The sequence below is a fragment of the Enterococcus italicus DSM 15952 genome (assembly GCF_000185365.1).
Lineage (GTDB): Bacteria > Bacillota > Bacilli > Lactobacillales > Enterococcaceae > Enterococcus_G > Enterococcus_G italicus.
Window position 1 is genome coordinate 1,514,586 of record NZ_GL622241.1, and the last position, 82,843, is coordinate 1,597,428.

60 protein-coding genes and 3 pseudogenes are annotated in these 82,843 nt (G+C 39.5%); 10 read left to right on the forward strand and 53 right to left on the reverse strand.

All coding sequences use genetic code 11. The features are described from left to right. Positions 1-20 precede the first annotated feature (20 nt). The 8 genes from HMPREF9088_RS07070 to pcrA all read right to left on the reverse strand — a co-directional run bounded on the left by HMPREF9088_RS07070 (position 21) and on the right by pcrA (position 14,874). Positions 21-4,544 carry a protein NO VEIN domain-containing protein gene (locus tag HMPREF9088_RS07070; RefSeq protein WP_007208500.1) on the reverse strand — a complete coding sequence of 1,508 codons (4,524 nt, stop codon included), beginning with the start codon at positions 4,542-4,544 and terminating at the stop codon, positions 21-23. 192 nt (positions 4,545-4,736) lie between these two features. Beyond that, a complete protein-coding gene (gene rlmD, locus HMPREF9088_RS07075) occupies positions 4,737-6,110 on the reverse strand; it encodes a 23S rRNA (uracil(1939)-C(5))-methyltransferase RlmD (protein ID WP_040366748.1) in 1,374 nt (457 codons plus the stop codon). A gap of 114 nt (positions 6,111-6,224) precedes the next feature. Next, positions 6,225-7,253 carry a diacylglycerol kinase gene (locus tag HMPREF9088_RS07080; RefSeq protein WP_040366749.1) on the reverse strand — a complete coding sequence of 343 codons (1,029 nt, stop codon included), beginning with the start codon at positions 7,251-7,253 and terminating at the stop codon, positions 6,225-6,227. Between the two features lie 11 nt (positions 7,254-7,264). Next, positions 7,265-8,695 (reverse strand): Asp-tRNA(Asn)/Glu-tRNA(Gln) amidotransferase subunit GatB, encoded by a 1,431-nt coding sequence (gatB, locus tag HMPREF9088_RS07085; protein ID WP_007208503.1) that lies wholly within the window; start codon positions 8,693-8,695, stop codon positions 7,265-7,267. Then, positions 8,692-10,164, reverse strand: a complete 1,473-nt coding sequence (gene gatA, locus HMPREF9088_RS07090; protein ID WP_007208504.1) for an Asp-tRNA(Asn)/Glu-tRNA(Gln) amidotransferase subunit GatA — start codon at positions 10,162-10,164, stop codon at positions 8,692-8,694. The genes gatB and gatA overlap by 4 nt, the downstream gene beginning before the upstream one ends. Beyond that, complete coding sequence (gene gatC / locus HMPREF9088_RS07095) at positions 10,164-10,469, reverse strand: Asp-tRNA(Asn)/Glu-tRNA(Gln) amidotransferase subunit GatC (protein ID WP_007208505.1); 306 nt, start codon at positions 10,467-10,469, stop codon at positions 10,164-10,166. Before gatC ends, gatA begins: the two co-directional genes overlap by 1 nt. A gap of 113 nt (positions 10,470-10,582) precedes the next feature. Further along, positions 10,583-12,598 carry an NAD-dependent DNA ligase LigA gene (ligA, locus tag HMPREF9088_RS07100; protein WP_007208506.1) on the reverse strand — a complete coding sequence of 672 codons (2,016 nt, stop codon included), beginning with the start codon at positions 12,596-12,598 and terminating at the stop codon, positions 10,583-10,585. 14 nt (positions 12,599-12,612) lie between these two features. After that, on the reverse strand, positions 12,613-14,874 hold the full coding sequence (gene pcrA, locus HMPREF9088_RS07105; protein WP_040366751.1) for a DNA helicase PcrA: 2,262 nt from the start codon (positions 14,872-14,874) through the stop codon (positions 12,613-12,615). A gap of 132 nt (positions 14,875-15,006) precedes the next feature. On the opposite strand from pcrA, the gene HMPREF9088_RS07110 reads away from it, so the two are divergent. The 5 genes from HMPREF9088_RS07110 to HMPREF9088_RS12080 all read left to right on the forward strand — a co-directional run bounded on the left by HMPREF9088_RS07110 (position 15,007) and on the right by HMPREF9088_RS12080 (position 20,535). Continuing rightward, positions 15,007-16,551, forward strand: a complete 1,545-nt coding sequence (locus tag HMPREF9088_RS07110; protein ID WP_211205554.1) for a ClC family H(+)/Cl(-) exchange transporter — start codon at positions 15,007-15,009, stop codon at positions 16,549-16,551. Between the two features lie 132 nt (positions 16,552-16,683). Continuing rightward, positions 16,684-17,439, forward strand: coding sequence for a DeoR/GlpR family DNA-binding transcription regulator (locus tag HMPREF9088_RS07115; RefSeq protein WP_007208509.1), 756 nt, complete (start codon positions 16,684-16,686; stop codon positions 17,437-17,439). Next, positions 17,436-18,353 (forward strand): 1-phosphofructokinase, encoded by a 918-nt coding sequence (gene pfkB, locus HMPREF9088_RS07120; RefSeq protein WP_007208510.1) that lies wholly within the window; start codon positions 17,436-17,438, stop codon positions 18,351-18,353. The genes HMPREF9088_RS07115 and pfkB overlap by 4 nt, the downstream gene beginning before the upstream one ends. Before the next feature lie 11 nt (positions 18,354-18,364). Beyond that, complete coding sequence (locus HMPREF9088_RS07125; protein ID WP_007208511.1) at positions 18,365-20,296, forward strand: PTS fructose transporter subunit IIABC; 1,932 nt, start codon at positions 18,365-18,367, stop codon at positions 20,294-20,296. An 80-nt stretch (positions 20,297-20,376) separates the two neighbouring features. Continuing rightward, entirely contained in the window at positions 20,377-20,535 is a 159-nt protein-coding gene (locus HMPREF9088_RS12080) for an SPJ_0845 family protein (protein ID WP_007208512.1), read from the forward strand. 125 nt (positions 20,536-20,660) lie between these two features. Here the strand turns inward: HMPREF9088_RS12080 and yihA are convergent, their stop codons facing one another. From yihA to nifJ, 15 genes and pseudogenes are all read right to left on the reverse strand, one after another. After that, a complete protein-coding gene (yihA, locus tag HMPREF9088_RS07130; protein WP_040366752.1) occupies positions 20,661-21,254 on the reverse strand; it encodes a ribosome biogenesis GTP-binding protein YihA/YsxC in 594 nt (197 codons plus the stop codon). A gap of 149 nt (positions 21,255-21,403) precedes the next feature. After that, complete coding sequence (gene clpX, locus HMPREF9088_RS07135; protein WP_007208514.1) at positions 21,404-22,654, reverse strand: ATP-dependent Clp protease ATP-binding subunit ClpX; 1,251 nt, start codon at positions 22,652-22,654, stop codon at positions 21,404-21,406. A gap of 147 nt (positions 22,655-22,801) precedes the next feature. Then, positions 22,802-24,082, reverse strand: coding sequence for a trigger factor (gene tig / locus HMPREF9088_RS07140; RefSeq protein WP_007208515.1), 1,281 nt, complete (start codon positions 24,080-24,082; stop codon positions 22,802-22,804). Positions 24,083-24,202: 120 nt separating this feature from the next. Then, the gene (locus HMPREF9088_RS07145) at positions 24,203-25,135 is read right to left on the reverse strand and encodes a hypothetical protein (RefSeq protein WP_007208516.1); all 933 of its coding nucleotides are present in this window, start codon (positions 25,133-25,135) and stop codon (positions 24,203-24,205) included. Further along, positions 25,128-25,793, reverse strand: a complete 666-nt coding sequence (locus HMPREF9088_RS07150) for an RDD family protein (RefSeq protein WP_007208517.1) — start codon at positions 25,791-25,793, stop codon at positions 25,128-25,130. Before HMPREF9088_RS07150 ends, HMPREF9088_RS07145 begins: the two co-directional genes overlap by 8 nt. Before the next feature lie 2 nt (positions 25,794-25,795). Further along, positions 25,796-26,827 (reverse strand): signal peptide peptidase SppA, encoded by a 1,032-nt coding sequence (gene sppA / locus HMPREF9088_RS07155; protein ID WP_007208518.1) that lies wholly within the window; start codon positions 26,825-26,827, stop codon positions 25,796-25,798. Between the two features lie 18 nt (positions 26,828-26,845). After that, on the reverse strand, positions 26,846-27,130 hold the full coding sequence (locus tag HMPREF9088_RS07160; RefSeq protein ID WP_007208519.1) for a hypothetical protein: 285 nt from the start codon (positions 27,128-27,130) through the stop codon (positions 26,846-26,848). Positions 27,131-27,156: 26 nt separating this feature from the next. Beyond that, positions 27,157-29,178, reverse strand: a complete 2,022-nt coding sequence (gene pbp4 / locus HMPREF9088_RS07165) for a penicillin-binding protein PBP4(5) (RefSeq protein ID WP_007208520.1) — start codon at positions 29,176-29,178, stop codon at positions 27,157-27,159. A gap of 59 nt (positions 29,179-29,237) precedes the next feature. Further along, entirely contained in the window at positions 29,238-30,596 is a 1,359-nt protein-coding gene (gene glmM / locus HMPREF9088_RS07170; protein WP_007208521.1) for a phosphoglucosamine mutase, read from the reverse strand. 23 nt (positions 30,597-30,619) lie between these two features. After that, positions 30,620-31,726 (reverse strand): CdaR family protein, encoded by a 1,107-nt coding sequence (locus tag HMPREF9088_RS07175; RefSeq protein WP_007208522.1) that lies wholly within the window; start codon positions 31,724-31,726, stop codon positions 30,620-30,622. Between the two features lies 1 nt (position 31,727). Beyond that, positions 31,728-32,620, reverse strand: a pseudogene (gene cdaA, locus HMPREF9088_RS07180) (diadenylate cyclase CdaA). 166 nt (positions 32,621-32,786) lie between these two features. Continuing rightward, positions 32,787-34,106, reverse strand: coding sequence for an ABC superfamily ATP-binding cassette transporter permease/protein (locus HMPREF9088_RS07185; RefSeq protein ID WP_007208526.1), 1,320 nt, complete (start codon positions 34,104-34,106; stop codon positions 32,787-32,789). Continuing rightward, on the reverse strand, positions 34,096-34,992 hold the full coding sequence (locus HMPREF9088_RS07190) for an ATP-binding cassette domain-containing protein (protein WP_007208527.1): 897 nt from the start codon (positions 34,990-34,992) through the stop codon (positions 34,096-34,098). Before HMPREF9088_RS07190 ends, HMPREF9088_RS07185 begins: the two co-directional genes overlap by 11 nt. After that, positions 34,982-35,362, reverse strand: coding sequence for a GntR family transcriptional regulator (locus HMPREF9088_RS07195; protein WP_007208528.1), 381 nt, complete (start codon positions 35,360-35,362; stop codon positions 34,982-34,984). Before HMPREF9088_RS07195 ends, HMPREF9088_RS07190 begins: the two co-directional genes overlap by 11 nt. Positions 35,363-35,609: 247 nt before the next feature. Beyond that, positions 35,610-39,287 (reverse strand): pyruvate:ferredoxin (flavodoxin) oxidoreductase, encoded by a 3,678-nt coding sequence (nifJ, locus tag HMPREF9088_RS07200; protein WP_211205555.1) that lies wholly within the window; start codon positions 39,285-39,287, stop codon positions 35,610-35,612. A 228-nt stretch (positions 39,288-39,515) separates the two neighbouring features. Between nifJ and HMPREF9088_RS07205 the strand changes: the two genes are divergently transcribed. Beyond that, the gene (locus HMPREF9088_RS07205; RefSeq protein ID WP_007208531.1) at positions 39,516-40,043 is read left to right on the forward strand and encodes a DsbA family protein; all 528 of its coding nucleotides are present in this window, start codon (positions 39,516-39,518) and stop codon (positions 40,041-40,043) included. A gap of 44 nt (positions 40,044-40,087) precedes the next feature. On the opposite strand, the gene whiA is transcribed toward HMPREF9088_RS07205, so the two are convergent. The 5 genes from whiA to uvrB all read right to left on the reverse strand — a co-directional run bounded on the left by whiA (position 40,088) and on the right by uvrB (position 47,924). Beyond that, complete coding sequence (gene whiA / locus HMPREF9088_RS07210; RefSeq protein ID WP_007208532.1) at positions 40,088-41,020, reverse strand: DNA-binding protein WhiA; 933 nt, start codon at positions 41,018-41,020, stop codon at positions 40,088-40,090. A 29-nt stretch (positions 41,021-41,049) separates the two neighbouring features. Beyond that, on the reverse strand, positions 41,050-42,036 hold the full coding sequence (locus tag HMPREF9088_RS07215; RefSeq protein WP_007208533.1) for a gluconeogenesis factor YvcK family protein: 987 nt from the start codon (positions 42,034-42,036) through the stop codon (positions 41,050-41,052). Next, a complete protein-coding gene (rapZ, locus tag HMPREF9088_RS07220) occupies positions 42,033-42,917 on the reverse strand; it encodes an RNase adapter RapZ (protein ID WP_007208534.1) in 885 nt (294 codons plus the stop codon). Before rapZ ends, HMPREF9088_RS07215 begins: the two co-directional genes overlap by 4 nt. 178 nt (positions 42,918-43,095) lie before the next feature. Then, the gene (gene uvrA / locus HMPREF9088_RS07225) at positions 43,096-45,918 is read right to left on the reverse strand and encodes an excinuclease ABC subunit UvrA (protein ID WP_007208535.1); all 2,823 of its coding nucleotides are present in this window, start codon (positions 45,916-45,918) and stop codon (positions 43,096-43,098) included. A gap of 11 nt (positions 45,919-45,929) precedes the next feature. Continuing rightward, the gene (gene uvrB / locus HMPREF9088_RS07230) at positions 45,930-47,924 is read right to left on the reverse strand and encodes an excinuclease ABC subunit UvrB (protein WP_007208536.1); all 1,995 of its coding nucleotides are present in this window, start codon (positions 47,922-47,924) and stop codon (positions 45,930-45,932) included. Positions 47,925-48,168: 244 nt separating this feature from the next. Here uvrB and HMPREF9088_RS07235 point away from each other — a divergent pair, with 244 nt between their 5' ends. Both HMPREF9088_RS07235 and HMPREF9088_RS07240 read left to right on the forward strand, forming a co-directional pair. Next, on the forward strand, positions 48,169-50,337 hold the full coding sequence (locus tag HMPREF9088_RS07235; RefSeq protein ID WP_007208537.1) for an amino acid ABC transporter substrate-binding protein/permease: 2,169 nt from the start codon (positions 48,169-48,171) through the stop codon (positions 50,335-50,337). Position 50,338: 1 nt separating this feature from the next. Further along, entirely contained in the window at positions 50,339-51,076 is a 738-nt protein-coding gene (locus HMPREF9088_RS07240; RefSeq protein ID WP_007208538.1) for an amino acid ABC transporter ATP-binding protein, read from the forward strand. 146 nt (positions 51,077-51,222) lie between these two features. Here the strand turns inward: HMPREF9088_RS07240 and HMPREF9088_RS07245 are convergent, their stop codons facing one another. The 23 genes and pseudogenes from HMPREF9088_RS07245 to HMPREF9088_RS07355 all read right to left on the reverse strand — a co-directional run bounded on the left by HMPREF9088_RS07245 (position 51,223) and on the right by HMPREF9088_RS07355 (position 76,759). After that, on the reverse strand, positions 51,223-51,759 hold the full coding sequence (locus tag HMPREF9088_RS07245; protein ID WP_007208539.1) for an Asp23/Gls24 family envelope stress response protein: 537 nt from the start codon (positions 51,757-51,759) through the stop codon (positions 51,223-51,225). 15 nt (positions 51,760-51,774) lie between these two features. Continuing rightward, complete coding sequence (locus tag HMPREF9088_RS07250) at positions 51,775-51,972, reverse strand: DUF2273 domain-containing protein (protein WP_007208540.1); 198 nt, start codon at positions 51,970-51,972, stop codon at positions 51,775-51,777. 10 nt (positions 51,973-51,982) lie between these two features. Beyond that, the gene (gene amaP, locus HMPREF9088_RS07255) at positions 51,983-52,558 is read right to left on the reverse strand and encodes an alkaline shock response membrane anchor protein AmaP (RefSeq protein WP_007208541.1); all 576 of its coding nucleotides are present in this window, start codon (positions 52,556-52,558) and stop codon (positions 51,983-51,985) included. Positions 52,559-52,680: 122 nt separating this feature from the next. Further along, a pseudogene (gene hemH, locus HMPREF9088_RS07260) lies at positions 52,681-53,607 on the reverse strand (ferrochelatase). Positions 53,608-53,710: 103 nt separating this feature from the next. Continuing rightward, entirely contained in the window at positions 53,711-54,874 is a 1,164-nt protein-coding gene (dnaJ, locus tag HMPREF9088_RS07265; RefSeq protein ID WP_007208545.1) for a molecular chaperone DnaJ, read from the reverse strand. A gap of 123 nt (positions 54,875-54,997) precedes the next feature. Next, positions 54,998-56,824: a molecular chaperone DnaK gene (gene dnaK / locus HMPREF9088_RS07270; protein WP_007208546.1), complete on the reverse strand. Its 1,827-nt coding sequence runs from the start codon at positions 56,822-56,824 to the stop codon at positions 54,998-55,000. A gap of 32 nt (positions 56,825-56,856) precedes the next feature. After that, positions 56,857-57,420, reverse strand: a complete 564-nt coding sequence (grpE, locus tag HMPREF9088_RS07275; RefSeq protein WP_007208547.1) for a nucleotide exchange factor GrpE — start codon at positions 57,418-57,420, stop codon at positions 56,857-56,859. A gap of 30 nt (positions 57,421-57,450) precedes the next feature. After that, the gene (gene hrcA / locus HMPREF9088_RS07280) at positions 57,451-58,482 is read right to left on the reverse strand and encodes a heat-inducible transcriptional repressor HrcA (RefSeq protein ID WP_007208548.1); all 1,032 of its coding nucleotides are present in this window, start codon (positions 58,480-58,482) and stop codon (positions 57,451-57,453) included. A 160-nt stretch (positions 58,483-58,642) separates the two neighbouring features. Then, positions 58,643-59,800, reverse strand: a complete 1,158-nt coding sequence (hemW, locus tag HMPREF9088_RS07285; protein WP_007208549.1) for a radical SAM family heme chaperone HemW — start codon at positions 59,798-59,800, stop codon at positions 58,643-58,645. 129 nt (positions 59,801-59,929) lie between these two features. Continuing rightward, positions 59,930-61,747 carry a cation:proton antiporter family protein gene (locus HMPREF9088_RS07290; protein WP_007208550.1) on the reverse strand — a complete coding sequence of 606 codons (1,818 nt, stop codon included), beginning with the start codon at positions 61,745-61,747 and terminating at the stop codon, positions 59,930-59,932. Between the two features lie 272 nt (positions 61,748-62,019). Then, positions 62,020-63,759, reverse strand: a complete 1,740-nt coding sequence (locus HMPREF9088_RS07295) for an ABC transporter permease/substrate binding protein (RefSeq protein WP_007208551.1) — start codon at positions 63,757-63,759, stop codon at positions 62,020-62,022. Beyond that, on the reverse strand, positions 63,752-64,969 hold the full coding sequence (locus HMPREF9088_RS07300; protein ID WP_040366759.1) for a quaternary amine ABC transporter ATP-binding protein: 1,218 nt from the start codon (positions 64,967-64,969) through the stop codon (positions 63,752-63,754). Before HMPREF9088_RS07300 ends, HMPREF9088_RS07295 begins: the two co-directional genes overlap by 8 nt. Positions 64,970-65,190: 221 nt before the next feature. Then, positions 65,191-65,826, reverse strand: coding sequence for a GntR family transcriptional regulator (locus HMPREF9088_RS07305; protein ID WP_040366763.1), 636 nt, complete (start codon positions 65,824-65,826; stop codon positions 65,191-65,193). Between the two features lie 16 nt (positions 65,827-65,842). Next, positions 65,843-66,781, reverse strand: coding sequence for a riboflavin biosynthesis protein RibF (ribF, locus tag HMPREF9088_RS07310; RefSeq protein ID WP_007208554.1), 939 nt, complete (start codon positions 66,779-66,781; stop codon positions 65,843-65,845). After that, a complete protein-coding gene (gene truB / locus HMPREF9088_RS07315) occupies positions 66,768-67,706 on the reverse strand; it encodes a tRNA pseudouridine(55) synthase TruB (RefSeq protein WP_007208555.1) in 939 nt (312 codons plus the stop codon). The genes ribF and truB overlap by 14 nt, the downstream gene beginning before the upstream one ends. 160 nt (positions 67,707-67,866) lie before the next feature. Further along, positions 67,867-68,214: a 30S ribosome-binding factor RbfA gene (rbfA, locus tag HMPREF9088_RS07320; protein ID WP_007208556.1), complete on the reverse strand. Its 348-nt coding sequence runs from the start codon at positions 68,212-68,214 to the stop codon at positions 67,867-67,869. A gap of 16 nt (positions 68,215-68,230) precedes the next feature. Further along, complete coding sequence (gene infB, locus HMPREF9088_RS07325) at positions 68,231-70,849, reverse strand: translation initiation factor IF-2 (protein WP_007208557.1); 2,619 nt, start codon at positions 70,847-70,849, stop codon at positions 68,231-68,233. Positions 70,850-70,861: 12 nt separating this feature from the next. Next, entirely contained in the window at positions 70,862-71,164 is a 303-nt protein-coding gene (locus HMPREF9088_RS07330) for a YlxQ-related RNA-binding protein (protein ID WP_007208558.1), read from the reverse strand. After that, complete coding sequence (gene rnpM, locus HMPREF9088_RS07335; protein WP_040366765.1) at positions 71,157-71,453, reverse strand: RNase P modulator RnpM; 297 nt, start codon at positions 71,451-71,453, stop codon at positions 71,157-71,159. Before rnpM ends, HMPREF9088_RS07330 begins: the two co-directional genes overlap by 8 nt. A 93-nt stretch (positions 71,454-71,546) precedes the next feature. Further along, positions 71,547-72,603: pseudogene (nusA, locus tag HMPREF9088_RS07340) on the reverse strand (transcription termination factor NusA); the annotation flags it as partial. Positions 72,604-72,624: 21 nt separating this feature from the next. Then, positions 72,625-73,098, reverse strand: coding sequence for a ribosome maturation factor RimP (rimP, locus tag HMPREF9088_RS07345; protein WP_040366767.1), 474 nt, complete (start codon positions 73,096-73,098; stop codon positions 72,625-72,627). A gap of 198 nt (positions 73,099-73,296) precedes the next feature. After that, complete coding sequence (gene thrS / locus HMPREF9088_RS07350) at positions 73,297-75,249, reverse strand: threonine--tRNA ligase (RefSeq protein WP_007208562.1); 1,953 nt, start codon at positions 75,247-75,249, stop codon at positions 73,297-73,299. Positions 75,250-75,562: 313 nt separating this feature from the next. Then, complete coding sequence (locus tag HMPREF9088_RS07355; protein ID WP_007208563.1) at positions 75,563-76,759, reverse strand: peptidoglycan bridge formation glycyltransferase FemA/FemB family protein; 1,197 nt, start codon at positions 76,757-76,759, stop codon at positions 75,563-75,565. Positions 76,760-76,904: 145 nt separating this feature from the next. Here HMPREF9088_RS07355 and helD point away from each other — a divergent pair, with 145 nt between their 5' ends. Then, positions 76,905-79,178, forward strand: coding sequence for an RNA polymerase recycling motor HelD (gene helD / locus HMPREF9088_RS07360; RefSeq protein ID WP_007208564.1), 2,274 nt, complete (start codon positions 76,905-76,907; stop codon positions 79,176-79,178). A 151-nt stretch (positions 79,179-79,329) separates the two neighbouring features. On the opposite strand, the gene budA is transcribed toward helD, so the two are convergent. Together budA and alsS are read right to left on the reverse strand one after the other, a co-directional pair. Further along, a complete protein-coding gene (gene budA, locus HMPREF9088_RS07365) occupies positions 79,330-80,031 on the reverse strand; it encodes an acetolactate decarboxylase (RefSeq protein WP_007208565.1) in 702 nt (233 codons plus the stop codon). A gap of 16 nt (positions 80,032-80,047) precedes the next feature. Further along, the gene (alsS, locus tag HMPREF9088_RS07370; RefSeq protein WP_007208566.1) at positions 80,048-81,712 is read right to left on the reverse strand and encodes an acetolactate synthase AlsS; all 1,665 of its coding nucleotides are present in this window, start codon (positions 81,710-81,712) and stop codon (positions 80,048-80,050) included. Positions 81,713-82,039: 327 nt separating this feature from the next. Here alsS and HMPREF9088_RS07375 point away from each other — a divergent pair, with 327 nt between their 5' ends. After that, a complete protein-coding gene (locus HMPREF9088_RS07375) occupies positions 82,040-82,732 on the forward strand; it encodes a hypothetical protein (protein ID WP_211205539.1) in 693 nt (230 codons plus the stop codon). Positions 82,733-82,843 lie beyond the last annotated feature (111 nt).

Consider the following 82,843-nt stretch of genomic DNA (forward strand, 5'->3'; position numbering starts at 1 on the left):
GGTTTGTGGAAACAAATCACTCAACCGTCACTTCTCTTTTGCTTAAATTTGAAAAGATAGCTACTTGCCTGTTTCAATCCATCAAGTTCATCAAATTTATGACGACTTATTTCTTTGGTATCACGATTGACTAAAACGACCTCGTAAGAGTCAGGGTTATCTAACATAGAATTATATTCATTAATCGACATTTCAAATTCTGTAATTGATGATTTTACCTCAAAGTACATATTCCCATTCTCTGGGTCATGAACCCACATATCACAAACAATTCCGTTTGGTGGCTGCTTATTACGATCTGAAGATTTACTAGAATATTTCGAATTCCAAATTACATTAAGTTTTTGATTCTGAGTCAATTCAGCGTAAGCAATTTGTTCTGCTGTTTCACCAGCATCATCATTTGCGGAGTTTCTATTATCATAATCTCGTTTACTTCTTTCTCCATTTCGTGTGTTCTTACCTTTCCTACTAACACTATTCGATGTTTCAAGAATGGTTTGAACAGTTGATGTTCCTTCAATAGAGATGCCAGATTTTTCTCCGTTCAAATCAACTTCACTTTCTTTAGTAAAGAATTTCAGTATATCTTCTCTTAAACGGGACGGAATACCAAAATACAGTAAGGAAGAAACTTTTTGATGACCATTAATATAATAATCAAAATCATCTATTGTAATAGCTGCAACTGTGACTAACTCTTCGACATTATTATCATACATGCCATCAATGTCAATCTCATCAGTAATCGACACACTTAGCTCTGGAAATCTCTTCTTACTTTCTTTCTCAATGTCGACTTGAACTGAATTTGGAATTTCAGAAATCTCAAATTGATAATCTTTGTATCTATCAATTTTTTCTAGGAATGTTTCTTTGAGTATTTCATCATCGCTCTTATTTGCATTGCTATATAAAATCTGGCGGTAATGTTCCGCTTTCTTATCTAGATAAGATCTTAATTTCAGTTTCCAAAATTCACGAATATCCAAATGAATCAATTCTGACAATCCATTCAAATCCTCAATATCTTTTGAAATGCTTTCTAGAGCTATCGCCAACAATTGATACTCTTCTTCTTTTAATGCATATGAATAGTCAATTTCAAAAATGGTAGGATATTCCTCTTCATTTAGTCCATTTGATAAAAAAAAGTCATTAACTTTTTTATTTAACGCATTTTCGCTAAACAATAGCTCAAACGATTCATTCCACTTATCTACACCGAATTCTTCAGTTATTTTTCTTTGTTTATGTTCCGTATCTCGGGAAATTAACAATTCAATCAAATTCAAATCTAAGCTTAGATTTAACACCTGCTTGAATATGTCTACGATTGTTGAAGAAAACGTATCAATCAAACGTAATTGATTAATTTCAATAGAATTAGCAGGTAATTTTAAGTAGAATTTTCCTTTACTTTCCACAAAATAATAATCTTCCAAAACGATTGACTGACCATCTTGCTCAACACCTTTAGCAGATATTTTGCTGCATGGAATAATCTGAATACGTTTTAATGAACTAACATTATTACTATTGTCATCTATCGTAGATAATACCGCAGTTTTGATATCATCAATCTCTTTTTTGAAATCCTCAGAATAATCTTCTAATAACTCAAATGTTTCCAATTTTAAATCTGTTTTGAAGCGTTCAACCCCAAGCCATTCATATATCGTAGTTGTACTAGCTTTTTCAGGCACGTAAATAAAACGCATTTGTTTTTCTATTGATTTAGGCAGTCGCTTATCAGCATACCTTAATTCTTTGTTTGGATAAAAGAAGCCATCTTTGGCTAATACTGATAATCCTTCGGTAGAATAAGTAGGATTCATTCCTTTTTTATTTCTGATAAGTTCATTATATAATCTGCGACTTATTTCACCTTTATCGAATTTTGGTAACTCAACTAATATAGCTCTTATTTCATCATCCGAAAACATCGCCATATTTTTTCTGAAATCCAACTGTTCAACAATGCGTTGCCCCAAGAGTTCCATTAAGCTTTGTTCAGAAACTCCATACAATCCCGGAACTTGTGCCTGGAGCTTTTCATATAGCACAATTTGTCTCGGGCTATATTTTTCTCCATCAATCTTAATCCATGCAGTTTTATTCAAAATGTATTTCACATACTCATTTGAATTAAAGTACAATCCGCTCCAGTTCGATTGCTGACTTGCACTTGATTCTTTTTTTACCGAAGATAATAAATCTGTCAATTCTTCGTCTTGATTGAGCCAATTGACAATGTCTTTCGTATCTAATTTGTCTATTAATTCTTCAAAATTACTGATGTACTTAGAAGTTAAATAATTAATATTCGTAAATTTTATTTCATTCTTATATTTGTTATAAATAAAATTTTTAAATCCAACATCATTTTTTAAAGAATCGTTATCATAAATCTTAGGATATTTGGAAACACCACATCGAAGAATAAATGACAGAAAATCTCTCTCCTCAGCAAAACTAGAGCAATCTATTTTTTTCAATGCCGTGTAATCTGTATCTTGAAAAAGCTTATCTCCTAATTCATTGCCATACTCTTTTCCAATATACATTTTATTGGAAGGTTGAACGTCTCCAGCAACGTTTGGAAGATTAAACGGAACTTTAGACAGCTCACTTCCAGCTGATAGTTTTTCATTGTAGTTATCATAAAACCAATTAATGAAACTGATAGATTTTTCAACAGTGTCAATTTGTCGATTAATCGTTCCAATGATCAAATCTGAACTGCTTTGCTCAGTGAATTCAATTGCAAGATATTTTTCACTGAATGCATCTAGAATACGTTTATCTCCTGTACGTTCAGCTTTGTATGCATTAGCTGTTTCTTCCCATTTATTTTGCCAACTTGATGAAGTCTTAATCTGATAAATTAACTCATCAACATATGTTTGATTCAAAATGCTTAAACTAACCCAAGAAGACAGCTCTTTTGGAAGCACAGTAACACCTGTATCGGTCGGTAAGAATACCTTATCTGATTTCATCAACCAATTGTCACTATTGTCCTTTAATAGCTTAGGGACAATCGGAGAACTTTTATATTGCTCACTCCACCATAAGAACACTTTTGTCCTTATTCTATTTTCCCAAGAAGATGAAAGAATGTTGATTTTATCAGATAGTTCATCTACGTCAAACGACAGGCCAGTGTATTCATTATAATTAGCAAGTTCTTGTACTAGTTGGTCATTTTCGTTTGTTTCTAATAATTTCAACAAGGTAGAAAATGTCTCACCTATTAGCTCCTCTGGGAATTCTTGAAGGAAAAGCTTTGGATTATCTTTGATAGAAATATATTGCCAATTTACAGTCGGTAGTATTGGGGCATTAGATAAATTACCCAGGAATTCGTTCTTTAAGTCAAATACATCTATGTCCCATAGTTTATTCTTTTTAAAAGGAGTTACCATTTTTAATGCTATATCTTCATATTCAGGCTTAGATAATTCTTCAGCTACTTCAGATATAAATTTGAGCACTTCAATAAATATTTTCTTATTTATTTGTTCGCTATCATCCGGGACATCGTCACGTGAATTATTAGTTATAAACGGTGCATTTATAAGTGCATGAATTGGTGTACCAAAGTTACGTACTGGAAAGTAGCAATATAGTTTTTCTTTGGAGTAATCGTAATCAGAATCTTTAGAAACGGCTACTGCAATTTTAGCAACTTTATCCCCTATCCTAGATTCTTTATCGAAAACAAAATATTCTTCAGACGGTGCTTGACCTGTGACATCACTTTTTTCTATCAGCACGTCATGCCCATCGACAATTTTCTCTGATATTTTTTCATCATCAGATGTCTCAATAACTATTTTTGTTATATTGGGTAAAAATAACAAAGACTTATAAAATGGTTGCTGAAGTTGTTTAGCGACACTCGTGCCTTTACTTAAATTAGTTTCTTTTAGCTTTACTCGGATTAACGTATCAAAATCAGAATCAACTTTGTTTATTGGTTGAGGACAGTTCATTATCGGAAAACATAGATCGTAATCTTCTTTTTTCCAATTTTTCTGCTGTTCAAAAATTAGTTCACTAAATTTGTCTGACTCTCTAGATACATATTGTTCAAACAGACGTTTCGTGAATTCTTCACTAAATCGAATAGCAAATTCTCCCGAATACAATTCAACCCACTCAGCATCGTTTAGCAAAGAACGGAAACCAGTCCCTTTATTTCCAATATTTTGTGAAGATTTGTTGCTTGCTCTTCCTAAGCACAGTCTTTCAATTGTATCTTTTGAAAATGACGTACCTGTATTTCCAACTTCCAAAATATTATTTTTATAGGTTATCCGAACTTTCACTTCATCATTGTTGGAGTCGTTTTCTGATTTTATATCTCCATAGGCATCGTCTACATTCTGTAATAACTCTAAAATCTGACGACCATTATAATCACGCATCAATTCATATTCTTCGCTGCAGGCCTTTTCAAGTTCATTACTCAACTCAGAATCCGTATATTTACGAATAAAAATATCCCTTAATTCATCAATCGTATTCCATTTGCTCACAGAACCTCACCTCCAGCCTATTTTTTACATAATATATTATATCATCAATCATTTTATGAAATCCAATCAATAAAGACGTTAATATGGCTACCCACATTAACGTCTAGTTCTATCTATTCAAATTAAATTTCTACAGTCACTCTCACCTCACTTTTGAAATCAACAACAATGTTCTTTTCAATCTTTGTTATATCAATCTTTTACGCGTGTCAGCAGTCCTACACACTCAACGTGCACCGTTTGCGGAAACAAATCAACTGGTTGAACTTTCTCTAACTGATATCCTTTTTCGGCGAACAATTTTACATCGCGAGCCATTGTTGCAGGATTACAAGAAATATAGACTACGCGCTCAGGTTGCATTTCACAAGTCGCATCAATAAAGGATGCATCTAGACCTTTTCTCGGTGGATCGACAAAGACTACTGTTGGTTGAACTTCTTCGCGTGCCCATTGATGCATAATTTTTTCAGCTTTACCTTCTAGATAGGTTGCATTGGTAATACCATTAATCGCTGCATTGGTCTGTGCATCTTTGACTGCCTCAGCTACGATCTCCATCCCGTATACGTGGTCAACTTTGTCTGCAAGTGACAAGCCAATCGTACCAATACCCGAATACGCATCGACAACAGTATCATTTTTGCTTAATTGAGCGAAATCCATCGCAACTTGATACAATTTTTCTGCTTGTTCGGTATTCACTTGGTAAAATGATTGTGCGGAAATACGGAATGTTTTGCCTAATAATTGATCTTCAATGTATGATTTACCATATAAGACACGATTTGTTGGGCCCATGATGACATTCGTTTTTTCTTCGTTCACATTTTGAATAATTGACACGACTTCTGGTAACATCTCTTTGATCACTTCTGCAATTTTATCAGCTTGGAAGAATTTTGGTTTACGGGTAACTAAGATGACCATCATTTGATGCGAGTAGTGTCCACGACGGATAATAATATGGCGTAAGAATCCTTCGTGCGCTTCTTCATTGTATGCTTTGACACCAAAGCGTTGCAAAATATCGCGAATTTCACTGATAGCTTCATCAATTGCTGGGTCTTGAATATAAAAGTCTTCAAGTGGGATCAATGTATGGCTATGCTTACGGTAAAAACCAGTCGTCAGTTGACCGTTTATTTTTTGGACTGGAATTTGCGCTTTGTTGCGGTAGTGAGACGGTTGTTCCATCGCAATCGTCGGGCTGACTGTTACATCTGGCATATGTGCAATTTTCTTTAAAACATTGGTTACTTGTTCTTGTTTGAATGAAAGTTGTTTTTCATACGTTAAATGGCTTAATGGGGCAATACCTGTGCGTAATAACTCTTCTTTGGCATCTTCTTCTCGGTATGGGCTTTCTTTTAACCACTCTAATACTTTTGCAAAGCCGAATTTTGGTCCGATTTTTTCGATTCGTACGCGGACTTCTTCTTCTGGTAAGGCATTTTCAATAAATAATAAGTAGCCATCAACTTTGGCAATCCCCATTCCTTCGTGGGAAAGGTCTAAAATTGTAACGATTTGCTCTTCATTTTTTTTGACTGGATAGTCTTTCATAGTATTCTCCTTTATAATGCTCATTTCTCTTCGTTTTATTCTAGCTTGCTTTTGGTTTCTTTGGCAAGCGAAACAGGTGAGGGCCCTTTCGTAAGTTCCCTCACCTGTCTATTTTCATTTTTGGCCGATGATTCCATCGCCATCGATGTCTTCATCATTTAATTTTTCAGCTTCTTTGATAAAATCACGACTAATTTCTTCGTATTCATCTGAACCAATCACGGCATCATCTGGAATCGCATCCACATCTGCATAAAACTCAATGTGATTGTGCAAGTTCTTAAAGACCATTGGCGCATCGCCACCGTATTCGCCATCTAAATTAATCATCAAGCGATGACTTTTATCTGGTACATCTACTTCTAAGCGTGAGGTCTTCGTATAAATCAAACGATGATCGTTGATATGCTTGCCGCCATTTAACATCAATGAAACAAGATGAATAATCTCAAAGATATTCGCTGTTTTGACAATAATCAACGAAAACTTACCATCGTCCAATTTTGCATCTGGTGCGATTTGTTCAAAGCCACCGACTGAATTGGTAAGCCCAAGGAAGAACATCGAAGCATTGCCGTAATATTCTCCCTCATCATAAACCAATCGCATTTTGATTGGTTTAATTCGTGGTAGTAGTTCAGCTCCCTTAGCCAAATACGCTAAATAGCCAAAAATACTTTTTAATTCAGACGGTACTTCATAGGTCAACTCGGTCAGATGCCCACCAGCAGCAATATTAATAAAATAACTTTCAGGCGTCTTACCGATGTCCACCTTAATTTTTTGCTTCTTTAAAATCACTTCAGCGGCAGCTTTTGGGTTATCACGAGGAATTTTTAATGCTCGTGCATAGTCGTTCGTCGTCCCGCCAGGAATAATCGCCATTTTGGGGCGTTTTTTTAATGGCGCGATCCCATTAACGACTTCGTTAATCGTACCGTCACCACCGGCTGCAACCACTAGGTCAAACCCCGTTAATGCGGCACGTTTGGCTTCATTTCGCGCTGAATGTTCCTCAGGCGTAGTAGCAAATGCACTGGCTTCATAGCCTGCTTGTTCCAAAATCGCTAAGATATCCGCCAAATTCTTTTTCATTGTTTCTTTGCCAGAAGTTGGATTATAAATTACGCGTGCTCTTTTCATCATCTACCTGCTTATCTTTTGGCTAATTCTTCTTGGAGCAACTTGTTCACGACACTTGGATTGGCTTTTCCTTTTGAGGCTTTCATGATTTGTCCGACAAGGAAGCCGACCGCGCGATCTTTTCCGTTTTTGAAGTCTTCAACGGATTGGCTATTTTGATCCAAAATGTCATTAATCATTGGCAATAATTGAGCTGGATCGGATAATTGGACCAATCCTTTTGCTTCAACGACTTCTTTGGCACTGCCGCCATTGGTAATCAATTCGCGGAAAACTTTTTTGGCAATTTTCGAGCTGATTGTTCCATCAGCGATTAATTGAATCATGCCGGCAAGATTTTCAGCCGTTAATTTGGTATCTGCTAATGCTAATTTTTCACTGTTAAGATATGCTGAAACTTCACCCATTAACCAGTTAGAAACTTGCTTGGCGTCCGCACCTTGAGCAATCGTTGCTTCGAAGAAATCAGACATCTGTTTGGTTTGTGTTAGAACCATCGCGTCGTATTCTGGTAGATCCATTTCATGAATGTATCGTTGGCGACGTGATTGTGGCATTTCTGGTAGACTCGCTTGTACTTCATTGATCCACTCATCGTCAATTACAAAGCGTGGTAGATCAGGTTCTGGGAAGTAGCGGTAGTCTGATGATCCTTCTTTTACCCGCATTAAGATGGTCTTATTGGTTGTTTCGTCGAAGCGGCGTGTTTCTTGTTGAATTTCGCCACCAGATAATAAGACTTTGGCTTGGCGTGTTTCTTCAAATGCTAAGCCTTTTTTAACGAACGTCATTGAGTTTAAGTTCTTTAATTCAGTTTTGGTACCAAATGCTTCTTGGCCATAAGGGCGAATCGAGATATTTGCGTCACAACGCATGGATCCTTCTTCCATCTTGACATCAGATACATCGGTAAATTGAATAATTGAGCGTAGCGCTTCTAAGTAAGCATACGCTTCTTCAGGTGAACGCATATCTGCTTCTGATACAATCTCAATTAAAGGAGTGCCTTGACGGTTTAGATCGACGTATGAATAGCCACCGATTCCGTGCATATTTTTGCCGGCATCTTCTTCTAAATGAACACGTTCAATGCGAATTTTTTTCTTTTTTCCTTCGACTTCAATTTCAATCCAGCCGTCATGTCCAATTGGTTGGTCAAATTGAGAAATTTGATACGCTTTTGGATTATCAGGATAGAAGTAGTTCTTGCGGTCGAAGTGCGTTTCTTTAGAAATTTCACAGTTTAATGCTAAAGCTGCACGCATTCCAAATTCCAAGGCTTGCTTATTCATCACAGGTAATACCCCTGGATAGCCCCAGTCGACAATATTGGTATTGCTGTTTGGTTCTGCTCCGAAGTGTGCTGGTGCTGGTGAGAAAATTTTGGAGTTGGTTTTTAATTCAACATGGACTTCTAGTCCAATGACGGTCTCAAAATTCATGCGTTAGCCCCTCCTAAAATCACTGGTTTTTTCAAATGGAAATCAGTAGCTTGCTCAAAGGCAAAAGCAGCTTGGTACATTGTTGCTTCATCAAAGTGTTTCCCAATAATTTGTAATCCGACTGGTAAGCCTTCTACAAAGCCAGCTGGAATCGACATACCGGGAAGTCCTGCCAAGTTCACTGGAATGGTAAGTAAATCTGCTAAATACATAGCCAATGGATCATCAATGTTTTCGCCAAGACCAAAAGCAACAGTTGGTGCTGCAGGGCCGATGATAACATCATATTCTTCAAATACTTTGTCAAAATCTTGCTTAATCATAGTACGGACTTGGCCAGCTTTTTTGAAGTACGCATCATAGTAACCAGCGCTAAGTGAGAATGTACCAAGCATGATACGACGTTTTACTTCTTCACCAAAGCCTTCGCTACGTGAATTAACATAAACATCTTCTAAATTATTCACATTCGCTGAGCGATAACCATAACGAATACCATCAAAACGTTGCAAGTTCGAGCTTGCTTCAGAAGAGGCAATAATATAGTAGACGGCAACGCCATATTTTGAATGGGGTAGACTCACTTCTTCAACAGTTGCGCCTAATTTACGGTAAGTTTCAGCCGCAGCTAAAATGGTTTCTTTGACTTCTGGAGCGATTCCTTCTCCTAAATATTCTTTCGGTAAAGCAATCTTCATGCCTTTAACACCAGCTAAAATATCTTTGGTAAAATCAGGAACTTCTCTACCAGATGATGTCGCATCCTTGGCATCAAAGCCACTAATAGCATTTAATACTAAAGCATTGTCTTTTACTGTTCGTGTGAATGGACCAATTTGGTCAAGTGAAGACGCAAAAGCAATCAAGCCAAAACGTGACACACGGCCATACGTAGGCTTCATACCGACTACACCATTAAAGGCTGCGGGTTGGCGGATTGAGCCACCTGTATCTGTCCCTAATGAGACTGGTACTTGTCCTGCTGCTACTGCCACTGCTGAACCACCAGATGATCCACCAGGAACTTTCGAATGATCCCAAGCATTTTTGGTTTTTTTGAAATGAGAAGTTTCTGTACTTCCACCCATCGCAAATTCATCCATGTTTAATTTCCCAACTGGAATAAGATCTGATTCATAGACTTTATGCATAACCGTAGCATCGTAGATTGGATCAAAGTTATATAAAATCTTTGAAGCAGCTGTCGTTACTAAATCTTTGGTCACGATATTATCTTTGATACCGATTGGAATACCGGCTAACACATTGCCTTCGTCGATTCCTTTCAAGTCAATTGCTTCAGCCATCTTCACAGCTTTTTCTTCATTCAATGTTAAAAAGGCATCGACATCATTTTCCGTTTCTTTGATGCGATCAAAGGTTGCGCGAGTCAAATCGACTGCACTGATTTCTTTTGATACTAACAAGTTGTGTAGTTCTTCTACTGATTTGTCATAAAATGTCGCCACTACGCACCCGCCTCCCCGTTTTCAATGATTGCTGGTACTTTAATAAAGCCATTTTCAGATTCTGGTACATTACGCAACAATTCATCGCGATTCCAACCAGGAGCTGCAATATCTTCTCTTAAGACATTGATGCCATCTACCACATGGGAGGTAAATGGTACGTCTGTCGTATCAACTTCTTCTAATGTTTCAAACATTTCAATAATTTTGCCAAGCTGATTGGTAAATTCATGCAATTCACTTTCTGAAAATGAAAGCTTTGCTAATTTTGCTACGTGCAATACTTGCTCTTCACTAATAGCCATAAGATCCCCCTCTTAGTTTTTTCCTTTATGATTGTAACACTTAATGACCCTCTATGAAACACAAAACCTATGTTTCATACGTTTTCATGTCTTTTTTAAGTAAAATCGAATACTTATTCATTTTGTTTGGACTCTAGCGCGGCAATCATTTCTTCTTCCGTCCAGACTGGTATATCCAGTGCTTGAGCTTTGGTCAGTTTACTACCGGCATCTGCACCAGCTATGACAAGATCCGTTTTTTTTGAGACACTACCCGTAATGGTGCCGCCCAGTTCCTCGATTCGTTTTTTTGCTTGATCTCTCGTATAGGTTTGTAATTTTCCAGTCAAGACTACGGTTTTCCCTTGGAAGGCAGATTCAATTTCGGCCACGTCTTGGCTTTTTAGTCCCAAATATGTCTCGTTCACTCCGGCAGCTTTCAATTCAGTCATTAATTCGTGGACTTCTTCATTAGCGAAATATGTGACTAAGCTATCGGCAATCGTCGGCCCAATTGTGGCGACGGTCAATATTTCCTCGACGGTCGCCTGACTTAATTGTGTAAGTGTCTCAAAGCGCTCAGCTAATAATTTAGCCGCTTTGACACCAACATGTCGAATACCGAGGCCGAAAAGTAATTTTTCAAGCGAATTTTGCTTACTAGCTTCAATCGCTTGGAGCATATTGGTCGCTGATTTTTCTTTTACTTTATCAATAGTTAATAGCTGATCTAATGTCAAACGATACAAGTCAGCCACATCTTCCACGAAGCCATGATTGAAAAATTGCTCGATCATTCGCGGGCCAATGCCCTCAATATTCATCGCATCGCGCGAGACAAAATGGCTAATGCCTTCTTTCAGCAATGCCGGACATTTGGGATTAATGCATCTAAGAGCAACTTCTTCGTCAAGATGGACCAATTCACTGCCACATACCGGACAGTTTGTCGGTATTGTATAGGGCTGACTTGCTGAATCCCGCGCTTCTTCAATCACATGGGCAACTTCTGGAATAATGTCACCAGCTTTATAAATCACTACTTGATCGTGTAGTCGGATGTCTTTCATTTTGATGTAGTCTGCATTATGAAGACTGGCGCGTGCAACAGTTGTTCCTGCAACGCGCACAGGTGTCATGACAGCTGTTGGTGTGACGACACCTGTCCGTCCCACCGTCCACTCGATTTCCTCAATTGTCGTTTGGGCTTCCTCAGGTGGAAATTTGTACGCCACTGCCCATCTTGGTGCCTTGACGGTAAAGCCTAGTTGGTTTTGGTCAGAAAAGTCATTGACCTTAATAACGACGCCATCGATTTCATATGGTAGCTGGCTCCGTTTGTCATGAAATGATTCAATATACGCCCAGACGTCATCGATTGTCGAGCAGACAGCTCGCTCTTGATTAGTCCGAAAGCCTAAATCATCTAAATGCGTCAATGCTTCTGCCTGATTGGTCACATGGAGTGGTCCAAAGTCAGCTAAGGTATATAAAAACGTGCTCAAGTTCCTACTTGCAGTCACTTTTGAGTCCAGTTGGCGGATACTACCAGCTGCGGCATTGCGTGGATTGGCAAATATATCCAGCCCTTCTTCTTCTCGCTTTTGATTCAGCTGGATGAAAGAGGCTTTTGGCATATAGCACTCTCCTCGCACTTCAATGTCAATCGGCTCTGTTAACGTCAATGGGATTGATTTGACCGTTTTGCTATTGTCTGTAATATTTTCCCCGATTGTGCCATCGCCACGAGTCGCACCTCGAACCAAACGGCCGTTCTCATATTTCAAAGAAATAGATAAGCCGTCAATCTTTAACTCACAAATATAGCTCACCGCATGACCAAGCGTTTTTTGAACGCGCTGATCAAATGCGATAATCTCTGCTTTTGAAAAGACGTCATTTAACGAATAGAGTGGGATTTCATGGACAACTTTTTCAAATCCTTTACGTACCACACCGCCGACACGTTGCGTCGGTGAATCACTGGTTTGGTATTCTGGATGAGCTGTCTCAAGAGCGACAAGTTGCTGATACAACTGATCATAGTAGGCATCATCAACGACCGGTTGATCTTTGACATAATAAGCATAGGCGTATTCTGTCAGCTTTTTTTGAAGGTCATGTATTTGTTCTGCAACGGTCTGTTTCATCTGAATCCTCCTCGCTATTGTTTTTCAATTGGAGCAAAGGCTGCTAACAACCGTTTGACCCCTTGTTGTGGGAATGCAATGTCTAGTTCCATATCTTTGGCCGTGCCGCTCACTCGAACAACCGTACCGGTACCCCATTTTTTGTGTGTTACTTTGTCGCCCGCTTGCCAGCAAACAGATTCCGCACCTGATTGAGTTGCACTGGTCACTCCTTGTGTCGACGGTTGCTTGTATGAAGCGACTGGTCGAGCTTGCGTCTGAGTAATGACGGGCCGTACTTGTCGTTTTGCAAAGGAATTTGTAGCTGGTTGATTGGATTCATAATGTAATAACGTATCGTCAATTTCTTCCAAAAAGCGTGAAGGATGATTGTATTGACTGCGTCCGTATAGATTTCTCGTCATCGCATTGGTTAAAAACAACTGCTTTTCAGCACGAGTAATACCGACATACGCTAAGCGGCGTTCTTCCTCTAATTCTTTGTCTTCCAATAATGCGCGAGAAAGTGGAAAGAGATTTTCTTCCATTCCAACTAAAAAGACAATTGGAAATTCCAGCCCTTTGGCAGCGTGAAGTGTCATTAACGTCACTTGAGAACTATCCTCTTCGAAGCTATCGACATCGGCAAGTAAGGCTAGCTCATTTAAAAACTCGGCCAACTTTTCGGTCGGATCAGCTTCACTATCCTCTGCTTGGCTTGCATAGCGGCGATCGAATTCTTGGGTCACACTTAGAAACTCTTGTATATTTTCAATACGTGCTTCACTCTCGATCGTTTTTTGATTTTTTAATTCATTGAGATAGCCCGTACGTTTCAAGACTTCTTCGGTCAATTCAGTCAACGAAAGAAACGGAATCATTTGCTGCAAATCAGTCAGTAACAGACCAAACTGCTCTAGTTCCCGATTTGCTTTACCAGAGATTGTCGAAACATTGACATTTTGAGCTCCTTCAAAAAGTGACCAACCATTTTCATCAGCAAAGCCTTTTAATTTTTCGACAGTTCCCGGTCCAATGCCACGTTTTGGCGTATTAATGATTCGCTCTAAGCTGATTGAATCACTCGGATTGGCTAGCACATTTAAGTACGCGAGCACATCGCGAATTTCTTTTCGAGAGTAGAATTTTTGTCCACCGACAAGCTTGTATGGAATATTGGCTTTCATCAGTGATTCTTCGACTACCCGCGATTGAGCATTGGTACGATACAAGACGGCAAACTCCCCATATATGTGTTCCTTGGATCGCACGCGTTTGACAATTTCAGAAACGACGAATCGACCTTCATCGTGCTCGTTTCCTCCACGAAAATACACAATTTTTTCACCAGGCTCATTATCAGTCCATAAGTTTTTAGCTTTTCGTTGTTTGTTTTGTTTGATGACTTGATTTGCTGCCGTCAAGATGGTTTTCGTAGAACGGTAATTTTGCTCCAATAAGATGACTTTCGCTGCTGGATAATCATCCTCAAAGTCCAAAATATTTTGCATATCAGCGCCACGCCAGCCATAAATACTTTGATCCGCATCTCCGACGACACAAAGATTTTCAAAGCGGTCGGCCAGCATCCGGACCAATGTATACTGCGCATGATTGGTATCTTGATATTCATCGACATGTATATAGTGGAATTTATTTTGATAAAAAGCTAAGACATCTGGATGCTTTTTAAATAATTCGATTGTGTTCATAATTAAATCATCAAAATCCATGCATTGATTCTTGACTAGTTCTTTCTGATACGCTTCATAGCACCGGGCAACTTGCAGCTCAATAAAAGAATTGGCTAATTTCGAGACATTGGCTGGTGTCTGCAATTTATTTTTGGCATTTGAGATACTTGCTAAAATACCACGAGGGTCATATTTTTTTGGATCAATGTTTAGTTCTTTTAACATTCTCTTCATTAATGAGAGCTGATCAGATGAATCGAGAATCGTGAAATTACGATTGTAGCCAATCTTCTCTACTTCGCGGCGAAGGATGCGTACACACATCGAGTGAAAGGTCGATATCCAAATATCTTCACTCTCCGGTCCTACCAAGGCGTGGATTCGCTCACGCATTTCGCGCGCCGCCTTATTGGTGAAGGTAATCGCCAAAATATTCCATGGATTCACATCTTTTTCTTGAATTAAATAGGCGACACGATGGGTCAAGACACGGGTCTTGCCACTACCAGCACCCGCCATAAGTAAGAGTGGCCCAGCTGTAGCGAGCACAGCTTCTTTTTGTTGAGGATTCATTCCTCTTAATAATTCCTCACGGGATGACATCATTCAACATCCTTTCTTTGTCAATCACTTACATTATAGCATTGAATGGACGGCACATAAATGATATTTTTGTAAGGTAACATAAGCAATCGATTACGATTGTATGTTTGAAAAAACTCAAAAGAGGTGACCATTATGGAGCGCGACGAGTTACAATTTATTGATCGCACGCGTTTAGTATTTGTAGGAAAAGGAATTCTAGTCGGTGGATTGACTGGTATTGTTGTCAGTCTATTTCGGCTTTTGATTGAACACCTTTCAGATTTTATCGTCACATTTTATGAATCAAACCAACACCAGCCAGTGAGAATAGCTTTATGGATGATGCTTTCGATTGGTATGGCATTATTTGTCGGCTGGCTAATCAAAAGTGAACCAAACATTAAAGGAAGTGGGATCCCTCAAGTAGAAGGACAGCTACAAGATGAAATCGACTATCCTTGGTTTTCCGTTCTTTGGAAGAAATTTGTCGGTGGTGCACTCTCCGTCGGCGCTGGTCTATTTCTCGGACGGGAAGGCCCATCTATTCAACTAGGTGCGACTATTGGTCAAGGTGTAGCAGATACACAAAAGGTTCCGAAGTTCGAACGAAAAATATTAATTTCCAGCGGAGCTAGCGCAGGACTAGCTGCGGCCTTTAACGCACCAATCGCTGGCTTATTATTTGTCATCGAAGAAGTGCACCATACCTTTTCACCATTAGTCTGGCTGACTTCATTTGCTTCTGCTCTAACGGCAAATTTTATTTCACTATATGTCTTTGGGCTGCAGCCAGTCCTTTATCTAGGGAGTTTGCAAGATGTACCATTGAGTTATTATTGGCTATTTATTTTATTTGGCTTAGTACTAGGTCTATTTGCTCGTTTTTATCAATACGTTTTATTGGGTTTACCTAGACTGTTTCGTCACTTACCATTACCTAGTTACTTCCATGGCATGCTTCCATTTTTACTTGTCATTCCAATAGGTCTGTTCTTCCCCCATATGCTAGGTGGTGGCAATCAGATCATCACCTCGCTTGAGCAAGACAATTATGGCATTGCTTTATTGGTTGGTTTATTCGCTCTTCGATTTATTTTTTCAATGATTTCTTACGGTTCATCGTTACCAGGTGGCATCTTCTTACCTATCCTAACCTTGGGTGCGATTCTTGGTTGCTTATTTGCGACCATTGCCGTACAAGTGTTTGGACTAGATCCGGTCTATATTCGCAACTTTATTATCGTCGGAATGGCTGGTTATTTTGCAGCGATTGGGAAGGCTCCGCTGACGGCTATTATTCTCATTACAGAAATGGTCGGCTCACTTCATCATCTCATGGCGACCGGCTTAGTCTCACTCGTCGCCTATTTAGTAGTAGATAGTTTAGGTGGATCACCAATCTATGAATCATTGCTCGAGCGCTTATTAAAAAACAAATCCAAACGTATTACTGGAAAACGGCAGTTAATTGAAATTCCGATTACAGCAGAGAGCATATTAGATGGGATTGCCGTTCGAGATTTCCAATGGCCTAAAAATATGCTGCTGATTTCTTTGCAACGCGGCACGCAAGTCATCTTGACCCACGGCGAGACCATTATGCGAGCTGGCGACATTCTGTTAATAATGGCAGATAGTTCTGAAGCCAATGAGTTGAAAAAAACACTAGTAGTTCAAATTAATCCAATAATCTAAAGGAATTCAGTATTCAAAGTGAGCCATTGTGCAATGGTTCACTTTTTTGGATGTTTTTGACTGTTTTTTATTGTTTTTGATTGATTTCTGTCAAAAGCTATGCTAGACTATGCGATGAAGAGGTGATTGAAAATGCTTACAGAAGAACGACATCGCCGCATATTGTCCTATTTAACTTCGACTGAGATTGTCACGATCAATGATTTGATGACTCCGCTAAACGCCTCCGAGTCAACCATTCGACGAGACTTGCAAACGCTGGAGAATCAAGGCTTGCTTGTCCGTATTCATGGCGGTGCAAAACGGATTCATCAGCTGGCGTTCGAAGCAGAGATGAGTGAAAAAATAAAAACATACTTGAATGAAAAACAAACCATTGCTAAGTATGCTGCCTCACTGATTCGTCCGGATGATATCATTTATTTAGATGCGGGGACTACGACGCTTGCTATGATCCCCTTCTTACCGACCGATTATCGGCTAAAAGTAGTGACTAATTCAGTCAAGCATGCTTCTTTATTAATTGATCGACAGATTCCCACTGTCATTCTCGGTGGTCAAATTAAGCTGACGACCAATGCAGTTCTTGGCACATCTCCTGCTAATCAATTAGAACGCTATCGTTTTAACCAATCCTTTATTGGCATCAATGGCATTCATTTAGTTGCCGGATACACCACCCCCGACACGGAAGAAGGATTGCTGAAAAGAATTGGACTTAAGAATAGTCAGCATAGTTACATATTAGCCGACCATTCTAAATTTCAACAAATTACGTTTACACAAGTTGGTACGTTAGCCGAAGCATGCATCATCACCGACTATTGTCCAGCCGATCTTAAAAAGAAATTTTTGCAAAAGACAACACTTAAGGAGGCAAACAAATGATTTACACAATGACACTCAATCCATCCATCGATTACATTGTTCATGTCGATGACTTGAAAATGGGCGATGTTAACCGAATGACTTCGGATTTTAAATTACCTGGTGGAAAAGGGATTAATGTCTCTCGTATTCTTAAAAGAATTGATTCTGACTCTGTCGCATTAGGATTTGTTGGTGGCTTTACTGGCACCTTCATTGAAAATTGGTTAAAAGAGGAAAAGATCGCCACTGATTTTACAAAAGTCTCTGATGATACCCGGATTAATGTAAAATTAAAAGCTGGCGAAGAAACCGAAATTAACGGTGCTGGTCCACAACTAACAAATGAAGAAACACAATCTTTAAAAGAAACACTTAGCAAAGTCCAAGCCGGTGATATTGTCGTTCTATCTGGAAGCACACCCAAAAGCTTACGAGCTGGTTTTTATGAGGAACTTATCCAAATCATCAAAGATAAAGACGCGGAATTCGTGATTGATACAACGGGAGCTGACTTACTTTCTTCTCTTCCATCTCGACCTGTCTTGGTGAAACCAAACAACCATGAACTAGCTGACTTGTACCACACTAGTTTTGAATCAACGGAAGACATCTATCCGTACGCACAAAAACTTTTAGATGAAGGTGCACAAAACGTTATTATTTCAATGGCTGGCGATGGTGCTTTACTATTTTGTAAAGAAGGTATTTATCAATCAAATGTATTAAAACGTACCCTTAAAAATTCCGTTGGTGCGGGTGATTCAATGATTGCTGGTTTTATCGGCCATTATGCAAAAACAAAAAATTCAGTTGAAGCATTCAAGTGGGGCGTTGCCTGTGGTAGTGCTACTGCTTTTTCAGATGATTTAGCAACAGCTGCATTTATTGAAGAATTATTACCAGAAGTTACAATTCAAAAAGTTGACTTATAGGAGGAAAGACGATGAAGATCAATGATTTATTAGTAAAAGATGCAATGATCATGGATTTGCAAGCAACAGAAAAACGTCCAGCAATTGACGAAATGGTTCAAAAATTATACGACACAGGTCGAATCAGCGACATCGCTGTTTTTAAAGAAGGTATTTTAAATCGTGAAGCGCAAACTTCGACTGGTTTAGGTGACGGTATCGCAATGCCTCATGCAAAAAATGCAGCGGTTAAAGAAGCGACTGTCCTTTTTGCAAAGAGCAAACATGGTGTGGATTACGAGGCACTTGATGGCCAACCAACATACCTATTCTTTATGATTGCCGCTCCAGAAGGCGCAAACGATACTCACCTTCAAGCACTTGCTGCCCTTTCTCGCCAATTAATTGATCCAGATTTCGTTGGGAAATTAAAACAAGCAGATTCTCCTGAGCAAGTACAATCTTTGTTTGCTGAAGCTGAAAATGCCCGTGAAGAAGAAGAAAAAGCAGAAGCTCTAGCGGAAGCTAAGGCAGCATCTGAGACTGTCAAAGTTAATGAACGCCCTTACGTAGTCGCTGTTACTGCCTGCCCTACCGGAATTGCTCACACCTACATGGCTGAAGATGCACTGAAAAAGAAAGCCAAAGAATTAGGGATTGATATCAAAGTTGAAACAAATGGTTCTGAAGGCATCAAACACCGCTTAACAGCTGAAGATATCGAACGTGCGACAGCTGTCATTGTCGCTGCTGACAAAAAAGTTGAAATGAATCGTTTTGATGGTAAAAAATTATTGAACCGCCCAGTAAGTGACGGTATCCGCAAAACTGAAGAACTACTAAACTTAGCAGTCGAAGGAAAAGCTCCTGTATTCCACGCAGAAGGTTCTGCTGATTCTAGCGATGAAGAAGCTGCTGCTGGTTCAGTCGGACAACAAATCTACAAAAACTTAATGAATGGTGTATCACATATGTTACCATTCGTTATCGCTGGTGGGATCATGATTGCCTTATCATTCATGATTGACCAATTTATCGGTGTTCCACATGATCAATTAAGCAAACTAGGTAGTTACAATACTGTCACAGGTTACTTTAACCAAATTGGTGCCGCTGCATTTGGCTTTATGCTTCCTGTTTTAGCAGGATTTATTGCTTCAAGTATCGCTGACCGCCCTGGATTAATTGTCGGTTTTGCTGCAGGTGCCTTAGCCAATACTGGTGGTGCTGGATTCCTTGGTGCCTTGATTGGTGGTTTCCTTGGTGGGTATGTTGTAGTCTTCTTGAAAAAAATTCTTAAAGGCTTACCAAAATCATTAGAAGGAATCAAAACCATTCTCTTCTATCCTTTCTTTGGTTTATTAATTACTGGTTTCTTGATGTTAGTAGTCAATGTTCCGATGAAAGTCATTAACGATGGTTTAAATGGTTTCTTAAGTGGTATGAGCGGAACAAACGCTGCGCTACTTGGTGTAATACTTGGTGGAATGATGGCGGTCGACTTAGGTGGACCAGTCAACAAAGCGGCTTATGTTTTCGGTACAGGTACACTTGCTAGCACAGTAGCTTCAGGTGGTTCAGTAGTGATGGCTTCTGTTATGGCAGGGGGGATGGTTCCTCCATTAGCAATCTTTGTTGCAACACGTTTGTTCAAAAAGAAATTCGATAAGAGCCAAGTTGATGCTGGTTTAACCAATATCGTCATGGGATTATCATTCGTATCTGAAGGTGCAATTCCATTTGCTGCCGCTGATCCACTACGCGCTATCCCAAGTTTCATCGTAGGTTCAGCCTTAACTGGTGGACTTGTAGGGGCATTTGAAATCAAATTGCTTGCACCACACGGCGGAATTTTTGTTATTCCTTTAGTTAGCCAACCAATCTTGTACTTAGTATTTATCTTAATTGGTGCTATTGTTTCAGGTGTCATTTACGGATTATTAAAAAAAGATGTAACAAAATAATAAGTTAAAAGAGGACGATTCAGTCCTCTTTTTATTTTCAGATAGTCGTGGTAAACTAGGTCTACTGGAGGGTGATTCCTATGGGTTTAAAATTCCAATATGATGATACATTAGATCGTCGTTTTGATGACTTTGCTATTTTACCAGATGAATTGACAAGAACTAAAAAAGACGAAGTCGATATCGAACGGTTTTTGAAGACAAAAGACGATGACGAAGAACAAAAAGAAGAAAAATAATTAGGAGACTGAGATGAAATTACTCAGCTACAGACAAAAAGACCAGCAAGTCCGAAAGTTTTTTTCAAACTTTGGATTTGCTGGTCTTTTTGTAGTAGAAAGCATCATCAGTCAGTGCTCTTGTGTTAGGCTTGATAGCCTATTGCCTTTTCGATTGCATTCCAGGCTAGTTGCTTGCCATCTTTCGTAACTGATGAGAAGAGAATAAAGGTATCCTCTTTTTCAAAGGTCATCGCCTTTTTAATCATGCTTTCATGCTTGTTCCATTTTCCTCTTGGAATTTTGTCGATTTTTGTGGCAACCACAATCACAGGAATGTCATAATACTTTAAAAATTGGTACATTTGAACATCTTCGACTGATGGCTCATGTCGAAAATCAACTAATGAGACCACTGCTTTTAGCTGGCTCCGCTGCGTCAAATAAGTTTCAATCATTTTCCCCCATTTTGCTCGTTCGGTTTTAGATACTTTTGCATAGCCGTAACCAGGTACATCGACAAAATGCAAAACATCTTCAATATTATAAAAATTAAGTGTCTGTGTTTTACCGGGTTTTGAAGAGGTGCGTGCTAAGTTTTTTCGTTCAATCAAGGTATTAATAAAGGATGATTTCCCTACATTTGATCGTCCAGCAAGCGCGATTTCCGGTAACTCTGACTCTGGATATTGTGCAGGTGACACAGCACTAATCACGATGTCTGCGTGGTGTACTTTCATATTCAATCCTCCGTTTGTAATAAAAAACCGGACAAAGCCAAGTGAAATGACCAACCTAGTAGTACTTTTGTACATTTCCTAGACTAAATACGACTTCCACTTTCTTGTCCGGATGCTTTTACCATAAATTTTTCAGCGGTCCTACCAAATTACCCTGCTTTTTTTTCGGCATAGATAATGGTTGGCTTTTCCGTTTCTAAAGCTGCTTCTTTCGTGATGATTACTTTCTCGATTTCCTCTTGAGATGGCACTTCAAACATAATGTCCATCATGATTTCTTCAATAATCGAACGCAGGCCACGTGCTCCTGTATTTCGCTCGATGGCTTTTTGTGCAATCGCCCGTAATGCATCATCTTCAAACACTAATTCCGTCTCATCTAATGACAATAACTTTTTGTATTGCTTAACTAATGCATTTTTTGGTTCAGTCAAAATACGTACTAAGTCATCGACCGTTAATTTATCGAGTGCTGCCATTACAGGTAAGCGACCTATAAACTCTGGAATTAGCCCAAATTTTAAGAGATCCTCTGGAATAATATATTTCATTGTGCTTTCTTTTTCTGGTAATTTGCGGTTGTTGCTACCAAAACCAATCGTTTTTTCACCCATCCGGTTTTTCACGATTGTTTCAATCCCGTCAAATGCTCCACCTACGATAAAGAGAATATTCGTCGTATCAAGCTGAATCATTTCTTGATGTGGATGTTTTCTTCCACCTTGAGGAGGTACATTTGCAATGGTACCTTCCAAAATCTTCAATAATGCTTGTTGGACACCCTCACCTGATACATCACGCGTGATAGAAACATTTTCACCCTTACGAGCAATCTTATCAATTTCATCGATATAGATAATACCATTTTGCGCATATTCTACATCAAAGTCAGCTGCCTGTAATAATTTCAAAAGAATATTTTCAACATCTTCGCCCACGTAACCAGCTTCTGTTAAGCTTGTCGCATCTGCGATTGCAAATGGTACATTTAAGCTTTTAGCTAAGGTCTGCGCCAAGAAGGTCTTTCCAGAGCCTGTTGGTCCAATTAGACAGATGTTACTCTTTTGTAACTCAACGTCTTCTTCCTCTCCAGACTTATCTAGGTTAGCTGAAATACGCTTGTAATGATTATAGACTGCCACCGATAGAGCTTTCTTCGCGCGATCTTGCCCAATTACATATTCGTTCAAGATTTTTAGTAATTCTTGTGGCTTAGGAACATCTAGGAATTCATGAATGGCTTCGTCTGTCAATTCTTCTTCGATGATTTCACGACAAAGTTCAATACACTCATCACAAATATAGACACCTGGCCCAGCAACTAATTTTCGCACTTCTTCTTGCGCTTTGCCACAGAAGGAACATCTCACTGCATCATTGGTATTTTTGTTATCGTACAATACGTTCACCCCTTATGGTTCTAAAAGATTTCATTATATTATCATAGCATATTTCTTTTGAAAAGAAAAAATCTTATCTTAATTTGATAGAATCTTTAAAAAAAACTGTTCAATAGTAATTATTGAACAGTTTTCTGATTCAAAGACTTATGCTTCAACTGCAGTTGATGTAACTAAATCAACTGCTTTTTTCATTGTAACATCATGTTTTAACATATCTTCTGTCAATACACGTTTGATTTGAGCTTCTGGCATGTTGTATGCTTCAGAAAGTTCTTTAATTTCATTAGCAATTTCTTCTTCTGTAGCTTCTAAGCCTTCTGCTTTAGCAATTGCTTCAATAACAAGGTTTGTTTTCACACGTTCGTCAGCTTCGCCTTCGAATTGTTTGTGTAGATCTTCCTCAGTTGAACCAGTTAATTGGTAATACATTTGAGGGTCGATTCCTTGACGTTGCATGTTGTTTAAGAATTCATCCATCGCACGGTGCACTTCATCGTGAACCATTACGTGTGGTAATTCAACGATTTCAGCATTGGCAACTGCTTGTTTGATTGCAGCTTCTTCAACAGCTTCTTTGGCAGCCTTTTCTTTACCCTCTGTTAATTCTGTGCGGTATTTTTCTTTCAATTCAGCTAAAGATGATACTGAATCATCAACATCTTTTGCAAATTCATCATCTAATTCAGGAAGCTCTTTTCCTTTTACTTCATGAACGGTAACTTTGAAGACTGCTTCTTTACCAGCTAAATCTTCTGCTTGGTATTCTTCAGGGAAAGTTACTTTCACATCTAATGAATCGCCAGCTTTTGAACCAACTAATTGATCTTCAAAACCTGGAATAAATGAATGTGAACCTAATTCTAATGAGTAGTTGTCGCCTTTTCCGCCTTCAAATGCTTCATCATTTACGAAACCTTCAAAATCGATTACGACTGTGTCGCCTTCAGCAGCAGCGTCTTCTTTGATCACTAGTTCAGCTTGTTGTTCTTGAACAGCTTTCAAACGATTTTCAACGTCTTCTTCTGTCACTTCACGGTCTTGTTTTGCAACTGTTAAGTTTTTGTATTCACCTAATTTTACTTCAGGTTTTACAGTTACTTCAGCTTCGATTGTCCATGCTTCACCTTTTTCCATTGATTTTACATCAATTTTTGGTTGAGATACGGGATCGATACCAGCTTCTAATACTGCAGCTTCATAAGCTGTAGGTAATACAGCGTTCAATGCATCTTCATACAAAGCTTCTTCACCGTACATTCTGTTAAATACTGTACGTGATACTTTCCCTTTACGGAATCCAGGAACGTTTAATTGTCCCTTCACTTTGTTAAATGCTGTTGTTAACCCTTTTTGAATTTCTTCATTTGCAATTGAAAAGGTCAATACACCATCATTGGTGCCTTTTTTTTCCCATTTTGCAGTCATGTAATTCCCTCCGAATATCTAAGTATATTGTTATATGAAATAGTTTCATGCATACCTTTAAATAGTACACTACCAACATCAAATTGTAAACATATTGAGCAAAAAGTAGTGGAAAAATTCTTATTTTAAAGCATTTTCAAAGTATGTTTGAATGCGACGTTTCTTTTCCGCAATTCCTTGCCGATACTGTCGTTGAGCTGAATCGACTGGCTCTTTGATTTGAATCAAGTCAGCTAGGTAAACGGCAACCCAATCATCTACCTCCTCTTCTTTCGGTAAGAATGGGAAACAGTAAGCAAAATGCCCCAGAAGTTCCTGATAGACCATTTCCTGTAGCACAGAGTCTTTGGCTAATCGTTTTGATAAAGATTCTTGCAAGATTTGTGGTAATGGTGAATCCTCTAATAGTTGCAGCTCAGCAAAAGCTACCGGTCTCACCTGATCACCGTCATAAACCAGGTGGGTACCGCGTTCACCAGTCTTTACTAAGATTTCACAGATTCTGGCAATAACTGAACTATTTGTCGGTTCTTGGATTGCTGATATCGCTATTAGTCGGAACTGATTTGCTGTCAGACCAATCAGCCATTTCGTAAATGCCGTAGAATGAACGTAAAAATCCGGTGCTAAAAATTGTTTGAGCTGTTCTGTTTTTTCTAGCAGATATTGCTCGCTTTGGTTACCTAGTAGTGCTTCCATCTCAAGCAGGAGCTGTGTTTCTTCAAGGACGTCAATTTCCTTAGCCACTGGATACAAAAACACCCAGGCTTGAATAAATTGCTGATTCATCAGTAGCAATTGCACATAAAAGATTCTAGTTTCCTTTATTTTTCGGTAGTCTGTCATCATTTCTTTGGCAACTTGCAACGCTTGTAAATGGTTGCCCTGTAGAAAATACGCCTGAGCTAGCAATTGATTATACCCCATTAATGATTCCTTCTCATAATGGGCTATCAAGAAGCTGATCGCCTCTGGATAATCTTTTTGAGCTATGAGTTGGTTGGCTTGTTGAATTGCTCGTTGATAGGAATCCGCAAATGATTCTTTATTCATTTTGCATCGACTTCCCAATATGAATGTGCGCAGTCTCAGGTGCAGAAAGTACTTCCTGTTGGTGAGTGAACGCAGATAAAGTTGCTAAAGAAATGACTGATGTCTGGCTAATATAATCACCGATTTGTTGTTTTTTCTTTGATCCGATGATAGGCAGATAACCAAGCAGTCCCAATCCTGGAAAACTTAAAATAAAACGCCCAATTCCTTCACGCATCAAGACTGTTTGCCAGCTAAGTTGTTCTTCTTCTAACGATACGACGCGAATTCCAAAAATCATCTTCCCTACAGTTTGACCGTAATTGCATTTTGTCATGAGAATAAAATAGCCATAATAAATGACAGCAGCGAGCAGGCCATAAACACTGAGTAATGAATCCGATTGTTCGACCAGCTGAAACCGAACCAAAAAACCAATCGTAGCCACTGAGATTGCTCGTACACATAGTAGATCAATGAAAAAGGCCCACATCCGAATCCAAAATCCTTCAAAGAAATATGCTGGAAATAGTTGCTCCGTCTTTTGGTTACCTGGTTGAAGATTGGACCAATTGCTTTGGGCTTCTCGCAATGATTCTTCTGTTAAAGGTTGGGGCTTACGTCTATTGACGAGTTGTTGATAAAAATCATTATGTGAATCAGATTGTTTTTCTGTCATAGCTATTCACCTCCGTAAAAATACATTGGTTTTGGCGCTTGTGGTGTACCGATGCTTTCGACAATCGATAGTACACGTGAGCTTTCAGACTGCTTTAATCCTTGCAATTCTGCCAATGATGAACCAAGCCAACTAGAAGCAAACCCTGTAGCAGAAACAGCATACTCAAATACCTCTGCATTCTCAAGTTTGTTGTCTTTCTTCAAAGCGGCTAACGTATCATCTTGATAGCCAATTTCATCAACTAAACCATTTTTCACTGCTTGACTGCCGTCATAAATACGACCATCAGCGAGTGTTTTCACGGCATCGACCGATAGATTACGACCATTCGCCACCACATCGACAAAACGACCGTACGCACTATCGATGTAGGCTTGCATAACTGCTTTGTCTTCGTCTGTTGCTGGGCGGACCGAGGAGTTCATATCTTTTAGCGCACCGCTTTTGTATGTTTGATCAGTCACTCCTAATTTTTCCAACAGCCCACTGTAATTCAAGTTAGAGGCAATGACACCGATTGATCCAGTAATCGTTTCGTTGGTCGCAAAAATTTTGTCTGCAGAAGCTGAAATATAGTAGCCTCCACTTGCTGCCATACTTTTCATCGATACGTAGAGGATTTTGCCTTTTTGTTGTACTTTGGCAATTTCTTTGGCAATTTCCGCACTCTCGTATACCCCGCCACCTGGTGAATTAACGACTAATAAGACCCCTTTAATGCTATCATCCTCTTGAATTGCCTTCAGTTCACTCAGCAATTGTTGATGGTTGTATCCTTCAGAACTAAATAAACTTGTCGATTCACCTGTATCAGAAATAGTACCGTCTACGGTCAGTTGAACAATTCGTTTGTCACTATCTCCTTGCTCAATCACCGATTCCTCTAAGTCTCCTGACCCATATAGCAGTTGTTCCACACTTGAAAGTTTTGACTCATTTGTTTCCTCTTCTTTTTTTAGGCTACTTGTTACGACTGATAATCCCAATAACGCAACCGCAATCCCTATCCCAATCCATCTTCTTTTATTCATAACTTCCCCCTTAGTTTATTAATAAAATTGTTCGATAACAATCACTGTTTCCTTTTCCCCGATTGTTTCTTGTATATGCTGCTTTTCTTCTCGGACAAATCCGCCATATTGCTCCTTGGTCAAGACATCTTCAATTTGAAAGGGAAACGCCGAGATGACTTTCAGTGCGTCAGCGTTCACTTCTTGCAAGCTGTCCCAACCAGTATCAATAAATACTTTGGTATCATTTCTCACTCCTCTTTGATCAAGTTCCGTAATGATTTTTTTCAGTTGACCAAACGTCATCGTTTCTAATTGTTCCATCTAATTCTCCTTTTTCATCAGTCACATTATTGATAGGTGTTGTTTAAATAAGTTAATAGTGAGTCGACGTGCTTAATTGCTGTCCAATCGCCAGTGCTTCCTTCAAACATCGTTAGCGTCAAATAGTTATGATTTGCGTAATCATACGTAAATAAGAAGCTATTTTCAGATCCTGTCGTGTCATCTTGACTTTGTTTTACTTCCGCTGTGCCTGTTTTTGCTGCAACATCAATTCCCAGACTGTTTAAACTATATCCAAAAGCATTTGGATCTGTGACATATGCTCGTAAATCCGGTCCAATAATATTGACTGCGTTCGAGCTAACTACATTCGCTTTGGTTTTCGTTTCCGCATTAAGCAATAATTTCGGATAAACCAGTGTACCGGCATTGGCAAAGACCGAATACATCGTTGCTTGTTGAATTGGACTAATTAATAGCTGACCCTGTCCATAGCCTGTGTCGGCCAGTAAGACTTCTGTCGCGAAGCTATCTTCATTTGAGATTTGGGCAGGTTCCATCGATAATGGCAAATCCAATTCTTCACCAAAGATAAATTTACTTAACCCTTCACGGAATTTCGTTTCACCCATTTTTAAGGTTTGTTGGGCAAAGTAGATATTATCCGAATAAATTAAGCCATCATATAGATTGACTGGATTGGTTTCTTTCACACGAGTGACTTTATAAGATCCCCAGGAACTATCTTTTTGCCACTGTAAACCCGATATAGCCAACTCTTCACTTGGATCGAGTGTACCTGCATCAATGCCAATCGCTCCAGTGATAGATTTAAACGTCGAACCTGGTGCATATCGTGTGGTGTAGCGACTGACAAATGGGGTATTGCCGCTATCTACATAGGCTTGATATTCTTCTGAAGTAATTCCATTAGCCATCTTATTTGGATTAAAACTAGGGGAACTAACTAATGCCAATAAGTCACCCGTCGTCGGCATCGTGACAACCGAGGCTCCTTTTTGACCACCTAGACTTTCGTAGGCAATCTTTTGAGCATTGGCATCAATCGTCAGGGTGATCGTTTCACCATCTTTTTTGTCTTTTTTTAGAAGGACTGATTTTTCGTTCCCATTTTCATCAGTAATTGTCAGGTTACCACCATCCGTCCCTCTTAGCTGCTCATCATATGTCGCTTCTAGCCCTGAACGGCCGATGGATTCACCAGCGACTAGACTGCTGTCCTTTTCGATATCTTCAGCAGTCACATCACCGACGTAACCAATTAATTGAGCTGCGGCTTCACTAAGCGGGTAGTAACGACCAGCAACTTGCTGAATACTCGCCCCAGTCGGCAAGGTACTTGGTACATCATCATACAAGATGGTCAATGGTACGAAGGTATCGTCTGTTACCCAACTTTGATCTAGAGCTGTTTGAATGGCATCTGTAGTCAGATCAAATTGGCTCGCAATGGCTTGGATAGCTTGTGTCTTTTGGTCACCTGTCCCAAGTTTGCTAGGAATTACTCCTAACTGATTCAATTCCTGATTCACAGCTAAGCCCTGATTGTTACGATCAAGTATTTCACCTCTTGTCGCATAGTCTGTCGTAATCGCTACCTTATCTTGACCTTCCATACCAGGGAAAATCAAATTTGGCTGCCAATCAATTTTGTAAGTATCACCAGTCTTTTTTAGTGTTCCTTCATATTTTACATTCTTTAATTCTCCGATATCCGTTGAAAAGGTCAGCATATACTGAAAATTGTACGTATTGGTAGTTTTTTTTGTCACTTTTTGATTTTTTACAGTAACTTTGGAAACACCAATTCCACTGTAGATTGCTTCATATTTCTCTTGAACGCTTTTGTTTGTATAACCAGCAGTCTTTACTGATGACTCACTTAGGACTGAGGATAGGTTTGAAAATTTTTGGTCTGTTAATGCTTTAACAAAACGTGTGACCTGTTTTTTACTTGCTGCTAGATTGTTTTTTTGTTCAATGACTTGATAGGTCAGATACCCTCCGACAGCTATGATTACGAAAATAATTACAGCAATCACATAGCGGATTTTTTTGCTTCGCATCGATGAAATCCTCCTTTTAAAAAAAGGGTGAAAACAATTGTTTTACACCCTCATACTCTTTATTCAGCTAAGCCAATCTCTTCTCTAACGACACTGGCAATTTTTTCTACATAGTAATGAACTAATTCGTCCGTTGGCGCTTCTGCCATTACTCGTAGGAGTGGTTCTGTTCCTGAGGGACGCACCAAGATACGGCCTTCCCCATTCATCTCTTGCTCCGCTTCTTCGATCACTTGTTTGATGCGAGTATTTTCTAAGTAGCCATGTTTATCCGTCACTCGGATATTAACTAATTCTTGTGGGTAAATCGTTAATTCACTGGCTAACTCTGATAATTTTTTGCCTGTTTCTTTCATAACAAGTAGCAATTGGATACCTGAAAGCATCCCATCCCCTGTTGTGTTGTAATCAAGGAAAATCATATGACCCGATTGTTCGCCACCAAAGTTGTAGCCATTTTTACGCATTTCCTCAACGACATAGCGATCACCCACCTTTGTGATGACGTCTTTAAGACCAGCTTCTTCCACCGCTTTATGGAAACCCAAATTACTCATAACCGTAGTAACAATCGTTCCTTGTTTTAGTCGATTCTTTTCTGATAGATATTTGGCACAAATATACATTATTTGGTCACCATCGACAATGTTGCCCAGCTCATCAACTGCAATCACGCGATCGCCATCGCCATCAAAGGCAAGGCCCGCATCGGCTTGTTTTTCAACAACAAATTCAGCCAGTTTTTCAGGATGTGTCGACCCAACACCATCATTAATATTCAGACCATCTGGAGAAGTTCCCATTGTATAAAAATCAGTTTCTAAGTCAGCAAATAGTCGATTGACACTGGATGCTGTTGCGCCATTTGCCGCATCTATACATACAGTTAAGCCTGATAAGTCTCCAGGGATGGTCTGTTGTAAAAATTGCGAGTACTTTAATAGGCCTTCCGGGTATTCATCAACAGTCCCTAGACCCTCGGCTGCTGGTCTTGGTAAGGTATCTTGTACTTGATCCAATAATGCTTCAATCTCTGCTTCTTGATCATCTACTAATTTAAAGCCATCGCTGCCAAAAAACTTAATGCCATTATCTTGAGCAGGATTATGCGATGCTGAAATCATCACTCCGGCACTTGCTTTTTGCAAACGCGTCAGATACGCAACGCCTGGTGTTGAGATTACGCCTAATTGAAACACCTCGATACCTACAGAAAGCAAGCCAGAAATCAGTGCGTATTCTAACAATTGACCTGACATTCTTGTATCGCGACCGACCAATACTCTTGGTCTCTTTTCGCTTGTCTCATGCTGACTTAATACATAGCCACCATATCTTCCTAGTTTGAATGCCAACTCAGGTGTTAGCTCTTTATTTGCTTCGCCTCTAACACCATCAGTTCCAAAATATTTTCCCATAATTTTTTTGTTCCACTCCTATTCTAGTTATCCGAACTCGTCGATTCACTTGATTCACTTGAATTTGTTGATTGTTCGCTACTAGTACTGCCTGACTGTGAACTACTTGATGTACTTGTTTTATCTGTTGTTTCACTAGAATGACTCGTACTACTTGAACTTGTCGATTCGGTCGTTTGCTTCAATGTCGGTACAATCGTCACCAATATTGAAGCTGGATCTGCTGTCACGCCATCTTCGACTGGTACCGCAACTTTCACTTGGGTAAGCTTAGTAATATTGTCGATGTCTACTGGTAAAGAGACGCGATCGATTTGATCTAGCAATGTTTGCGTCCCGGTGACTGTGACAGTATCTTGATCTAATCGATACGTAAGATCTGATACACTACTATCCATTGTTCCTGAAGGTACGACATTAACAGGCACTTCTTTTGTTGGTGCATTCACCTCAATGTTGACAGTTACCTGCTCGGGACTAATGACCGCTGGAAGTTTCTCTCCATTTTTATCGACGGCAACAATTGACGCTTTTGTAGATGTATCTTTGTTTAAATCAGTTAAATGACTTAGTGATGCCTCGACGCTCGTCAGCTCTTTTAAGGTATCTTCCCCTGTCGTGATTTCAACTTCACTAGGTTCGACAGTTATTTTACCTAATTGATACCCATCTTGCAAATGATCCTCTGAAATGGAAGCGGACACTTTAATCGTCTTCGTCACTTTTTTTTCAATTGTGACCGTAATTGACTTGCTTGCCAAAGTTGCTGTCACGCCACTGCTTAAATTTTGGACTTTCAATGCAACTTCATGTGTACCTACCGTTAATTTTGACAAATCCGCAACCACACGAAAGTTCCGTGTTTCTTGATTCTTTTCCGTATTTAATTGTACACGATTGTCGCTCGTTAGCTTAACGGCTACGGTCGTATTAAAGCCTTGAATAAAATATTCATCTGAATCATAGATAGGCTGGATAGTTACATCCTTGACATTCTCTTCATACGTTGTTGATGTAGGGATAATATTTTTTTGCAATGATGAACTATTTGCATTAAAAAATAAAACCAATGTAAATAACAATGCGATGAAACTGTAAAAGAGATTTTTCTTACGAAATTTAACCTTCATCTCACCGATCTCCCTTCTTGCTCAATCGGTTTAATTCTTCGTAAATAGTTTTGTAAAAGGTTTTTTTGCCGCCTTTTTCTTCTTTTGGCACTAATTCCCTTCTTAAAATAGCTAAGTACTCTTCACTTGATAAGTCGACAAGTAATTGGTTGTTTAAGGTAATACTGACACCACCTGTTTCCTCTGAGACGATAAAAGTCACTGCATCACTTACCTCTGAAACACCTACCGCGGCCCGATGTCTAGTACCGAACTCTTTTGGAATCAACGCACTCTCCGATAGTGGCAAATAGGCACAAGCAACACTAATTTTGCCATCCCGGATGATGACGGCACCATCATGAAGTGGCGTATTGGGAATGAAGATGTTAATCAGTAACTCCCCACTAACATCCGCATCTAATGGAATACCGGTTTCGATATACTCTTCTAAGCCTGTGTTACGCTCTATTGTCACTAATGCGCCAATTTTACGCTTGGCCATATATTGAATCGCTTTGTCAAAAGCCAAAATCATTTGCTCGTCTTGTTTTTTTTATTCTTGCTTGGATTAAAGAACGTCGTCCGCCCAAGATGCTCTAGCCCGCGACGAATTTCTGGTTGAAAGATGACGATTGCTGCGATAACTCCATAGGTAATGACTTGATCCATTAGCCAAGAGAGCGTATGTAGACCAATCAGTTCCGCTACGAACCGAGTGGCAATAAACATAGCCACACCTTTAAATAATTGTAATGCCTTCGTCCCTCTAGCTAATTGAATTAGCTTATACAAAATAAACCAAACAACTAGAATATCCAAAATATTTACAAAAAAATTCCACGAAAATATGTCAACTGAGAAAAACTCTTGCCAATGCTCTAAACTAAAAACGTTTGGTAAACTGATAGACATATTCAGCCTCCTCTTACTACTAGACTTGATAGTTTTAGTATAACACAAGGCTTTTTCATTATTTGTTCAAAATGCAATTTTTTCAACAAATCTTAGCATCTCAAAAAAACTTCTTTAAAAACCAACAGACTGATAAAGAGTTGTTGATTTTTAAAGAAGCGTGCTGCTATTTATTCACATGTGCTTTTCTATGATGACGCATCAAAAAATCAAGGATGCGATTGGCATAGTTTACCACAACAAAGACCATGAACATAACTAGGAAAACTAAAACTGCTTGCATGATTTTTCCATCAATGATCATTTGCCGTGTCTCATCCTCAAGTGGATTGATCACAGTACTCATATCCCATGTAGTCGCAAATGCAGTAAATAGACTTGCAAAGATGGTCAATGGCCAGCGGAGTTTTGGCAGGAGAATAAATTGATTTCGATTTTCAAAACTAATCTTTTGGTAAAGAACAACCGTCACCTGATAAAGAAAAGCAATCAACAGTATGATTCCTAAACAAATGATCGCCCATGCCTGATAGCTTGGATACAAACTAAAAAGATTCACACTATAATAATAGTCACTTCCACTAATATCTTTAAAGGATAGATAGTACAAATATGTCTGCAAATTTTCACTAATGAAAGAGAGCCCTAAAAGAAACCCAATCAACGAAATAACACCCGTCACTAGTTGTCCGCATATGACTCCTGCTAAGAGTGAGATATAGTAAAGCAAGAGGCCAATCACGATCATTACCCCATGAAACGCAATCAAATAAAAAAATGAAATATTGATGTATTCATGCGGAATGCGCAAGTAAATAATACTGAGATTGATAACCGTGGCTACGATTGCTGAGAGTAATATAGCCATTGTACCAAGCGCAATTTTTGTTTGAATGATTTTTTTATTGGAAAATCTCGAGGATCTGAGTAACAAAACAAAGTTCGTCTTATAGTCGACAAAGCAATTAATGAAGCCTGCTATAATAAAGAACAAAAAGAATCCTCTGAATATATATTGACTCAAATCGCCGTTACCAATCAGAAAATAGCCTGAATTTAAAATATCTTGAGCACCGACGATTTGTGTCGTCTTATTCTCTTTATGTTTAACAATCGTCGTTTTTTGGAACAACTGCTCGGTCTGAGAACTTGAATAATAGGAATCGTCGATCTTATAGCGATGCGTTGATTGATCAAAAGTCACTTGATCAATGCTCGTTACAGAATTGACATATTGCCAAAATTTTTGTGAATCCCCATATTCTTCATATTTTTGATTCAGCTCATCTTCTAATTGTGCTTGTGCTCTTTTCGCTGCCTGTTGATCTTCAATTGCTTCTGTACTGTTATTATATATATGATTGGATTGCCAAATACTCGTTTGTCTAATACCTAATGATAAGCCAAATAAACAAAACAACAAACCAATACTAACCAGCGCGAGCTTTTCACGCTTCCAAATCAATGCTAGTAATTCACTTTTCATTGGTAATTTCCTCCTTAGCAATCGTCCTATCCGAGAAGACTTCAATAAATAGATCCTCTAATGACACTGGTAGCTCCTCCATCAAAACAGGGTCTAATGATAACAACTGGTTCGCTAACTCGTTCGTGTACTTCTTAAATACCACAACTACCACTCGTCCCTGAATACTTAAGATTGTTCCTTGTTGTTTGATTAGATCGGGTACGGCTTTTTGACGGAAGACAAATTGCCATTTTTTGGTCACTGCTTTTTGGTCTTCTAAATGTAAAGTTTGTGTGATTGTGCCATCTTTGAAAAAAGATACTTGATCCGCTAGTTTTTCTAGTTCTGCTAAATTATGTGAGGAAATAATAATGGATCTATCTCCATCATTGACAACATCTAATAGTAAATCCGTGGCTTGTTTGCGAACGATGACGTCTAATCCATCGAGAGGCTCATCTAGAATTAAGTAATCACAATTCGAACAGCAACTAAGAATCACTAGCAGCAGCCCTTGCATCCCTTTCGAATATTTTTGAAATCTTCGTGGCGGCAAATTGTGCGTTCGCAAAAGGTCATGATACATTGGGATATCAAACGAAGGATAAAGCAATTGAAAATAGTCACCGATACTGACAGGTGTCAGGTAATCTAACGGATGAAACTGCGTATCAATGTAAAAAATCTTTTCTTTGTACCTTTCATAAAGCGCAATATCGTTTCTTTCGATGAGTACCTCGCCACTATCTTTTTGGTAATGCCCCATTATAGTTCGAAAGAGGGTTGTTTTACCGGAACCATTGCGTCCGACAATTCCACAAATGACGCCTTTCGGAACTGTTAATTGAATATTAGATAATACTTGATTGCTATCAATTTTTTTATTTAGTCCTTTAATTATCATTGTAAATCCTCCTTAGCTCCTCATTTACCCATGCTTCAATCGTAGCAGCAGAGATGGCAGCATAGTGTGCTTCTACGATCCACTCGTTCAGCTGCTTACGCAATTTTTCTTCGTTTTTTATTGTGCTCCCGCGATTGACCTGTTCTTTGACGAACGTACCTTTGCCTCGTATCGTGACAATTACATCTTGGTTTTCCAATTCTTTATAGGCCTTGCTAATTGTATTCGGATTAATTCCCAACAGCTGTGCCTGTTCCCTGACTGAAGGGATTTTGTCACCAACTACATAGATTCCTTGCAAGATATCTTTTTTGATACCCATCATAATTTGCTCATAGATGGGCTTTGGGTCATTGGCATCAAAATACATGGACTCCCTCCTTTACGACAAACAATCCTTATGTGTACTATTATACACAGTACACTTGGATAGTCAAATAAAAAAAGGGATTGTGGGAAAAATTCTCACACTCCCTTTACAGAATAGAATCGGTATTCCAAAAGCAGATCACTCGGCTCTATGTCTTAAACTTTCTAAAATTTGAAAACCAATTTTCGAAAGTTTCGCCTTATCGCTCGGATCTATACGCTTTTGTCATAACCTTGTTGTACTTCATCTAATTTTTTTCTTTTTTTGTTTCTTGGCGTTTGGCTTGTCTTTCTGCGCGTCGTGCTAGTCTCCTTGCCTCTGCTTCTGGATCAACTAGGCGTTCTTTTCTTTCACGGACAGGTCGCTGGCTAGTATCATCAGTCACTTGGGTTTGCGACTGATTCAATACTTTTTCGCGAATTTTTTCTCCTTGACCGCTCATATCGGCATAGGCAATGAACCGCGTCTGTGCATCCGTGACTGTTTTGGCAAACAATTGCTCGGCCACTGCTGGAAATTGTTTTTCTAATGAAGAGAAACGGACTTGGCTTCTTAAAAAGGCTGGCATCAAGCTGAAGTCAGGTTTCTTATAATCTAGTGTCAGGTCGGCTTTTCCTTTTTCAAGGTTGTCTGGATGGTAACGGTACAAGGACCAATAACCTGACTGGACAGCATCTTTGGCCTCTTGTAGGCTTTTACGCATGCCGCCAGCTAACCCATGAGTAATACATGGCGTGTACGCAATAATCAACGATGGACCAGGGAATTTTTCTGCCTCTTCGAATGCTTTGATTGTTTGCATCGCATTCGCGCCGGAAGAAATTTGAGCAACATAGACATTGCCATAAGTCATCGCCATCCGGCCAAGGTCTTTTTTGGACATGTACTTGCCACCAGCCGCAAACTTGGCAATTGCTGCCATTGGTGTGGCTTTTGATACTTGTCCGCCTGTGTTAGAATACACTTCATTATCTAAAACAAGTAAGTTCACATCAGCTCCTGAAGCTAACACATGGTCGATACCACCATAACCAATGTCATAAGCCCAGCCGTCGCCACCAATCATCCATTGGCTTGTCTTAACAAACAACTCTTTTTCCTCAATCAATGCAGCGAACGCTGGTACGGACTCTTTTTCAGCTTCTAGTACGGCAGCAAGCTTTTTCGCTCTTTGCTGCGTTCCTTCACTTTCATTGCGATGCGCCATCCAATCTTCTAACAATTCTTTGGCTTCAGGTGAACCCAACTCTTTGACGGTGTTCATTTTGACTGCCAGTGCATCTCTGCGTGCTTGATTGGCTAAAAACATCCCGTAACCATACTCCGCGTTATCCTCTAATAAGGAATTAGACCACGCTGGCCCCTCTCCTAAGGCATTAGTTGTATACGGTGTTACAGGTGCTGCTCCACCCCAGATTGATGAACAGCCGGTTGCATTGGCAATCATCATCCGGTCACCAAACATTTGCGTCAGTAATTTGACATACGGCGTTTCACCACAGCCAGCACAAGCACCAGAAAATTCGAGCAATGGTTTCTCAAATTGGGTGCCTAATAGGGTGCCTGGGCGAGCTGGATTTTCTTTTTCTTTTAACGTCATTGCAAAAGCCCAGTTAATAGCTTGTTCTTTTTGTTCTCCATATGGCTTCATTTCCAATGCTTTTCCTTTTGCAGGACAGGCTTCCACACATAAGCCACAACCAGTACAATCTTCGACCGATACTTGAATCCGATACAACAAGCCATCTTTGCCCCGCATTTCACGGACAATAAATCCCTCAGGTGCTTCTTCCATCTCTTCGCCATTCGCCAAGAACGGACGAATGGCAGCATGCGGACAGACAAAGGCACATTCATTACACATGGTACAGCGGTCACTGATCCACTGCGGTACTTCAAGGGCGATGCCTCTTTTTTCGACCGCAGTCGTACCAAGTGGCATGTCTCCTCTCGTCATCTGATTTTCAACTAATGTACCAACGGATAGTTCATTTCCTTTTTGGGCATTAATTGGTTCAACAATTTCTTTGACATACGTTGATTTGGATGCTTTTTTGATTTCTTTGATTGGCAACGTTCGCCACTCGTTTGGGATTGCTACTTGATGGAGAAGCTCAATCGTGCGATCAATTGCCAAACAGTTTTTTTCGACAATCGACATTGATTTATGGCCATACGCCTTATTAGCTTCATCCTTTAATAGCTGAATGGTCTGCTCAAACGGCAGCGGCTCTGTTAGTTTGAAAAAGGCAGTTTGCATAATCGTATTGATCCGATTGCCTAGCCCAATTTCCATCGCCAGCTGCATGCCATTAATCGTATAGAACTTGGCATTTTTCTCTGCTAATGCTCTTTTTAAGTGACTCGGTAACAACTTCTCTAATTGTGCGTCACTCCAAGTTGTATTCAATAAAAATATTCCGTTATCTTTTAAGCCTGCAATTAAATCATAATTATGAATATAGGCTGGCGTATGACAAGCAATAAAATCAGCATGCTCGATTAAATATGTTGAGCGAATGGGGTTGGGTCCAAAACGAAGATGTGAGACCGTTAATCCACCTGATTTTTTCGAATCATAATAGAAATACCCTTGCACAAAATTTTCTGTTTGGTCGCCAATTAGCTTAATGGCTGCTTTGTTTGCACCAACTGTCCCATCTGAACCAAAGCCCCAAAATTTCGCTTGAAAGGTTGATTGCGGTGTTAAATCTAATTTAGGGTAATTGGCCAACGAAAGATTGGTCACGTCATCTTCAATACCGATCGTAAAGCGTCGTTTTTGGTGTTGTTTTGCTTTTGTTAGCTCATCATAAACGGCTACAATTTGATCAGGTGTCACATCTTTAGAACCTAAGCCATAACGTCCACCAATAATGACAGGGTGGACTGTTGCATCATAAAACGCACTTTGTACGTCGAGTAGCAATGGTTCACCAGATGCACCTGGCTCTTTGGTACGGTCAAGTACAGCGATTGCTTTGACTGTATCAGGAATAGCAGCGAGTACATCTTGCTCTGGGAAAGGGCGATACAAATGAATTTCAAGTACGCCAACTTTTCTTCCGGATTGATTCAAATAATCCACCGTTTGTTCCACAGTCTGAGCTGCTGAGCCCATCAAAACAATCACTTCTGTCGCGTCAGGATCGCCATAGTAATTAACCAAATCATAATTCGTTCCCCGTAGTTGGTTAATTTTTTTCATATACGAACGAACAACATCCCCTACTTGGTTGTAGTATGGATTGATGGTCTCTCTTTGTTGAAAGTGAATATCTGGATTTTGATTTGTCCCACTAACAGTAGGATGTGCTGGATTCATCGCACGTTTTTTAAACTCAGTCACTTTCTCTTGATTCAGCAATCCAGCTAGTTCATCATACTCTAAGACTTCCACTTTTTGAATTTCATGACTCGTACGAAAGCCATCAAAAAAATTCAAAAAAGGCACACTGGATTCAATCGCACTCAAATGAGCCACGGCAGATAGATCCATCACTTCTTGCACACTATTTTCAGCGAGCATAGCGAATCCTGTCTGTCTTGCTGCCATGACGTCTGTATGATCCCCAAAAATATTCAGCGCGTTGGTCGTTACTGCACGACTAGCTACATGCATGACAGCCGGCAATAATTCCCCAGCAATTTTATACATATTTGGTAGCATTAATAACAAGCCTTGTGAGGCAGTATACGTTGTTGTTAAAGCGCCAGTCTTTAATGAACCATGAACTACACCAGCTGCACCAGCTTCTGATTGCATTTCGACCATTTTTACAGGATTACCGAAAATATTTTTCTTTTGATGTGCCGACCATTGATCGACCAACTCTGCCATTGGCGAACTGGGCGTAATCGGGTATATCGCTGCTAAGTCCGTAAATGCATAGGACACATATGCCGCAGCTGTATTGCCATCCATCGTTTTTTTTCTTCTCACACTGTTCATCACCTTTTATTAATCTCTTCTCTTAGTATAATAGATTGTGAAATATTTATAAAGAGAAATAAATATATTTTTTCACAAACTTAGTGTTTTACGTCCATTCTTTTCAAGACTCATGAGAATTTAAATCGCACAACGTCTTTTAGTTCAAAAAATTAGGCTTTTTCGTTACACTATACTTAACTACTGATTGGAGGATAAAACATGGATATTACAGTCATCAAACCTGAAGCAACAAATGAAACTACCGGAATCTTTTTTGGACAAAAAGAAGCACCCGTTGTCTTAAAAGAATTTATTAATTTACGCTGTCCTTATTGCCGTCAATGGTTTAACCATTCAAAAGAAGTCTTAGACAAGGCAGTAGCAGAAGGTAAAGTGGTTCGTCTCTTTAAATTAACAGACCGACCAAAAGAATCCTTACAACGAGGCAATGTGATGCATCGCTACGTAACGACAGATGATAGCGAACAAGCCTACGCCGACATTCAAGCCATCTTTGAAAGTCAAGACCAATGGGGTGACCTTTCGCTAGAAGAAGTGGCGCAATATGCTGAAAATACCCTAGGACTTACTGAGCACAATCATCTCGACTACGCGCAAGAGATTGTGGATGAAACGCAGGCAGCTGTCATAAAATTCGTCCCAACTGTGATTTTAAATGAGCATATTTTTGATGAAACCATCTCAACTGAAGAATTAACCAAGTTAATTGAAGAAGCCGCAAAATAAAAAGCGACCATCACCGAAACAACAACGTTTCCGTGATGGTCATTTTATTTGCCATTTTTTAATGTTTCCGCAAACTCATTGATTTTGCGAATGCGATGATTGATGCCTGATTTTGAAATGGCTCCAGATGGAATCATCTCCCCTAACTCTTTCAAGCTAACTTCTGGATTCGCTAAGCGTAACTCAGCAATTTCTTGTAATTTTTCAGGCAGTGCTTGTAGCCCTACTCGAGCTTCAATGTACTCAATATTTTCCAACTGCTTACTAGCGGCATCAATCGTTTTGTTCATATTTGCGGTTTCACAATTTACCAATCGATTCACCGAATTGCGCATGTCTCGAACAATCCGGACATCTTCAAACTTAAGCATGGAATTGGTTGCCCCAATTAGCACTAGAAAATCGGCAATTTGTTCAGCTCCCTTTAAGTAGGAGATATAGCCATTCCTACGTGTCAGCGTGCGGGCATTTAGATCAAAGGAATTTAGCATCGCACAAATATCTTGATTGTGCTCTTCATAAATCGAGTAGATTTCCAAATGGTATCGACTCGTTTCCGGGTTATTGACTGATCCGGAAGCCATGAATGCTCCCCGTAGATACGAGCGCATCTTTTGGCTATTGCCCATGATCTCATCTGAAATGTGCGTATGAAACATAATGCCGTCCATAATATCTAAATCAAGTAAAATAGCTTTGGTTTCTTGTTTTAGCCGAACGATGTAGACATTGTTTTTTTTAAGCTTCATCTTTCTTCTTACTAACAATTCACTTTTCACATCGTAATGATCTTTTAATAATGAATAGATTCTGCGAGCAATTGCGGCATTTTCGGTTTGGACATTTAGCACAAATTGCTGGTTGGCGATACTTAATGATCCATTCATTCGAATGAGTGCTGCTAGTTCCGCTTTGGCGTGTTCACGATGTACTTCCAAAGAGGTCAGCTCTTTTTTGACATCTGCTGCAAAAGACATCTAACTTCCCCCTTTCTTCGATTGTTTCTTTAATATAATAGGCGCAATAATTCACTGACTACTTTTTCTCCATCATGGAATACACCACCATTTTTCAGTTCTAAAAAATCAGTGGATACGACACGACATCCCTCTTCACGAAGACCTGTAAAATCATGTTTGACTTGTATGAGATATTCATCGTAGACCGAAAAATCCATGTAGCCATCGGGAACTTTTTCAATATTGACCAGTACAGTATCGATAAATTGATGTCCAAGATGACGATGCATCACTCGCACATGATCGGCGTCCGTGAAATGTTCGGTTTCACCTTTTTGAGTCATAATATTGCAAATGTATACTTTTTCCGCTTCACTGGCCTGAATGGCTTGGCCAATTTCGTGAATCATTAAATTAGGCAAAATGCTCGTAAACAAACTACCAGGTCCCATTACAATCATATCCGCCTCTAAAATAGCCGTAACTACTTTTCTAGCCGCGGTCGGTTCCTCTTTATTTTCTTGATTGGTCACAAACACATGATCGATTGTTTTGCGTTCTTTTGCAATGTTGGATTCTCCAACTGCGGTCGTGCCATCTCGAAAGACCGCATGGAGTACTAAAGGTTTTTCAGATGAGGGATAGATGTGTCCGTCGACATGCATCATCTTTGCCAGTAATTGGACCGCGTCATACGTACTGCCGCGCATTTCGGATATCGCAGCTATAATCAGATTACCTAGCGCGTGGTTGGCTAAAAAGCTATCCTCTTGCTTAAAGCGGTATTGAAAAATATCTTCATATAGTTTCGGCATATCTGACAATGAGACTAAAACGTTGCGCAAGTCGCCCGGTGGCGCCATAGTAATTGATTTACGAATTTCACCACTGCTTCCACCATCATCGGCGACAGTCACCACGGCAGTAATATCTACTCCTTGATTACGAAGCCCTTTTAAGATAACTGGTAAACCTGTCCCCCCACCAACAACCACCACACGCGGTTTTTTTAGACGATAGGTTTTCATTTTCATGAACGATTCACCGTTTCCTTCCGCTTATCTTTGTCGCGATGGGTAATATTGACGTGATACTCTTTTGCTAGTAAGTCGCCAATTCGTTTCGTTAATGCCACGGAACGGTGTTGCCCACCCGTACAACCAATGGCGATCGTCAAGCTACTTTTTCCTTCTTTTACATAGCCTGGCATTATGGTCACTAACAATTGACTAAATTGTTGATAAAACGCTTCTGTCTCCTCAAAGGACATAACATATTCATAGACTGGTTTGTCTAGCCCGGTTAAAGGACGTAATTCAGGAACATAGTGGGGATTGGGTAAGAAGCGGACATCCATCACGATGTCGGCATCGATCGGCAAGCCGTATTTGAAACCAAATGACACCATCTCCACACGAAAGCCCGTACCAGTCGCAGCACGAAATTCTTCATTGATTTTTTCACGTAATTGGCGAGGTGTTAGGACTGTCGTATCAATAACTAACGTTGACTGTGATTTGAATTCAGCCAATAATGCCCGTTCTTTTTTAATACCTTCCGTAATCAAGCCATCCATTGCTAGCGGGTGTGCTCGTCTTGTTTCTTTGTAGCGAGAAACCAACTCTTCATCAGATGCATCTAAGAAAAGAATCTTGGTATCGATAAATTTGGTATTCTCAATATCAATCAACATGCCTTGGAGTTCTTCAAAAAATGAGCGTGATCGCATATCAATAACGAGGGCAATTTTTGTAATCTTCCCTGACTCTTTGATTAATTCCCAAAACTTAGGTATCAATGAAGGCGGCATATTGTCAATACAAAAATAACCCATGTCTTCAAAACTTTGAACGGCTACTGTCTTACCTGCTCCGCTCATCCCTGTAATTATTACTAGTTCCAGACTATCTACCATTGCGATTGTCTCCCTTCTGTTGTTTCAATCAAACAATTATATCATTCCGGGCGTATCATTACCATTATTTTCATCAAAAAAGAAATTGTGACAAAAAACCAGAAAATCCAAAAGTTTAAAAACAACTTACGAATTTTCTGGTCTTTTTACTTGTAGCAAAATAATTTTGCCTCAGTCACTATTGATTCAAGACATTTTTTAAATACAAGCCAGTGTAACTTTGCTCGTTTTTAGCTAATTGTTCCGGCGTTCCTAATCCGACAATCGTGCCACCGCCTGCACCACCTTCAGGACCCAAGTCAATCAGATAGTCTGCCGTTTTAATGACATCTAAATTATGCTCAATAATCAAGACGGTATTGCCCGCATCGACGAGACGTTGCAACACCGTAATCAAGCGCGCGATGTCTTCACTGTGCAATCCAGTCGTCGGTTCATCTAAAATATAAAAACTCTTACCAGTCGAAATTTTGTGAAGCTCACTCGCTAACTTCATCCGCTGTGCCTCACCACCAGATAGCGTCGTAGCCGGCTGTCCCAGCGTCACATAACCAAGACCAACATCGACAATAGTCTGTAATTTGCGATGAATTTTTGGAATAGGTTGGAAGAAATCCACCGCATCAGATACAGTCATCTCTAAAATATCGGCAATATTTTTCCCTTTATAATGAACCTCGAGTGTCTCCGAATTGTAGCGTTTGCCATGACACACTTCACAAGGGACATAGACATCGGGTAGAAAATGCATCTCAATTTTGATAATACCATCGCCACGACATGCCTCACAACGACCGCCTTTGACGTTGAAGCTAAAGCGACCTTTCTTATACCCCCGAACTTTGGCTTCATTAGTCTGTGCAAATAAATCGCGAACATCATCAAAGACACTCGTATACGTAGCCGGATTGCTTCGTGGTGTCCGACCAATTGGACTCTGATCGATATCAATAATTTTTTCAATCTCCTCGAAACCAGTGATTCGCTTATACTTACCAGGTTTGGCACTGTTGCGATTGATTTTTTGAGCCAAGGCTTTTTTTAGAATTTGGTTGACTAGCGTTGACTTACCTGAGCCAGAAACCCCCGTCACAACAACTAGTTCTCCCAAGGGAAAAGCGACGTCAATGTTCTTTAAATTGTTTTCCGTCGCACCAAATACTTTGATTTTTTTGCCATTTCCTTTTCTTCGTTCAGAAGGGACAGGAATTTTTCGTTTACCAGATAAGTATTGCCCCGTTAATGAATTGGGGTTTTGCTCTACCTGCTCAGGTGTACCAGCTGCTACCACCTCGCCACCCATCGCACCAGCACCTGGTCCAATATCAATCAAATAATCCGCTGCTCGCATCGTATCTTCATCATGCTCGACTACCACCAATGTATTGCCTAAATCGCGCATATCTCTTAGTGACTGCAACAAGCGATCATTGTCTCTTTGATGCAAACCAATTGACGGCTCATCTAATATATAAAGCACACCGGATAGATTCGAGCCGATTTGCGTAGCCAGTCGAATTCGCTGTGCTTCACCGCCAGAAAGTGTTCCAGAAGAGCGACTCAATGTTAAATAATCCAAGCCCACATTTCTTAAAAAGCTCAAGCGGTCGCGAACTTCTTTTACGATGGGTTTGGCGATTGTTTGTTCTTGCTCCGACAATGCAACTTGTTCAATAAATTGAAGTGTTTCACTGATTGGCTTTTCACTCAATTGACCCACATGAATGCCGCCAACTTTGACACATAGCGCTTGTTCATTTAGACGATAACCATGACAGGTCTTACACGTTAGTTCCGTCATATATAACTTCATCTGCTCACGGGTATAGTCACTAGCAGTCTCATGGTATCTTCTTGAGATATTTGTCACGACACCTTCGAACGGTGCATCAACATCTCTGACACCGCCAAAATCATTTTGATAATGAAAATGAAACGGTCGCTCACCTGATCCGTATAAAATCAAGTCTTGCTCTTCTTTAGGTAGCTCTTGAAAAGGCGTGTCCATGTCAATAGAAAAACTACGGCACGCTTGTTCCAACATTTGTGGGTAATATTGTGAACTAATCGGGTTCCAAGGGACAAGCACCCCTTCATTTAGCGTTTTTGTAGGATCAGGAATCACCAAATCTAAATCCACTTCTAATTTCATTCCTAATCCATCACAGTCAGGACATGCTCCAAATGGTGCATTAAAAGAAAACAATCGTGGCTCTAATTCACCAACCGTAAAGCCACAATACGGACAAGAATAATGTTCACTAAATAAAAGTTCCTTTTCACCGATAATATCCACTACGGCATACCCCTCTGACAGCCGCAGTGCCGCTTCGAAGGAATCAAATAGTCTAGAGCGTATCCCTTCCTTCACTACTAATCGATCGATTACGATTTCAATTGAATGTTTTTTGTTTTTTTCTAGTTCTGGCACTTCCGAAAGATCAAAGACCTCTCCATCCACGCGCACCCGCACGTAGCCTTCACGTTGTATTTTTTCAAATACTTTTTTGTGTTGTCCTTTTTTTTCATGCACAATTGGCGATAGGACTTGGATTCGACTTCTCTCAGGTAAGGCTAGAACTTCATCTACCATCTGTTCCACTGATTGACTCGTGATTTCTACATGGTCATTTGGACAAATAGGGTGTCCCACTCTGGCATATAACAACCGCAAATAATCGTTGATTTCCGTTACTGTTCCGACTGTTGAACGAGGATTTTTACTGGTGGTTTTTTGATCGATTGAAATGGCAGGACTCAAGCCATCAATACTGTCCACATCAGGCTTATCCATCTGTCCTAAAAATTGTCTCGCATAGGCAGATAGGCTCTCAACATACCTCCGCTGACCTTCTGCATACAGCGTGTCAAACGCTAACGAACTTTTCCCTGAGCCTGAAAGTCCCGTAACAACAACTAGTTTATCGCGGGGAATCGTCACGTCAATATTTTTTAGATTATGTGCCCTTGCACCATGTATCACTATTTTATCATTAGCCAACTAAAATCCTCCTAACCCAATTCCGCTTTTAATTCTAATATCGTATCTCGTAACGTTGCAGCTGCCTCAAAGTGCAAGGCCTTCGCTTCTTCGCGCATTTCTGCTTCTAATTTTACAATTAATTCTCGCTTGTCTTTTTTCGATAAATCACTCAGCTTGGCTAGTAGCGGTTCTGGTGTGTCTTCGGCTACTTTTGATACTCTGATGAGATCACGAATTTCTTTTTTGATTGTGACTGGAACGATACCGTGTTCTTCATTGTAGGCTTCCTGTAGGCCTCTTCTCCGAGCGGTTTCTTCAATTGCTCGGGTCATCGAGTCCGTCATTTTATCTGCATACATAATGACTTTCCCAGAAGAATTACGAGCTGCACGACCAATTGTTTGAATCAACGATCGTTCGCTACGTAAAAAGCCTTCTTTGTCGGCATCTAAAATCGCAACCAACGACACTTCTGGTACATCCAATCCTTCTCTTAATAAGTTAATACCGATTAGGACGTCAAATTTTCCTAAGCGCAAGTCTCGAATGATTTCCGTCCGCTCAAGTGTTTTGATATCGCTATGCAGGTACTTAACTTTTATTCCTAGTTCATACAAATAATCGGTCAAATCTTCGGACATTTTCTTCGTTAATGTGGTAATAAACACCCGCTCGTCACGATCGACACGCTCATTGATTTCACCGACTAAGTCATCTATTTGCCCCATAATCGGTCTGACTTCAATCAATGGATCTAACAAACCGGTCGGCCGAATAATTTGTTGCACGACCAAATCAGTATGCTCGTATTCATATGGTCCTGGTGTAGCGGATACGTAAATAATTTGATGCACATGCTTTTCAAATTCTTCAATCCGCAAAGGGCGGTTATCTAGAGCTGAAGGCAAGCGGAAGCCGTAATCAATCAACATCTGCTTCCGTGCACGATCACCATTATACATTCCGCGAATTTGTGGCATCGTGACATGGGATTCATCCACGACAATGAGAAAATCATCTGGGAAAAAGTCGAGCAATGTATAAGGTGGCTCGCCTTCTTTCCGGCCATCCATATGACGAGAGTAATTTTCGATACCTGACGTGTAGCCCATCTCTCGCATCATTTCAATATCATAATTGGTTCGTTGTTCCAATCGTTGAGCCTCTAGTAGCTGGTTATTTTCTCTTAATACTGCTAAGCGCAAAGCCAACTCTTCTTGGATGGCTGCTATTGCCACTTCCATATGATCGCCATCAGTCAAAAAGTGCGTCGCAGGGAAAATGGAGACATGCTCTGTGTCGGCATACACTTCACCAGTCAGTGCATCTACTTCACGTATGCGATCTACCTCATCACCAAAAAATTCAATCCGTAAGGCACGCTCATCTCTAGAAGCTGGGAATACTTCGACTACATCGCCACGCACCCGAAATCTCCCGCGTTGAAAGTCAATATCATTGCGCTCGAACTGAATATCAATCAGACGACGCAATACCTCGTCACGTGATATCTCCATTCCTTCTCGAATGGAGACCACTTGCTTTTGATATTCAAAAGGAGACCCCAAGCCAAAAATACAAGAAACAGACGCGACAACAACAACATCATTTCTTTCAAGAAGTGAACTTGTCGCTGAATGTCGTAATTTGTCTATTTCATCATTGATACTAGCGTCCTTTTCAATGTATGTATCACTAGAAGGAACGTACGCTTCCGGCTGATAGTAATCGTAGTAACTTACAAAATACTCTACCGCATTATTGGGGAAAAATTCTTTGAACTCACCATATAATTGACCCGCTAATGTTTTATTGTGAGCCAAAATTAATGTTGGTTTATTTACTTGCTGGATGACATTGGAAATGGTATATGTTTTTCCCGTACCCGTTGCTCCTAACAAAATTTGTTCTTTTTTTCCATCGTTAATATGCTGAACTAACTGTCGAATCGCCTCTGGTTGATCGCCAGCTGGTTGATACTCCGATACTAATTGAAATTGATTGGACATCACGCGATTGATCATCAACAACACTCCTTCAAAAAACTGTCTGACCTTAGTTTACCATAGCGAACATATTTTCGCCATTTGTCTGAATTGAATTTGAGAAAGAAATAGTTTGGTTCAATCTTTCCTGTTTTGTTAAATTATCTAACATGAGATGTAAGCAGTCATTTTGAAAATTACGCATTTCTTGATATACTTAGCCAATGATTAAAAATATTTGGCTAAACGAAATATTTTTAAGGAAATAAGGGGGAATTATTTAATGAAAAAAAGGTTGTTTTTTTTAACGCTTTTTTCTATCATGATGACGTTTTTTCTAACGTCTGTAAAATCAGTATCAGCTGATGAAAAAACGTATCAAATCGGGACGGATGTCACGTTTGCACCATTCGAGTTTCAAAACGATAACAAAGAGTACGTCGGAATTGATATCGATCTCTTAAAGGCTATTGCAAAAGATCAAGGGTTCGACGTCAATATCCGAGCATTAGGATTCGATAGCTCGATACAAGGTGTACAATCAGGGCAATTGGACGGTATGATTGCCGGCATGAGTATTACTGATGAACGTAAAAAATCATTTGATTTTTCAGATCCTTATTTTGACAGTGGCATTCAAATGGCTGTCAAAGGTGACGATACGAGTATTTCATCTTATGAAGACTTAAAGGGCAAAATAGTCGGAGCGAAAGTCGGTACTGAAAGTGCAACGTTCCTAGATGAAAACAAAGACAAATACGGCTATACCGTGAAAACTTATGACGATGCAACTGGTTTATACGGTGCGATTGACAATGGTACTGTCCAAGCTATTTTTGATGACTATCCTGTTTTGGGGTATGCCATTACTAAAGGGCAAGATTTGAAATTAGTCGGTGATGCAGAAAAAGGAAACTCGTATGGCTTCGCAGTCAAAAAAGGCCAAAACACTGAATTATTAGAAAAATTCAATGCCGGCTTAAAGAAGTTAAAAGCATCTGGCGAATATGACAAAATTGTCGCCAACTATATTTCATCTACAACAAGCACTTCAGATAGTTCAAGTGAAATGAAAAAAATCACTCCTAAAAAAGACACATACGTGATTGCCAGTGATTCTGCTTTCGCACCGTTTGAATTTCAAAATTCATCAAATGAATATGTAGGAATTGACGTTGACTTATTGAAGCGTGCTGCTGAACTACAAGGGTTTAACATTGAATTTAAGTTCATTGGATTCTCTGCAGCCGTTCAAGCTGTTGAGGGCAATCAAGCAGATGGTATGATTGCTGGGATGACGATAACGGATGAGCGTAAAAACTCATTTGACTTTTCAAATGCTTACTTCCAAAGTGGCATCCAAATCGCTGTTAAAAAAGACAATACTTCCATCAAATCCTATGAAGATTTAAAAGGAAAAACAGTTGGTGCAAAAGTTGGTACTGAAAGTGCTGATTTTCTAGCAGCAAATAAAGACAAATATGGCTTTAAAGTAAAAAATTATGATGCTGCCGATCAGTTGTATGAGGCAGTCAAAGTCGGTGCAGTCGATGCCATCATGGATGACTATCCAGTAATTGGTTATGCAATTTCTCAAGGTCAAGAACTCGCTACACCTATTGCCAAAGAATCTGGTGGTGAATATGGCTTCGCAGTGAAAAAAGGCCAAAACTCAGAGCTGATTGATATGTTCAATGAAGCGTTGGCAGAAATGAAACGGACCGGTGAGTACGATCAAATCGTAAACAAATATATCTCCAATGGTAGCGAGACTGCTGCAGAAAAAACAGAGAAAGCTGATAATTCAACACTCTGGGGTATTCTTCAAAACAATTACCAACAATTGTTAGCAGGTCTTGGTAAAACAATGGTTCTTGCATTGGTGTCATTTGCATTGGCTTTAGTGGTTGGTGTTATCTTTGGTCTAATGAGTGTCGCACCAATCAAAGCCGTTCGCATCGTCGCTTCAATCTATGTTGATATTATCCGCGGTATACCGATGATGGTCCTGGCCTTCTTTATCTTCTTTGGATTATCAGGAGCAACAGGTATCACCATCCCTGACTTTGCAGCTGGGATTATTACGTTAACGTTAAATGCAAGTGCCTATATTGCCGAAATCGTTCGGGGTGGTATTAATGCTGTTCCAGTCGGACAAATGGAAGCATCTCGTAGTTTAGGTTTGTCTTATGGTCGTACGATGCAAAAAATCATCTTGCCTCAAGCAATCAAAATTATGATTCCTTCATTTGTTAACCAATTTGTTATTTCATTAAAAGACACAACCATCATTTCCGTTATCGGAGTGGTCGAGTTATTACAAACTGGGAAGATTATCGTTGCAAGTACACTTCAAAGTACGTACGTGTACTTTATTATTGCAGTGATGTATTTAATCATCATTACAGTATTGACCCGAATTGCTAAAGTATTAGAAAAGAAGGTGAAATAAAATGGCTGAAAAAATACTCGTTGAAAATTTAGTAAAGAAATACGGTGACAATACCGTACTGAATGATATTACAGCGTCGATCAATGAAGGCGATGTTGTTTGTATTATTGGTCCATCGGGATCAGGAAAATCGACTTTCCTACGCTGTTTAAATCGTCTGGAAGATCCGACAAGCGGTGCCATCATCGTCGATGGCGCTGACTTAACAGATAAAAATACTGATATTAATTTGGTTCGCCAACATATCGGTATGGTTTTCCAACACTTTAACTTGTTCCCTCACTTATCCGTATTGGAAAATATTACACTTGCACCAACTGATCTTGGCAAGCTATCAAAAGCTGACGCTGAAAAACGAGCCATTCAACTACTGGAAACAGTTGGTTTAGCCGAGAAAAAAGATATATATCCTGACAACCTATCAGGTGGTCAAAAACAACGGGTCGCCATTGCACGTGCATTGGCAATGAATCCTGATATTATGTTATTCGATGAACCAACCTCTGCACTTGATCCAGAAATGGTCGGCGATGTGTTAAACGTCATGAAAAAATTAGCAAAACAAGGAATGACAATGGTTATTGTTACTCACGAAATGGGATTTGCGAAAGAAGTCGCTAATCGTGTGATGTTTATTGACGGTGGTAGTTTCCTAGAAGATGGGACGCCTCAGCAAATCTTTGAGAATCCTCAAAATGATCGAACCAAAGATTTCTTGAATAAAGTTTTAAATATTTAAAAGATATAGAACATCGTTTAGCCCTCCCGGTCTTCAAAATTTCCAAATTGATTCGCAAATAGTTGAGAACTTTTGAAGGCTGTTAGAGCCAGTTTTACCCATATTAAAAAGGGAGTGTGACGATGTCACACTCCCTTTTATTTGAATTATTCGACGCGTGGTTCTAAGTTTTCTTTTACATTTTCTGTTCCACGGTCAATTGATTTTTTCGCTTTGCCTGCTTGTGTAGAGATGTAGCTTCCAGCAGTTCCAGCAGCGTCAGTTACTTTATCTTGAACTGTTTCGCTTTCTTTTTCATACTCTTCTTTTGTTTTAATATCAACAACGTTCACGTTAATTTCAATCACATCTAGGTGAGTCATTTTATCGACTTCAGTTTTGATTACACGTTTAATTTGGTCGTAAATGTCACGGACATCTCTACCGTATTCAACGACAACGTTTAAATCAACAGCAACTTGTTTCTTACCAACTTCTGTGCTGATTCCTGAAGTAACATTGTCAGTATTTACTAATTTTTCTGCGATATTAGAGAAAAATCCGCCATTGACTGTCAATAAACCTGGAATATCTTTTAATGCAATCCCAATAATTTTTTGAATCACTTTATCCTCGTAAGTTAATTCACCGTTTACATTTTGTTCTACTTTCTTTGTTTCATGTGGTAAAGTTTTGTTTTCCATTCTTCATTCCTCCTGTTATTTGTTCTTATTGTTCATAAATTCTTGGAACAAACCATTTCTTTCTAAATATTGACCTAGGAAAAATCCTCCCACGGTCAAGAGCAGTAAAAAAATAGTTCTAAAAAAACCTAATGTTAAAAATAATGCTGCTAATACAAATCCACACCCAGCGACAGTGAGCGGATATGAATTATCATAAAAAAACTGCTTCATCGTATCCCTCCTATATCACTCTTGCTGTTTCCCGGTCGCTTGCATCATTAGCCTGACGTTCAGCTGTATTCTTCAGTTTTACATGTACTGCGATAGATTGCTGCACTCCCAGTAAATTTTTCAACTGCGTTTCTAATGAACGAGCCCATGCCTCTTGTTTACCAATAAGATCTGATGTCCGCTTAATGTCACCACTCACACGGATTTTTACCGTCTTCTTGTACAAATGGGCGTTAACTTTCGGCGATTTTACAAAATCTGCCTTATTGATACTTGATGCTACAAATCCTTCGATTGCTCGCTTGGTAATCGTCAAGTCGCCATTCTCTGTTTTTACTTCTAAATAATTCGTACTCTTCGGATAAAAAATCACTAAAAGAAGAATTACCAAGAATGCAATGAATAAAAAGAATGTGAGCCCAAAAATAAAGGTTCCAAAATAATTATTTCCAAGTATAAATAGCTGCAAATTTCTTACATCCCAGTTCCAATTCGAGACTGGAAAATAAATAAGAAGAAGTGTGCCAAAAACTATAAGAAATAACAAATCGACGACGATCCATAAAAATTTCTCTGCGCGATTCATCTAAGCCCCCCTTTCTGATAAAAGATTGTTAAAAATATCGGTTACAATTATTATTATATATTCTTTGTTACCTAACGTAAAAACTCAGCAATTCAAATAGAATTACTGAGCATATGGTTTGCTTATTTGGTCGGTTTTCGATAAAAGTCGACAACGATTTCTGCTAATTCTTTATCCGCATTAAATGGTGCGAAATAACGATACGCCTCTCCACATGCCTCGATAAAGTATTCTCTATTTTCTTCTCCCAGTTCTTCAATGGCCTCTAAGCAATCAACGACACATCCAGGAACGACGACTAATACTTTTTTATGCCTTCCCTTCAAACGGTCAGAAGTCGCGGGTTGAAGCCATTTTCCTGGTCCAAATTTCGGTTAAAAAGACACATGAGTAGGAATATTAGGAAGCTTTTCAACTAGCAGGTCGGTCGTTTTCCGACACTCAATTTGATAGGTATCGCCATCTTTTTCATAACGTTCTGGAATACCATGATAGGAAAAAAGAATCGCATCAACGGGTTCCTCTTGGATTGTGTTCTTAATCTTGCTTACATAATAGTCAATATATAACGGATGGTTGTAAAAATTGCCAAAAAAAGTTAGGTTGATTATTTTATCACTTTTTACAAAGTATTTCGAAACTGTATCAAATATTGAACCAACTGTTGTGACAGAATATTGCGGATATAAAGGGACAATTGTCAGTGATTCCGTACCGTTTTCTAATGAAGCGATCCAAGACATCCTCAATGAAAGGTGAACTATACGACATCGCATATTCTACTTGTAGATCTGATAATGCTTCTTGAATTGTGGCTGCCTGTGCCTTGGTGTATTCGAGAAGAGGAAAGGAGACCCATTTTCGGTCCATATTTTTTGATATAATGCTGCAGATTTTTTGGGTCTAACTTGCATGATCATGCCATGAAGAATAGCTTGCCATAGTAATCGTGGCATTTTAATAGCACGCTGATCGCTTAAAAATGACGCTAGAAATTCTTTTACTTTTTGAGGATTCGCTTCATCAGGAGTTCCTAAATTAACTATCATTAATCCTTTTTTCAATTAACTCATCCCTTTGATTTAAAATAAAAAAACCAATCCCAGTTAGCTGCTGTACAGCACAACTAAGCTACAAGGATTAGTTTTTTACTTATTTCTTTTTACCTCCAAAGGCATCTTTCACTTTGTCAAAGAATCCTTCAGGTTGTTGCTCTGATGTACTTAGTCCTGAGACTTTAGCAAATAATCGCAACGCCTCTTTTTGCTCCTCGTTCAAATTCTTTGGTGTCAAAATTTTAACAGTTACTTGTTGGTCACCTGTGCCATTGCCTCTTAATCTTGGTGCACCTTTGCCACGCAAGCGGAATTTCGCACCGGTTTGTGTCCCAGCAGGTATTTTCAACTTAACTTCACCATGGACAGTCGGTACTAAGACTTCATCACCTAAGGCCGCCTGTACAAAGTTTAATGGCAATTCATAGTAGATTTCTGACCCATCGCGATCAAATATATCGGAAGCTGCGACTCTAAAGACCACATACAAATCACCATAAGGGCCGCCATTCGTACCCGCCTCACCTTGGTTTGCTAGGCGCATTTGTTGATCATCTTCGACACCAGCCGGTACATTGACTTTCACCTTATGCGTTCGTTTTTCTCTACCAGTACCATGACACGTTTCACATGGATGCGCGATTTCTTTTCCTGTACCATGACATACATCACACGTTTGACGGCTCATCACGCGTCCTAGTGGTGTTTGGCGTTCAACATTAATCGTTCCTGATCCTTGACACTTTTTACATGTTTCTGGTTGCGTTCCTGGTTTGGCACCATTTCCGTGACACGTGTGACATGTTTCTTCACGCTTGTATTTTAGTTCTTTTTCGACACCGAAAATAGCTTCCTCAAAGGTCAAATCAACCATATACTGTAAATCTGCACCTTGTCTTGGTGCATTCGGATTTGCATTACGGCCGCCGCCCCCACCGAAGAAGGATTCGAAAATGTCTTCAAAGCCACCAAAACCTGCACCCGAGAAGCCACCATTGCCAAAGCCACTGAAACCGCCGGCGTCACCATAGTTTGGATTCGTTCCAGCATGGCCGTATTGATCATAGGCTGCTCGTTTTTGCGGATCACTTAAAATCTCATAAGCTTCAGATATTTCTTTAAACTTATCTTCTGCATCGGCTTCTTTGTTGATATCTGGATGATATTGTTTGGAAAGCTTGCGATACGCTTTTTTGATTTCATCGTCCGATGCCCCTTTTTGCACTCCAAGGACTTCATAATAATCACGTTTTGTTGCCATTGGCTTCCCTCCATCTTTCTATTTCATACTGTAATAGTTTACCATATTTTTCTATACAATGGCATGCAAATTAATTCAAAGAAAGAGCCAAAGTGAATGACTTTGGCTCCCTCAATAACAATATTATTTATCGTTATCTACTTCTTCAAAATCCGCATCAACCACGTCATCCGCGCCGCCTTGAGCTGCTTCTGGATTTTCTTGTGCTTGTTGTTGAGCAGCTTGTTCATACAATTTTACTGTTAAGTTTTGTACGATTTCGTTTAAAGCATCGCGTTTTGCTTTCATATCTTCAATGTTGTTTGCTTCAACAGCAGCTTTTAATTCATCGCGCGCTGTTTCTGCTTTCTTTAATTCTTCTGCATCAACTTTGCCTTCTAATTCTTTCGTTGTTTTATCAACAGTGAACAATAAAGAATCAATTTCGTTACGTAAATCAACTTCTTCTTTTCTTGCTTTATCAGCTTCAGCATTTGCTTCCGCATCTTTCACCATACGATCAATTTCTTCATCTGTTAAACCTGAAGAAGATTTAATAGTGATTTTTTGTTCTTTTTGCGTACCTAAATCTTTGGCTGATACATTTACGATACCATTTTTGTCAATATCGAACGTTACTTCAATTTGTGGAATACCTCTTGGTGCAGCTGGTATATCTGTTAATTGGAAACGACCTAATGTTTTGTTATCCGCTGCCATTGGACGTTCACCTTGTAATACATGAATATCTACAGCAGGTTGATTATCAGCAGCTGTGGAGAAGACTTGTGATTTACTTGTTGGAATGGTTGTGTTACGGTCAATTAATTTTGTGAACACGCCACCCATTGTTTCAATCCCTAGAGAAAGAGGTGTAACATCTAATAAAACGACATCTTTTACATCACCAGTAATCACACCGCCTTGGATAGCAGCACCCATTGCAACTACTTCATCTGGGTTTACAGATTTGTTTGGTTCTTTACCAGTTTCTTTACGTACTGCTTCAACAACAGCTGGAATACGTGTTGATCCACCAACTAGAATTACTTCGTCGATTTCTGATTGTGAAAGACCAGCATCTTTTAATGCTTGACGGACTGGAACTTTGGTACGTTCTACTAAGTCGGCTGTTAATTCATCAAATTTCGCACGAGTTAACGTCATTTCTAAGTGAAGAGGTCCTGCTGCGCCAGCTGTAATAAATGGTAAGCTGATTTGCGTGCTTGATACACCTGATAAATCTTTTTTCGCTTTTTCAGCAGCATCTTTCAAACGTTGTACAGCCATTTTATCTGAGCTTAAGTCAATGCCGTTTTCTTTTTTGAATTCAGCAACCATGTGGTCAATGATTTTGTTATCAAAGTCATCCCCACCTAGATGGTTATCACCCGCTGTCGATAATACATCAAAGACGCCATCACCTAATTCAAGAACAGAAACGTCAAAGGTACCACCACCTAAGTCAAATACTAGGATTTTTTCGTCGCGATCCGTTTTATCTAAACCATAAGCTAATGCTGCAGCAGTTGGTTCATTTACGATACGTTCAACTTCTAAGCCAGCAATTTTACCGGCGTCTTTCGTTGCTTGACGTTGTGCGTCGTTAAAGTAAGCAGGAACAGTAATAACTGCTTTTTCAACTTTTTCACCTAAGTAATCTTCAGCAAAACCTTTGATGTATTGTAGAATCATTGCTGAAACTTCTTGTGGTGTATAAGATTTTCCTTCAACTTCAACTTTGTAGCCGGCTTCGCCCATGTGGCGTTTGATTGATGAAATTGTGTTAGGGTTTGTCACTGCTTGACGTTTTGCTACTTCACCTACTTGAATTTCACCATTTTTAAATGACACAACAGATGGCGTTGTTCTATTTCCTTCTGGGTTTGTAATAATTTTTGCTTCTCCGCCTTCTAATACGGCAACAGCAGAGTTCGTTGTACCTAAGTCAATACCGATAATTTTAGTCATAATAGATTCTCTCCTCTTCTTTTATCTCTTTTTTATTGAGCAACAATGACCATACTTGGTCGTAAGACGCGATCATATAATTTGTAACCTTTTTGAAGTTCTTCAACAATTGTATCAGCCTCTTGGCCTTCTTGCGCTGGCACCGTTTGGACTGCTTGATGAAGAGTTGGATCAAATGCTTCACCTTTTGCTGGAATTTCTTCAATTCCTTCTTCTTTTAAGGCGTGACGCAAGCTTTCGAGTACCATTTCAACACCTTTTTTAAGGTTTTGGCTGTGCTCATCTTTGGCCTCGATTGCCATCGCTCGTTCCAGATTATCTAATGCTGGTAAGACTTTTTTTGCTAAGTCTTGTGAACGATATTTTTGCAATAATTCACGCTCATTGCGATTACGAGAAGTAATGTTGGCAATTTCAGCTGAAGCTCTTAGAAATTTGTCTTCCATTTGGTCGACTTGTTTCTTCAAGTCTTCCACTTCAGCTAAGATGGGATCGACTTCTTCAGCAATTGCTTCTTCTGTCGCATCCACTTGTTGCTCGTCGTTAGTTTCGGGTAACTCTTGCTCTTGTGCTTCATGTTTGTTTTCTTCTGTCACTATACAAACTTCCTTTCCAATATTATTGAATCATTCTAATTCTTGGTAATACCCAATTAGTTTCTGAGAAAGTTCTTTACTGAATGTATCCAATAATCCATACATTTTTGAATACGGCATACTTGTCGGACCAAGTAATGCAATCGTACCTAAGCCATGATCTTTTATCGAGTAGTTGGCTTGAATCAAACTCATATTATGAAGCATCTTAACCCCTATCTCATCACCGACTCGAATTTGAATATCTCCTTCTCTGGATGAGAACAGCTTGGTTAATTGCTCCGAGTTCTTCATGAATGAGTACATGGATTTGATGGCTCGTGAATCAAGGGTTGTTTCATAATCCAAAAGATTCATCCGTCCACCGACATATACTCGTTCTTCAAACGCCTTTCCTAATACATGCTCGAAAAAGTCTAAAATGCCATCTGTCGTTTGAAAATAACGACTCATGGTCATTGGTATTTCAGTCCGCAAGCGCTGATAGACAGTCCATAATGATTCATTAACCATGCGGTCATTGATAATTTGGACAATTTTCTCAACATCCGTTGACTGAAATGTTGCTGGTATTGTGTAGACTTGACTTTCAACATTGCCTTTATCTGTCACAATAATCGCGACAATTTGACGATTGTTCAATGGGACAATTCGAAATCCCGTCAACATTCGATCTGTTAAGTTTGGCCCTACCGATAAAGCAGTGTAGTTGGTCAGTTTTGACAAAACAGTAGCCGCATATTGAATCACATCATTTATTTCATGGAACTCACGATTCAATCCACGTCTAATCTGCTCAACATCCCCTTTTGAAGAAGTCATCGGTTCCAATAGATGATTGATGTAATAACGATACCCTTCAATCGAGGGGACACGTCCCGAAGAAGAATGTGTCTTGGTTAGTAAGCCAAATTCTTCTAGAGCCTTCATCTCATTTCGAATTGTTGCAGAACTCGCTTCAATTCCCGATTCCATCAACTTTTTTGAACCAACCGGAATTTCATTTTCGGTATAGCTCTGGATGATAAGACGCAAAATATCTTGTTGTCTCTTCGTTATCATGTCATCACCCCTTGTTAGCACTCGATATATCTAAGTGCTAATACGATTATAAATATACCACATCTCTATAGAATGTCAAGAGATTGCCCTTAAAAAATTAGCACTCTTAACAAAAGAGTGCTAATCGATTTTTTTATTCTATTTTATACTGTTCGCTGCATCAATTTATCTCCTTGTCTAGCAAAAATTGCTCAAAGACATCATTTCCGACATACATTCCTTGCTTTGTTAGAGCGACGTGTTGATCATCTGTTAGTAACCAGCCTTTTGCTACAAGACTGGTCACGACATCTCCATAGATTCCATCAAACGATTGGCCAAATTTTTTTTCAAATGCCTTCTTTGATACACCAGCTAACTTTCGTAAACCTAAAAATAATTCTTCTTCTATTTGTTCTTTTCTTAACACAGACTCACTCTGATAGATTGGTAATGTTCCTTCGCGTAAAGGCTTCAAATAATGCTGGATTGGCCCAAAATTACGATATCTCTTTTGATCAACATAGCCACTTGCCCCCGCACCAAAACCGTAATACTCCTCATTGTCCCAATACATTAGATTGTGCTGAGATTCATATCCCGGTGTAGCAAAATTACTAATTTCATATTGAAATTTGCCCGCCTTGGTCATCGCGTCAATTGTCTCTTCAAACATTTGCAACTCGACTTCCTGTGAAGGTAGGACCATATTACCTTTTCTCATCCAATTCATAAACATTGTTTTATTTTCCAAAATCAAGGAATAAAGCGAATAATGGGGCAAATCAAAGGTCAGCGCTTGCGTTAGTGTTTGGCGAAAATTATCCAGTGTCTGTCCAGGTAGGGCATAAATCAAATCAATACTCACATTCGAAAAACCCTTCGCTTCCAATAAATGCAAAGTTTCTGTCACATCTTGCGCCGAATGTTTCCGACCGATTTTTTTTAATAAGCGATCATCAAAGGATTGTACGCCCATCGATACGCGATTTACGCCATAATTTTGGATGATTGCCAACTTTTCCTCCGTCAAATCGCCTGGGTTAGCTTCAATCGTAAATTCTTTGGTGTCTGCTAGCGATACTCGCTCGGTAATTCCCGCTAACAGCTTATCAAGTTGGGTGGCCGTTAAAGATGTTGGTGTACCTCCGCCAATATAGATTGTCGGAAAAGAGGTAGTTTTATTTTTTGTTCCCCATTCAATTTCGTCAAGTAAACGATCAACATATTCATCTACTGGCTGCCCTTCAAGAAATACTTTGTTGAAATCACAGTAATAACAGATGTGTTCACAAAATGGGATATGGATATACATTGATTTTTGTTTGTTGGTGTTCATTATGCCATTCCTTTGGTCTTATTTGCACAGAAAAAGAGAAAGACATTTGATTTTCTCAAATTTTGCTACTTTCTTTATTGGAACCTAGTGTACCATTAATCACGCAGATAATCGAATGATTGGAATTTTTTAGTTCGTCAAGCTCAATACATGCCGTAATTCTTTGACTGTTTCTTTGTTACCTGTAAAAATCAGGTGATCACCCAGTTCGATAACCGTATTTCCACGGGGGGCAATGAATTCATTGTTGCGGTAAATACGACTGATTGTAATTGCTTCAATAAATGGCAATGATTTGATAGGAATCCCTGTGTATCGACGATTGTTTACCGATACTTCATATAGTCCTGACTCCGTATCCGTCAGCATTTTCAGTGTAGATGGTGAGTCGATCATTTCCCTTAGTAAACTAATATTTACATCAAAGGTATTAAACAACTCCGCCCCCTTGGCTTGAAGCTGCTCGTACTTCGTATCAGTTAAGTCATGTGACTCTAAGCGGACAATCACTCGTGGGACTTCATATTTCGCTGCAAGCTGAGCCATTTCATAATTAATGGCATCGTCACGATACCCAAGTACCAATACATCAGCATCGAAGATTTGTTTGTCAAACAATGTCTGTTCTTCGCGATTTTCCAAAAATAAGACATGATCCATCGCACTGCGAAACGTTTCATAATGCTCGCGATCGTCCGTCACCATTTGAATATCATACCAGCCTTTTGCAAGTTGTTGAGCAACAGGGATTGTTAGCACATTGGTGCCAAAAAAAGTCACTTTGGTTAATTGTTCTTCTTCTTCGGTAGATTGGTAAAATTTATTAAAGAAAATAGGTGCAAGAATACAACAAAGGACCGCCGCTAACGTAAATTCGCCTACTTGGACTTCCGTAATTTGATCCAAATGTGCTGCTACCTCTAGCGTTGGTAACACCAACGTAATAGTTGTCGCAGAAATACATGCGCCGGCCAGTGCATTGGTGCGATTGAAGGACTTTTGCATAGTAAAAAAGAGCCCTGCTTTGGCTACCATAAAACAAACAAATAATAATAAAATCATTAACCATGCTTCTGGTTGGATAAGCAGACTTCTTAGCTCCAACTTGGCCCCGGTCATAATAAAGAATACTGGAATAAAAAAGCCATAGCCGACTGAGGTTAACTTCTCTTGCGTACTTTCACTTGGTTGCAAGAGCTTCATCACAATCCCGGCCAAAAATGCCCCTAAAATATTTTCTGCACCGACTGTTTCAGCCACAGTAACCAAAGTAAAGACGATAAAAAATGCCAAGCGGATATCGAGTTGCGTCGTCGATTTATCAACCTTTGCAAAAAAATCATAAATCCCACGAAAACGCCACAGTAACAGGATGGCTACCAAGAAAATCACTAGTATCAGCCAGATTTGCTCCGACTGTCCGCCATTCAATGCAGCATATGCCGATAAGGCAAGCAAAGGAATGATTTCACCTAAAACGGCAATTAGCAATAGCGTTTGTCCATAAGGTTTGCTTAATAACTCTTTTTCCTTTAGTGCCGCAATCACGACACCTAAGGCAATCGTTGAAAACAAAATTGTCGAAAGCATAAGATTATCAAAAATACCAAGAAATTTCACGACAAATGCCAATAGCACGGATGTCCCGAGTATCGCAACAAACGAGAGTATCGCCATTGGCAACGGCTGTGTTCCCTTTTCTTCAGATGTTTTAGTTTTAAATAAGCTAAAATCAATTTCCATACCGGATAAAAAAATTAAAATAATCACCCCTAAGCTAGAGAGAAATGATAAATTATTCGTCGTTTCAACGAATTGAAACCCCGTTCTTCCGATAATAATTCCCACAATAATTTCCGCAATTGCTGTTGGCACAGCTGTAATCTTAAAGCGCGCCATCGCAAGTGGAATCATTAATGCAGCAAATAATACAATTAAAAGTGACATTGGTTTGACTTCCTTTCCAACCTTATTGTTTTATTATATAGATATTTATTAAATATGAAAAAATATATGATTAAAAATTTGCTTTAACAATACCTGTTAGCATCGACCAATCCTCTCAAACATCCCGCTCGCCTTCCTCATTTTTTGTGTATTGCCATTTCATACATGGAACGCAAAACAAAAAGACCAGCAAATTCAAAAGTTTGAGCAACTTATGAATTTCCGGTCTTTCTGTCTTTTAACTGAACCATATTGACTCAGCTTTTATCATCTTATTTCGTCCATTCGTCGACTTTCTCTTGGTTCGCCTCGATCCAGTCTTTCGCAGCTTGTTCTGGCGTTTGACCATCGTTTATGGCCAACATCACAGATTCAATGTCATCTGTCGTCCATTCAAAGTTATCCAAAATTTGGTTTGCTTCGGGAAAATCATCAGCGAACCCTTTTCTCGTCATTGTATGGATACTTTCTTCGCCACCCATTGTGCCTTGTGGATCTTCTAAATACTTCAAATCATACTTAGCAAACATCCAATGTGGTGACCAACCAGTAATGACAATTGGTTGTTGGTTTTTATACGCTTGTTCTAAGGCGACCATCATCGCACCTGAAGAAGAAGTCGAGACGGTCCAATTTGAAAGATTAGCATAGGTTTGTTGCGTCGTTTCTGCTGCAGCAACAACACCCGCACCAGGCTCAATCCCTACAATCGTTTGATTCGCTTGATCGGTTAGATCTTCGATTGAATCCACATCCATATAACTAGGAACGACTAGTCCCAGTTTTGCACCTTCTAGGTTTGCACCTAAATCAGTGACCTGGTCTTTGTACTTATCATATTGCGCTTTATGCGTGTTAGGTAACCAAGCAGCTAGCATCGCATCAGATTGTCCTTTAGCGACAGACTCCCACATAATCGCATTGTCTAACGGTGTGATATCTACTGTGTAGCCTTGCTCTCTCAATATTTCAGCCATGACGTTCGTTGAGGCAACTTCAGTGTCCCATTCAACATAAGCTAGATGAATGGTTCCCTTTGATGCATCATTGGCTGATTGAGTGGTTTTCGTTTGCCAAACATTAACAAAAATGGATCCTAAAATGGCTACGACTGATACCAATGCTACGACACGTTTGGTTTTTTTGCTGATCTGTCCTTGTTCCTTTTTGTGTGAGGGCTTATTAATTAATTGGGTGAAGCGGTCCATCACGATAGCCAAGATAACTAAAGCTAGCCCATTAACGAAACCATTGCCTACTTGGGCATGTTGCAATGCTGATAAGACACCTCTACCTAGCCCAGGTGCACCAATCATTGAAGCAATGACGACCATGGATAATGCTAACATTGTCGTTTGATTAATCCCAGCTAAAATTGTGCTTTTGGCAAGCGGTAACTCAAGCTTAAACAACCGTTGCTTGCCTGTACTACCAAATGAATCTGACGCTTCGACCAATTCTTTCGGAATTTGACGAATCCCTAAATTCGTGAAACGAACAGTAGGTGGCAATGCAAAAATAACTGAAGCAAAGACCCCAGGCACCATACCAATGCCAAAGAAGGCTACGGCTGGAATCAAGTACACAAAGCCGGGCATCGTTTGCATAAAATCAAGGATTGGCTGAATGATTTTTTCAGCACGATCGCTTTTCGCCATCCAAATACCAAGCGGTACCCCGATAATGATCGACACTACGCTTGAGACAATAACTAAGGTCACGGTACTCATCAAGTCTGACCATAAGTTTTGATTGTAGATATATAAAAGGCCAATCAAACTAAACAACACTAAGCCCCATTTTTTCCCGGAAATGATAAACGCAATCAGGCTGACGACTAGAATCAGCACAAGTGGATGAATCATCATAAGGACATCCGTAAAGCCATTCATCACGCTAGAGCCACTGTCTTGAATGACCTGAAACAGTCCTGAAAAGGTATTTGTCACCCAATTTGTAGCCCTTTCAACCCAATTTGCAACAGGTATTGCTTGTTGTAAAAAGTTACTCATTTGTCACGTCTCCCTCTTTTTCATTTACTGAAGTCTCCGTGTCCGCTAAAGCTTCAATGACACTCCCGCGAATCACGACGCCCATCAAGCGATCTTGTTCATCAACAACGGCTAATGGCGTCGGTGAATCATAAATTAATTTAAAGATGTCGGTTACTAAAGTATCTGGATGAACTTTTTTGACATTTTTATCGATGACTTCTTTTAGTGCTTGACCATTTTTACGGGCATCAAGTGCCGACTCAGCGGTCAAACTACCTTTCAGTTGGCGCTTTTTGTCCGTCGCTAATAGCATGCTGACTTCTTCTTTACGCATCCGATTTAAGGCAACATTTGGTCCATCAATTTCAATATTGGTGGTCAACGCTGGCACCATAATGTTCGCAGCAGTCAGAACTTTAGAACGGTCGACATCTTCGACAAATTCTCGTACAAATTCGTTGGCTGGATTGGTTAAAATTTCCTCACCTGTACCAATTTGCATAATTTGACCATCTTTCATTAAAGCAATTCGATCGCCAATTCGTAGTGCTTCATTCAAATCATGTGTAATAAATATAATGGTTTTTTGAACTTTTGATTGTAGCTCCAAGAGTTCATCTTGCATTTCTCGACGAATAAGCGGATCTAAAGCTGAGAATGCTTCATCCATTAGTAAAATCTCAGGATCATTCGCTAATGCTCTTGATAAGCCTACACGCTGTTGCATTCCACCGGAAAGTTGGTCAGGATATTGGTCTTTAAAAGAAAGTAATCCTGAGTTTGCGAGGGCTTGTTCAGCTTTCACCGTTCGTTCTTCTTTCGGCACACCTCTTACTTCTAATCCATACTCAGTATTTTCAAGAATCGTTCGATGTGGAAACAGACCGAAATTTTGAAAAACCATATTAATTTTATGGCGACGAATGTCACGCAAGGCTTCTTTATCCATTTTTGCGATATCTTCTCCATCAATAAATACATCGCCATATGACGGTTCAATCAAGCGATTAATTAAGCGTACCAAGGTTGATTTCCCACTGCCGGAAAGCCCCATGATCACAAATATCTCGCCTTCATTCACTTCAAAGTTGGCATCGTACACCCCAACTGTCGCGCCTGTTTTTTCTAAAATTGTTGTTTTGGCTTCATTTTTTTTAACAAGTTCGAGTGCCTGTTGCTGACGCTTCCCGAAGACTTTAGTTAAATGTTCTACACGAACTTTGATCAAATCTTTCACACTCCCTAAAAATTTTCATGTTTTATTCAAACTGACCTTTCAATGTTAACATCGTGTGGTCACTTTGTCAAAAAATTAAGAAGCAATTAAGACAATATCTGCAGCTATATTCAATTAGCTACAACGAAAGACCAGAAAATCCAAAAGCTTGAGAAGCAACTTCTGGATTTTCTGGTCTTTCGATTTCTAACTGAACTATATTTTCTAGTTTATTACTCATAAAAGAAGCGCTGAACGCGATCAAAAACAGTCTCTGTCCCTACAAAATACAAATGATTCCCAATACTAAGCTTGGCGTATGGCCCAGGTGACAACAAAAGTTCTTTATCCGTCTGAATTGCAACGATCGTGGCACCTGTTTGATGCCAAAAATTTAGTTCATTAATACTTATTTCTAAATTTTGTGCCTGAGAAGTCAATTCTATTTCATAAGGAACAAAGGGCAATTGATCGTGAACATTTTTAGTACGTGCAACGAGTTGGTCTAATAATTGATTTAAGTGATTGGTTTCTGTGCGCTGCCTCTCGATGCTCGCTTGCATCTGTTGGCGAATGGATAAAATAGACTGACTGGCTTTAAACTGTGTAACATATTCCGCCGCCTTCTCCTTGGACACAACAAAAGCACCACTGCCATGCTTCACATCCATTATCCCTAAATCAACCAATATACTGATCGCTTTTCGGGCTGTCTCAGCAGAAACATTAAAATGAGTAGCCAATGTCGAACGCGCATGAATTTTTTCCCCTTCAACATATCGGCCTTCCACAATCCGCTCCGATATTTCAACGGCTACTTGCTGGTAACGTGGTAGCTGACCCACTCGCTCATTTGGTTGCTCACTCATCTGGATTCCTCCTTGCTCAATTTCCGAAATAAGTCCGTGTATCTTTTTCATCTTGTTGTAACTGATCAATCAATGCCTCCATCGACGGAAAAGCGACCTGTTCTCTTAAATAATGTACCCAGCGAACGCGAACATGCTCGCCATAAATATCTTGATGGAAATCTAAAATATTTATTTCGACAGTTACCGGACGATTTTGTTCAAAGGTATTATTCGTGCCAATCGATCCCATTGAAGGGAACCAAGTGTCTCCTACTAAGATCTCAGTCACATAGACCCCTTCTTTGGGCAGTCGCACACTCGCCTTTGTCTGAATATTGGCTGTCGGATAGCCTAATGTGCGGCCTCTAGCATCGCCATGAACGACAATTCCTTCTGTTTCATACGTTGTTCCTAACATTGCGGTCACTTCTTCCATTTCTCCATTACTTAACGCTTCACGAATATTTGTTGAACTCACTTTTTCTCCTGCCAACGTCTCTTTCGGTACAGTCACAATCTCAAAACGATTTTTAGCGTATTCTGCTAAATGTGGCATATCTGCGATGTCTTTTGGACCGTATGTATAGTCAAATCCCGCTACGACAACTTCCGCATGCCAACCAACAATATATTGATCTACAAATTCTTGCGGCTTTAATCCCGCAAAAGCTGACGTAAAATCAACAAAAAACAAGAAATCCACACCATTTTCGGCCATTTTTTCTTCTTTTTGCTTCAGGCTAGTCAAGTACTTCATAGTGTCAGGATTGATTTTTTGAAAGACGATGGACGGGTGTTGATTAAATGTCATAACTGCCAATTTCAGGCCTCTTTGATTGGCAATTTTGCGACCTGTTTCAATTACTTTTTGATGTCCTTTGTGTACGCCATCAAAAAAGCCCAAAACCAAAACGATTGGTTCGTCTGGTAGCTGATCTTGATGGTAAGGATGTCTAATTTCAATTACGTTCATCTTCCCACTCATTTCGTATAACTTTTAAAGGTTTTAATTGATCACTGTCTTCACGATAGGTAGCATAAATACTGACCACTTTTTCATGATAGAAAATGGCGATCGGTTGGTTCGGTATCTGAGTTAAACCAAAATCCGCTGCACTTAGGCGCATACCATTTTTCACTTTGGACCATAAGGCATCAGAAATGGCGACTTGTTCAAAATTTTTCACACCAAATTCAATTGGAAGCAAATACTTGTCAACTGTACCAGCTTCTTTATAAGTAGCTACTTGTGCAAGTGTGATGGCTTGCTCTTTCGTAAATCCGCCACTTGCTAATCTAGTCAGCTGTGACATATGGGCCGGATAACCTAATGCTTCACCCAAATCAACTGCCAACGTACGGATATAAGTTCCCTTACCGCAATGGACTTGAAAATTCCAAGATTGAGTTTGTTGCTCCTCGTTCCATTTGGGTTCTGAGATGCGTGTGAAGGAGTCAATGGTTACTTTGCGGATGGGGCGTTTAACTTCCTCATTGTTACGCGCGTACTCGTACAAGCGCTTGCCCGCGACTTTGACTGCAGAGTACATCGGCGGAATCTGAGTGATTTCCCCAATAAATTGAACCATCGCATGATCAATCTGATCTTTCGTCAGCGGCTCAGTGACAGGCTTTTTCTGTACTACTTCGCCGGAAAAATCTTCCGTCGTGGTACTGTAACCCAACGTTACTTCACCTTCATAAACCTTTCCTTCGTCAGAAAGGAATTCAATGACTTTTGTTCCTTTGCCAATAAAGATTGGCAATACACCAGCGACATCAGGATCAAGCGTACCCCCATGACCAATTTTTTTGGTTTGCAATATTTTTCGTAATTTAAAAACGCAATCATGACTGGTCATGCCAGGTTCTTTCCATAATGGTAAAATGCCGTCCATGCGTTCACTCCTTTTTCTTATTCAACTTTTCTATTATAGCATATGATAGAAATCGGTCCCATGCAATTGCTTTCTCTTTACAAGTAAAATTTGTTCAATCCTAAAGAAATACTAAAAAAAAAGCGTGTGACAAACATCGGTCACACACTCTTTTATGCGGTTACTCTTTATTTAGGTTACGCAATAGTTCATCGATTTTGTTTCCATATTGAACGGATTGATCCAATTCAAAGATCAGCTCTGGTGTTTTATATAGTGACAATCCTTGTCCTAATTCTCTACGAATTAAGCCAGTTGATTTTTCCAAGCCCATTTGTGCTTTTTGGCGATCAGAAGTCAAGTCTGAAAGGATACTATAATAAATTGTCGCTTGTTGCAAATCACCTGTCACATGAACATCGGTAATCGTTACTTCTTGCACACGTGGATCTCTTACTTTTTTCCGTAAAATATCATTTACTTCTCTTAAAATTTCGTGCGCCACTCTTCTATCGCGATAGTTGGCCATAAGTCATCCTCCTATACTAGTCGACTTTAATTTCTTCCATGATGAAGCCTTCGATGACATCATCCATTTTTAAATCATTGAATTTTTCGATCATCGCACCACATTCAAATCCCATGCGAACTTCTTTCACATCGTCTTTGAAGCGTTTCAAGCTTGCTAATTGTCCTTCGTAAATAACAATGCCATCGCGAATAACGCGGACACCACTGTCACGGCGGATAAAGCCTTCAGTCACATAAGCACCAGCGATGGTACCGACTTTCGATACTTTATACATTTCGCGAACGATCATTTGACCAGTAATTTTTTCTTCAAATTCTGGATCAAGCATCCCTTTCATCGCTGTTTCGATTTCTTCGATTGCTTTATAGATGATGCGGTGTAAACGAATGTCGACTTCTTCAGCATCGGCTTGTTGTTTTGCTTGGGCTGTAGGTCGAACGTTAAAGCCGATAATGATTGCATTACTTGCGGCTGCAAGTGTCACATCACTTTCGTTAATCGCACCAACTGCTGAATGGACGATATTTACTTTCACGCCTTCAACGTCAATTTTTTTCAATGAGGCAGCTAATGCTTCAGCTGAACCTTGTACATCTGCTTTGATGATAACATTAACGGCTTTTAGTTCACCTTCTTTTAAGCTATCAAATAAGTTTTCTAACGTTACACGGCTACTTGAAGCACGGTGCTCTAGCAATGCCCGTTTGGCACGCTCTTCACCGGCAGCACGAGCTGACTTTTCGTCTTCAAATACTACAAAGCGATCACCCGCTTGTGGTACATCGTTAAGACCAGTAATTTCGACTGGTGTAGCTGGGCCAGCTTCTTTGTCACGGCGACCAAGGTCATTAGTCATGACACGGACGCGACCAAATGTATTACCGACAACAATCGGATCCCCTACACGTAGCGTTCCTTGTTGAACCAATAAGGTTGATACTGGACCTTTGCCTTTGTCTAAGCGAGCTTCGATGACTGTACCGATTGCTCGTTGTGTTGGATCTGCTTCTAAGTCTTCCACTTCAGCAACCAAAAGAATCATTTCAAGCAATTCTTCAATGTTTTGTCCAAATTTGGCTGAAATTTCTACAAATATGGTGTCGCCACCCCATGATTCAGGAATCAATTCATATTCACTAAGTTCTTGCATCACATGTTGTGGATTCGCACCTGGTTTATCAATTTTGTTTACAGCAACGATAATTGGTACTTTCGCTGCTTTCGCATGGTTGATTGCTTCAACAGTCTGTGGCATAACACCGTCGTCGGCTGCAACGACCAAGATAGTGATATCGGTAATACTTGCACCACGAGCACGCATGCTTGTGAAGGCCGCATGTCCTGGCGTGTCTAAGAACGTGATTGGTTTACCGTTAATATCAATTTGGTAGGCACCGATATGTTGGGTAATTCCGCCTGCTTCACCACTTGTTACTCGTGAATGACGCAAGGTATCTAACAAGGTAGTTTTCCCGTGATCGACGTGTCCCATAATCGTTACGACTGGTGGGCGTGATACAAGGTTTTCTTCCTTTAATTCTTCTGGTTCAAAGAATTTGTCGATATCAGCAATATCCACTTGCACTTTTTCTTGGGCTTCCATACCATAATCAGTTGCCAATAATTCAATTGTATCTTTGTCTAATGGTTGGTTTTGGTTCACCATCACACCTAACATAAATAGCTTCTTAATTATTTCTGCAGGCTCGCGGTGAATTTTTTTCGCAATCTCAGCCACGTTCATGCCTTCTGTATACTCTAAAACATCAGGTAATTCACGGAATTTACGAGCCGGTACAGCTGGTTTTCTTTCTTGCGATACATTTTGGCGTCCTTTTTTGCCGCGTTTGTTAAATTTTGAGCGGTTTTGATTGTTACCAAAATTGTTATTTTTGTTGCGGTTATTTGAGCGATTTGCTGGTTTGTTACGATCTTGCCCATTATTGCTCGCGTTGTCAAATTTTGCTTCCGGTTTCGCTGGGCGCGTAGCTGTTTGTGCTGGGCGATTCGCTGTTTGTGCTGGGCGATTCGCTGTTTGGCTCTTTTGTGCAGCAGGTTTTGCTGTCGATTTTGTATCGCGAGGGGCATTGTTTTTTGGTTTTGATGTTGCTGTAGGTTTATTTTGATTCATATTTTCGCTATTACGTCCTTGGTTTGTATTCCGATTTTGAGGACGATTGGTTTGATTCGCCTTTGCTTGACCAGTATTCGGTCGTTGATCGGTACCTTTGTTTTCTGTTGGTGTTGATTTGATAGGTGCTTGAGTTGGTTTGGTATCTTTTGTTTCCACTTTAGAAGTTGAATTCGTCCGATTACCTGTATTCCCTGTAGCACCCTTTGTTCCTCGGTTATTGGTATTGATACGTGGTGCTTGATTTTTTCTATTTTGAAATTTTGGATTGTTTCGTTGCGATTGAAATTTTGGTTCAGGTTTATTGGTCGGATTGGTTGATTTTGTTTGTCCCTCAGTTTTCTTCGGTTGCAGTGACTGCCGGAGCTGCTTCTCTTGTGTTTCTGAGATAGCACCCATATGGTTAGTCACATCAAAGCCTAATGACTGTGCTTTTTCAACTAATGATTTATTTGAGGTATTCAATTCTTTGGCTAATTCATAGATTCTTTTTTTTCCCATATAATCACCTTCCTATCCTGAGATTAATTCCTCGATTCTGCTTGCAAAGCCTTTATCTAGGATGCCGATTACCATTCTTGGTTTTCCGATGGCATTGGTCAACTCCTCAGCTGTATAACAATCAAAAACAGGAACGTTGTAATACGAGCATTTATCTTTTACTTTTTTCTGGGTGTTTTTTCCTGCATCACTTGCTAGTAGCACGACTTGCGCTTTATTGGAGCGAATGGCTTGGATTGTCAAGTCTTCACCAGATATGATTTTGCGCGCGCGTGTAGCTAATCCTAGTAGGTTTAATACTTTTTGCTTATTCATTAGCAAATAGTTCTTTTCTTGCTTTTTGATGCGTCACGTAGGCCAATAGCTCTTCGTAAAAGGCATCTGTTAGCTTGACTTCTAATACACGGTCTAAAATCTTCTTATCCCAAGCTGCTTGTGCTTCTTTGGGATCCAAAGCAATATAAGCACCACGACCAGGCATTCTACCTGAAGGATCGATGGCTACTTCGCCTTCTTTCGAACGCGCAATGCGGACCAATTCTTTTTTGGGAAAAAGCTCTCCGGAGACAACTGATTTTCTTAAAGGAATTTTTCGTTTTTTCATCATAATCCCCCTTTTTTTGTTACTCTTCCGTTTGCTCTGCTTCAAGTGTCGCTACTTCGGTGTCTTCACTCACATCAGCCTGTGCTTCTTGACGATCTAGTTCTTCGTAAAATTCAGCCATATCTGATTCTGATTTAATATCGATCTTATGACCAGTTAATTTCGCTGCTAGACGCGCATTTTGGCCACGTTTACCAATTGCTAGTGACAATTGATAGTCAGGTACAACGACTGTACAAGCTTTTGGATTCGTTGTATCAAATAATACATCCGTGACTTCTGCAGGGTTTAAGGCATTCGCGATAAAGATAGCTGGATCTTCATCCCACTCCACGATATCCATATTTTCCCCTTTTAATTCGTTTACCAGTGCTTGAACACGTTGGCCTTTTGGTCCGACACATGTCCCTACTGGATCGATATTTTCATCGTGTGAACGAACGGCAATTTTTGAACGATCGCCGGCTTCACGTGCAATGCTAACGATTTCGACTGTACCATCATAAACTTCTGGTACTTCTTGTTCAAATAACCGACGTAGTAAATCTGGGTGGCTACGACTAACAAAGACTTGCGGTCCTTTTGACGTATTTTCAACACGTGACACATACACTTTGATCCGGTCATGTGGTTGGTAGAATTCATTGGCCATTTGATCTTGTTTAGAAAGCACGGCTTCGATTTTCCCAAGGTTAACGTAGATGTAGCGACTATCCTGGCGTTCAACAATCCCTTGCATAATATCTTTCTCATAGGCACTAAACTCATTATAAATAATGGAGCGTTCTGCTTCACGGACACGTTGCAAGATGACTTGTTTTGCCGTTTGAGCAGCAATTCGTCCAAAATCTTTTGGTGTCACTTCGAAACGGATTTTGTCGCCAATTTCGTATGCAGGATTGATCGTCATTGCTTCTTTTAAGGACACTTCAAGCTGCGAATCCATTACTTCTTCTGTCACTTCTTTGACAGCATAGACATGGATATTTCCTTTTTTACGGTCAAACTCCACTTCAACATTTTGCGATTGTCCATAGTGACGTTTGTACGCTGAAATTAATGCGGCTTCGAGTGCATCGATAACAATATCTTTTGAAATTCCTTTTTCTGCCTCTAACGCATCTAGAGCGTTCAACATTTCTTTACTCATTTTGTGATTGATCCTCCATTATTAAAATTGAATTGCTAAACGAGCTTTCGCAATATTTTTTCGTTCAAAGGTTTGGGTTTTGGTACGTGTTTTGATTCGATAAGTCAAAGTCAATGTCTCCGCCTCAACCGCATCTAAGATTCCTTCATATTGCTTTTCCCCGTCAACAGCTTGGTAAAGCGATAGATGGACAAATGAACCCACAGCTTTTTCATAATCTTTTTCTTTCTTTAGCGGACGTTCCGCACCGGGTGAAGAAATTTCAAGAAAATACGCTTGCGGAATTGGATCGGGATCAATGCTATCAAGTTTTTCACTTAACATCTCACTTACCCAAGCACATTCCTCAATATCAATGCCTTCTTCTTTGTCTATAAAGACTCTTAAAAACCAACTCTTGCCCTCTTTGACAAACTCTACTTCTACTAATTCAAAATGCTTTGAATCTAAAATAGGTACCACTAAATCGGTCACAGTTTGAACCACTGTACTCAACAGCTATCGCCCCCTTTTTATTGAATACTAGGCTATCATTTCATTAAAAAGAGTGAGGGATAAATATCCCTCACTCAACCTAAGTATCATTACATTCGCAATCATAGCATATTTTCCTTCTAAATTCAACCGTTTGTGATTAGATCACTCTTTGACCAACAGTTGATCCTGTTATTAGAATGAATACTTATACGCTTTTTATTTATTATCGTTACCAGTACGGCTGTAATTTTGAACATCTGCAACAATTGCATCTACAAACATATTAAGCTCTTCGACTGCTGTTTCTTTGCTGCCATAGCGACGGATATTGACTGTCGCATCATTCATTTCTTGATCACCAACAACTAATTGATACGGAATTTTTTGTGTTTGTGCTGCGCGAATCTTGTAGCCCATTTTTTCATTCCGACCATCAACTTCGGCACGAATTCCTTTTTCTAGTAATCGTTCTTTCACTTCGTAGGCATATTCACTGTGTGCATCGACTGATACTGGAATAATTTCGACTTGGACTGGTGCTAACCAAGTCGGGAATGCACCTTTGTATACTTCAGTCAAATACGCAACAAACCGTTCCATTGTTGAGACAATCCCGCGGTGAATCATCACTGGGCGGTGGCTATTTTCGCCATCTTCACCGACGTATGTTAATTCAAAACGTTCAGGAAGTAAAAAGTCTAATTGAATAGTAGACAATGTTTCTTCCATTCCTAGCGCTGTTTTTACTTGAACATCTAATTTTGGTCCGTAAAAGGCTGCTTCACCTTCTGCTTCAAAATAATCCAATCCTAATTCGTCCATCGCAGCTTTGATCATTTTTTGCGCATTCTCCCACATTTTATCATCATCAAAGTATTTGTCTGTATTATTAGGGTCACGGTAACTCAAACGGAATCGATAATCGTCAATCCCAAAGTCTTTGTAGACAGCAGTCATTAAATCCAATGTCCGCTTGAATTCTTCTTTGATCTGGTCCGGTCTCACAAATGTATGACCGTCATTTAATGTCATTTCACGTACCCGTTGCAAACCAGATAACGCACCCGATTTTTCATAGCGATGCATCATACCTAGTTCCGCAATGCGGATTGGCAATTCACGATACGAGTGAATATCATTTTTGTACACCATAATGTGGTGTGGACAGTTCATTGGTCTTAAGACCAACATTTCACCATCTCCCATGTCCATTGGTGGAAACATATCTTCATGGTAATGATCCCAGTGACCAGAAGTCTTATATAGATTCACATCTGCCATAATTGGTGTATAGACATGCATATATCCTAGGCTGACTTCTTTATCTACGATGTAGCGTTCAATGATGCGTCGAATAGTGGCACCTTTTGGTAACCAAAACGGCAAGCCAGAACCAACTTCTTTTGAAACCATAAATAAATCTAGTTCTTTTCCTAATTTGCGGTGGTCGCGTTCTTTTGCTTCCTCGCGCATACGGATAAACTCTTTTAAGTCTTTTTTGTCAAAGAATGCTGTTCCATAGATTCGTTGCATCATGTGATTGTCAGATTTTCCGCGCCAATAAGCACCGGCTACTGATAATAATTTGAAGACTTGAATGCGACCAGTTGATGGCACGTGTGGACCACGGCACAAATCGACGAAATCACCTTGCTTGTATGCTGTAATCACTTCATCCGCAGGCAATTCAGTAATTAATTCCACTTTGTAAGGATCACTAGCAAACAACTCCAGTGCTTCCTCTTTCGATAAAACCATGCGTTCGATTGGATGATTTTCTTTGATTACTTTCATCATTTCTACTTCAATTGCAGGTAAGTCCTCAGCAGTAATCGGATGCTCCCCATTATCAGTATCATAATAAAAGCCTGAATCAATCGCTGGTCCTACACCAAAATGAATCCCTGGATACAATCGGTGCATCGCATGCGCCATTAAATGCGCAGATGAGTGACGCAATAAAGGCAGAGCATCTTCATGATCAGGAGTCACGATTTCAATTTTTGCATCTTCTTCTAATGGGAGAGTTAAGTCAACTAATTTGCCATTCACTTTACCCGCTAGTGCTTTTTTCACTAGACTTTTCGAAATGCTTTCGGCAATCTCTTTTGTTGTTACTCCCTGTTCAAATTCTTTTACAGCTCCATCAGGAAATGTAATTTTTATCATCAGTCTTCCTCCTTATTTTCCTCTGTTGTAAATAAAAAGTCCTAGTAGAGTCATGACTCTACTAGGACGAATAAACGTGGTTCCACCTAATCTTTAAATACCAAACTGGTATCTCTCAACGTGATAACGGTGCGACCGCTTCTGCTTCAACAGAAGTCTCGAAAGTGGTCCGCAGTTGGTTTTCTTCCAAGAGTGTCTCAGCCTAGCACTCTCTCTCTGATGGAGGACTCTCAAATTTGGGTGTCTTTCTCTTCAATCTTTATGGATTTATTTAACCACTAATTAAACGCAATTGCAAGAGCTAGCTTTTCAATTACCCTCTCATTTTAACTTGATAGGCCTTTTTCATTGCTTTGTAGATTAGCCAATTAGAGGTTCGTAAGTTAAATTCTCCTGAATACTCATGAATCAGTGGTTGGAAATTCTTTTTAAACTGAATCAGACCATCATTAAGGTGACCATCAATTCCGCCTAAATTACAATAGGTATAGCCCCTCTTGCCAGCTTGAACAATTGATTCATACCACGTGTAGTAAGCTGGCATATAATGCTTAAAGGCTTCATCCATGCCTGCATAAAGCAATTCACACGTATCGCCATAAGGGACGGTCAACGTTCCACTAATGTAGCGTTCTTTCTGCCCATGTAGTGTAATATCTTGATCAAGTTGCACGAGTTCTTTTTCTAAACTATTTTTTGTTTCGACTAATTTATTCTTTTTCTTTATTTGGTTTTCAGCGAGATTTGCGATTGCTTGCTGATTTTCAACTAATAATCCTTGAACCACTTGTCGCCGTTTTCCGGGATTAATTTTCCCTACTATCAGAAAAGAATCTGGATAGACTGTTAATAATTTACGAAAATAGGCTTCGTTTCTAAGGGAAATGCCTTTTCGATCGGCAGTTTTCTTCATTAACTCTGCAAATATAGCAACTTTTTCCACGCCGCACATTTCAAGTTCCACTCCGCGTTTTTTGGCCGTTTGTACACCTTGGCGCCCTTTTTTGGTCAAGCGTTGCAACTGATACTCCTTGCATTCAACGACTGCTTGAAAGCGAGGTTGAATGGTCGTATGCAAATCCAATGTTAACGGCTCATGTTCAAAACCAGCGTCCACAAGGGTTTGGACTTTCTCTTGATTGCTAATCACTGGTTCCTCGTCCATCTTAAAAGCAGAACGCAAAATAGGTGGATCTAGACGAACAAAGACAGCGTGATGCTCTTTAGCAATTCGTTTTAATTCTTTGACAAAACCTGTGACCGCTTCTTTTTCATATGCCATGATTGGACCTTTAGGAATGTAAAAAAAGGATTGTCGTAAAGGTAACTGTTTTTTTAAGATTAATACTGTCCCGATCAATTTTTGATTCGCATAAAATCCAAAGGGTAAGCTTTGCCAACCAGTTTTAATTTCTCCCCACTGATACGATTGCAAAATCGTTGCTTGTTTCAAGCGATGATGGGCAAGTGTATATTCTTCTTCAGAGATGTGTTTTAACTCGTAGTTCACAAACTCTTCCTCCTAATACTATGAAAATCAAACAAGCCTTATAATAAAAGAGATGCCTTCGAAAGTCAAACAAAGGAAAGTTTCTTGATGGAATACGTGCAAAACTATGCTATACTTTTAAAGCATCTTTAAGGAGGTACTTTCTATGAATGAACGAGATTACGAACGAAAACACCTAAGCAAAACGATTGATCTGATTGCAGGTGAAGAAGCGTTAATCGAAAAACAACAGCAAGAATTAACGACAAACTTACAGTCAAAATTAAAAGAGTTAACTGACAATAAAATCAATACCGGTAACGAAGAAGCATTTTACGAATCCGTGATAGCTTATCAAGAACACGAGAAAGAAGTGCAACTAACCTACCAAACAACAGAAGCAAAACAAAAACGTCTTACTACCCTTGCAACAATGAAAAATGCGCCGTATTTTGCGCGTATTGATTTCACTGAAGATCAGGATGCTAAAGAAACGCTGTATCTAGGGATCGCATCCTTGCGCGATATGACTGATGAACCTGTGATTGTCGACTGGCGTGCCCCGATTGCCAATTTGTATTACGAAGGCGAGCTAGGTGAGACCTACTACGAAACCGATCAAGAGCGCTTTGATGTGACACTCTCATTAAAAAGACAATTCAAAATTCAAGATGGTCAACTGATTTCAATGGTTGATACATCCGAAGTTATCAATGATGAATTTTTACTAGAAATATTAGATGAAGCATCCAGTTCCCAAATGAAAAACATTGTGAGCACCATTCAAAAAAGTCAAAACGAGATCATTCGTGACACTGAAAACCGTATCGTTTTAATTGAAGGTATTGCCGGCAGTGGTAAAACCAGTGCCTTGTTACAGCGTGTCGCCTTTTTACTTTATCGCCACCGCAAATGGTTAAAAGATTCGCAAGTCTTACTTTTTAGTCCAAATCATTTGTTTTCAGATTATATCTCGATGGTCTTACCTTCTTTAGGAGAAAGTGAAATACCGACCAAAACCTTTGTCGAATTTCTACATGAATTATTACCTAACTATACACTGAAGCAAAAAGACACTCAGGAAGACACCTTTTTAACAGGCGATGAAAATAAAATCGAAACGACGAAAAATAGTTTGGCCTATCTGCAAAAAATCAAGCCCTATATTCAAAGTATCCAAGCATTTGGTCCTCTTTTCAGAAACATTAGCCTGAATGGAAAAGTCTACATTGATAAAAAGACAATTCGCCAATGGTATTTGCAAACCAATGACTTGCTTCCTTTATACCAACGCACGCAATTATTACAAGAAAAGCTACTAAAAAAACTAGGTGGCTTAGTGATGGATGAAATGCGGCAAGAGTGGGTCAAAGAATTAGCAGACGAAAAGCTTATCCAATACATGAAAGATCATCCGCATCAAGAATACACGGAAGCATCGGAAAAAACGCTCTTAAAAAAAATTAAGCGCAGTATTGTGCAAAAAAGATTTGCAGCGATGAAGCGTACGATTCAGTCTTTCCGTTTTATTAATTTGCCGATGCAGTACTTTCATTTCTTGCAACAAGTGACACCGACATTGGAAAAAGACTTACAAGTAGCGCCTGAACAGTGGGCCGAACATCTCAATCAATTAAAACAAGATTTCCGAGACAAAGCACTAGCAAGTGAAGATGCCGTATTGTTTTTCTTATTACTAAAAGCAGTTTTCCCAATCGACGTGACCCAAAAAGCACGCTTTATTTTTATCGATGAAATGCAAGACTTTCCACCGGCCCAAGTCGCCTTATTGAAGGAACTTTATCCAGATGCCGCTATAACCTTATGTGGAGACTTAAACCAAAAAGTACTAGGTAACGATACGATTGTCGACCATTTGACCAACCTTTTCCCAACGCAGAAGGTAAAAAGGTATCAATTAACGACGAGTTACCGTTCAACAGCCGAAATCACAGCCGTGGCCAATCAATTTTTATCTCAAGACGACACAGTGAAGCTGACTGCTCGAAATGGCGAGAAGCCACTCGTATGTCTAGGATCAAGTGAGGCTCAACGCACCTATTTACTAAATGAGCTAGCACAAAGACAAAGCCAGCCTTCGCATTGGCGCACAGCAATCATCACAAAAACAGTCGCCGAAGCACAAAATTTGTATGAACAATTTGATGAAGATACCAAGCAATTCGTACAGCTAATCGATACAGAAGATACCTTTATGAAACGATCCACAATTATTATCCCAGCCTTTTTGGCTAAGGGCTTGGAGTTTGATGAAGTATACGTTTGGAATATTTCCAGCGACTTTACATCGACACATGATCAGTTAATCTTATATACAATGATTAGTCGTGCGATGCATCAGCTAACCATTCTAAGTGACAATCAATCACCGTTACTTAGCAAAATTGATAAAGAATCAGTTACCTTCAAACCCATTTAAAAAGGGATTGTGACAAAAGAATTTTGTGCCACTGATTCTGAATAAAACTATAAATCATCTACACGTAAAAAGACCAGAAAATCCAAAAGTTTGAGAAATAACTTCCGGATTTTCTGGTCTTCCTTTGTAACTCGACATTTTTTTTGCCGCTTTATTCTGATAAACTAATTTCTTCTGCTATATTTGAATAATCAAATTCAGTATCTAAAAATTCAGCTTCTTTAGGAAAGTCTTGAATAAGGTTTGCATAATCTTGAATTTCAACCGTTACATCTTCCACTACATAATCAAGAACATGTCCGCCAAATTTTTGATCATCCGAAATAAAATGAATATGGAACCCAGCTACTGAGGTACCATGAAACAACGCCGGTGAATAGAACCCAACAATCGATCCTTTTATTTCGTCTGCATAGAAATTAGGTTGCTCTACTTCCGAAAAACGAATATAAGGAGGTTCTTGCTTAGGCATAGCGCGAGTATGCATTTTTTTAAATGTACCTGAAATTTTCACACCGGCAAAAAGATTTTTACTGCGCATTTTATCTAAAATCAACGCTTCAACCGCTTCATTATCAAGCTCATCTTGAATGGTGAACGTATGATTCGCATGAAAATGTGCAATCGCTCCGTACGGTAATTTTTCTTCTCCTTCTAAGTGAACAACATAACCTTTCGCACTCATCTTAAAAGCTTGACCATCTAAAACGACTAATTCGCCATCGACGCCATCCATCGTTCCAATTCCGAAATCACCATGTTTTAAGAAATCATTAATGGTATCTGTACCATCCATAGCCCCTGCCATTAAGGAGCCAATTGTTCCGTATTGATATAAAGAATTTTTTGACATTCTTTTTCACTCCTAATTAATAAAATTGATCGGGCAAGATTGCTTCACCTAGCTCTTCGTTTGCTGAGTAGTCGACAGGAATATCAATAATCACTGGACCTTCCGTCGCAAATCCTTCTTGAATAGCTTTCGCTAATTCGTCTTTTGATGTTGCTCGTAGTCCTTTTGCACCAAACGCTTCTGCATATTTCACAAAATCAACTGGTCCAAAATTCACTCCTGATGAGCGATCGTACTTCATCACTTCTTGGAACTCAACCATATTGTAACGACCATCATTCCAAATAAGATGTACAATGTTTAGTTTTTTGCGTACAGCTGTTTCTAAATCTTGAGCTGAGAAAAGGAAGCCACCATCACCTGAAACAGAAATAATTTGCGTATTCGGACGAACCAAGGCTGCACCAATTGCCCAAGGAAGCGCCACACCTAACGTTTGCATCCCATTACTAAATAAGAGCTTACGTGGTTCATAACTTCTAAAATGACGAGCCATCCAAATATAGTGACTACCCACATCGACCGTCACTGTCATTTCGTCAGTAACCGCATTTTGTAATGTATCAATAATATCTAAAGGATGCAATAATCCTTCTGTTTTGATTTCAGGAACTTCGTCTCGTTCGACTAGTTTTTGTTGCAATTCTTTCAAGTATTCTTGTGAATCGTTTGGTAGTTGGTACGTTTTAATTTCTTCTGTTAATAAATCTAACGTATCAGAAATACTACCGATTAATTCTCTTTCTGGTTGCATGTATGGATCAATTTCAGCTGGGATTTTATCTATTACTATTATACGAGCATCTTTTTCTGCGTTCCAGTTACGCGCTTCATATTCAATCGGATCATACCCAACTGCGATCACTAAATCACTACGTTTTAGTAACATGTCTCCTAATTGGTTTCTAAATAAGCCTACACGACCGAAGAAACGATCTTCCAATTCTCTGGAAATGACGCCTGCTGCTTGGAACGTTTCAACGACTGGCAATTTCGCTGTTGATACCAATGAACGAATGGCGTCACTTTCAGCCTCACTAGATCCACGCATACCAACTAGCAATACAGGTAATTTTGCTTCTTTAATGCGTTTGACCAAATAAGCAATATCTTCTTTTGATGCAGAACCTAGTCGCGGTTTACTTAATGGTCGAATGCTTTCGCCTTTGACAGGTGCATCTACCACATCTTGCGGAATACTAATAAAGCTAGCGCCCTTTTTATTGGTGCGCGCATTACGATACGCATTGGCAATCACCTCAGAAATTGTTTCTGGATCTTGAATTTCAGCACTGTATTTTGTGATTGGTTTAAATAATGCCGCATTATCCATGCTTTGATGTGTTAATTTAAGTAGATCGCTACGTTTTACTTGACCAGCAATTGCTAACACTGGGTCTCCTTCTGCTGTAGCTGTTACTAATCCGGTTGCCAAATTACTTGCACCTGGGCCACTTGTCGCAATAACGACTCCCGGTTTGCCTGTAATACGTCCAACAGCTTGGGCCATAAAAGCCGCATTTTGTTCATGACGAGTAACAATCAGTTCCGGCCCTTTATCCTCTAAAGTATCGAATACTCGATCTATTTTTGCTCCAGGTATACCAAATACGTAATCAACATCATGGTTAATCAAACTATCGACAACCATATCTGCTCCATGTTTTACAACAGCGGACATCTGTAACACTTCTTTCTTTAATTGTTATATTTTTTTATTGTTTTTGAAAAAAAAAACCATTAAATTGGCGTTTTTCTGTTTCAATAAATGCAGTATAACACAAGAAAATAAAAATGGTTAGTGTTTTGTTTCAGAAAATAAAAGTATTTTTTCAAAAAAAGCGTCTCTTAACAGCTCCCTGGCAAAAAAATTAAAAAAATTTTCAATACTATTTTGTTTTTTCTTATTTCTCTTTCTTCTATCCATTTTTGTCCTATCATCTTTGTTTTTTTATATGTCACAAAAATAAAATATGATATGATAAGCACAAGATCTTTATTGAAGAGGGTGAATGAATTGTTCGGAGATGCTATAAAGTTGCAACCTTTTGACCGTATCTTAAGTGGTTTTGATAAGCTAACAGAGCTTGCCGTCTCTATTTCTGATTGTTCCAAAATTACTGAGAAATATCGCTATCTAGGAATAACCGGCTACAAGATTGGGGATTTTTCTGGTAATTGTTTTATAAATCGTTATTTACCTTGTGAGTTTTACCGTGTACCAATGTTGATTTATCGTTCTCGCTATTTGATTCCATTGGTCTTTCGCGATTCACCAGAGTCACACTTACTTTTTCAAGAATCATATCGTATTCCATCGTTAATTCAGCTAATTGATTGGGAACTACACTTTAATCCTAAATCAATCATTATTGATTCAGTGGCGAATAACTATTCCTATGCAGAAAAAGAATTGTTTGTACTTGATACAGGCTACCTCACATTTCGTTTGGCCGAAATTATAGATGTGGCAAGTTTCCCTGTCAGCAAGATGGCTTCTTATGAAGAATTTTTAAGTTGGAATCGCGAGGCTCATTTGTTGGACAATGGTCATAAAGGACGTCATAGTATGATTTTAAATATTGATAATGACCGTGAACGCACGGAGTTACAGTTAGTATTAGCAATCATTCAAAATAAGTACCCACATAAACAATTATTTCAATTGCCACAAATAAATAGAATTTCAGAAAAAATCTGATTTCTTCTATCTTTTGTAACTATTAAAGAGTGCTGGACAGAAATAATTCTTTGGTTTAACCAAAACGGCGAGACAGATTAGCAAGTTAGGAAAAATAGACCAGAAAATTCA

Bases quoted from the DNA above. Each gene is read 5' to 3' on its own strand.
- infB (WP_007208557.1), bottom strand. From the start codon at position 70,849: ATGGGAAAAAAAAGAATCTATGAATTAGCCAAAGAATTGAATACCTCA.
- rbfA (WP_007208556.1), bottom strand. From the start codon at position 68,214: ATGGCCAACTATCGCGATAGAAGAGTGGCGCACGAAATTTTAAGAGAA.
- HMPREF9088_RS07115 (WP_007208509.1), top strand. From the start codon at position 16,684: ATGCTTACAGAAGAACGACATCGCCGCATATTGTCCTATTTAACTTCG.
- HMPREF9088_RS07215 (WP_007208533.1), bottom strand. From the start codon at position 42,036: ATGAAAATGAAAACCTATCGTCTAAAAAAACCGCGTGTGGTGGTTGTT.
- HMPREF9088_RS07195 (WP_007208528.1), bottom strand. From the start codon at position 35,362: ATGTATTTTGATGCCAATGACCCAAAGCCCATCTATGAGCAAATTATG.
- HMPREF9088_RS07295 (WP_007208551.1), bottom strand. From the start codon at position 63,759: ATGAGTAACTTTTTACAACAAGCAATACCTGTTGCAAATTGGGTTGAA.
- pfkB (WP_007208510.1), top strand. From the start codon at position 17,436: ATGATTTACACAATGACACTCAATCCATCCATCGATTACATTGTTCAT.
- glmM (WP_007208521.1), bottom strand. From the start codon at position 30,596: ATGGGAAAATATTTTGGAACTGATGGTGTTAGAGGCGAAGCAAATAAA.
- HMPREF9088_RS07205 (WP_007208531.1), top strand. From the start codon at position 39,516: ATGGATATTACAGTCATCAAACCTGAAGCAACAAATGAAACTACCGGA.
- ligA (WP_007208506.1), bottom strand. From the start codon at position 12,598: ATGAAACAGACCGTTGCAGAACAAATACATGACCTTCAAAAAAAGCTG.
- dnaJ (WP_007208545.1), bottom strand. From the start codon at position 54,874: ATGGCAACAAAACGTGATTATTATGAAGTCCTTGGAGTGCAAAAAGGG.
- HMPREF9088_RS07250 (WP_007208540.1), bottom strand. From the start codon at position 51,972: ATGAAGCAGTTTTTTTATGATAATTCATATCCGCTCACTGTCGCTGGG.
- budA (WP_007208565.1), bottom strand. From the start codon at position 80,031: ATGTCAAAAAATTCTTTATATCAATACGGAACAATTGGCTCCTTAATG.
- dnaK (WP_007208546.1), bottom strand. From the start codon at position 56,824: ATGACTAAAATTATCGGTATTGACTTAGGTACAACGAACTCTGCTGTT.
- HMPREF9088_RS07190 (WP_007208527.1), bottom strand. From the start codon at position 34,992: ATGATAATTAAAGGACTAAATAAAAAAATTGATAGCAATCAAGTATTA.
- HMPREF9088_RS07290 (WP_007208550.1), bottom strand. From the start codon at position 61,747: ATGTCACTTTTAATTGTATTATTTGCTGCATTAATGATTCCACTTGCG.
- HMPREF9088_RS07080 (WP_040366749.1), bottom strand. From the start codon at position 7,253: ATGAAAAGAGCACGCGTAATTTATAATCCAACTTCTGGCAAAGAAACA.
- gatB (WP_007208503.1), bottom strand. From the start codon at position 8,695: ATGAATTTTGAGACCGTCATTGGACTAGAAGTCCATGTTGAATTAAAA.
- HMPREF9088_RS12080 (WP_007208512.1), top strand. From the start codon at position 20,377: ATGGGTTTAAAATTCCAATATGATGATACATTAGATCGTCGTTTTGAT.
- hrcA (WP_007208548.1), bottom strand. From the start codon at position 58,482: ATGATAACGAAGAGACAACAAGATATTTTGCGTCTTATCATCCAGAGC.
- rlmD (WP_040366748.1), bottom strand. From the start codon at position 6,110: ATGAAAGACTATCCAGTCAAAAAAAATGAAGAGCAAATCGTTACAATT.
- sppA (WP_007208518.1), bottom strand. From the start codon at position 26,827: ATGAATAAAAGAAGATGGATTGGGATAGGGATTGCGGTTGCGTTATTG.
- HMPREF9088_RS07305 (WP_040366763.1), bottom strand. From the start codon at position 65,826: ATGAGTGAGCAACCAAATGAGCGAGTGGGTCAGCTACCACGTTACCAG.
- alsS (WP_007208566.1), bottom strand. From the start codon at position 81,712: ATGTCCGCTGTTGTAAAACATGGAGCAGATATGGTTGTCGATAGTTTG.
- HMPREF9088_RS07235 (WP_007208537.1), top strand. From the start codon at position 48,169: ATGAAAAAAAGGTTGTTTTTTTTAACGCTTTTTTCTATCATGATGACG.
- truB (WP_007208555.1), bottom strand. From the start codon at position 67,706: ATGGACGGCATTTTACCATTATGGAAAGAACCTGGCATGACCAGTCAT.
- hemW (WP_007208549.1), bottom strand. From the start codon at position 59,800: ATGAACACCAACAAACAAAAATCAATGTATATCCATATCCCATTTTGT.
- HMPREF9088_RS07145 (WP_007208516.1), bottom strand. From the start codon at position 25,135: ATGAATAAAGAATCATTTGCGGATTCCTATCAACGAGCAATTCAACAA.
- amaP (WP_007208541.1), bottom strand. From the start codon at position 52,558: ATGAATCGCGCAGAGAAATTTTTATGGATCGTCGTCGATTTGTTATTT.
- HMPREF9088_RS07185 (WP_007208526.1), bottom strand. From the start codon at position 34,106: ATGAAAAGTGAATTACTAGCATTGATTTGGAAGCGTGAAAAGCTCGCG.
- HMPREF9088_RS07160 (WP_007208519.1), bottom strand. From the start codon at position 27,130: ATGGAACAATTAGAAACGATGACGTTTGGTCAACTGAAAAAAATCATT.
- HMPREF9088_RS07175 (WP_007208522.1), bottom strand. From the start codon at position 31,726: ATGAAGGTTAAATTTCGTAAGAAAAATCTCTTTTACAGTTTCATCGCA.
- HMPREF9088_RS07330 (WP_007208558.1), bottom strand. From the start codon at position 71,164: ATGAATAAGCAAAAAGTATTAAACCTACTAGGATTAGCTACACGCGCG.
- helD (WP_007208564.1), top strand. From the start codon at position 76,905: ATGAATGAACGAGATTACGAACGAAAACACCTAAGCAAAACGATTGAT.
- gatC (WP_007208505.1), bottom strand. From the start codon at position 10,469: ATGGCTATTAGTGAAGAGCAAGTATTGCACGTAGCAAAATTAGCAAAG.
- whiA (WP_007208532.1), bottom strand. From the start codon at position 41,020: ATGTCTTTTGCAGCAGATGTCAAAAAAGAGCTGACCTCTTTGGAAGTA.
- pbp4 (WP_007208520.1), bottom strand. From the start codon at position 29,178: ATGCGAAGCAAAAAAATCCGCTATGTGATTGCTGTAATTATTTTCGTA.
- ribF (WP_007208554.1), bottom strand. From the start codon at position 66,781: ATGAACGTAATTGAAATTAGACATCCTTACCATCAAGATCAGCTACCA.
- tig (WP_007208515.1), bottom strand. From the start codon at position 24,082: ATGACTGCAAAATGGGAAAAAAAAGGCACCAATGATGGTGTATTGACC.
- nifJ (WP_211205555.1), bottom strand. From the start codon at position 39,287: ATGGATGGCAATACAGCTGCGGCATATGTGTCCTATGCATTTACGGAC.
- HMPREF9088_RS07245 (WP_007208539.1), bottom strand. From the start codon at position 51,759: ATGGAAAACAAAACTTTACCACATGAAACAAAGAAAGTAGAACAAAAT.
- HMPREF9088_RS07150 (WP_007208517.1), bottom strand. From the start codon at position 25,793: ATGACAGAAAAACAATCTGATTCACATAATGATTTTTATCAACAACTC.
- thrS (WP_007208562.1), bottom strand. From the start codon at position 75,249: ATGATAAAAATTACATTTCCTGATGGAGCTGTAAAAGAATTTGAACAG.
- yihA (WP_040366752.1), bottom strand. From the start codon at position 21,254: ATGAAAGTACACCACGCAGACATCGTGATTAGTGCTGTGTCACCTGCA.
- rnpM (WP_040366765.1), bottom strand. From the start codon at position 71,453: ATGAAAAAACGAAAAATTCCTTTAAGAAAATCAGTTGTCTCCGGAGAG.
- HMPREF9088_RS07240 (WP_007208538.1), top strand. From the start codon at position 50,339: ATGGCTGAAAAAATACTCGTTGAAAATTTAGTAAAGAAATACGGTGAC.
- uvrB (WP_007208536.1), bottom strand. From the start codon at position 47,924: ATGATCAATCGCGTGATGTCCAATCAATTTCAATTAGTATCGGAGTAT.
- pcrA (WP_040366751.1), bottom strand. From the start codon at position 14,874: ATGTCATCCCGTGAGGAATTATTAAGAGGAATGAATCCTCAACAAAAA.
- HMPREF9088_RS07125 (WP_007208511.1), top strand. From the start codon at position 18,365: ATGAAGATCAATGATTTATTAGTAAAAGATGCAATGATCATGGATTTG.
- rapZ (WP_007208534.1), bottom strand. From the start codon at position 42,917: ATGGTAGATAGTCTGGAACTAGTAATAATTACAGGGATGAGCGGAGCA.